Here is a 113,858-nt window from a genome sequence, read left to right on the forward strand (position 1 = left end):
AGGGCGCGGACGTGGCGATGACCGTCAGTATCGGTATCAGCACCTGGACGGCAACGGTCGAGATGTCGCTGGAGCAACTGCTGTTTGCGGCGGACAAGGCGCTGTATCAGGCCAAAGAAGGTGGGCGCAATCGGGTGGTGGTGGCTGGCTGATTTTTGCGGCGATTGAACTGGCGTCTTCGCGAGCAAGCTCGCTCCCACCAGGGAACGCATTCCAAATGTGGGAGCGAGCTTGCTCGCGAAGAGGCCAGCCCAGGCAACACAAAAATTGCAGGCATAAAAAAAGGCCATCCGAGGATGGCCTTCAAAAAACTAGAGAGGTTTTTTACTTACACTGCCGCAACCGGGCGCATGTAAGAGATCGGTGCAGTGCTGGCGTCTTCGAACGTCACGACTTCCCACGCATCTGTCTGCTCAATCAACTTGCGCAGCAGCTGGTTGTTCAGTGCATGACCGGACTTGAAGCCTTTGAACTCACCAATCAGGCTGTTACCCAGCAGGTACAGGTCGCCAATCGCATCGAGGATCTTGTGCTTCACGAATTCGTCTTCGTAGCGAAGGCCGTCTTCGTTCAGTACACCATCGGAATCAACCACGATCGCGTTTTCAACGCTGCCGCCGAGTGCGAGGTTGTGCTTGCGCAGGTACTCGATGTCACTCATGAAACCGAAAGTACGGGCGCGGCTGACTTCTTTTACGAACGAAGTGCTGGAAAAATCCACGCTTGCACTTTGGGTGCGGTCCCGGAAAACCGGGTGATCGAAATCGATCTCGAAGCTCACCTTGAACCCTTCGAAAGGGACGAAAGTGGCGCGCTTGTCGCCGTCTTCCACTGTCACTTCACGCAGGATGCGGATGAATTTCTTGGCGGCGTCCTGCTCTTCCAGGCCAGCCGATTGAATCAGGAATACGAACGGTCCAGCGCTACCATCCATGATCGGGACTTCGGACGCGGAGAGCTCGACGTAGGCGTTATCGATGCCCAGGCCAGCCATGGCCGAGAGCAAGTGCTCTACCGTGTCCACTTTGACGTCGCCGTTGATCAGCGTCGTCGACATAGTGGTTTCACCGACGTTTTCCGCGCGAGCAGGAATCTGCACCACAGGGTCGAGGTCAGCGCGACAAAACACAATGCCAGTGTCGACAGGCGCAGGCTTGAGGGTCAGGTAGACCTTCTCCCCGGAATGCAGGCCTACACCTGTGGCACGGATAATATTTTTCAGTGTGCGTTGTTTAATCATGGCTTGGGCCGCTTCAGCGCAAATTGCGAACTGGTATCAACAAAGGCTGGCGATAATAGCAGACCGAGCCTTTGCTGAACACCAATCACCGTCATAGCCCTGATACATTCCATCAATCGGCCTGACGACGCAGGAATGCCGGGATGTCCAGGTAATCCAGATCGTCCTGCGGGTTCATCTTCGCGGCAGTCGCAGCACCGGCCTGAGCCTGGTTGCGCATGACGGTCGGACGGTCCAGGTCACGGTAGTTCACCGCCGGAGCTTCCTGACGCGCAGGAGCAGGTTGTTGAACCTGAGCGGCAGCCATGGAGGTGTGAACGGTGTTGTCGATGACCTTCACAGGCTTCTCGATTTTCGCGCCCAGACCGGTGGCAACCACGGTGACGTGCAGTTCGTCGCGCATGTCCGGATCGATAACGGTACCGACCTTGACCATTGCGTGCTCGGAAGCGAAGGCTTCGATGATGCTACCCACGTCGGAGTACTCACCCAGGGACAGGTCAGGACCGGCGGTGATGTTCACCAGGATGCCGCGTGCACCTTGCAGGTTCACGTCTTCCAGCAGCGGGTTGCGGATGGCCGCTTCGGTCGCTTCACGCGCACGGTTCGGACCGCTGGCGCAGCCAGTGCCCATCATCGCCATGCCCATTTCGCTCATCACGGTACGCACGTCGGCGAAGTCGACGTTGATCATGCCCGGACGCTTGATGATGTCGGAGATACCGCGAACGGCACCGGCCAGTACGTCGTCAGCCTTGGCGAAAGCCGACAAGAGGCTTGCGTCTTTACCGAGGATGGTCAGCAGCTTCTCGTTGGGGATAGTGATCAACGAGTCGACGCTTTCGGAGAGCATGCGGATGCCTTCGTCGGCGATCTGCATACGCTTGCGGCCTTCGAACGGGAACGGACGGGTCACGACCGCAACGGTCAGGATGCCCATTTCCTTGGCCACTTCGGCGATGATCGGTGCAGCACCGGTACCGGTACCGCCGCCCATGCCAGTGGTGATGAACACCATGTTGGTGCCCTGCAGGACTTCGGCAATGCGCTCACGGTCTTCGAGAGCGGCCTGACGACCTACTTCAGGGTTGGCGCCAGCGCCGAGACCTTTGGTCACGCCGGTGCCCAGTTGCAGGATGGTGCGCGCGCCGATGTTTTTCAGCGCTTGAGCATCAGTGTTGGCGCAGATGAATTCGACGCCTTCGATGTTGCTCTTGACCATGTGGTTGACAGCGTTGCCGCCGCCACCGCCAACACCGATAACTTTGATTACCGGGCTTGCGGGGATGTTGTCTACGAGTTCGAACATTTTCCCTCTCCTTACATTCTCTAGTTTTTTCGCCTACTGCATTTTTGTAGCGGTGTTGCGGTAAAGCGTTAGAAGTTGCCTTGAACCCACTTCTTCAATCGGTCCAGCAACGGTGCCTGTGGCTCATCGTTGCTGTAGCTGTCGCGGCTGCCGATGCCCGAGAACGAGATCCCGTCGGACTGCTTCTGCAGGCCGTACATCAACAAGCCCACGCCAGTGGAATAAATCGGGTTGCGCACCACGTCATCCAGGCCCTTCACGCCATGCGGCACGCCCAGGCGCACCGGCATGTGGAAGATTTCTTCAGCCAGTTCGGTGGCACCTTCCATCTTCGACGTACCGCCGGTCAGGACGATGCCCGCCGGGATCAGGTCTTCGTAGCCGCTGCGACGCAGTTCGGCCTGGATCAGGGTGAACAGTTCGTCGTAACGCGGCTCGACCACTTCGGCCAGGGCCTGACGCGACAGTTCGCGCGGTGGACGGTCGCCAACGCTCGGCACCTTGATGGTTTCGCCGGCACCGGCCAGTTTGGCCAGGGCGCAGGCGTAGCGGATCTTGATCTCTTCGGCGTACTGGGTCGGGGTGCGCAAAGCCATGGCGATGTCGTTGGTCACCTGATCACCGGCAATCGGGATCACCGCGGTGTGGCGGATCGCGCCTTCGGTGAAGATCGCGATGTCGGTGGTGCCGCCGCCGATGTCGACCAGGCACACGCCCAGCTCTTTTTCGTCGTCGGTCAGTACCGAGTAGGCCGAGGCCAGTTGCTCGAGAATGATGTCGTCGATTTCCAGACCGCAGCGACGCACGCATTTTTCAATGTTCTGGGCAGCATTGACGGCGCAGGTGACCACGTGAACCTTGGCTTCCAGACGGACGCCGGACATGCCCAGAGGCTCGCGGACGCCTTCCTGGTTATCGATCACGTAATCCTGCGGCAGGGTGTGCAGCACGCGCTGGTCAGCCGGGATCGCCACGGCCTGGGCGGCGTCGAGTACGCGCTCCAGGTCAGCCGAGCTCACTTCGCGGTCACGAATCGCCACGATGCCGTGGGAGTTCAGGCTGCGGATGTGATTGCCGGCCACGCCGACGAACGCCGAGTGAATGCGGCAGCCCGCCATCAGTTGGGCTTCTTCGATCGCGCGCTGGATCGATTGCACGGTGGACTCGATGTTCACCACCACGCCCTTCTTCAGGCCGCGGGACGGGTGAGTACCGATACCGACGATTTCCAGCGTGCCGTCGTCCGCGACCTCGCCTACCAGCGCCACCACCTTGGAGGTGCCGATATCCAGACCGACGATCATTTTGCCGCTTTGCACGTTTGCCATGGGTCCTGCCTCTTCTTAATTCTTTGCGACAGCGGGTTGGGCTGTCGTCGGCGCTACTGGTTCCCGCCAGCCAACAGCGAGGCCGTTGGCGTAGCGCAGATCGATGCGCGCAATGTTCGTAATCTGGTCTTTAAGCGTCTTGTCATAGATGGCAATGAAGCGGCGCATCTTTTCCACCAGGTTGCCGCGTCCCAGCAGCAACTCGATGCCGGGGCCGGAGCTGCCGGCACCGGTGGTCAGGAACCAGCTGCCACGTTCACGCAGCTCCAGGCGCGCGATCGAGAAGCCCAGCGGCCGGAGCATCTGGCTCAGCACCTGATACTGCTGCATCACTTGCTGCTGGGCCCGTTGTGGGCCGAACAGCTGTGGCAGGTGTTCGTAGTTCGCCAACTCCTTTGGCGTGAAGGCCTGACCCTGGTTATTGAGCAGCGACTCGTCGCCCCAACGGGCCACCGGCAGTTGCTCTTCGAGGCGGATCACCACCTGATCCGGCCACACCCGGCGTACTTCGGCGTGGGCGATCCACGGCATCTGCTCAAGCTCGGTACGCATGCTGGCCAGATCAATGGTGAAGAAGCTCGACGCCACGTACGGGGCGATTCGCTGCTGCACCGCTTGCTGACTGATGTAGCTCAGGTCGCCCTGCACGGCGATCTTGGTGATCGGCCTGTCAGCGTAAGGCAGCAAACGCTGCGCGCCTTCGTAGGTACCGAACCCGAGCGCCACCAGCAGCACCGGCCAGAACAGGCTTTTCAGAAAGCCGAAATTGGCTTTCGGCAGGCGCGCGGACATCGGCTCTTTGGCCACCATTCGGCTGGCACCCCGCGGCACCGGCTTGCGGCCGGGTGCGGGTGGCTGATGTCTGAGATGAGCGCCTTGCATGGTCTTAACCTCGCGCCTCTGTGTTACCGGAGCCTTCAACACTGGCGGCCAGAATGGCCAGAACCAGTTGCTGGAAGTCCAGACCGGCAGCACGGGCCGCCATCGGCACCAGACTGTGATCGGTCATGCCCGGTGCGGTGTTCACTTCCAGGAACCAGAACTGTCCGTCGGCGTCCTGCATCACGTCCGCCCTGCCCCAACCGGCAATACCCAGCGCCTCACAGGCCTTGGCCGTGAGATCCATGAGTTCCTGCTCCTTAGCGGCATCCAGCCCGCACGGAATGCGGTACTGGGTATCGTTGGCGATGTACTTGGCGTCGTAGTCGTAGAACGTGTGCGGTGTACCCAGGGCGATAGGAGGCAACACCTGGTCACGCAGAGTGGCGATGGTGAACTCCGGACCTTGAATCCATTGTTCAACCAAGACTTGCGAATCGTAGGTACTGGCCGCTTTCCATGCGTCGATCAACTCGGACGCAGAACTCACTTTGGCCATCCCGATACTTGAACCTTCATGCGCCGGTTTGACGATCAAAGGGAAGCCCAGTTCCGTCGCCGCGGAAATACAATCGGCTTCGCTGCACAGCACAGCGTGACGCGGCGTCGGAATCCCGAGGCTGTGCCAGACCTGCTTGGTGCGCAGTTTGTCCATCGCCAGTGCCGAAGCGAGGATGCCGCTGCCGGTGTACGGAATACCGGCGCATTCGAGCAGGCCCTGCATCGAGCCGTCTTCACCGCCACGACCGTGGAGAATGATGAACGCGCGGTCGATCTTTTCATTCAGCAGACGCTGCAGAAAATCCTCGCCGACGTCGATCCCGAACGCGTCCACGCCCGCGCTTTGCAGCGCGTCGAGCACGGCGTTACCGGATTTCAGCGAAACCTCACGCTCGGCACTCATGCCACCGAACAGCACGGCGACACGGCCGAAATCTTTCGGCGCGATGGTGGAGAACAGGTTGGCGTAGGCAGCAGTCATTTCAACTTCCCCTCGACCGACGCCGCCACGGCGCCGGCGAACAATTCACTTTTCAACAGCTTCGGCGCGAGACCGCCGATATCCCCGGCACCCTGGCACAGCAGGATGTCGCCGGCACGCAGCAGCGGCTTGACCAGCGGCGCGAGATCGACACCGCGCTCGATGTAGATCGGGTCGAGCTGACCACGCTGACGGATGCTGTTGCACAGCTTGCGGCTGTCCGCGCCCGGGATCGGCTCTTCGCCGGCCGGATAGACTTCCATCAGCAGCAGCACGTTGGCATCGGCCAGTACATTGACAAAATCGTCGTACAGGTCACGGGTGCGGCTGTAACGGTGCGGCTGGTAGACCATCACCAGACGGCGCTCCGGCCAGCCACCGCGCACGGCTTTGATCACGGCCGCGACTTCGGTCGGGTGGTGACCGTAGTCGTCGACCAGCATCACGTTGCCGCCGTCCACCGGCAGTTCGCCATAGACCTGGAAGCGTCGGCCAACGCCCTGGAACCCGGAAAGGCCCTGGACGATGGCTTCGTCGCTGACCCCTTCGTCGCTGGCGATGCAGATGGTCGCCAGCGAGTTGAGCACGTTGTGGTTGCCTGGCATGTTCACGGACACGTCCAGCGGCTCGCGATCCGGGCGCAGCACGGTGAAGAAGGTCTGCATGCCCTGCTGACGCACATTGATGGCACGCACGTCGGCGTCTTCGCTGAAGCCGTAGGTCACGGTCGGACGCTTGACCAGCGGCAGGATTTCACGCACCACCGGATCGTCCAGGCACATCACCGCCAAACCGTAGAACGGCAGGTTGTGCAGGAACTCGACGAAGGTTTTCTTCAGTTTGTTGAAGTCACCGTCGTAGGTCGCCATGTGGTCGGCGTCGATGTTGGTGACCACGGCCACCAGCGGTTGCAGGTGCAGGAAACTCGCGTCGCTTTCGTCGGCTTCGGCGATCAGGTAGCGGCTGGTGCCGAGCTGGGCATTGGTGCCCGCCGCATTCAGTCGGCCACCGATGACGAAGGTCGGATCGAGGCCACCGGCCGCGAACACCGAAGCGATCAGGCTGGTGGTGGTGGTTTTGCCGTGGGTACCGGCGACGGCAATGCCGTGGCGATAACGCATCAGCTCGGCGAGCATTTCGGCACGTGGCACCACCGGAATGCGGCGCTCAAGAGCCGTCGCCACTTCCGGGTTGGAAGTGTTGACAGCACTCGACACCACCAACACGTCAGCGGTAGCGGCGTTCTCGGCACGGTGACCGATATAGATGTGCGCACCGAACGATTCCAGACGCTCGGTCACCGGCGAAGCCTTCAGGTCGGAACCGGACACTTCATAGCCCAGGTTCAACAACACTTCAGCGATGCCGCACATGCCCACGCCGCCGATACCGACGAAGTGGATGCGACGGATGCGGCGCATTTCCGGTTGTGGCATGGCTTTCTGATTCTCAACCATGAGCCACCTCCAGGCAGGTATCGACCACGCTACGGGTGGCATCGGGTTTGGCCAGACGGCGGGCCGCTTGGGCCATTTCTTCGAGTCGTTGCGGTTGCATCAAGACCTCTGTCAGGCGCGCGGCAAGGTCCGCGGCACCAGTCGTTCTTTGCGGCATCACGAAGGCTGCGCCTTCACGGGCCAAATAATCGGCGTTGCGGGTCTGGTGATCGTCGATCGCGTGGGGCAAAGGCACCAGCATCGAGGGCAGACCAACGGCAGCCAGCTCACTGATGGTCAGCGCGCCAGCGCGGCACACCACCAGGTCAGCCCAGCCATAGGCCTGGACCATGTCTTTGATGAACGGCTGCACCTGCGCATCGACGCCGGCGGCGCGGTAGCGCTCTGCAGTCACTTCATCGTGGTTTTTGCCGGCCTGATGAAACACTTCCGGACGCAAATCGGCAGGGACTTGCGCCAGGACTTCAGGCAGCAACTTGTTCAACGGTTCTGCGCCCAGGCTTCCGCCGAGGATCAGCAAACGCGCTTTGCGCCCAGCCAGAGCCGGTCGCGATGTTTCGAGGAACAGCTCGCTGCGCACCGGATTTCCGGTGGTACGGCGGGTGTCCGACAGAGTAAAGGTGTCGGGGAACGCTTCACACACCCGGGCGGCGAACGGCACCAGCAACCGATTGGCGGTGCCGGCCACGGCGTTCTGCTCGTGAACGATCACCGGCACACCGGCCAGTTTCGCGGCAATCCCGCCAGGCCCGGTCACATAACCACCGAAGCCGACCACGCAGACTGGACGCAACTTGCGAATCACCGCCCGCGCCTGCCACACCGACTTGAGCAACATGAACGGTGCCTTGAGCAGCGACAGCTTGCCCTTGCCACGCAACCCGGTGGCATTGATGCGGTGCAGTTCCAGACCTGCAGCCGGCACCAGTTCGTTTTCGATTCCGCGTGGCGTGCCGAGCCAGTGCACGGTGTAGCCGCGCGCCTGGAATTCGCGGGCACAGGACAGCGCCGGGAACACATGGCCGCCGGTGCCGCCGGCCATGATCAATACGTTAGCGCCCATGGTTCGGCTCCTCGGCGAAGTCGCTCTCATGGAATTCCATCTCCTCACTGCCCAGGTGGGTTCGACTCTCCCACTCGATCCTCAGCAACAAGCCGAGGCAGGCACAGCAGATCACCAGGGAACTACCGCCATAGCTGAGGAACGGCAGGGTCAGGCCCTTGGTCGGCAACAGGCCGACATTCACGCCGATGTTGATCAGGAACTGACCGATCCACAGGAACGACAGACCGTAAGCCACATAAGCGGCGAAGAACTGCTTGGCCTTCTCGGCCCACAGACCGATGTACATGCCGCGAATACAGACGAAGACGAACAGCGCCACGGTGCACAGCGAACCCACCGCACCCAGCTCTTCGGCAAGTACGGAGAACACGAAGTCGGTGTGCGCTTCAGGCAGGTAGAACTGTTTCTGCACGCTGTTGCCCAGGCCAACGCCCAGCCACTCACCGCGACCGAAGGCAATCAACGCCTGCGACAACTGATAACCCGCGCCGAACTGGTCGGCCCACGGGTCGGCGAAGTTAGTCAGACGCGCCATCCGGTAGGGCTGCATCTGAATCAGCAAGACCACGGCCCCGACTGCGAGAACCACCATCAGCGAGAAGCGGAACAGCCCGACTCCGCCGAGGAACAGCATCGCCGCCGCAGCCCCCATCATTACCACGGTGGCACCGAAGTCCGGCTCCATCAGCAACAGACCCGCCATCGGCAGCAGCACGATGAACGGCTTGAAGAAGCCCATCCAGCTCTCGCGCACTTCTTTCTGCCGACGCACCAGATAACCGGCGAGGTAGATCACCACAAACACCTTGGCGATCTCGGACGGCTGAACGTTGAAGAAGCTGAAACCGATCCAGCGCATCGACCCGTTCACTTCACGGCCGATCCCCGGGACGATCACCATCACCAGCAGACCGAATGCGCCGATCAGCATCATCCAGCCCAGACGCTGCCAGGTGGCAATCGGAATCATCATGGTGATGATGCACGCGCCGAGGCCCAGTGCCACGTAGATCAGGTGGCGAATCATGTAATACAGCGCGCTGCCCGACTGCGCCGCCGCCACTTCAGTGGAGGCCGAGGCGATCATGATCAGGCCCAGGCCCAGGAGCGCCAGGCAACCGGCGAGCATCGGGAAGTCGAGGTCGATGCCACGGCCGGTGATGATCGGCGACGGGTACGGCTTGATGATATTGCGCAGGCTCATGCCAGATCCTCCACGGCGCGGACGAACTGGTGACCACGGTCTTCGTAATTCTTGAACATGTCGAAACTGGCGCAAGCCGGCGACAGCAGCACCACGTCACCCGACTGGGCGACCGCGCGGCATTGCGCAACGGCGTCGACCAGCGAGGTCGCGCGAATCAGTGGCACGGCGTCACCGATGGCCTCGCCGATCTTGTCGGAGTCGCGGCCCATCAGGATCACGGCGCGGCAGTTGGCCGCCACTGGATCACGCAGATCCTTGAACTCGGCACCCTTGCCATCGCCGCCGGCAATCAGCACAACCTTGCCGTCGATGTCCGCACCCAGGCCTTCGATGGCAGCCAGAGCGGCGCCGACGTTGGTGGCTTTGGAATCGTTGTAGTAACCGACGCCGTCGAGGTCACGCAGCCACTGGCAGCGGTGTTCGAGGCCGGTGAAGTTACGCAGGGCATCAAGCATGGCGTCGAACGGCAGGCCGACCGCATGCCCCAGCGCCAGCGCCGCGAGGGCGTTGGCCTGGTTGTGCGCGCCACGTACTTTCAGTTCGCGCACCGGCATCAGGTTCTGGAATTCGAAGGCCAGGTATTTCTCGCCGTCTTCTTCGCGCAGGCCGAAGGCCTTGAAATCCGGTTTGTTCAGGCCGAAGGTCCAGCATGGCTGGCCTTCGCCGATCAGCGGACGGCTGAGTGCATCCTGACGGTTGACCACGAACTGCTTCGCACCACGGAAGATCCGGTGCTTGGCCAGGTGATACGCTGGCAGGCCGCTGTAGCGGTCCATGTGGTCTTCGCTGATGTTGAGCACGGTGGCCACTTCAGCGTTGAGCTGGTCGGTGGTTTCCAGCTGGAAGCTCGACAGCTCCATCACGTACAGCTCGACGTCATCGCTGAGCAATTCCAGTGCTGGCGTACCGAGGTTGCCGCCCACCGCGACGCGCTTGCCGGCCGCAGCCGCCATCTCGCCGACCAGAGTGGTGACGGTGCTCTTCGCGTTGGAACCGGTGATGGCCACGATCGGCGCCCGCGCGTTACGCGCGAACAACTCGATGTCGCCGGCCATTTTCACGCCACGGGCGGCAGCGGCTTGCAGGGCCGGGGTCGCCAGCGCCAGGCCAGGGCTCACGTAGAGCTCGTCGGCACGGCACAGGAATTCGACGTCCAGCTCGCCACAACGCACTTCCACGTGCGGATAGTCACGCTTGAGCGTGGCCAGTTCCGGTGGATTGTCCCGCGTATCGGCGACGGCAAACGACACGCCCCGGTTCGCCAGGAAGCGAACCAGGGACATGCCGCTCTTGCCGAGGCCGACAACGATGCGGAAGTGGTCAGAAGCGATCAGAGACACTCGTTCTACCTCAGCTTCAGGGTGGCAAGGCCGATCAACACGAGAATCACGGTGATGATCCAGAAACGGACGATCACGCGTGGCTCGGGCCAGCCCTTGAGTTCAAAGTGGTGGTGAATCGGTGCCATGCGGAACACACGGCGCCCGGTCAGCTTGAAAGAGGCAACCTGGATAACCACCGACAGGGTTTCCATCACGAACACGCCGCCCATGATGAACAGGACGATTTCCTGACGGACGATCACTGCGATGGTGCCCAGTGCCGCGCCCAGTGCCAGAGCACCGACGTCGCCCATGAACACTTGCGCCGGGTAGGTGTTGAACCAGAGGAAGCCCAGACCGGCACCGATCAGCGCGCCGCAGAACACGATCAGTTCGCCCGCACCCGGCACGTAAGGGATCAGCAGGTATTCAGCGAATTTCACGTTACCCGACAGGTAGCAGAAGATCCCCAGACCGCCGCCGACCATCACGGTTGGCATGATCGCCAGACCGTCGAGGCCGTCGGTCAGGTTGACCGCGTTGCTCGAACCGACGATCACGAAGTAGGTCAGCACGATGAAACCGGCGCCCAGCGGAATGCTGTAGTCCTTGAGCATCGGCAGGATCAGCGTGGTCTCAACCGGCGTGGTCGCGGTCATATAAAGGAAGATCGCTGCGCCCAGGCCAAAGACCGACTGCCAGAAATATTTCCAGCGGCTTGGCAAGCCACGGGAGTTCTTCTCGATCACTTTGCGGTAGTCGTCGACCCAGCCGATGGCACCGAACAGCAGCGTCACCAGCAGCACGACCCAGACGTAGCGGTTGCTCAGGTCAGCCCACAGCAGGGTGCTGACACCGATGGAAGACAAAATCAGTGCGCCACCCATGGTTGGCGTACCCGACTTGGACAGGTGCGATTGCGGGCCGTCATTACGAACGGACTGGCCGATCTGACGGTTCTGCAGGGTGCGGATCATCCACGGGCCATAGCACAGCGACAAAACCAGCGCGGTCAGCACACCGAGGATCCCGCGCAGGGTCAGGTACTGGAAGACCGCGAAGCCTTTGTAGAACTGTTGCAGATACTCCGCTAGCAGCAGCAGCATTAATGTTTCTCCAGACTGGACCCGCACAGAGCCGCAACGATGTTTTCCATCGCTGCACTGCGCGAACCCTTGATCAAAATGGTGGTGTTTGTGTCCTGCTCGGCGTCGAGGGCCTGGATCAGTTCGGCTTGCGTGCCGAAGTGATGCGCCTCTTTGCCGAATGCGTTCACGGCGTGGACCATGTTCGGCCCGACCGCGTAAAGCGCGGAAACCTTGCCCCGGGCATATTCGCCCACGTCGCGGTGCCCCTGCTCCGCCCAGTCGCCCAACTCGCCGATATCTCCGAGCACCAGGACGGTGCGGCCGGAAAAGCCGGCGAGTATATCAACGGCCGCGCACATGGAGGTGGGGTTTGCGTTGTAAGTGTCATCGATCACGCGCATGCCGTTCTTCGCTAGTTGCGCGACGGTGCGACCCTTGACCGGTTGTACCGCGCCAAGCCCGGTGGCAATGCCGAACCGCGACACGCCCAGGGCGTGAGCGGCAGCGGCGGCAGCCATGGCGTTGGCCACGTTATGGGTGCCGAGCAGGTTCAGCTGAACGTGCTCCACACCTTCAGGTGTATGCAGGTTGAAGGCCGGGCAGCCCCGGGCATCGGTGCTCAGGTCGCTGGCGTAGAAGTCTGCCTGAGGATTGTTCAGGGAGAAGGTCAGCACTTTGCGTGCGCCGGCGCGGAGCTTCCAGATACCAAAGGCCTTGTCATCGAGATTGAGCACAGCGATGCCATCCGCTGCCAGCCCGTCGATGATCTCGCCTTTGGCTTCGACGATTTTTTCCGGCCCGCCGAACTCGCCAACGTGGGCGGTACCGGCGTTGTTGAGAATCGCCACGTGTGGCTTGGTCAGCCCGACGGTGTAGGCGATTTCGCCCAGACGCGAAGCGCCCAGTTCGATCACGGCGGCGGTGTGTTCCGGGGCCAGTTCGAGCAGGGTCAGCGGTGCGCCCAGATCATTGTTCAGATTGCCGCGCGTCGCCAGCACCGGACCGCGGGTACGCAGAATGCTCGCGAGCATTTCCTTGACCGTGGTCTTGCCGCTGGAGCCAGTGATGGCCGCGACTGGCTGGGTGAATGCGGCACGGTTCAGCGCACCCAACTGGCCGAGGGCCTGGCGGGTATCCTTGACCAGCAGTTGCGGCAAGGTACTGTCGGGTACTTCGCGCTCGACCAGTGCCGCGACCGCGCCCTTGCCGGCGACGTCGTTCAGATAGTCGTGACCATCGAAGCGCGGACCGGTCAGGGCAATAAACAGTTGGCCAGCGGTGATCGCACGGCTGTCGATGCTGACGCCATCGAAACTGGCATCGCTGCTGATCAGACGGGCGTCGAGCACGTTGGTCAGTTCGCTCAATGTCAGGGCCTTAAGCATGGGCCACCTCCCACGCGGTGAGGGCATGATCGGCCTCGACCAGATCGGAGAAAGCGTGCCGCTCGCCGTTGATTTCCTGATAGTCCTCGTGACCTTTACCGGCCAGCACGATCACGTCATCCGCTGAAGCACCTGCGATCAGTTGGGCAATCGCCTGACCACGGCCGGCGACGAAAGTAACTTTATCCACAGCGCTGAAACCGGCGCGGATGTCGTCGAAAATCTGTGCCGGATCTTCCGTACGCGGGTTGTCATCGGTGACCAGCACGCGATCAGCCAGACGCTCGACCACTTCGGCCATCAGCGGACGCTTGCCGCGATCACGATCACCGCCACAGCCGAACAGGCACAGCAACTGGCCTTTGACGTGTGGGCGCAATGCAGTCAGAACTTTTTCCAGGGCATCCGGGGTGTGGGCGTAATCGACCACCACCAGCGGCTGAGTGCCGCCACCCAGACGCTGCATGCGTCCGGCCGGGCCTTCGAGTTTCGGCAGCACCTTGAGAATTTCGTCGAGGGCGTAATCCAGACCGAGCAAGGCGCCGACTGCCGCCAGTACGTTGCTCAGGTTGAAACGACCGAGCAGCGTGCTGCGCAGGTGATGCTCGCCCTGCGGCGTGACCAGCGTGGCGCGCACGCCGTGGTCATCGAACTGCGCTTCACGGCAGAACAGGTAGGCGCTGCTGTCGAGCAGGCTGTAAGTGATCAGGCGCGAATCGCGTTTATCGGCGGCCAGTTGCCGGCCGAAATCGTCGTCGAGGTTGACCACGCGGCACTTCAGGTCATTCCAGGCGAACAGCTTGGCCTTGGCCTCGGCGTACGCCTCCATGGTGCCGTGATAATCCAGGTGATCGCGGGACAAGTTGGTCATCACCGCCACATCAAATGCCAATGCGGTAACGCGGCCCTGGTCCAGACCGTGTGACGACACTTCCATGGCCACGGCTTTGGCCCCGGCCTTTTTCAGGTCGCCCAAGGTTGCTTGCACGGCAATCGGATTCGGCGTGGTGTGCAGACCGCTTTCCAGCGCGCCATAAAAGCCGGAACCCAGCGTACCGACGATGCCGCAGTGCTGGCCGAGCAGATCCAGAGCCTGCGCAACCAGTTGGGTCACGCTGGTTTTGCCGTTGGTGCCAGTGACCCCGACCAGGTTCAGATGATGGCTTGGCTCACCATAAAAGCGCCCGGCGATATCGGACAGCTGCGCCGCCAGGCCTTTGACCGGGATCAGCGGCACTTCGGTGATCGGCAGCACGGTGGCGCCTTCCACTTCATAGGCAACTGCCGCCGCGCCACGCTGCAAGGCATCGGCGATGTGCGCACGGCCATCGAACTTGCCGCCCGGCACGGCGAGGAACAGGTCACCCGCGCGTACGTTGCGGCTGTCCAGCGCCAACTCACGGATCAGCAGATCGTGGCCGGCGTGGGGGAATATCTTGTTCAGACTCAGAGACATCAGCCGCGCCCTCCATTGGCTTTCAGCGGAACGACCGGGGTAGCGTTGGCCTGTTGGGTGGTCGGCAGGTTGTCCGGGGTCACGTTCATCAGACGCAGGGTGCCGGACATCACGCGGCTGAACACCGGTGCCGACACCAGACCACCGAAGTAACCTGCCTTGGACGGTTCATCGATCACCACCACGATGGCGTAACGCGGATCGCTCATCGGGCCGAAACCGGCGAACAACGAACGGTACGAGTTTTCGGCGTAGCCCTTGGTGCCCACCGACGTTTTACGTGCAGTACCCGACTTGCCGGCCACGTGATACGCCGGCACCTGCGCACGGAACACGCCGCGCGGTGCTTCAATCACTTGCTGCAGCATGCCTTGCATGGTTTTCGCGACCGCTTCCGGCAGTACCTGGGTGGTCTGCGGCGGCTTGTCGGTTTTGATCAGGGTCAGCGGTGCGAGACGACCGTTGTTGGCCAGCGCCGAGAACGCGTGCACCAACTGGATCGCGGTCACGGAAATACCGTAGCCGTAGGACAGCGTCGCGGTTTCAGCCTTGCGCCATTCGCGGTAGTTCGGCAGGTTGCCGACGCGCTCGCCCGGGAAGCCGAGGCCGGTGTCCTGGCCGAGGCCGACTTTCTGCGCGAGGCGGAAAATGGTTTCGCCACCAATATCGAACGCGACCTTACTCATGCCGACGTTACTGGAGTTGATCAGAATGCCGGTCAGGTCGAGTACCGGACCTTCGGTCTTCGACACGTCCTTGATGGTGTACTTGCCGATCTGCAGGGAGCCTGGGTACACCTCGACGGTGTCGCTCGGTTTCCAGCGGCCGGTTTCGATCGCGGCACTCATCGAGATCGCTTTCATGGTCGAACCCGGTTCGAACACGTCGATCATCGCGCGGTTACGCATCATCGCCGGCTGCAGGTTGCGACGGTTGTTCGGGTTGTAGGTGGGCTGGTTGACCATGGCGAGAATCTCGCCGGTCTTCACGTCCATGATCACCAGGCTACCGGCCTTGGCGCCGTTCTCGATGATCGCGTTGCGCAGCTCGCGGTTGGCCAGGTATTGCAGACGCAGGTCAATCGACAACGCCAAGGGCTTGCCGGCCTTGGCGTTCTTGGTGACCTGGACATCCTTGATCAGCCGACCGCGCCGATCCTTGATGACCTGCCGCTTGCCCGGGACACCGGCCAGCCACTCGTCGTAGGCCAGCTCGACGCCTTCACGCCCGTGATCGTCAATGTCGGTAAAGCCGACCATGTGCGCGGTAACTTCACCGGCCGGATAGAAGCGGCGGAATTCTTCGATGCCGTAAACGCCCGGCACTTTCAAGTCGAGCACAGCCTGGCCCTGCTCGGGGGTCAACCCGCGCACCAGATAAATGAATTCTTTGTTGGCCTGGGCTTCGAGACGTTCGGCCAGGGCTTTCGGATCCTGCCCCAGCGCAGCGGCCAGCGCCGGCCACTTCTCTTTGGCGGTCTGCATTTCCTTGGCGTTGGCCCACAGGGTCGTCACCGGGGTGCTCACGGCCAACGGCTCGCCGTTACGGTCGGTGATCAGACCACGGTGAGCAGGAATCGGAATATGACGCAGGCTGCGCGCATCGCCCTGACCTTTGAGGAAGTCACGGTCAACCACTTGCAGGTCGATGATGCGCCAGCAGATCGCCGCGACCATCACGCCCAGCAGTGCCACCATCAGGCGGAAGCGCCACGGGAAGAGTGCCCCTTCGAGTTTCATCATGGCGCCACCATCTTCACGTCAGCCGCGCCAGGGATGTGCATCTTCAGTTGTTCGGTGGCCAGCACTTCGATGCGGCTGTGCGCAGTCCAGGTGCTTTGCTCGAGAATCAGGCGCCCCCACTCGGCCTGCGCCTTGTCGCGCACGCTGAGTTCGTTATAAAGATTGTTGAGCAACTGGCGGTTCCAGTGCGCGCTGTAAGACACGCCGATGGCCGACACGAGCACGCCGATAAACAGCAGCAGCATGATAAAGCTGCCGCCCGGCAGGGGCTTGGCGAAAAGCTTGCTCACCGCAACTTCTCCGCGACACGCATGACAGCGCTACGGGAACGTGGGTTGGCTTTGAGTTCGGCGTCGGAGGCCGTCTGCGCTTTGCCGTGGATTTTGATTTTCGGTTCGAACGCCACGTGGCGCACGGGCAGGTTGCGCGGCAGGTTGTCGGCTTCGCCTTTCACCAGCTTGCGCATGAACAGTTTGACGATGCGGTCTTCCAGCGAGTGGAAGCTGATGACCACCAGACGGCCACCGATCTCCAGAGCATCCAGTGCGGCTTCGAGGCCGGCTTCCAGATCGCCCAGTTCGTTGTTGACGTGAATGCGCAAACCCTGGAATGCACGGGTCGCCGGGTTCTTGCCCTTCTCCCACGCCGGGTTGGCGACTTTCAAGACTTCGGCCAGATCAGCGGTGCGCTCGAACGGCTTGATGTCGCGGCGCTCGGCCACGGCACGGGCCATGCGCCCGGAGAAACGTTCTTCGCCGTATTCCTTGAACACCCGGGCGATTTCTTCCACCGGCGCGGTGTTGACGAACTCGGCGGCGCTGATGCCACGGGACGGATCCATGCGCATGTCCAGCGGGCCGTCGTTAAGGAAACTGAAGCCGCGTTCGGCGTTGTCGAGCTGCGGCGAAGACACGCCGAGATCGAGCAGGATACCGCTGACCTTGCCGCTCAGACCTCGCTCGGCAACCACCGAACCCAGCTCGGCAAAGCTGCGCTGCACAACGACAAAGCGGCCGTCTTCGGCCGCTAGCGTTTGCCCGGTGGCAATCGCTTGTGGATCTTTGTCGAACCCGATGAGCCGACCGTCCGTCCCGAGCTGGCTGAGGATCAGCCGACTGTGCCCGCCGCGCCCGAACGTACCGTCCAGATAGCAGCCATCAGGACGTACGGCGAGAGCCTCGACGGCTTCGTCAAGCAGTACGGTGATGTGGTTAAAGCCGCTATCAATAGTCACAGGATCAAATCACGCAGTTCGTCAGGCATGGCGCCCGGTTGTTGAATAGCAGCAAGGTCAGCGGCAGACACCGCGTTCCATGCATCCTCGTCCCACAATTGGAACTTGTTCAGTTGGCCCACCAGCATCGCTTTCTTATCAAGCTTGGCGTATTCGCGCAGACGCGGTGGAACCAGAAAACGACCACTGCCGTCGAGTTCGAGGTCGACGGCATTACCAATCAATAAACGCTGCAGGCGACGGTTCTCTTCGCGAAGCGAAGGGAGTGCGCGCAACTTGGTTTCAATGATTTCCCACTCGTCGAGCGGGTAGACACACAGGCACGGATCAACGGCATCAATGGTCACGATCAATTGGCCGGAACTACGCGAAACGAGCTCGTCACGGTACCGGCTCGGCATGGCGAGACGGCCCTTTGCATCGAGACTGATAGCGTTAGCTCCGCGAAACACGTCAGCGTTTCTCCAATTTTTATCGTTTTGAGCTCAAAAAACCCACTTCATGCCACTTTCCGCCACTTGCGCACACTATAGGAATGCGCCCACCACACCGTCAAGGCGCGGATCAAAGGAAAACCCTTACAGAACGGAGATTTAGGAGCTTAAAAGGAGGGGTAACGACAATTTGGCGGACACTTTTGACCAATAACTTGATGCAGCACTGAAAGCTGCGCACGGAAGTTAAAGTAATTTGTTAAGAGTAAGATTTTTTCGGTATTACAAAAGCGCTTCTGCTGTTGATTGAAGCAAGGTGGGAAATGGCTATTACTGCATTTGCCGCTGCCGGACTTTAGCGCAGGCCTGCCGATAATAACCAGCCCTGATGCCATTGATTCAAGCAGGGAAAGAAAAAGGTGGAGAGTCGATCTGTAAGCCGGGTTCTGTCTTGAACAGTCATTCGTCTACGATGGCCATCACTGGACATCTTTAGCAACCTACCCGGTCCCAGCGCGGGCCACGCCTTGGGACCCTATTTGGTCTTGCTCCAAGTGGGGTTTACCTAGCCACGAACTGTTGCCAGACGTGCGGTGCGCTCTTACCGCACCTTTTCACCCTTACCGGCGCCGAAGCGCTTAGGCGGTTATTTTCTGTGGCACTTTCCGTAGGCTCACGCCTCCCAGGCATTACCTGGCACTTCGCCCTATGGAGCCCGGACTTTCCTCCCCCCCTAATTTTCATAGAGGGCAGCGACTGTCCGATCGACTCTCCGCCGCGCAGGTTAACGGCAGAGCGCCCGAAGAACAAGCGCTAATAGCCGTGAAACCCGTCTGCGCGACGGGTTACTCGCCCTTCTGCTGTTCCAGTGCGACCTGATACAGCACGTTTTTGCGCTCGCCGGTGATTTGCGCGGCCAGGGCGGCAGCGCGCTTGAGCGGCATCTCTTCGAGCAACAGATTGAGCACGCGCATCGCTTCGCTGCTGACGGCGTCTTCGGACTCCGGTGCAGACCAGCCGGCGACCAGCACCACACACTCGCCGCGCTGCTGGTTGCTGTCGGACTCGACAAACGCACGCAGCTCACCCAGCGGCAACCCCTTAAGCGTCTCGAAAGTCTTGGTGATTTCCCGGGCCAGCAATGCCTGACGCTCTCCACCGAACACGGCTTCCATGTCCTGCAGGCATTCGAGAATACGGTGCGGGGCCTCGTAGAAAATCAGCGTGCGCGGCTCTTCCTTGACTGCTTCCAGGCGCGCCTTGCGCCCTACCGACTTGGCCGGCAGGAAGCCTTCGAAGATGAATCGGTCGGAGGGCAGGCCCGCCGCCGACAGCGCCGCGATCAAAGCACAGGCGCCCGGCACCGGCACCACATTGATCCCCGCCGCCCGTGCCTGGCGCACCAGGTGATAACCCGGATCTGAGATCAGCGGCGTCCCCGCATCGGAAATCAGCGCGACGTTATCGCCCGCCAGCAAACGGGTAATAAAGCGGCTACCTTCATCACGTTCGTTGTGTTCGTGGCAGGCGGCCAACGGCGTGGCAATGCCGAAGTGCTGCATCAACCGCGCCGAGTGCCGTGTGTCTTCGGCGGCGATCAACGCCACTTCGCGAAGGATTTTCAGAGCCCGGGCGCTGATGTCGTCCAGGTTGCCGATGGGCGTCGCCACCACATAAAGCGAGCCAGCAGCGGAATTCAAAGGACCTGGAGCAGTCAAAGCGCACACCTCGTGTTCGGTAAAAGCCGGCATTGTAGCGCGTCACGAGGCTTGCGAACCGTATGAGCCAAGCGCGGTTTTGCACGCAGTTGTGCGCCGCTGCAACATTTACTCCAGCTAAATTGATTGATTCACGCCAGTAACATCGCGCCCCGGCCAGTGCTTGGGTACAATTCCACGCTAATTTGATCGAGTATCAGGAACACTTACATGATCGCTTGCCTGCGGCTGTTCACTGCCCTCTGCCTCGCTGCCTTGCTGGCGGCCTGCGCCAGCTCCCCTTCCTCCAGCCTTGGCGAACTTCCACGGACTCCGGATGCCAGCATCGAGCAACTGCTCGAACAGGCTACCCAGGCCAAGACGCCGGAAAAAGCCGCCCTGTTGCGCTTGAGTGCGGCAGACCTGGCATATCGCCAGGGCAACGCCGGCCAGTCCGCGCAGATCCTGCAACAAGTGCCGATGGAGCAGTTGAAGCCAGGCCAGCAGATCTTCGCCAGCACCCTGTCCGCTGAGCTGGCGATGACTCGCAATCAGCCGAAAGCCGCGCTGACGGCCCTGAGCCATCCGAGCCTGCAGCATCTGAGCGAAATGCCGGAAGATCAGCAAGTGCGCACCGGCACCGTGCATGCCCGCGCACTGGAAGCCGATGGCCAGACCCTGGCTGCGGCTCGCGAGCGCATCTTCATCGCGCCAATGCTCAAAGGCGAAGCCGCGAGCAAGAACCACGAAGCGATCTGGACCCTGATCGCCTCGCTGCCAACCGATCAACTGCAACCCAATACCTCCGACGATCTCGGTGGCTGGATGGGCCTGGCCCTGGCAGTGAAAACTGCCGGCACCCTGGAACAGCAGCAAGCCGCAATCGATACCTGGCGCGCACAGAATCCAAAACACCCCGCTGCGATCAACCTGCCGCTGCCCCTGACCAAACTCAAGGAACTGGCCAGCCAGCCCCTGAGCAAGATCGCCCTGCTGCTGCCGCAAGACGGCCCACTGGCCTCGGTCGGCAAGGCCCTGCGTGAAGGTTTCATGGCGGCGCACTATCAAGCGCAACAGGCCGGCCAGAAGCCGCCCGCCATCGAGTTCTACGACAGCTCCAAGCTGACCTCGATGGACGAGTTCTACCGCAAGGCTCAGGCTGACGGCGTGCAACTGGTGGTCGGCCCGCTGGAAAAACCGCTGGTCAAACAACTGAGCACCCGTCCGCAACTGCCGATCACCACCCTCGCATTGAACTACAGCGAAGGTGATCAAGGTCCGGCGCAACTGTTCCAGTTCGGCCTGGCGGCTGAAGACGAAGCCCGCGAAGTTTCGCGTCGTGCCCGCGCCGACGGCCTGCACCGCGCGGCGATCATGGTGCCGAAAGGCGAATGGGGCGACCGCGTACTGCGTGCGTTCAGCCAGGACTGGCAGGCCAATGGCGGCAGCATCGTCGCCACCGAACGTGTCGATCAGCCGGTGCAACTGGCCCAGCAGATCGCCGACATGTTCCAGCTGCGTCAGAGCGAAGCCCGCGCCAAGAGCCTGCAGAACGCCGCTGGCACCAACGTAGCCGCGCAGCCGTCGCGTCGTCAGGACATCGAGTTCATCTTCCTCGCAGCCACCCCGCAACAGGCGCAGCAGATCAAGCCGACCCTGAACTTCCAGTACGCCGGTGACGTTCCGGTGTACGCAACGTCCCACGTCTACAGCGCCAGCGGCGATGTGAACCAGTACAACGACATGAACGGTGTGCGCTTCTGCGAAACCCCGTGGTTGCTGGAAGCCAATGACCCGCTACGCCAGCAAGTCACCGCGCAATGGCCACAAGCGGCCGGCAGCCTCGGCCGCCTGTACGCCATGGGCGTCGATGCCTACCGTCTGGCACCGCGCCTGGGTCAGTTGAAGGCGCTGCCGGACAGCCGCATCGAAGGTCAGTCGGGCAGCCTGGGCATGACCCAGACCCAACGCGTGGTGCGTCAGTTGCCATGGGCGCAGTTCGTCAACGGTCAGGTTCAACGCCTGCCGGACACCCCGCGCTGATGCCCGACGGCTCGCACCTGCAGAGCGGCAAGGATGCCGAGCGCCAGGCGCTCGAGCATCTGCAACACCACGGTCTGCGCCTGCTGGCGCAGAACTGGTCATGCAAACGGGGCGAGCTTGATCTGGTCATGCTTGATGGCGATACAGTAGTATTCGTCGAAGTCCGCTACAGAAAAAACACTCAATGGGGTGGCGCGCTCGCTAGCATCGATGAGCGCAAACGGCAGAAACTGATTTTCGCCGCACAGTATTTTCTTCAGCGTGAGTCACGCTGGGCCGACTCCCCTTGCCGCTTCGACGTGGTGGCCATCGACAGGCACCCGGATCAATTGAACTGGTTGCAGAATGCGTTCGATGGTTGATTCTCTGCACACCACCCCGGACACTTTCACCGACAATTTTTGCTCTTTGCTTTGCGGGCTGCACATTCACGTGCCGAACAGCCGCGCTACTTAAGGTCACACAGATGGACATGCAATCCCGAATTCGCCAGCTTTTCCAGGCCAGTATCGACACCAAGCAACAGGCGATGGACGTACTTGCACCGCACATCGAGCAAGCCAGCCAGATCATGGTCAACGCCCTGCTCAACGAAGGCAAAATGCTTTCGTGCGGCAACGGCGGCTCTGCCGGCGACGCCCAGCACTTCTCCTCGGAGCTGCTCAACCGCTTCGAGCGCGAACGCCCGAGCCTGCCGGCCATCGCCCTGACCACCGACAGCTCGACGATCACCTCGATCGCCAACGACTACAGCTATAACGAAGTGTTCTCCAAGCAGATCCGCGCACTGGGTCAACCAGGCGACGTATTGCTGGCGATTTCGACCAGCGGTAACTCGGCCAACATTATTCAGGCGATCCAGGCCGCACATGATCGCGAAATGATTGTCGTAGCATTGACTGGCCGCGATGGCGGCGGCATGGCTTCGCTGCTGCTGCCTGAAGATGTCGAGATTCGCGTACCGGCCCATGTCACTGCACGTATTCAGGAAGTCCATCTGCTGGCGATCCATTGCCTCTGCGATCTGATCGACAGCCAACTGTTCGGGAGTGAAGAATGACCCCTAATCGCCTTGGCCTTTTGGCCTTGACCCTGTGCCTCGGCATCAGCGGCTGCACCTCGGTGGTGAATGCCAGCCGTGAAGCGCCGATTGAAGACGACCGCGGCACCCGAACCTTCGGCAGCAAAATCGACGACTCGCTGATCGAGACCAAAGTCGGCGTCAACGTGGCCAAGGCCGACCCCGGCCTGGACAAGGACTCGCATATCGTCGTCACCAGCTTCAACGGCGTGGTGCTGCTCGCCGGCCAGACGCCGCGCGAAGACCTCAAGGCCAAGGCTGAACAGGCCGCCGCCAACGTCCAGCGCGTGAAGAAGGTGCACAACGAGCTGCAAGTGATTGCGCCGTCGAGCTTCCTCGCCCGCCAGAACGACGCCTGGCTGACCACCAAGATCAAGACCCAGATGCTGACCGATGCCAGCATTCCCGGCTCGCGCATCAAGGTCGTGACCGAGAACGGCATCGTCTACCTGCTGGGCCTGCTGACCAAGCAGGAAGCCCAACAAGCGACCAACCTGGTGCAGAGCGTTTCCGGTGTGCAGAAAATCGTGAAGCTGTTCGAATACATCGACTGATACGCGACGAGCAGACACAAAAAAGGCGATCCATCCGGATCGCCTTTTTTATTACTTCACCACTTTCAGGCTTGGCCGGCCGCTTGGTCGCGGCGGCTCGCTGCCCGGTGGCGGCAAGTCGTCATCGGGTTCGACATCGTCTTCGTCATCCATCGGCGACTCTAGATCGAACACCATGCCCTGCCCGTTCTCCCGGGCGTAGATGCCCAGAATCGCGCTGATCGGCACATACAGACTGTGCGGAACGCCACCAAAGCGACCCTCAAAGGTCACCACGTCGTTGTCCATGTGCAAGTGACGCACGGCGCTGGGCGAAATGTTCAGGACAATTTGCCCGTCACTGGCGAAGCCCTGCGGCACCTGCACTGCCGGGTATTCGGAATTGACCAGCATGTGCGGGGTGCAATCGTTATCCACAATCCACTCGTAGAGCGCGCGGACCAGATAAGGTCGACTGGAGTTCATAGCGGCTCCTTAAGCCTTAGCGCATATCGCGTTCGACGCCAGACAGACTCGCCTGGAAAGCCTCACGCGCAAACTGGCGCTCCATATAATCAAGCAGCGGCTTGGCCGGCCGCGGCAGTTCAATACCCAGAATCGGCAAACGCCAGAGTATTGGCAATAGGCAGCAATCCACCAGACTTTGTTCCTCACTGAGGAAAAACGGCTTGTCGGCAAACAGCGGCGACACGCCCGTCAGGCTTTCACGCAATTCCTTACGCGCCACGACACGCGCGGCCTCCTTGGACTTGGGATCAAGAATCAGATCCACCAGACCACACCAGTCGCGCTGAATACGGTGAATCAGCAGACGACTGTTGGCACGCGCCACCGGATAAACCGGCATCAGTGGCGGATGCGGGTAACGCTCATCCAGATATTCCATCACCACGGTCGACTCCCACAACGCCAGGTCGCGATCGACCAGTGTCGGGAGACTGCCGTAAGGGTTCACCTCAATCAGTTTAGGCGGCTGGCGACCAGCTTCCACGTAAATGATTTCGGCGCTGACACCCTTCTCTGCAAGCACGATGCGCACTCGGTGGGAATAGTGGTCGGCGGGGTCGGAGTAACAGGCCAACCGATTGGTCACGCCCATGGCGATCCTCCTCGCTTGTTGAAATTATCGGAACCGGAAAAACGCGCGCGCCCAGAGGGCGCCTCCCGCAATGTCTGGCGAACCAGACCTTGCGTTATCGGAGGAACCCTTGGGCGCGCGCGATTAACAGCAATGCTTGAAGCGTATCAGTGCACGTCTTTCCAGTATTCACGCTTGAGCAGGTAGGCGAACACAAAGAAGAACGCCAGGTACAGCAAGACGTAAGTACCGATGCGCTGATGTTGCAGCTTAACCGGGTTAGCCGAGTAAGCCAGGAAGGTTACCAGATTCTTGACCTTCTCATCGAACTGCTCTTCGTTCAGAGCACCGGATTTCGGCACGATGGTCAACTGATCGCACGCTTCATGGGTCAGCGGCGTACCGGTCAGCGGATCGTATTGCTTCTTGCCGTCCTCGACGATCTGCACTTGCTTACAGCCAACCACCTGGCGACCTTGCAGGCCGACCAGCACGTTAGGCATGCCGACGTTCGGGAAGACCTTGTTGTTCACGCCCCAAGGACGTGCCGGATCTTCGTAGAACGAGCGCAGGTAACCGTAGAGCCAGTCAGTACCACGCACGCGAGCCACCAAAGTCAGGTCCGGCGGAGCAGCACCGAACCAGGTCTTGGCGTCCGCCGGCTGCATGCCGATGTTCATGTGATCGCCGATCTTGGCGCCAGTGAACACCAGCTTCTCGAGCATCATTTCGTGGGGAATGCCGAGGTCATCGGCCACCCGCTCGTAACGCTGAAACTTGGCACTGTGGCAGCCCATGCAATAGTTGGCGAAGGTCCGCGCACCATCTTGCAGGGCAGCCTTGTCGGACACGTCGATATCGACTTTTTCCAGCTCCGGACCACCGTGTTCAGCGGCGAAAGACAGCACAGGCAGAGCAGCAAAAATCAGAGCAAAAAATAACTTTTTCATCAGCCAGTCACCCTTTCCGGAACCGGTTTGGTCTTCTCGAGCCTGGTGTAGAACGGCATCAGAATGAAGTAGGCGAAGTACAGGAAGGTGCAGATCTGCGACACCAGCGTGCGCTCCGGCGTCGGGGCCAGTACGCCCAGAATGCCGAGGATCACGAAGGAAATGCAGAACACCACCAGCCAGATTTTGCTCATCCAGCCCTTGTAACGCATCGATTTGACCGGGCTGCGATCCAGCCACGGCAGCACGAACAGCATGGCAATCGAGGCGCCCATGGCGATAACACCCATGAGTTTGTCCGGGATCGCACGCAAGATCGCGTAGAACGGTGTGAAGTACCAGACCGGTGCAATGTGCTCAGGCGTCTTGAACGGGTTGGCTTGCTCGAAGTTTGGTTTTTCGAGGAAGTAGCCGCCCATTTCCGGGAAGAAGAACACGATAAAGCAGAAGATGAACAGGAACACCACTACGCCGACGATGTCTTTCACGGTGTAGTACGGGTGGAAAGCAATGCCATCCAGCGGGACACCGTTTTCGTCTTTGTGCTTCTTGATGTCGACGCCATCAGGGTTGTTCGAGCCGACTTCGTGCAGCGCCAGAATGTGCAGCACCACCAGACCAAGAATCACGATCGGCAGCGCCACCACGTGCAGGGCGAAGAAGCGGTTCAGGGTGATTCCGGAGATCAGGTAGTCACCCCGAATCCACTGGGTCAGGTCGTTACCGATCACCGGAATCGCACCGAATAGCGAGATGATCACCTGGGCACCCCAGTAGGACATCTGACCCCAAGGCAGCAGATAACCCATGAAGGCCTCGGCCATCAGCGCCAGGTAGATCAGCATGCCGAATACCCAGACCAGTTCACGTGGTTTCTGGTACGAACCGTAGAGCAGGCCACGGAACATGTGCAGATAGACCACGATGAAGAACGCCGACGCGCCGGTGGAGTGCAGCAGACGCAGGATCGAGCCGTACTCGACATCGCGCATGATGTATTCGACGGAAGCGAACGCCTCTTCTGCCGACGGCGTGTAGCTCATCGTCAGCCAGACACCGGTGACGATCTGATTGACCAGCACCAGCAGCGCCAGCGAGCCGAAGAAATAGAAGAAGTTGAAGTTTTTTGGCGCGTAATACTTGCTGAGATGGTCTTCCCACATTTTGGTCGCAGGGAAGCGCGCATCCACCCAATCCATGAACTTGCTCATCACGCTTTCTCCGTATCGACGCCAATGACAATCAGGTCATCGGTCTCATAGGAATGCGGGGGAACTGGCAGGTTCAAAGGCGCAGGTTGCGACTTGTAGACGCGGCCAGCCAGATCGTAGTGGGAGCCGTGGCAAGGGCAGAAATAGCCACCGACCCAGTCTTTACCCAGATCTGCAGGCGCCACTTCGGGACGGAAGGTTGGTGAGCAACCCAAGTGAGTGCAGATCCCGATCAGCAGGAGAATTTCCGGCTTGATCGAACGCACTTCAGGGTCGACATAGGTGGGTTGCGTGGAGTTCTTGGAAGTCGGATCGGAGAGCTGGCCCTCGATCTTCTTGAGATTCCCCAGGATTTCCGCAGTACGGCGGACAATGAACACCGGCTGGCCGCGCCACTCGGCAATCATCTGCTGTCCTGGCTCGATCTTGCTGACATTCACTTTCACCGGTGCACCGGCGGCTTTCGCCTTGGCACTGGGAAACCATGACCCCACGAACGGGACCGCAGCCCCCACCGCTCCTGCAGCACCCACCACGGATGTGGCTGCTACCAAGAAGCGACGCCGGCCTGCATTCACGCCGTCATTGCTCATTCAGTCCTCTCCCATCAGCTTTGTGGCCTGTTAAATCAGGCATCTACTAAATAAATCAATGTTACTTATAAAAATTTTGCCGAGATGGTAATGAAAAGCCCCAATTCTGACAAGGGAATTACCCGGAGCTCATACCCTCAAGCCTTGCAGTATAGGGGGTCTACGAATGTGGCAAGTTGTCACAGCGCAATTCTTTTGATAAATCGCAGGCATAAAAAAACGCCCGGTTCCGTGAGGAATCGGGCGTTCTTTTTTGAACGTGGAAACGAATTAACGCTTCGAGTACTGCGGACGCTTACGCGCTTTACGCAGACCAACTTTCTTACGTTCAACTTCACGGGCGTCGCGAGTAACGAAGCCAGCTTTGCGCAGAGCGCTACGCAGGGTTTCGTCGTAGTCCATCAGAGCGCGAGTGATGCCGTGGCGGATTGCGCCAGCCTGACCACTTACACCACCACCGATGACAGTGACGTAGATGTCGAACTTCTCGACAGTCTCGGTCAGTTCCAGCGGCTGACGAACTACCATGCGGGCAGTTTCGCGGCCGAAGAACGAGTCCAGGGAGCGGTTGTTGATGGAGATGTTACCAGTACCCGGACGCAGGAAAACGCGTGCGGTTGCGGTCTTGCGACGGCCAGTGCCGTAATTTTGAGTCGCCGACATAATGAACTATTCCGTTAAATCTTCAGTTCTTGGGGCTGCTGAGCAGTATGAGGGTGTGCAGCGCCCGCATAGACTTTCAGCTTACGGTACATGTCACGACCCAGCGGGTTCTTAGGCAGCATGCCTTTAACCGCGGTCTCGATCACGCGCTCAGGGGCTTTGGCGATCAGCTTTTCAAAGTTGATCGACTTGATGCCGCCCGGGAAACCGGAGTGGGAGTAGTACATTTTGTCAGTGGTTTTAGCGCCGGTTACACGGATCTGCTCGGCGTTGATTACGACGATGTAGTCGCCGGTGTCAACGTGAGGAGTGTACTCAGGCTTGTGCTTGCCACGCAGACGGCTCGCGATTTCGGTGGCCAGACGACCCAGGGTCTGACCAGCAGCGTCGACGACAAACCAGTCGCGCTTTACTGTTTCCGGTTTAGCAGTAAAAGTTTTCATTCTTTATAGCCTCAGGGGCCGCCTGTAAATAAGACGGCGGATCTTACTGAATAGTGCGTACTTTGACAAGTCAAAGGCAGCCGGATACAGACGCTTTCGGGGGCTCGGGTCGGCGCGTCCGTTCAACGGCAAGATTCTTCGGCGGCGGCGCATCACTTCCACTGCAGAAAGAGGTCGGCAATTATGCAGATTGCGAAAAAATTTTCAACCTGCTTTTATGATTGTTTTGCCCAAGGAGCACCCGATGGACTATCGCCAGCTAGGCCGTACCGACCTGAACGTGAGTGCAATCTGCCTCGGCACCATGACCTGGGGCGAGCAAAACACTGAAGCTGAAGCCTTCGCCCAGATCGAACGGGCCAAGGAAGCCGGGATCAATTTCATCGACACCGCCGAGATGTACCCGGTGCCGCCGAAAGCCGAAACCTACGCCACCACCGAGCGCTACATCGGCAATTATTTCAAAAGCCGTGGTGATCGGGCCGACTGGATCCTCGCCAGCAAGATCGCCGGCCCCGGCAACACCATCGACTACATCCGCGACAAGAACCTGCGCCATAACCGCCAGCACATCACCGCCGCGGTGGATGCCAGCCTCGAGCGCCTGCAGACCGATTACATCGACCTTTATCAATTGCACTGGCCGGAGCGCAGCACCAACTTTTTCGGACAGCTGGGCTACAAGCACAAGATCGAAGCCAACCTGACACCGCTCGAAGACACCCTCGAAGCGCTCGACGAACAAGTGAAGGCCGGCAAGATCCGCCACATCGGGCTGTCCAACGAGACCCCGTGGGGCACCATGCGTTTCCTTGCCCTGGCCGAAGCCTGTGGCTGGCCGCGCGCGGTGTCGATCCAGAACCCGTACAACCTGCTCAACCGCAGCTTCGAAATCGGCCTGGCGGAAATCGCCATTCGCGAACAGTGCGGCCTGCTCGCGTACTCGCCGCTGGCGTTCGGCTTCCTGTCCGGCAAGTACGAAGGTGGCGCTCGCCCGCCGAAAGGCCGCCTGAGCCTCTACAGCCGCTTCAGCCGCTACTTCAACCCGCAGTCGGAAGCTGCTTGCAGCCGTTACGTGGCACTGGCCCGGGAACATGGTCTGGACCCGGCGCAAATGGCCTTGGCGTTCGTCACCCAGCAACCGTTCGTCACCAGCAACATCATTGGCGCGACGACGCTGGAGCAACTGGACAGCAACATTGCCAGTTTTGATCTGAAACTTTCCGATAAAGTGCTGGCGGGGATCGAGGCGATTCACAAGGATCACCCGAATCCGGCACCTTGATCGACCGCTAAAAGCTTCGCGAGCAAGCCCGCTCCCACAAAGATCACTCCGTACCTGTGGGAGCGGGCTTGCTCGCGAAAGGGCCTGTCAATTCACTGCAAAGCTCACAACGAGCGCGCAATGATCTCCTTCATGATTTCATTGGTGCCGGCATAGATGCGCTGCACGCGCGCATCCGCCCACGCCCGGGCCACCGGGTATTCCCACATGAAGCCGTAGCCGCCATGCAACTGCACGCACTCGTCGAGCACCTTGCATTGCAGGTCGGTGCCCCAGTATTTGGCCATCGCCGCTGTTGGAACATCGAGCTTGCCTTGCAGGTGCAGTTCCAGGCACTTGTCGACAAAGACCCGGCCGATCTGAATCTCGGTAGCCATTTCCGCCAGTTTGAAGCGGGTGTTCTGGAAGTCGGCAATCGCCTTGCCGAACGCCTTGCGATCACGGGTGTAATCCAGCGTCCATTTCAGCGCAGCTTCGGCTGAGGCCAGACCACCGATCGCTACCGTCAGTCGCTCCTGTGGCAATTCCTGCATCAAATAAGCGAACCCTGCCCCGGCCTGACCCAACAGGTTTTCCTTGGGAACACGCACGTCCTGGAAGAACAATTCCGACGTGTCCTGAGCCTTCATTCCGACCTTCTCCAGGCGTTTGCCCTTCTCGAAGCCCGGCGTATTCGCCTCTACCACAAACAGGCTAGTGCCCTTGGCACCGGCCTTCGGATCAGTCTTGGCGACGACGATCACCAAATCAGCGAGGAAGCCGTTGGTGATGAAAGTCTTGGAGCCGTTGATCACGTACTCGTCGCCATCCAGCACCGCCGTGGTCTTGACCCCTTGCAGGTCGGAGCCGGCGCCCGGTTCGGTCATGGCAATCGCACTGACCATCTCGCCAGAGACCAGTTTCGGCAGGTATTTGTGCTTAAGCGCTTCGCTGCCGTAATGCAGGATGTACGGTGCGACGATGTCCGAATGCAGCGAAAAGCCGATACCGGTCAGACCCAAGCGACCGACCTCTTCGATCACCACCGCGCTGTACAGAAAGTCCGCGCCCAGGCCGCCGTATTCTTCCGGCAGGTGTGAGCAGAGCATCCCCGCCTCCCCGGCCTTGTTCCACAGCTTGCGGTCGATGTGGCCTTGTTTCTCCCATTGCGCATGGAACGGGACAGCCTCTTTTTCGAGGAAGGTTCGTACGCTGTCGCGGAACAATTCGTGCTCGGAGCTGAACAAGGTTCTGGGGATCATGCGGCACCTTTCATTCTTGTTGGAGGGATATGACCTTCAGAGACTAAGCCTCACCTCCGACACAGGACACTGGACACATCCGACAAAAAATAAGACGATCCAGCCGTCTGGTGACCACTTTCCCTTATAAAAACAAAACAAAAGTTGAATTATGTCCAAGCAAGTCTCCACGCCCTTGCGGCGCGTCAGCATCCTGGCAATCGACCGGGTTTTCGCATCCACTCTCATGCAGGCCAAGGATTTCTTCCATCTGGCCAGCCTGCGTTACGGCAAACAACTGGGCCACGGCCTGACACCGGCGTTCGAAACCCGCCTGGTCAGCCCCGACGGCAAACCGGTGAACAGTTTCAGTGACGTGATGATGCCGGTGGACGGCGGCCTGGAAAACGCCGACGTCATCATCCTCCCGGCGTTCTGGGACGACTTTGAAACCCTGTGCGGCCGTTATCCACAAATCCTGCCGTGGCTGCGCGAGCAGCATGCCCGCGGCGCCGTGCTCTGCGGCGAAGCCACCGGGGTATTCTGGCTGGCCGAGGCCGGACTGCTCAATGGCAAGGAAGCGACCACCTACTGGCGTTTCTTCAATGCCTTCGCCGAGCGCTTCCCCAAGGTGTACCTCAATCAGGACAAGCACCTGACCGACGCTGACAACCTGTATTGCGCCGGCGGCACCACTTCGGCCTGCGATCTCTATATCTACCTGATCGAACGCTTCTGCGGCGCCAACGTGGCGCAAGCCGTGGCCCGCGACATTCTGTATGAAGTGCAGCGCAGTTATTCGCCGGGTCGCATCGGTTTCGGCGGGCAGAAGCTGCACCAGGACGTGATCATCCTGCAGATCCAGCACTGGCTTGAAGAGCATTTCGCCGACAAGTTCCGCTTCGAAGACGTGGCCCGCGAGCACGGCATGAGCATCCGCAACTTCATGCGCCGCTTCCAGACCGCGACTGGTGACAAGCCGCTGCACTACCTGCAACGGTTGCGTATAGAGACCGCCAAGGGCTTGCTGTCCGGCAGCCGCAAGAGCATCAAGACCATCAGTTATGAGGTCGGCTACGACGATGCGAGCTTCTTTGCGCGGCTGTTCCGCCAGCACACCGAGCTGTCGCCGAACCAGTATCGGCAGCAGTTTCAGCAGGCTGCGTAGCTTTTGAACGACACAAGGCCTCCTGTGGGAGCGAGCTTGCTCGCGAAAGCATACTTTCAGTCGGCATCTATTTAGCTGACACACCGCATTCGCGAGCAAGCCCGCTCCCACAGGGGTACTGCGTCGCATAAAAAAAGGCCTGCAATTGCAGGCCCTTTTTTGTATGCCGAATCTGTTTAAGGCTTGTGCGCCCGGGACAGGAATTCGTGCGATTGCATCTCCAGCAGACGGCTGAGCGTACGCTGGAATTCGAACGTCAGGCGTCCGCCGGTGTACAGGTCTTTCAACTCGACTTCGGCAGAAATGATCAGCTTGACGTTACGGTCGTAGAACTCGTCGACCATGTTGATGAAACGCCGGGCGATGTCATCAGTGGTGACGCTCATCTGCTCGACGCCACTGAGCAGCACGGCGTGGAAGATCTTGCCCAGCTCGATGTAGTCGTTCTGGCTGCGTGGGCCGTCGCACAGTTCGCGGAAGTCGAACCAGGCCACGTCGTCGCAGGTGCGCAGGGCACGGATTTCACGGTTCTCGATGATCAGCACATCGTTTTCCACCGCGGCGGTGCATTCCGGCGTCAGGGCCTTGAAGCTCTTGCGCAGGCTTTCATGGGCGGCTTCATCCAGCGGATAGTGGAACAGCTCCGCTTGTTCGAGGTGGCGCAGACGGTAGTCGACACCGCTGTCGACGTTGACGATCTCGGTGTTCTGCTTGATCAGCGCAATAGCCGGCAGGAAGCGTGCGCGTTGCAGGCCGTCCTTGTACAGGCCGTCCGGAACGATGTTCGAGGTCGCGACCAGGGTCACGCCGTTCTTGAACAGCTCTTCCATCAGCGTGCCGAGGATCATCGCGTCGGTGATGTCCGAAACGAAGAATTCATCGAAGCAGATCACTCGCGACTCGGTGGCGAAGCGCTTGGCGATGATGGTCAGCGGGTTTTTCTCGCCGCCGAGGGTTTTCATCTCTTCGTGCACACGCTTCATGAAGCGGTGGAAGTGGGTGCGGGTCTTTTCCTTGAACGGCAGCGCTTCAAAGAAGGTGTCGACCAGGTAAGTCTTGCCGCGACCCACGCCGCCCCAGAAGTACAGACCCTTGACCGGCGTCTGATCCTTTTTGCCAAACAGCTTGCCCAGCAAACCCGGCTTGTTCTGCTCGGCCGCGATCAGATCGTCGTACAGGCGCTGCAGATGACGCACGGCAGTTTCCTGCGCGGCGTCATGGAAGAAGTCCGGGCGTTTCAGATCAGCTTGATATCGTTCTAGGGGCGTCATAATTCGTTAGCAAGGCAACAAAAACGGGCCGTCACTGTAGCGACGGCCCGTAGGAATGGCAATCAGCCCTTGGTCGGGCCGCGCCGCGGATTAGTCCTGAACCGGGGTCAGTGCAACGCGCAGAGCCTCGATGGCCGCGTCTCGCGCAGCAGCATCGGCGAACGCCGGGCTGTCACCAACGCACTCGCCTTCCAGCCACACGCTGAAGCTCAGGTCTTGATTGCGGATGTCCAGCGCCTGACCGGATTGCAGTTGCTTGGTCACTTGGCCGGCGGTTTTGCCGTCGGCAAAGTTGCGCGACAGCAATAGTTGCTCGCCATCAGCCGCCAGCAGACGGAAGCGGAAGCTGCCGTCGTCTTCACGGAAGCTCACGAAACGTGCAGCTTTCACGGCTTTCTTTTTGGTGGTCGCCGCGACTTGCACCTGATTGACGAACGAACGCAGGCCGACCGCTTCACGCAGTTCGTTGAGGAACGGCGTCGCCACCGCACGAGCCTTTTTCGCGCCGTGTTGCAGGATGTCTTCCAGATCCGCCGGGCGCTCGATCAACTGGTGGTAACGCTCGCGGGACTCGCCCAGTTCATTGTCGAGCAACTGGAACAGACGATTCTTCGCCTCGCCCCAACCCAGACCGCCGAGCAGTTCGCTGCGGAATTCGTCCGCCTGCGCCGGTGTGGCGAACGCCTGAAACAGAGTGAACAGGTGCGAGTTGTCCGGATCTTTGGCTTCGCCCGGCGCTTTGGAGTCGGTGACGATCCGCGAGATCGCGTCCTTCATCTCTTTGGCGCTGGAGAACAGCGGGATGGTGTTGTCGTAGCTCTTCGACATCTTGCGCCCGTCGAGGCCGGGCAAGGTCGCCACGCTCTCCTCGATCAGCGCCTCAGGCATGGTGAAGAACTCTTTGCCTTGGCCGAACAGGTGGTTGAAGCGCTGGCCGATGTCGCGGGCCATTTCCACGTGCTGGATCTGATCACGACCGACCGGGACCTTGTGCGCGTTGAACATCAGGATGTCCGCCGCCATCAGCACCGGGTAGCTGTAGAGACCCATGGTGATCCCGGCATCCGGGTCTTCACCGCTCTCGACGTTCTTGTCCACCGAGGCCTTGTAGGCGTGCGCCCGGTTGAGCAAGCCTTTGGCGGCGACGCAGGTCAGCAGCCAGGTCAGCTCGGGGATTTCCGGGATGTCGGACTGGCGATAGAAGGTCACACGGTCGACATCCAGGCCACCGGCCAGCCAGGTCGCGGCGATTTCCAGACGCGAGCGCTGGATGCGCAGCGGGTCATCGCATTTGATCAAGGCGTGGTAGTCGGCCAGGAAGTAGAACGAATCGGCATTGCTGTCGCGGCTGGCGAGAATCGCCGGGCGGATGGCGCCGGCGTAGTTGCCCAGGTGCGGCGTGCCGGTGGTGGTGATGCCGGTGAGGATACGGGTACGGTTCGTCATGGGTAATCGCTTGTCAGACTGCAATCAATTCGAGAGACGCGGCAGGATCAGATCCTTGAGATCGGTCAGCTTGCCATGAAAAAAGTGTCCGCATTCTGCCACTTTCAGCAGCTCATGGGGGCGCTGGAGTTTTTCCGACCAGTCGTAGACCAACTGCGGATCGATCACTTCGTCGGTTTCCGGCTGGATCACGGTCAGCTCGCCGTGCTGTGGCAGTTGATCCTGATCGCCCAGGCGCATCACCGCCGGCGCGACCATAAACAACTGCTTGAGCTGCACGCCTTGGGCTTCGAGACGACCGCCGAGACTTGCTGCAACAAATCCGCCGAAGGAGAAACCGAACAGGGTCAGCGGCAGCTCCGGATGCTTTTCCAGTAGCCATGCTGCGGCAGCCTGAGCGTCGTCGACTTCACCGCTGCCCATGTCGTGGGAGCCTTCGCTGGCACCGACGCCGCGATAGTTGAAGCGCAAGGTGATCAAACCTGCGTCGCGCGCAGTGCGCTGCAGGGTCGAGACGACCTTGTTGAGCATGGTGCCGCCCTGCACCGGGTTTGGATGGCAGATCAGCGCAATGCCGACTGGCTGCTCGTTATCGAGGTACAGCGCTTCGATTTGGCCGACTGGGCCGGCAATCACTACAGGGGTTTCACGCATCAGCAAGGAAGGAACTCCGTGACCTCGAATCGGGTCGACTCGTCTAGCAAATTGTCTGTGCCAATCTATTGCGAGTGAATCGCGGTATACAGCGCAGGTTCGAGCCGTTAACGTAAAGCAAAGCCGTTTATAGAGGAAGGACTCGTGGAACACTCGCTCTTAGTTTGGTTGTTACCGACTCTTGCCCTGGTTGTGGGTGTCGCCATTGGATTCCTGATCGCTCGCGTCGCACCGAATGCCGCGCCGAGCCGCACGCAGCGTCAACTGGATGATATCCAGGAGCGTTTCGACAGCTATCAAAACGAGGTGGTCACTCACTTCAACAGCACCGCGACGCTGGTCAAGAAGCTGACCCAGAGCTATCAGGAAGTGCAGGATCATCTCGCCGAGGGTGCCAACCGCCTGGCCCTGGACGAGCAGACCCGTCAACGCCTGATCGCCGCTTTGCACGCCGATGCCGCGCAGGCACCGCGCGAACGTCTGACGCCACCGCGCGATCAGGAGCCGCCACGCGACTACGCACCGAAAGCCCCGAACTCGCCGGGCATGCTCGATGAGCATTACGGCCTGAAGAAGTAATCGGGTTTCGCGCCCAACAAAAAGCCCCCGGACAATTCGGTTGTCCGGGGGCTTTTTTTGTATCTGATGATTTGAGGGTGATGGGTCCGGCCCCTTCGCGAGCAAGCCCGCTCCCACAGGGTCATGTGGTGAACGCAGATTCTGTGAACAACACCCATCCCTGTGGGAGCGGGCTTGCTCGCGAAAGGGCCAGCACGGGCAACCCAAAAAAATGCCCGGTCACAAGACCGGGCATTTCTTCACTCAAGCATTCACTTACGGATACTGCTGAACCGTCCCCGGCTGTTGCTGCTGACCACCATACTGCTGACCCGGAATCGCTTTCAGGTTGACCTCGACGCGGCGGTTCTGCGCGCGGCCATTGACGTCACCGTTGCTGGCAATCGGGTTATCCGGGCCGGCGCCACGGGCCGAGAGGTTGGCACCGCTGACACCTTGAGAAGTCAGGTAGGTGGCCACGCTCTGCGCACGACGCTGAGACAGGTCCATGTTGTGCTGACGGCTGCCGGTGCTGTCGGTGTAGCCGACGATTTCGATCTGGTTCTGGTTGAACTCTTTCAACGAGTTCGCCAGGTTGTTCAGTGGCTGATAGAAGCTTGGCGCGATGTTCGCCGAATCGGTGGCGAAGGTGATGTTGCCTGGCATGATCAGCTTGATCTGATCGCCCTGGCGCTGCACTTCAACCCCGGTGTTGGCCATGCTGGCGCGCAGCTTTTTCTCTTGCTGGTCGGCGTAGTAACCGTAACCGGCCGCCGAGGCACCAACGACCGCCGCGCCGATCAAGGCACCCTTGCCACGGTTGTTGTGGTCGATGGCGGCACCTGCCAAGGCGCCGGCCAGCGCACCGAGACCGCCGTACTTGGCGGTTTTGCTCATGCCTTGCGAGCCACCGTCGGCCTGCCCCTGATTGTCATACGGGTTGGGCGAGGCGCAGCCGGCCAACATGGCCACAGCGGTAGCAACAATAATCAAACGAGGCGTGGTGAACATGAAAAGCTCCTGGTTTTTTTCGCATTCTGTGTGGCAGCGGCCCTAGGCAATAGACCTGTGCGGGCGTTGGATCATGACAATGCCGAAAAATTCCGCCGCACACTCATGACAAAATGTTTAGGCGCGCACGAACGGGTTTTCGCGCATTTCATCCCCGAGACGCGTGTCCGGGCCATGTCCGGCAACCACGATTGCGTCTTCGTCGAGGGTGTACAGCCGCTGCTTGATCGATCGCACGATGGTCGCCTGATCGCCGCCCCACAAATCCGTGCGCCCTACCCCGCGACGAAACAGCGTGTCGCCGGCAATCAACAGCTTAGCCTCGGAAAACCAAAAGCTCATGGAACCGGGCGTATGTCCCGGCGTATGCAGCGCCACGCCGCAGCCGCAGGCCAGTTCTTCATCGTCGCTCAACCAGCGATCCGGCGACGGCACCGGCGTGTAGGGCACACCGAACATCTGGCATTGCATTTCAAGGTTGTCCCACAGGAACTGGTCTTCCTTGTGCAGATGCAGGGTTGCGCCGGTCTTTTCCTTCATCTGCCCGGAGGCGAGGAAATGATCGAGATGCGCGTGGGTGTGGATGATGCTGACCACTTTCAGACCGTGGGCATCGAGGCGCGCCATGATCAGATCGGGGTTGCCGCCCGGATCGACGACGATGGCTTTTTTCGTGATGGGGTCGCCGATGATCGTGCAGTTGCACTGCAGCGGGCCGACGGGAAAGGTTTCGCGGATGAGCGCAGGCGCTGGAACAGTCATGGGGCAATCCTGATCAATATTCGACGGCGGCGAAAACCGCTGATGTCGAAGATTTTAGCGGGACTAGATCATTAACCCCAGCGCCTTGGCGCGGGCCACCGCCTGAGTACGCCGCTCAACCCCCAACTTGCTGTTGATATGGCTGGCATGGGTTTTCACCGTATGCAGCGAAATGAACAGTTGCTCGCTGATTTCCTGATTGGAACATCCCTGGGCAATCAAACGCAGCACCGCCAGCTCGCGACTGCTGAGTTGTTCGGCAGATCCACATTCAATGACAGGACGGGCAACCACCAGCGGAAAATGCGTCAGCAACTGCTGTCCTGCCAGTGCTGGCGAGTTTTGCAGCTGGCTGCGCAGCCAGTCCGGATGCGCGTTGATCAAGGCGTCAAATGGCTGTATCACGCCGCCCGCAGCCGCTTCCAGCGCCTGGTTCAATGCTTTGCGTGCCTCGGATTCGCGGCCACTGCTCAGCAGCAAATTCACTTTCTGCGCCAGCGCCATCACACACAGCAACTGGCGCCCGGTTTGCTGACCGTTTTCCAGCAACACATTCAACCGCCCTTCGGCGAGCATCGGCTGGCCCTTGATCACGTCGAGCAACGCTTGTTGCAATTCCACATGCAGCGGCAGCTGTGGATGAAATTCCGGTGGTGCGGCTGCACGTTCGCCGGTGTAGGTCTGGCCCAGTCGTGCCAGCCAGGCTTCGGCCAGATCAGTGCGGCCTTGCGCCAGCCACAGTTCGCATTTGACCAGGGTGATCATCGCCAGATAGTAGATCGGCGGCACATCCCATATATGCATCAGACGCTCGGCTTCAGCGAGTTCGGCGAAGGCCTTGGCGAATTCGCCGAGGCTGCCGTCGAGACGGGCGATCACGCAGTGACCGATCAATACGCTGATATCGCGACAGGCCCGCGCTTCGGCCAGACCGCTCAGCAATCGGGCCCGGGCCTGCTGCGGTTGCAAGCGCATCGACAGCAGAAAACCTTCATACAGCGTCAATCGCGCACGCACCGCGTACAGACGTTGCGCCGACAACCCGCGCAGACGATCAAGACCCTGATGCACCTCATCCAGTGCCCGCAGAATTTCCCCGCGCGATTGCAGGACCCGCGCCCGGTCGTAATGCGCCAAGGCTTCGAACAACGGATTGCCGACCCGCTGCGCCAGCTCGAGGGATTCTCGATTCAAGCCCCGCGCACGCCACAGGTCACCGTCGGCGATCGCCAGATTGGACAAGGTCGACAGGCACATCAGGCGTTGCCCGTAACGTTTCACCGGCAGGCTTTCCAGCGCTTCGCTGCAATAGCGCTGGGTCAGCTCACGATGCCCGCGCCCGCGGGCGATGATGCCGCTGAGCGCCAGCCATTGCGCGAGCATCGACTTCTGCGCAGAGGCCGAAGGCGCCGGCAGGAAACGACTTAAATGACTGGCCAGCTCTTCAGCGGCATCCAGCTGACAGGCCAGCCCGAGCGCCCAGCTGTAGAGCACGATCAAGCGTGGCGTGCTGATCAGCAGACTGTCGGGCAAGTCCATTTTCCAGCGCAGCAGCATGCCCACGTTCTGCTCGGCGAGCAGTTGTTCCTCGGACAGGTTCTGCACCAGATTCGCTGCGACATCCAGATGGCCGGCGCGCAAGGCCTGCTCCACCGCTTCGTCGAGCAGCCCTTGAGCATTGAACCAGCGACAGGCGCGCAGGTGCAGGGTCGCCGCCGGCACCAGCGTCTGGGTCACGGGACGGCTGCGCAGCAGATCGGAAAACAAATGGTGATAGCGATACCAGTGACCGTGTTCGTCCAGCGGTACCAGAAATACCTGATGCGCCAACAGAAACCGCAGGATTTCGGCGCTGTCGTGGGCTTCGCGCACCGCGTCGCACAGCTCGCTGCAAAAGCGCTCTTGAGGGGCGGTGTCGTAGAGAAACGCCTGCACCTCGGCCGGCAGGCAATCGATCACTTCTTCCAGCAGGTAATCGCGGATCAGCCCTTCCCCGCCGTTCAGCGCGGGTGGCAGCGGAGCCCCGCTGCCAGCCTCGGAGACCGCAAGCAACCAGAAACGCAGTCCGGCCACCCAGCCTTCGCTGCGCTGGATCAGGTTTTCCAGCGCTTCGCCGCGCAATGAACTGCTGTGTCGATCGAGCAGCGTCAGGGCTTCATCGTGGGTCAGGCGCAAGTCCTGCTCATGCAGTTCGAGCAACTGGCGCGACAGGCGCAGACGCGCCAGATGCCAGTCCGGGCGCTGCCGACTGGTGACCATGACCAGCAAGCCATCGGGAAGATGATTGAGGAAAAACTGCAGGCAACGGTCGAGTACCGGGCCTTGGGCGAGATGGTAGTCGTCGAGCACCAGCAACAGCGGCGCCGTCGGTTGCAGTTGCAGGGCCAACTCATCGAGCAAGCCGTCGAGCCATTCTTCGAAGGCGAACGGCTGATGGCGCTGGCGCATCTTCAACAGGCCGAGTGCACGACTGCCCAGATCCGGAAAGTAGTCCTGCAGTCCCTCCAGCAATCGCTCGAGAAACCGCCCCGGATCGTTATCCCGTGGGCTCAATCCCAGCCAGAGACTTTGCCAGTGCCCCGGCAGGCTCTGACAGAACTCCACCGCCAGCGAACTCTTGCCGAACCCGGCCGGAGCGCAGACCAGTAACAGACGTCCACCGAGCCCGGTTTGCAGGCGCTCGCAGAGACGTGGCCGCAAGACGTATCCGTCCGGCAGCGGAGGACGGAAAAAACGTCCGTCCAGTGCCGCGACGGCAACGCTTGCGGGACCCGGAAGTGGGGACAGATCAGTCATGGCCGGCTCTTGTTCGAATGGCGGTTGGCGGCGTAGCAGATGTCCGCAGCCTAGCCTTAAACGTAGCGGTTATGAAGGTTGCTGCTACAAATGGCTACAAAAAGACTGTCGAGAGCCGGCAGCTCCTACAAAAATCAACGCCAAAAAAAACGCCCCGAACCAGTCGGGGCGTTTTTTCGAGGATGCGGCCTCGGGTCAAAGCTTAGCGGATACCGTCCTGGCCCAAATTGCCCGGCTGGAATTCGCTCTTGGTGGCAGAGAAACCGAAGTCATACGCTGATTTCTCTTCGTTCTTCATGCCCAGCGCCAGGTAGCGACCCGATTGCAGGTCGTACAGGGCTTCCAGTGCGTACCACGGCACTTGCTTGTCGTAGTAGTCCTCGGCATGCGCTTCGGCGACACGCCACAGCTGACCGCGACCGTCGTAGTGGTCGATGACTGCTGCCTGCCAGGTGTCTTCGTCGATGTAGAAGTCACGTTTGGCATAGATATGGCGCTGACCCGGTTTCAGGGTGGCGACCACGTGCCAGACACGACGCAACTCGTAACGGGTCAGGTCCTGGTTGATATGGCCGGCCTTGATGATGTCGGCGTACTTGAGGGTCGGCGAGTCGATCTTGTAACTGTTGGAGGCAATGTACATCTCTTTCTTGCCTTCGAGCTTCCAGTCGTAGCGATCCGGCGCACCGTTGTACATGTCGAGGTTGTCGGAGGTACGCAGACCGTCCGCGGCAGTGCCCGGACCGTCATAGGACACTTGCGGTGCCTGACGCACACGACGCTGACCAGTGGCGTAGACCCACGCCTTGCGCGGCTCCTTCACCTGGTCGAGGGTTTCGTGCACCAGTAGCACGGTACCGGCCAGACGTGCCGGCGCGGTCACTTTCTGCTTGAAGTAGAACAGGATGTTGCCCGGGTTGGCCGGATCGTAGTCCTTCATCTTGTCGCGGAACACGAACTGGTCCTGGAAGTACACCAGGCTGAACGAGCCGTTGGTTTGCGGAGTCGCCTGGGTCACCAGACGGGTCACACTGCCACCGCGATAGCGGGTGATGTGGTTCCAGATCACTTCCAGACCGCTTTTCGGAATCGGGAACGGCACGGCGGTATCGAAGTTTTCCAGACCGTTACCGCCTGCGACCAGATTGGTGGTGGTGGCGTTTTTCTTGATCGCGGCGAACACGTCATCCGGCACGGTCGAGCCGCGATGGGACGGATAAACCGGAATCTTGAAGGTGTCCGGGTAGCGCTTGAACATCGCGTACTGGCCCGGAGCAAGCTTGTCCTTGTACTGCTCGACGTTCTGCGCGGTGATGGTGAACAGCGGTTTTTCACTGCCGAACGGATCGGACAGGAAGCCCTTGCTGTCGACCGTGCCGGCATTTTTCGCCAACGGTTTCCAGGCAGGGATCGAACCGTCGGCGTTGCCGGCCATTTCGGCGCCCATCGGGGTCAGGCTCTTGCCCAGCTTGTCGGCTTCGGCGGCGGGAACGGCCGCCATGACGCTGGTCGCCAGCAGCGACAAACCCAGAACACTCGCGTGGAACAGACTCTTTGTTATTTTCATATGTGTGTTCGTCCTGAAAAAACTGTGCTTAGAAGTTCACGCCGACGCTCAAGGCCACGAAGTCACGATCGTCCACGGTCGTGTAGTCGCCGCCAAAGAAGTTGGTGTAGGCCAGGCTCGCCGTGTAGGTGTTCTGGTATTCGGCATCGAGACCGAGGCTGATGGCCTTGCGACCTTCCTCGAAGTTGCCGCCAGGGCCTGGCGAGTAACCTTTCACGTCGTGCGACCAGGCCACGTTCGGCTTGAGGTTCACACCGGCAAACACGTCGCTGTAATCCCAGATGGCACGAGCGCGATAGCCCCACGAAGTGGCCGTGGTGAAACCATCGTTGTTGCAGTTGCTGGAAACGTTGTCGCGCGAAGCCCCCGGCCCGGCACCGTTGATGGTGGAGGTGTTGAGGATCTGCGAGCAGGTGTTGAGACCTCCCGTGGCAGGCAGTTCGCCCGGGCCGAACACCGGATCGCGGCCGTAACGGGCTTCGGATTTGCTTTCCAGACCACCGACGTGGGTCACGCCGACTTCACCCACCAGGGTCAGCCGGTTGGCGCCCATCACCTGATCGAAGAAGTGCGTCAGGGTGGTTTGCAGTTGGGTGATTTCTTTACGGTTGTAACCGTGCAGATCCTGGCCCGGCACGCCGTTGAGGACCGACGCGTTGGTCAACGCGCCTCCCAGCGGACGTACGCCGGCGAACAGGATGTCGGTGGAGTTCAACTGCACCGGAGCATTCGGCCGGTAGCTGACTTCACCGCTCCACGCCGTACCGGTAGGCAGGGTAGTGGAGAAGCTCAGACCGTACAGGCGAATGTCTTCAGGGTATTCGATGAAGTATTCCGAGTTGCCTGCCACGACCAGCGGGCCCAGTGCCTGGAACGGCCCTGGCAATGCCTTGACGCCGTTATAGATCGACTGGGGCGCGCCGGTGGCGCTGAAGATCGGCGCACGGCTGTGGTAGTTCATGAAGTAGGCGCCGAACTCGGTGGCCAGCGGGTCGAACATGTACTTGGCGGAAACGCCCCACTGCCCGCTGTCACGCGCGTTGCGGTTGGGCGAACGGCGCACCAGCACGCCCTCTTCGTTGACGTCGACACCAGCGTTGGCCAACGGCCCGAGCGCAATACCCGGAATGGTCGAACGCTTGTTCAGTACCCGCAGGTTATCGTCGCAACCGGTGGTGACGATATCCGGCTGCGAGAAAAAGGTGCCGCAGTTGTCGGTCACGGTCTTCTGCCAGTCGATCTGGTAGAAACCTTCAGCCGAGAGGTTTTCGGTGAGGCTCTGGGATACGTAGAACATGTTGACCGGGATCAGACCTTCCTTGATCTCGGCACCCGGACGGCGGAACGCGGACACGTCGATCGGGTTGATCGAGTTGATGCCGCCACCGATGAAGGTACTTTCGCCCCAGTTCACCACCTGCTTGCCCAGACGCACCGAACCCGGCTCATCGGCAATCGAGTAGTTGTGGTAAACGAAGGCGTCTAGGATCTGCCCGCCGGAAGAGCGCGCCGCGACGTCGCGGTTGTGGTTGCTGACGTCCTTGTATTCCAGGTCCTGATTCTGCAGCGCGAAGTCGTACCAGTATTTGCCCCGGACGAAGACCCCGGTGTCGCCGTATTTCAGTTCCAGATCATGGATGCCCTTGAAGATCTTCGAGAAGGCTTGCCCGCTCTTGAAGTTCAGGTGGCCGTTGTCGGAGGTCTGGGACAGGCCCTTGCCGCCGTTGTTGACACCAATAAGGTCCTTGTTCGGCTGCTGGGTCGAGATACTCATGCCCAGGGAGAGCGAGGAGTCGAACTGACCTTCGATTTCACCGACGTTGAAACTGACGCCGAATGCGGGCCCGGCGAGCGTAGAGGCAAGACTGACGGCCAGAGGCAGTTTAGCCCGGCGCCAGAACTGGTTTACTGATGTCATCGACGCTACTCCATGTGCATTATTGTTATGGCAGTGAGTACTTTTAAAAACGCCTGGAAGACCGGGAGCCAGTAGCCACCCGACGTCACTCCAAAGTTGCATCGCCCCTGTTCGTGCGTGTGCCCCGTTCTTAAAAATCCTTGAGCGGACTATAGCCAGCAGGGGGTACTGCTTGATCCCTCTAAAGTGTGATTTGCAGCTGCCGGCCACTCTGGAACAGTCCTTTCGCCAGTCCGACACATGTCGGCACGGCAAGGATGGCTGAATTTTTCGATTTAACAAGCCAAGCGCTTGCTTGGTGGGTCTGGCGCGCCGGTTTCGGCGCGCCAGCAGACACTCAAAGTGTCGAAAGGAAGGTGCTGTTGTTGGCCTGCCATTCGGTGATGTCGAGGCGGATGCGCTTCTTGTCGAGCTTGCCGACACTGGTCTTGGGAATTTCCGTAACAAGGGCGATCTGGCTTGGAATCGCCCACTTGCTCAAGTGACCCAGTTCCACGAACGGCTTGAGGTGTTCCTTGAGCTCGCGCGCCCCGATCTCGTGCCCTTCGCGGATCACCAGCAGTGCAAACGGCCGCTCGCCCCATTGCGGATCGGCGATGCCCACCACTGCTACTTCGCGTACCGCCACATGACGGCTGATCAGGTCTTCGAGGTCCAGCGAGGAAATCCATTCGCCGCCAGTCTTGATCACATCCTTGATGCGGTCGCGGATGTCGATCACGCCCATGCTGTCGAGCGTTGCCACATCGCCGGTGTGCAGCCACCCACCGGCCCAGAGCTCGGCGCCCTTCTGCGGTTCGTTGAAATAGCCTTCGGTGAGCCACGGCGCGCGCAGCACCAGTTCGCCCTGGGTTTCGCCGTCGGCGGGGAGGAAGTTGCCCTCGGCGTCGACGATCGCCGCTTCCACCAACGGCCCCGGCACACCGGCCTTGATCCGGTAAGTGGTGCGTTCGTCTTCGGTGCCGGCCATCAACTCGTCGTTCAAATGCGCACAGGAAACCAGTGGCCCGGTCTCCGACATGCCGTACGCCGCCGTCAACTGAATGCCCCGGGCCTTGGCGGTTTCATACAGCGTACGGTTCAGCGCACTGCCACCGATGACGATCTTCCAGCCCCCGAAATCGGTGCCCTGTGCGCCTTTGGCGTTGAGCAGCATCTGCAGGATGGTCGGCACGCAGTGGGAGAACGTGACCTTCTCCTTGCGCCACAGCTCGACGAGGAACTCCGGGTCGTAACGCCCCGGATAAACCTGCTTGAGCCCGAGCATGGTTGCCACGTACGGCAAGCCCCAGGCATGCACATGGAACATCGGGGTAATCGGCATGTACACGTCGCTGGTGCCGAGCAGGCGCACGCTGTCGATCGCGCCCATGATAGTCGACACGCCCATGGTGTGCAGCACCAGTTGCCGATGGGTGAAGTACACACCTTTCGGGTTACCGGTGGTGCCCGTGGTGTAGAAGGTAGTGGCGACCGAGTTCTCGTCGAAGTCCTGGAAGTCGTACTGCGGGCTCGCAGCGGCCAGCAGTTGCTCATACTCGCCGACCAGGTTCGGCAGCTCGGCGGTCTTTTCCGGCAGATCGGTCAGCAGCAGGGTTTTCTCGACGGTGGTCAGGTGCGGCGCGATGGCCTGGTACAGCCCGACGAACTCGCTGTTGACCAGCACGAAGCGGTCCTCGGCGTGGTTCATGGTGTAGAGGATCTGCTCCGGCGACAGACGCACGTTGATGGTGTGGATCACCGCGCCGATCATCGGAATGGCAAACATGCATTCGAGGTAGCGATGGCTGTCCCAGTCCATCACCGCCACGGTGTCACCCGCCTTCACCCCGGCCGCCGTCAATACGTTGGCCAGCCGCGCCACCCGCTCGATCAGGGTCGGATAGCTGTAGCGCAACTGGTCTCGGTAAATGATCTCGCGGGTTTTCTCGTAACGGGCGCCGGACATCAGCAGCCGTTTGATCAGCAATGGATACTGGTAGGCCCCATCGGCCGGGGGAATGACGCGAGTCTGCAACATATGAATCCCTTTTCTGGCTGCACGGTGTTGGCGTAGAGAGCGTTACTCTAGAGCCGTTATACCCCAGTCAAATCAGCCGAAGGAATGATTTGCACAGCCGTACAAATGCTAGCTTTGCGCCAGCATTTGTCGGTATTTCAGCGCCGTTCAGGCCGTTTGCCCTACAGCCGCTTCTGAAGGCGTCCGTGGGAAAACCAGCGCAGCAAGGAAGGTCAATGCGCCGAAACCCGCCAGAATCAAGTAAAGCCCGACAAACCCATGGCGCGGCTCGATGTAGGCAATGAGCGGAATCGCCGTCGCACTGGCGCCGAACGACAGGCAGTAACGCAGGGCGAAGACCCGCGATTGCCACTGCGGCGCGACGAAATTGGCGACCATCGAGTCGTTCACCGTCACCTGACCGAACACCACGAACATGAACGCCGCACCGAGCACGATCACTGCCCAGCCATCGACATACGCCATGGCGTACAACAGCGGCGCCTGAAACAGCGTCAACACAATAAACGGCCATTTCAGGCTGACTCGGTGCAGCACCTGGCCAATGCTCAACTGCGCGACTGCACCAAAGGCATACGCGAGGCTGACCACCACGCCGAGGGTTTGCGGCGAGGCGAACAGGTCATGCAGACGTTCCTGAAACAGCTTCGGATAGGTCATGGTGGTGGCGTTGAACACCACGCCACCGGTGGCCGTCGCCAGCGCCAGCACGCCGAATACCATGAGCATCGAAATCCGCTGCCCGGCAGCGCCCTTCAGTGCGGTGTGTGGACGCTGCGGGATCGGCTCTTCACGCACCTGCAAGGCAAAGCCGATTCCCAGCATGATCGCCACCACCCCCGGTAACACAAAGGCCGACCGCCAGCCGAACTGCGCCACCAGCAACCCGGTGATCAGCGCCGAGAACGCTACGCCGAGGTTGCCCCACATGCCATTGATGCCGATCTCCCGCCCGCGATTCTGCGCGTAGGCCACCAGCATCGCGGTACCCACCGGGTGGTAGATCGCGGCGAAAATGCCGATCAGGGTCAACCCGATCACCAGCATCGTCGGGCTGGTGCTCAGCCCGGTGAAGATCGCCGAGGCGCCGATGCCGAAGAAAAACACCAGCATCATCTGCCGCCGACTCCAGTGATCGCCCAGCCAGCCGGCCGGTAACGAACAGGCGCCAAAGGCAATGAACCCGCCCAGCGAAAGGCCGATCAGCGCGGCGTAGTCGAGGCCGAAGGCCTGGGTCATGCCGAGCACGGCGGCGGGAAAAATCAGCATGAACATGTGATCGATCACATGGGCGGCGTTGACGTAGCGAATCACGTTTCGGGATTGGTTCATGGCGGCACGCTTGTGTTTGTTATGGGCGGATTGGTGTCAGCGGCTTTATGCTAAGTTGGCGAAAAAGCGCATACCTGCCAACCAGGTCATCGAATCCGACATGTTGATCAGCCACTTCGAACACGGCCCGGTGAGTGCCTATCCCCGGGATTATCTGGACGGCGCGCACCAGTCGCTGCACCTGCACCGCGAGGCGCAGTTGCTGTATGCCGTCCGAGGGATCATGCGAGTGGTCACCGACCTCGGTGCCTGGGTGATTCCGCCAAGCCGCGCAGTGTGGATTCCGCCGCAAGTCGCGCACGAGATTTTCATGTCCGGCGATGTGCAGATGCGCTCGCTGTTCATTGCCCCCGAGCTGTCACCGGCCAGCCTGCAACAGTGCTGCGTGCTGGCGGTGACGCCGCTACTGCGCGAGTTGATCCTGCGCGCCGTGCAGGGCCCGCCGCACGCGGACAATCCGCTGATCCAGCAGTTGATGCTGGAAGAGCTCGCCAGCCTGGACAACCTGCCGCTGCACATTCCAATGCCTACTGACCGACGCCTGCAGAACATCTGTCTGGCGTTGCTGCACACACCGGATCACCCCAACACCCTGGAAGACTGGGCGCAGCAGGTCGGCGCCAGCTCACGCACTCTGGCGCGGCTGTTCCAGCGACAACTGAAGATGAGTTTCAACGCCTGGCGCCAGCAACTGCGCCTGATGGAAGCGCTGCCGCGCCTGCTCGCCGGGGACAGCGTGCAGAGCGTGGCGCGGGATCTGGGGTACGGCAGCGCGCGGGCGTTCAGCGCGATGTTTCGCCGGTTGCTCGGGGACAATCCCCGGGAGTACCTGAATAATCTGAGCAAACTCAGCCAACTCGTGTAGGAATTCCCCATCACCCTGTGGGAGCGAGCTTGCTCGCGAAAGCAATCTTCCAGTCACCTGTGATATCGACTGATCCGACGCCTTCGCGAGCAAGCTCGCTCCCACAGTTTTGATCGGGTTTCAGCTCTTAGTGCATCTCGGTAAACGCGATTTTCACGCCGAGAGCGATCAGCACCGCGCCCATGGTGCGGTCGAACCAATGGCCCATGCGGGCAAAACCGGCACGTACACGTTGCTGACTGAACAGCATCGCCACCAGGCAGAACCAGAAAGCGGTCGCAACGGCCAGGTAAACCCCGTAACCCGCCTGCACCGCCAGTGGCGTGTGCGGGTTGATCACCACGGTAAACAGCGACAGGAAGAACAGCGTGGCTTTCGGATTCAGACCATTGGTCACGAAGCCCGAGGTGAACGCGCCGCGCGCGGTGCGCACGCCGGCTTCCTTGTGCAGATCATCGGTAACGGTTTTCGCCGGCTGCGCGCGCAAGGCCTTGAAGCCGATGTACAGCAGGTACGCGGCGGCGGCCCATTTCAAGGCGTTGAACAGCACGATCGACTGCGACACGATCAGGCCGATGCCCAGCAGCGAATAACCCACATGCAGGAAAATCGCCGTGCCCACGCCCAGTGCGGTCCAGGTGCCGGCGCGACGCCCATGGGTCACGCTCTCGCGCACCACCACGGCAAAGTCCGGGCCGGGGCTGGCCACGGCCAGCAGATGGATCAGTGCAACGGTCAAGAACTCGGTCCAGTACATGGGGGCTCCTCTGGGGGTGATCATCAACTTGAACACATCGCCTGAATGCTTTTCCCCTGTGGGAGCGGGCTTGCTCGCGAATGGCGTTGTGTCAGGCAACCTTTATGGGTCTGACACGCCCTCTTCGCGAGCAAGCCCGCTCCCACAGGTTTTGTGAGCACCTCGGGCACTGCGTAACGTTTTGTTTCATCTGGTAGGCTCGGCAGATTACGCCTTCCGTTCCAAGCACAAAAGGTACAGTTGATGACGAACCCGCGCCGCGCCGTATTCCTCGATCACCCGTCACTGGATCTCGGCGATCTCGACCTCAGCCCGTTGCGCGCCTGCTTCAGCGACCTGCAACTGTTCGCCCAGACTGCGCCTGATCAAGTCGCCGAACGCCTGCACGGGGCCAGCGTGGCGATCACCAACAAGATCCGCATCGATGCCGCCACGATGGCCGCCAACCCGGATCTGCAACTGATCCTGATCACCGCCACCGGCACCAACAACGTCGATCTGGACGCGGCTCGCGCCCACGGCATCACCGTGTGCAACTGTCAGGGTTACGGCACGCCGTCGGTGGCGCAACACACGATCATGCTGCTGCTCAACCTCGCCACCCGCCTCGCGGATTATCAAAAAGCCGTCGGCGAAGGTCGCTGGCAGCAGGCCAGACAGTTCTGCCTGCTCGACTATCCGATCGTCGAACTGGAGGGCAAAACCCTCGGCCTGCTTGGTCATGGCGAACTCGGCGGTGCGGTCGCGCGACTGGCCGAAGCATTTGGCATGCGTGTATTGCTCGGACAGATTCCGGGCCGCCCGGCGCGGCCGGACCGTCTGCCGCTGAACGAATTGCTGCCGCAGATCGACGCCCTGACCCTGCACTGTCCGCTCAACGAACACACCCGGCACTTCATCGGCGCCCGCGAGCTGGCGGCGATGAAACCCGGCGCCTTTGTGGTCAACACCGCTCGCGGTGGTTTGATCGACGAGCAAGCCTTGGCCGCCGCGTTGCGCAACGGTCACCTTGGCGGCGCCGCCACCGACGTGCTCAGCGTCGAACCGCCGGTCAACGGCAATCCGCTGCTGGCCGCCGACATTCCACGGCTGATCGTCACTCCGCACAACGCCTGGGGCAGTCGCGAAGCGCGGCAACGCATCGTCGGCCAATTGACCGAAAACGCCCAGGCATTCTTCAGCGGTAAAGCGCTGCGGGTCGTCAGTTGATAAACTGCGGCACTTTTTTTCCAAGGAGCAGTTATGGATCCGCGCAGTGAAGTACTGCTTCGTCAGGCCGAGTTATTCCAGGGTTCGCTGTTGTTGGCCGGTTTGCCTGCCGACGATCTGCTCGGGCGCCTGCCCAATGCGTTCGGCTGGTGCTGGCATGCCGGCGATCAGGCCGCTCTCGATGCGCGCTTCGAAGGTCGCAGCCATTTCGGCGTAAACGTGCCGGAGCGCGAGTTCGACAGCGCCGTGGTGTTTTTGCCCAAGTCCAAGGATCTGACCGATTACATCCTCAATGCCGTGGCCGCACGTCTGCCCGGGCGCGAGGTGTTTCTGGTCGGGGAAAAACGCAGCGGTATCGAGGGTGCGTCCAAGCAACTCAACCCGTTCGGCAAGCCGCGCAAACTCGACAGCGCCCGTCACTGCCAACTGTGGCAGGTCACCGTGGCCAACGCGCCTGAAGCAAAATCGCTGGAAAGCCTGGCGCAGACTTATGAGCTGCCGCTGGCCGAAGGCCCGCTTAAAGTCATCAGCCTGCCGGGCGTGTTCAGCCATGGTCGACTGGACCGCGGCAGCGCCCTGCTGCTTGAGCATCTGGACAAACTGCCGAGCGGTCATCTGCTGGATTTCGGTTGTGGCGCCGGGGTTTTGGGCGCGGCGGTCAAACGGCGTTATCCGCACAATCAGGTGACTTTGCTCGACGTCGATGCCTTCGCCGCCGCCAGCAGTCGCCTGACGTTGGCGGCCAACGGTCTGGACGCCGAAGTGCTGACCGGCGACGGTATCGACGCTGCACCGATGGGTTTGAACGCGATTCTGAGCAACCCGCCGTTCCATGTCGGCGTGCACACCGATTATTTCGCTACCGAAAACTTGCTGCGAAAAGCGGCCAAACATCTGAAAAACGGCGGCGAACTGCGCTTGGTTGCGAACAGCTTCCTGAAGTATCAGCCGCTGATCGAAGAGCATCTGGGCGTGTGTGCAATCAAGGCCGAAGGCAATGGTTTCCGGATTTACCGGGCCAAGCGCGGCTGAAAATTTGTTCTTGCTCTATCGGTTTTGCGAAGGCAGAATCCGCTCCGTCCTAGGGGAGTAGTCTCCCACGAGCGCCAAGCTCGTCCGGCATACGTCAACATACTTGATCCTCAGATCATGGCGTATGCGACCCAAGCGTCCGCACCAGACGGATCGCAGGGTTTGACAAGACCTATGACACGCACACCTTACCCGGGGCGGGAAGGCTGTACGTGTCATAGCCGTGTCGACCCGCCCCTTAGGAAAATCCTGATGCTGGACTCGTTACTCGTTCCCACCGCAATCGTTGCCTTGGCCGAAATCGGCGACAAGACGCAACTGCTCGCGCTGATTCTCGCCGTTCGCTTTCGCAAACCCTGGCCGATCATTGCCGGTATCGTCGCTGCGACCCTGGCCAACCACGCGGCAGCCGGTGCGGTAGGCGCCTGGTTCGGCAGCTTCTTCTCCGATTCGGTGCTGCACTGGATTCTCGCCGCGAGCTTCACCGCCACTGCGCTGTGGACGCTGGTCCCGGACAAGATGGACGACGATGAAGCCAGCACCGCACGCAAGTTCGGCCCCTTCCTGACCACGCTGATCGCGTTTTTCCTCGCGGAAATCGGCGACAAGACGCAGATCGCCACCGTGATGCTGGCGGCGCAATACCCTGAGCTGTGGCTGGTGATTATCGGCACCACCTTGGGCATGTTGATTGCCAACGTGCCGGTGGTATTGGCGGGTAACTTTGCCGCGGAGAAATTGCCACTGACCTTGATCCGTCGCCTGGCGGCTTCGGCGTTCCTGATTCTGGCGATCGTGGCGGTGTACAAGGCGATGCAGAGCAGTGGCTGGATTTAACCCCTGAGCCGTGATCTGACAATTAACTGTGGCGAGGGGATTTATCCCCGATGGGGCGCGAAGCGCCCCCAAACCTGCCTCCTCAGAGTGTCAGACATAACGCATTTGCAGGTTTTGGGGCTGCTTCGCAGCCCATCGGGGATAAATCCCCTCGCCACAACAGCCCTCCCAACCTGAAGAATCGTTGTGTCCTTCGACTCTTAGGACTTCGGCGCTTTCTCGTACAGCGGCATGACTTTTGGAATCGCCGCCTGCAGCGAGGCGATCCGGCTGGACGAGGCCGGGTGGGTGCTCATGAACTCCGGCGGTGCGCCTTCCGAAGCCTTGCTCATCTTGTTCCACAAGGTGATCGCCGCATTCGGGTTGTACCCGGCGCGGGCGGCCAGTTCCAGGCCGATCAGGTCGGCTTCGTTTTCGTTGGCACGGCTGTTGGGCAAGGTCATGCCGTAATTGGCCACGGTGTCGGCCAGCGCCAGGCTGTCCTGACCCAGACCGAGCAACGCACCGGCACCCTGTTTGGCCATTTCAATGCCATAGGCTTTGGACATCGCCTCACGACCGTGCTCGCGCAGGGCGTGGGCGATTTCATGGCCCATGACCGCCGCGATTTCATCGTCGGTCAGCTTCAGGCTGTCGATCAGCCCGGTGTAGAAAATGATCTTGCCGCCAGGCCCGCAGTTGGCGTTGAGCTCGTCGCTCTTGATCAGATTGACTTCCCACTGCCATTGCGCCGCATCCGGGCGGAAGTTCGGTGCCTGGGCAATCAGCCGGTTGGCAATCGCCTGAACCCGCTTGGCCTCCGGGCTGGTCTTGTCCAGCACGCCTTTGCTCGACGCCTCGCCGACGGTCTTCTGATAGGACTGGGCATACATCTGGTCGACCTCTTGCGAGGACAGCATGCTGAACATGTACTGCTTGCGCTCCACACCGACGGCTCCGCCGCTGGTGGTGTTGACCGACTGACAACCGGCCAGCAACAGCGCTGCGCTCAGTGCACTTACAACCAATGTCTTGTTCATTCAAAAGCTCCCTGAAAACCTGCCGCGTATCGTAGGGGGTGAATTGTATCGGCGCCAGATACAACAGACGTGTTGCAGCGTCTTTCGGAAGTTTCCCACCGCTGTTGTCGTAAAAAATTCACAGCAACCGGCAAGTCTGCTGCCGCTGCGTCGCGCACCGATCCATTTGCGACATCCTCCGCCCTTTGTTCCGCTCAACGCTCATGGCGCCATGCCAGCTGCCGATACAAAAGCGCAGACGTCCTCTTGCGTGCGGAGCTCCCATGAAGTTCAAGTCGATCCAGTTTTCCGTGGCCGCCCTGGCCGGCGCCATCGTCCTCAGCGTGGTCGCCGCGCTGGTGCTGTACGCGCTGTTTTCCGGTGCCCGCACTCAAGACATGGTGCAACAGCGCACTCAGGCGCAGTTCGAACAAGTCATCGAACAGCGCCTGACCTCGCTGGCGCAGACTCAGGTCAGCCAGATCCAGCGCGAACTCGAAGCGCCGTTGCTGATTGCCGGCGGACTGGTGCGGGTCAACGCGCTGCTCGGCACACCGGGTGCCGATGGCCAGCCGCGACTGAGCATGAGCCGCGAGCAACTGATCAGCCTGATCAAGGAAAACGTCGAAAAGAATCCGAAGATTCTCGGCACCTACATCGGCTGGGAAAAAAACGCACTGGACCACAATGACGCGGCCTACATCGGCAGCGCCGTGATCGGTATCGATCCCGCCAACGGACGCTTCCTGCCGTGGTGGTTCCGCAATACCGACGGCAGTCTGGGCGTGGACAAACTGGCCGATGTCGACGATCAGAAAACCCTGTCCACCGGGGTGCGCGCCAGTGAGTACTACCTGTGCTCCAAGGAAACGAAAAAGCCCTGCGTGATCGATCCGGCGCCGTACAAGGTCGGCGACAAGATCGTGATGCTCGCCTCGTTCATTGAGCCGATCATGCTCAACGGCGCATTCCAGGGCATCGTCGGCGCCGACCTGTCGGTGAACTTCATTCAGGAAATGCTCCTCGGCGCCAACCAGAAGCTGTACAGCGGCGCCGGGCAAATGGCCCTGATCGGCGGCAACGGCCGGATCGTTGCCTATACCAAAGATCCGAGCAAATTCGGTGAAAAGGTCAGCGACATTCTCGACGCCGAGCAGATCGCCAACATGGCCAATCTCAAACGCGGCGAAGTCACCTACTCGGTCAACAAGGACAAGGGCCGCATCGAGCTGTACCTGCCGTTCGGCATCGGCCAGACCGACGCGCGCTGGACCCTGATGCTGCAACTGCCGTTGAACGCGGTGATGGCGGATCTGCAAAAACTCCAAGCCGACCTTGATGCGCAACGCAAGTCCGACACCTTCGGCATGGCCATGGTCGGCCTGATCATTGCCGCCATGGGTTTGCTGGTGATCTGGCTGGTGGGTCACGGCATCGCCCGCCCCTTGAAGCAGATGGTCGCCATGCTGGATGACATTGCCAAGGGTGAAGGCGATCTGACCCGTCGTTTGAGCAGTGATCGCAGTGATGAACTGGGCTCGATCGCCAAGGGTTTCAACACCTTCCTCGCCAAGTTGCAGGCGATGATCACGCAGGTGGTGACGTCGGTGCAGAGCGTCAGCGATTCCTCTGAGCACACTGCCGACATCGCGATTCGCACCAACATCGGCATTCAGAAACAGATGGCCGAGATCGATCAGGTCGCCACCGCGGTGCAGGAGATGACCGCCACCGCGCAAGACGTGGCGCGCAACGCCACTCAGGCTGCGCAAGCCGCCAGCCACGCGGATCAGGCTGCCGGCCAAGGCATGCAGATCGTCCGTGATACGTCGAACTCGATTGGCGTACTGGCGGTGGAAATCGGCAAAGCGGTGGAGGTCGTGCAGACGCTGGCCAAGGACAGCGAAAACATCAACGCGATCCTCATCGCGATTCGCGGGATTGCCGAGCAGACCAACCTGTTGGCGCTGAACGCAGCAATCGAAGCGGCGCGGGCCGGCGAACAAGGGCGCGGCTTTGCGGTGGTGGCGGACGAGGTGCGCAATCTGGCGCAGAAGACCCAGAAGGCCACCGAAGAAATCCAGAGCATGATCCAGCAGCTGCAACAGGGCACCCGCGATGTGGTGCGGGTCATGGAGGACAGCCAGAACCGCACCGACGAAAGCGTGCAGCACGCGGCGAAAGCGGCTGAAGCGCTGGAGACAATTACTCAGGCGGTGTCGGTGATCAATGACATGAACACGCAGATTGCCAGTGCGGCGGAAGAGCAGAGCGCAGTGGCCGATGACATCAACCGTAACGTGATCAATATCGGTCAGGTGGCGAATGAAGTGGCGGGAGGTGCAGATGAGTCGAGTTCGGCCAGTGCGGGTCTGACTAAATTGGCGGAGCAGCAGCGGCGGCTGATCAATCAGTTCAAGGTCTGATCCAAAGGCCCCTTCGCGAGCAAGCCCGCTCCCACAGTAATTTTGCGGCGTTCACAAAACCTGTGGGAGCGAGCTTGCTCGCGAAGAAGGCGGCACAGCATCAAATCAACCCGGGGTCAGGCATTCCGGCCCATTGAGCTTCGGATCATTCACCAGATTCGCCAGCACCCGCTCGCGCAATGCTGCGGGCTCACTGGCGAGCAAGCCCTGCAGCACATGCAACGGCGTCGCGGGATCGAGCCAGGCCGCCTGCCCCGCCTCATCGAGAATCAACGGTCGGCGCTGACTGGCCGCCGGCTGCGTGATGACGGCGGTGCTCAGCCACACCTGCTCCTGCACCGGATACGCCTCCCAGATCGCCGCGAAAAACAGCGACGAGCCCTCCCCCGGCGTCAGCCAGTACGGGCGCTTGCGCAGGTTGCCGCGCCATTCGTAGAAACCGTTGGCCGGCAGCAGACAGCGGCGCAGGCGCAGCGCCTCGCGGAACATCGGTTGCTCGGCGACGGTTTCGGCCCGGGCATGCGCCGGGGTACGCGACAGATCGGTCAGCCACGGTGGCGTCAGCCCCCAACGGGCGCGGGCCAGGGTGCGTTGGCCGTCGGCCTCGGCACGCAGCATCAACACCGAATCATTGGGGGAAATGTTCCACTGCGCCTGCTGATCGGCGGGAAATCCGGGCAGGGCCGCGAAGTCGCGGTTCCAGCGAAACAGGGCATAACGTCCACACATGGGGCAACACGACTCAGAAATAAAACGAACGCCAGCCTAACAGACCAGCGTCCCGGGGAAGCTCTCCGGTTCATCGCCGGGCAGCGGCAGCGCGGCATTGTACGCGGTGATCAGTTCGCGGGCGTATTCGGCCTGATCGTTTTCGACCGACAGTCCCAGCAGGCCGAAGATCGGCAATTCACCGGTGCCACCGAGCAGATCGCGGCCCACCAGATGCGCCTCGATGCCCTCGCTGGCGAGCATGCCCTTGAGCATCTCGCCCTCCATCAGGTTTTCCGGCTCGTAGATTCGCTGCATGGGCGCCCCTCACTCGTTTTCGCTGAAGACTTCCAGAAACCAATCCTCGCCATGCACCTGCAAGACAAACGTAATCGGTCGGCAACACACCTGACAGTCCTCGATGTAGGTCTGATCGCCTGCGGACAGGTCCACCGTCGTCTCGACCTCTTCACCACAATACGGACATTCATACAGTGCGCTTTCCAGCATCGCGGTCTCCCAGGTGACTTGTGCGTATAATCGCCGGTCTATTTGCAGGGCTATTTTTGTCTGGCTACCTTTTCAGACCGTGCCCCGTTGGTTTTCGATCAAAACCTTTACTTACCCTAGCCGTTTCCAACAAGAGAGCATGATGGGCGAATTCGATGCCATCCGACCTTACGACGACAGCGAAGTACCTGCGGTACTGGCAAGACTGCTCGGCGACAAGGCGTTTCTAGATATCCTCACCCACTTCCGCTTCCCGCGTTTTGCCGGTGCCTTCGGCTGGATGCTCAAACCACTTATAGCCCATCGGCTGCGTCGTGAGTTTGCCGACGTGACCTCCGTGGCCACTTTGCAGGACAAAGTCGAGTTCTACGTCGACCACACCATCGAGCGCGCCACTGATGGCGTGACCTACACCGGTGTCGAGCAATTCAAGTCCGGCAGCGCCTACCTGTTCATCGCCAACCACCGCGACATCGTGATGGACCCGGCCTTCGTCAACTACGCGGTGTACCACGCCGGCCTGCCGACCCCGCGCATCGCGATCGGCGACAACCTGCTGCAGAAGCCGTTCGTCAGCGACCTGATGCGCCTGAACAAGAGCTTTATCGTGCACCGCTCGATCACCGGACGTCGCGAGAAGATGGCGGCGTATCAATTGCTGTCGGCGTACATCAACCACTCGATCCGCAACGATTGCGCCTCGATCTGGATCGCGCAGGCTGAAGGCCGGGCAAAGGACGGCGACGACCGTACCGAGTCGGCGATCCTCAAGATGTTCCACATGAGCCGCAAGGACGAGCCGTTCGGTGAAGTGATTCAGTCGCTGAACCTGACCCCGGTGTCGATCAGCTACGAATACGACCCGTGCGATCAGGCCAAGGCCCGCGAGTTGTACATCCGCGCCACCACCGGCACCTACGCCAAGGCGCCGGGCGAGGATGACGTGAGCATTGCCAAGGGCATCACCGGCTACAAGGGCCGGGTGCACGTGAACTTCGCTGCGCCGATCACCGAGCTGTTCGAAGACACCAAGCAATTGGCGGTCGAGATGGACAAGCAGATTCTCGGCGGATACCGCCTGTTCCCGGTGCATTACCTGGCGTACGCGCAGTGGGCCGATGCCGATCCGCAATTGAACGTGCCGAAGGCTGCCGAAGTGTTCCCGGCGGATGAACTGGCCAAGGCGCAGGAAGAATGGCAGCGCCGACTGGACGCCTGCCCTGAAGAGCACCGTCCGTATCTGGTGCTGCAATATGCGACGCCGGTGCGCAATCAGTACCGAGTGAAGGCTGGGTTACCGTTGTAAACAGGCATAGCGGAGCCCCTGTGGCGAGGGGATTTATCCCCGATGGGTCGCGAAGCGGCCCCAGGATTCTGCCTGAATAATCATGGGCCTGCTGCGCAGGCCATCGGGGATAAATCCCCTCGCCACAAGGTTTTGCATTCGCTTCAGAAGCGCGTGCTGATCCAGGAGACGATCAGGGCCAGCCCGAGGCAGGCAAAACCGAAGCGGTAGAAAAAGCGGTTCATGCGCAACGTCGCCCAATCCAGAATCGGTTCGGCGTTGGGTTGGGCCTGGCGTTGCGCGGCGATGCTGGCCATGGCGCGTTGTTCACGACGGCGGGTCGCGTGCAGCAGCCAACTGCCGGGGAAGGCCAGTGCCAACGCCAGCAGGTTGATCAATTTGGCGGGATGGGCGGTAAACAGCGTCATCAAGTGCAGCGACATCACAGACCTCGGAACTGAATCGGTGTGGCAGGCGCCCGATCGACGACCGCGGCGCGGATTCTACCGAAACACGCCTCCACTACCCTACCCTTTGCGACAAATAACCTGACAATCGACCGATGGCTGTCCTGTGTCACGGCATCGTCATTTACATCGGCCACCATGCGCGCCTCGAAACACACATGGAACGCGACATGCTGCACGCCGAAAACCAGGATCGTCTGTACCTCATCACCCCGACCGACGAACAACAAAGCCTCGTCGGCAGCCTCGCCTTCAATGTTCAGGATCGCCACTGGCTGGTGTATTGCGCCCTCGGCGGGCATCAGCATGCGGATTTGCCGGAGACGGATTTGCTGACGGGTGTCAGCGTGCTTGATTTTTATTCCCAAGCAGCCTGAAAAGTAAAAGCTCCCTCACCCTAACCCTCTCCCGGAGGGAGAGGGGACTGACCGAGTTGTTTATTCGAGGTGCATCGACCTGAAAACTCGAGGTGAACGCCGGTTCTGAAAAGCCCCCGATCGGCTCCCTTCCCCCCCCTCGCCCCCCCCCTGGGGGAGAGGGCTGGGGTGAGGGGGTACGATTCCATGCCCCACAAAAAAGCCCGGAGCCATCACTGGCGCCGGGCTTTTTCACATCAACCGCACAGCTTACTCGGCGAGGATCTGACCCACGGTCGGGTCCTTGAACAGACGGGTCAAGGCATCGCTCAACACGTCGCTGACCAGCTTGGTGTTGGTTTCCTGGTTCGGCGCCATGCCGAAACGCTGGTCCAGCGAAGCGCCGTAGCGGCCGCTGTAGCGACGGTTGCCGCTCTGCACGTCGGAGCGGAAGGTCGCGCCGATGGTGGCTTCGGTCACGTACATGCCTTCTTTCGGCGACTGGTACTTCAGCTCGGTCAGGGTCACGGTCAGTTGCGGTGCGTTCATCCCGTTGCTGGTCGGGGTGAAGCCGAGCAGACGCACGGCGGCTTCAGCCTGAGCCTGCAACTTGGGCAGGATCTGCTCACGCTGCACGGTGATCGCGCTGGTTTCCGGGTACAGGCCGCCGCGGGTGCCGAGGGTTGGCGACGGACGACCGTCAACCACACGCACCACCACTTGCTGGCCATGGCCGACCGGGGCCAACTGCGTGGTCAGCTTCGGTTCCGGGCTCAGTTGTTGCGGGCTGTGGGCGCAGCCAACCAGGGTCAAACTGGTCACAGTGATCAAACCGAACAACAGGCGTTGCAACATGCTCTTTTCTCCAGAATCAGGCACAAACAGGCCGGCAGTATAGCGGTGGGCCACTGCGGGTCACCAGCACCCGACAGTGAATACTCAAATGTCTGACCCAGCCGTGGGAATGCGGTTCCTGTCACAGATTATTCACCGCCCATACACGTTGGCGTCACGGCCGCCCGGCAAGCTTCAAACCAGTCCTCCAACAAGGTACTAGGCCATGCGTTATCTGATCTCGTTGTTCGCCCCACGCCCACTGCACCGCAGCTTTGCCCTGCTCGACCGCAACGGTCATTGTCAGGCATTCAAGCAGTGCAGCCTGCAACCGATGGGCGACGGCTGGGTGGAAATCGAAGAAATCCGTCTCAACTGGTTGCACCAGCCACTGCCCGCCAGCGCCCGCGTCATACCGTCGCAGCCCCGCGCACGCGTGCAAGCGATGTTGAGCATCTGACCGGATGCCTAATAAAAGTCATTAAACACGAGCAACTGCCCGCATTTCTTCGATACAATCTCCCCCCGATTATAAGGACGTCTCCTGATCGGGCCCCGCAACACCGTCTATGCGCATGCATCGACACCCAAATCGCCCACAGAGAGCCGCCCACACAGATCGAGTGAAGTTGGCGCGCTTGCCTGTTCTTCCGGCAAAAACCCCGCTTTTCGCGAATCTGCAGAGCTGTCATGACGCTCGGCCACCGCGTTGTTTTGCCCTTGCGGGCAGGGTGCCAGGCCTGGACAGCCCTTTTTTGAGGTTCACGTCTTCAAAAGAGCGTGAAAAAAACGGGTTTTCACAACTTCACAAGAGTGTGGCGAGCAAATGAAAAGTTTTGCGTCTGAACATGCACCATTAGCGTCTGAAACAGCCCAACGACACAGGACCGGGTATACCTCGAACATCGGAGCCTGAAGCCTGTCCGCTACGGATTTGGTTGCACAAAAACGGATGTCTCGACCATAAGTCGAATTGCCAGCCGCGTGCTGAAATGAGTTCATGGAGCTCTTGAAGCCAGGCCGCATGCATCCGTCGAAGTTGCGAAAAATTGCGAAGATTCGGACATGACGAACCTGACCATGGGTACCCGGGGCCCAACTGACCTGCCCCGTCACTCCCTGGCAGTCATGCCGACAATTTGGTGCTGCAGATTTTGGAGACGCGTTAAATGGCGCATAACGAAGCAGTCGACGTAGTTCTGGTTGGGGCGGGCATCATGAGTGCCACCCTGGCAGTACTGCTCAAAGAGCTCGACCCGGCGATCAAGCTGGAAGTCGTCGAGTTGATGGATTCCGGTGCTGCGGAGAGTTCCAACCCGTGGAACAACGCCGGTACCGGCCACGCCGGCCTGTGCGAGCTGAACTACACGCCGCAGGCAGCCGACGGCAGCGTCGATATCAAGAAAGCCGTGCACATCAACACCCAGTTCGAAGTGTCCAAACAGTTCTGGTCGTACCTGACCAAGAAAGGCACCTTCGGCTCGTGCAAATCCTTCATCAGCCCGGTGCCGCACCTGAGCTTCGTTCAGGGTGACAAAGGCGTGTCGTTCCTCAAGGAACGCTTCAACGTGCTGCACAAGCACCACGCCTTCTCCGACATGGAATACACCGAAGACAAGGCCAAGATGGCCGAGTGGATGCCGCTGATGATGCCGGGCCGCTCGCCGGATGAAGTCCTGGCCGCGACCCGCGTGATGAATGGCACCGACGTCAACTTCGGCGCCCTGACCAATCAGTTGCTCAAGCACCTGACCAGCGCACCGGACACCCAGGTCAAATACTGCAAGCGCGTCACCGGCCTCAAGCGTAACGGCGCCGGCTGGACCGTCAGCATCAAGGACGTCAACAGCGGCGCCAGCCGTGAAGTCGACGCCAAGTTCGTCTTCCTCGGCGCTGGCGGCGCGGCTCTGCCATTGCTGCAGGCTTCGGGCATCGAAGAAAGCAAAGGCTTCGGCGGCTTCCCGATCAGCGGGCAATGGCTGCGTTGCGACAACCCGGAGGTGGTCAAGCACCACCAGGCCAAGGTCTACAGCCAGGCGGCAGTCGGTTCGCCACCGATGTCGGTGCCGCACCTGGACACCCGTGTGGTCGATGGCAAGAAATCCCTGCTGTTCGGGCCATACGCCGGTTTCACCACCAAGTTCCTCAAGCACGGTTCCTTCATGGACCTGCCGCTGTCGGTTCGCGCCGGCAACATCGGCCCGATGCTGGCAGTGGCGAAGAACAACATGGACCTGACCAAATATCTGGTCAGCGAAGTGATGCAATCGATGGAGCAGCGTCTGGAATCCCTGCGCCGCTTCTACCCTGAGGCGAAAGCCGAGGACTGGCGCCTGGAAGTGGCCGGCCAACGGGTACAGATCATCAAGAAAGACCCGAAAAAGGGCGGCATCCTGCAATTCGGTACCGAACTGGTTGCGGCGAAAGACGGCTCCCTCGCCGCCCTGCTCGGCGCTTCGCCAGGTGCTTCGGTAACCGTTTCGATCATGCTCGAGCTGATCGAGAAATGCTTCCCGGCCAAGGCCAAGGGTGAGTGGGCGGCCAAACTGGCGGAAATCTTCCCGGCCCGCGAGAAGGTTCTGGAAACCGATGCTGCGCTGTATCGCAAGATCAACACGCAGAACAACATCGCCCTGGAACTGGTTGAAGAAAGCAGCGAGACCCCAAGCTTCGCTTGATCTTGCGGCATAAAAAACGCCCCGTACTCAGTGAGTGCGGGGCGTTTTTTTTGCTGGGATAAAAACCAATACTGCTGGCTCACCAACACTTGTGGTGAGGGGATTTATCCCCGATCGGCTGCGCAGCAGTCGCAAAACCATTGATGCGATTTACCTGACACCCTTGCACTCAGGCTTCGGGGCCGCTACGCAGCCCATCGGGGATAAATCCCCTCGCCACAGATATCGGGTGATCTCAACCGCGAGCCTTGTCGATCAGCTCGATGTACTCGGCCGCGTTACGCTGATCCTTGATCAGCTCAACGAAGGTCTGACCGTGCTCGTCCTTGCCATCCACGTCATAACCGGCAGCCACGAAGAACGTCAGAAAGCGCTCGAAATCGTCGATGCGCAGGCCACGGTAGGCCTTGATCAGTTTGTGCAGCGACGGCGAAGTGGCGTCGACCGGTTCAAAATCGAGGAACAGCTTGATCTGCTCATCGCCGATCTCGTCACCAATCACCTGTTTCTTATCTTTACGCATTGCCGACTCCAGCTCGCAGACATTACACGGGGCGGGCAGTTTACCCCTGCCCAGCCACCAGGCTCAACGCGCACGAACGGCCCCGGTGTGCAGATCGGCCCAGATGTGGCCGTTGGCGTAACTGAGGAACTGTACATACACCGTGTCGTTGCGCAGCAGATCGATCACCACCCGGTACTGGGCCAGCGGGTAAAACAGGGTCAGGGTTTTGCTCTTGTCGTCATAAGCCGGTTTTTTCAGGCTTTTGCTTTCGCCATCGAAATTGACCAGCACCTGGGCGATGGTTGCGCCCTTGTTCAGCGACTTGCCCTTGAGGCGGATCATCAGCGGCGACGTGACCGGAATCGGCTGCTGATTGGACTGGCGTTGTGCGCCGACCACCACCGAATAATCGGTGACCTGCAGCAATTGTTGCTGCTCGGGTTCGGCATCGCGCAGGGTCAGGTCGTCCGGCGGCAGGAATTGACTGTGCATCGGTGCCGGGGCGGCGGCCAGAGGCAGGCTGAGGGTCAGCAACAGGGCGGCAAGACTGCGGATCAGAAGGCTCATGACAGGCTCCGGGGGCGGGGCGGAGCACTCTAGCATGGGTGTAGCAGATGGATCAGCACACACAAAACAACTGTAGGAGTGAGCCTGCTCGCGATAGCGTCGTATCAGTCAACATCAACATTGCTGACAGATCGCTATCGCGAGCAGGCTCACTCCTACAGGGGATAGTGCAGGGTTCTTACATGCCTTTAACGGCAAAGATCCCGTTGGCGTTGCGCCAGTAACCTTTGTAGTCCATGCCGTAACCGAAGATGTAGCGGTCAATGCACGGCAGGCCGACGAAGTCTGCCTTCAGATCAGGACGCGCCTTGCGGTCGTGATCCTTGTCGATCAGCACGGCGGTGTGCACTTTGCGCGCGCCGGCGTGTTTGCAGAAGTCGATGATCGCGCCCAGGGTGTGACCTTCGTCGAGGATGTCGTCGATGATCAGCACGTCGCGGTCGATGAACGAGACTTCCGGCTTGGCTTTCCAGAACAGGTCGCCGCCGCTGGTTTCGTTGCGATAACGGGTCGCGTGCAGGTAGGACGCTTCCAGCGGGAATTGCAGGTGAGTCAGCAGTTTTCCGGAGAAGATCAGGCCGCCGTTCATCACGCAGAACACCACCGGGTTGCTGTCGGCCAGTTGTTCGTTGATTTGTGCACCGACGCGGGCGATGGCGGCCTCGACTTCAGATTCGGTGTACAGGCAGTCAGCCTCTCGCATGATTTGACGGATATGCTCGAGATCAGCGGACATGGCGCTCTCCAGGGGGATGTTTTCGGAAAAGCGGGCAAAGGTACGCATCCCGTGAGGTCGAATCAAGCCTTAATGGACTAACGTACTCAATGTCCTATAGGACATCACCCTCGGATAGATTAATCTAGGCCGGTTTTTTTGCCCGCCGCCGGAGTTTTTCCATGCCCATCCTCGAGATCCGCCACCCGCTGATCCGCCATAAACTCGGCCTGATGCGCCGCGCCGATATCAGCACCAAGAATTTCCGTGAGCTTGCTCAGGAAGTCGGCGCCCTGTTGACCTATGAAGCTACAAAAGATCTGCCGCTCGAATCCTACGATATCGCAGGTTGGTGCGGCACTGTGTCGGTGGAGAAAATCGCCGGCAAGAAGATCACCGTCGTGCCGATCCTGCGCGCCGGCATCGGCATGCTCGAAGGCGTGCTGAGCCTGATCCCGGGTGCCAAGGTTTCCGCTGTGGGCGTTGCCCGCAATGAAGAAACCCTGCAAGCGCACACTTATCTGGAAAAACTGGTTCCGGAAATCGACGAACGGCTGGCGATGATCATCGACCCGATGCTCGCCACCGGCAGCTCCATGGTCGCGACCATCGATCTGCTGAAGAAAGCCGGTTGCAAGGACATCCGCGCAATGGTGCTGGTGGCCGCGCCGGAAGGCATTGCCGCTGTGGAACAGGCTCACCCGGACGTGACCATCTACACCGCTTCCATCGATGAGCGTCTGAACGAACACGGTTACATCATCCCAGGGCTTGGCGATGCCGGTGACAAGATCTTCGGTACCAAGCAGAAGGACGCGTGAGCATGCAGCAAGAGTTCAACGATCCGCTCTGGCGCACGGTGCTGTCCGGCGCCCAGATGCTGTTCGTGGCTTTCGGCGCCCTGGTGCTGATGCCGCTGATCACCGGGCTTGACCCGAACGTGGCACTGTTTACCGCGGGTCTGGGGACGATCCTGTTCCAGATCGTCACCGGGCGTCAGGTGCCGGTGTTTCTGGCGTCGAGCTTTGCCTTCATCACCCCGATCATTCTCGCCAAGGGCCAGTTCGGCCTCGCCGCGACCATGGGCGGCGTGATGGCAGCCGGTTTCGTCTACACCTTCCTCGGCCTCGCCGTGAAGATCAAGGGCACCGGTTTCATCGACCGCCTGCTGCCGCCGGTGGTGATTGGTCCGGTAATCATTTCCATCGGCCTGGCCATGGCGCCGATTGCCGCGAACATGGCGATGGGCAAGGCGGGCGACGGCTCCGAGCTGATCCACTACCAGACCGCGATGATGATCTCGATGCCAGCGCTGCTGACCACGTTGATTGTGGCAGTGTTCGGTAAAGGCATCTTCCGTCTGGTGCCGATCATTTCCGGGGTGCTGGTGGGTTTCGCCATGTCGTTCTATTTCGGCGTGGTCGATACCGCGAAGATTGCGGCGGCGCCATGGTTCGCCCTGCCGCACTTCACCGCTCCGGAGTTCAACTGGCAGGCGATCCTGTTCATCGTTCCGGTGGCGCTGGCTCCGGCCATCGAGCACATCGGCGGAGTGATCGCGGTGGGTAGCGTGACTGGTCGTGACTATCTGAAGAAACCGGGCCTGCATCGCACCCTGCTCGGCGACGGCATCGCCACCACGGCGGCCGGTCTGTTTGGCGGCCCGCCGAACACCACCTACGCCGAAGTGACCGGCGCGGTGATGTTGACCAAGAACTACAACCCGAAAATCATGACCTGGGCGGCGATCTTCGCCATCACCCTGGCGTTCATCGGCAAGTTCGGCGCGCTGCTGCAAAGCATTCCGGTGCCGGTGATGGGCGGGATTCTGTGCCTGCTGTTCGGCTCGATCGCGGCGGTGGGGATGAACACCCTGATCCGTCACAAGATCGACCTCGGTGAGGCGCGCAATCTGGTGATCGTGTCGGTGACCCTGGTGTTCGGTATCGGCGGTGTGCTGGTCGGCACCGGCACTGGCCCGGACGACTTCGGCCTCAAAGGCATCGCGCTGTGCGCGGTGGTGGCGATTGCGCTGAACCTGATTCTGCCGGGCAATGATGGCTGGAAGAACAAGAAGGCCGATGAGCCGCTGATTTAAGGGTCTAGATCCTTGTTGTCTGACAGATAGCTTTCGCGAGCAAGCCCGCTCCCACATTTGATCTTCAGCGCACCGTAGATCAAATGTGGGAGCGGGCTTGCTCGCGAAGCTTTTGGCTTTAAAGCGCCAGCGGCGCTCGTTCACACAGGGTTGCCAACGCCTTCGCCCATTGCGGGTCGTCATTCAGGCACGGCACCAGCACCAACTCCTCGCCCCCCGCTTCGCGGAACTGTTCCTTGCCGCGATCACCGATCTCTTCCAGCGTCTCGATGCAATCGGCGACAAACGCCGGGCACATCACCAGAATCTTCTTCACCCCGCTTTGCGCCAGCTCGTCCAGCCGCGCTTCAGTGTAGGGTTCGATCCACTTCGCCCGCCCCAGACGCGACTGAAACGACACCGACCATTTGCCATCGGCAATGCCCGCGCGCTTGGCGAACTCTGCGGCGGTGCGCATGCACTGGGCGCGGTAACAGGTGGCCAGCACGGCCGGCGAAGCGTTCTTGCAGCAATCCGCGTTTTTCAAGCAGTGATTGCCAGTCGGATCGAGCTTGGTCAGGTGCCGCTCCGGCAAGCCATGGAAGCTCAACAGCAAGTGATCGTAGTCCTGCTGCAAATGCGGGGTAGCGCTGGCGACCAGCGCGTCGATGTACTCAGGCTGATCGTAAAACGGTTGCAGCACCGAGAGTTTTACATCGAGCTTCTTCTCGCGAATCACCCGCTTGGCTTCTTCGATCACCGTGGTCGTGGTGCTGTCAGCGAACTGTGGATAAAGCGGTGCCAGCGTGATGCGCTTGTGCCCCGCAGCCACCAGTTGCAGCAATTTGGTTTCAATCGACGGCTCGCCATAACGCATGGCCAGTTCCACCGGGCCGTGGGTCCACTGGGTGGTCATCTGCTGCTGCAGACGACGGCTGAGCACCACCAGCGGCGAGCCCTCCTCCCACCAGATCGAAGCGTAGGCATGGGCCGATTGCTCGGGGCGCTTGATCAGGATCAGCGACACCAACAGCCGCCGCACCGGCCACGGCAGGTCGATCACATACGGGTCCATCAGAAATTGATTGAGGTAGCTGCGTACATCGGCCACCGAGGTGGAGGCCGGGGAACCCAGGTTGACCAGAAGCAAGGCGTGATCGGTCATGCATCGTCCTATTTCAAAGGCGGCCGGAGAGATCATCCAAAGCCGCGCGCAAATCCGTGAACTGGAAAGTGAAACCCGCTTCCAGCAAGCGTGCCGGCACGGCCCGTTGGCCACCCAGCAACAGCAATGACATTTCGCCAAGCCCGACCTTCAGCGCCAGGGCCGGCATCGGCATGAACGCCGGGCGGTGCAGTACGCTGCCCAGCGTCTTGGCAAACTCGCGATTGCGCACCGGTTTCGGTGCGCACGCATTATAAGGACCGCTCGCCTGATCGCGGTGCAGAAGAAAATCAATCAGGGCGATTTGATCATCGATGTGAATCCACGGCATCCACTGCCGACCATTGCCCAGCGGCCCACCCAACCCGAGTTTGAACGGCAGCAACAGCCGCGACAAAAAGCCGCCCTCGGCCGACAGCACCAGCCCGGTTCGCACCAGCACCACGCGGATGCCCTGACCTTCGGCACGCTGGGCGGTTTCCTCCCAGGCAATGCACAACTGACTGGCAAAATCGTCGATCACTGGCGGCGAATCTTCGGTCAGCTCGCGTTCGCCGCCGTCGCCGTACCAGCCAACAGCCGAACCGGAGATCAACAACGCCGGTTTCTGCTGCCGTGTTTCCAGCCAGGCCAGCAGGGTTTCGGTGAGGGTGATGCGGCTGCTCCACAGCAACGCCTTGCGCCGGTGGGTCCATGGCCGATCCGCGATCGGTGCACCGGCCAGGTTGACCACCGCGTCCAGCGGCTCGTTGCCGAAGTCTTCGAGACGCGCAATTGCACGCACCTGCGCGCCACAGATTTTCGCGACCTTTTCCGGGCGTCGACTCCACACCGTCAATTGATGGCCCTGCCCCGACCAGTGTCGGCAGAGCTGACGGCCTATCAAACCAGTACCGCCGGTCAGCAATATGCGCATGACTTCTTCCTCGCGTGGCGTTTTACCCGGATCACTAGTCTATTTTTATAAGCAGGGATCTTTTCTATCGGGCAGGCTCTATTGTTTAACCATAGGCCAAGCTGTCAGAACGAGAACGCTAGAAGTTATACCAAAAAACAAAATTGTACAGGTTTCATTGACGGCGTAGTCTGTACAGAAAGGTAAACGAGGCCCCTATGACTGTACCTATCGCAATCATCGGCACCGGCATCGCCGGACTCTCCGCCGCGCAGGCGCTGACAGAGGCCGGACACACCGTCCAGCTCTTCGACAAAAGCCGCGGCAGTGGCGGACGCATGTCGAGCAAACGCAGCGACGCCGGTTCGCTGGACATGGGCGCGCAATACTTCACCGCCCGCGACCGGCGTTTCGTCACCGAGGTGCAACGCTGGCAGAGCCTGGGCTGGGTCGCCGAGTGGACGCCGCAGCTCTACACCTTTCAGGGCGGGCAACTGAATCTGTCGCCAGACGAACAGACGCGCTGGGTCGGCACGCCACGCATGAGCGCGATCACCCGGGGTTTGCTCGACGGTCTGGAAGTGCACTTCGCCTGCCGCATCACCGAGGTGTTTCGCGGTGAAGAACACTGGCACCTGCAGGACGCCGAAGGCTTCACCCACGGCCCCTTCAGTCACGTGGTGATTGCGACGCCAGCGCCGCAAGCCACGGCGTTGCTGGCTGCCGCACCAAAACTCGCTGGCGCCGCCGCCGGGGTGAAAATGGACCCGACCTGGGCCGTCGCCCTCGCCTTCGATACGCCACTGGATACGCCGATCGAAGGTTGCTTCGTGCAGGACAGCCCCATCGACTGGCTGGCACGCAACCGCAGTAAACCGGGGCGCGATACCATGTGCGACACCTGGGTGCTGCACGCCAGCAGCGCCTGGAGTCGGCAACACATCGACCTGTCCAAGGAAGCGGTCATCGAGCAACTGCACGGTGCATTCGCCGAACTGCTGCACAGCGCGATGCCCGCTCCGACTTTCAGCCTCGCCCACCGCTGGCTCTACGCACGCCCTGCGACCGGCCACGAATGGGGCACGCTGGCCGACGCCGATCTGGGCTTGTACGCCTGCGGCGACTGGTGCCTGTCGGGGCGTGTCGAAGGGGCCTGGCTCAGTGGCCAGGAAGCTGCACGCCGCTTGCACGAACACCTGCAATGAATCGCATCAATCCGCAAAAATTGCTGCTGTCGAAGTGGACAGCAGCCCACCCGCAAAACCGCGAAAAACATTTTCTGGTCACCGAACTGTTCCGGGATGAGGAAGGCACGGTGCTGGAGATTGAGTTGCAGGCGGTGCTGACCAAGCGCGCCGAACGCCTCGATTGGCAGACGTTGAAGAACAACGATCACTGGTTACTGGGCTGGCAATAAAGATCCTGTAGGAGTGAGCCTGCTCGCGATGGCGTCGCATCATTCAACATCAATGCTGCCTCCCACAGTCGATCGTGGTAAACCTGGAAAAACTTATACAAATGAGTTGACTTGTACACGCATGAATCTATGCTGAGGAAAAGTTGTACAGAGATAAATATCTGTACAGGAATAGATTCGAGGTGTGCATGTCCGATCTTTCTGCTTCCCGGCCCAAAATCGCCATCAGCGCCTGCCTGATGGGCGCCGAAGTGCGCTACAACGGCGGGCACAAGGAATCGCGGTTGTGCAGCCGCACCCTTGCCGAGTATTTCGAATTCGTGCCGGTATGTCCGGAAGTCGCGATTGGCCTGGGCATCCCGCGCGAACCGATCCGCCTGGTTGGCGATCCCGATGCTCCTGAAGCTATCGGTACGGTCAATCCGCAAATCAATGTCACCGAACCACTGGCAGCCTACGGGCAGAAAATGGCCGGCGAGCTCAATGACATCTGCGGCTATATCTTCATGCAGCAGTCGCCTTCGTGCGGTCTGGAGCGGGTCAAGGTCTATCACGCCAACGGCGCGCCGGTGAACGGCGGCGGCCGTGGCATCTACGCTCAGGCGTTCTGTGCGCAGCACCCTGACCTGCCGGTGGAAGAAGCCGGACGCCTGAACGATCCGGTGTTGCGGGAAAACTTCATCACCCGCGTGCTCGCCTACAGCGCCTGGCAGCAGGTGCTCGAACAAGGCTTGAGCCGCCGCGCACTGACCGAATTCCACTCACGCTACAAATACCTGCTGATGGCACACAACCCTGAGCAATACAAAGCCTTGGGCAAACTGCTGGGCAACATGGCCAAGACCGATCCGGTCGAACTCGGCCCGCGCTATTTCAGCGAGTTGATGAGCGCGTTGAAGAAATGCGCTACCCGCCGCACCCACAGCAACGTGCTGCAACACATCAGCGGCTACCTGAAACAGGCGATCAGCCCGGAAGACAAACAGGAAATGCAGCATGTCATCGGCCAGTACCGCCACGGCATCGTGCCGCTGGTGGTGCCATTGACTCTGCTCAAACACCACTTTCGCCAACACCCGGATCCGTACATTGCGCGGCAGGTTTACTTGCAGCCGCATCCGGAAAACCTCAGCCTGCGAAACGCCATTTGATGAACGATAAACTCGACACCAGCGCCCAGGAAGACCTCGGCGCCGACTTCAAGAAAGCCCTCGACGAGGGCTGGCTGCCGATCCGCGAAGTGGCGCGGCAGACCGGGGTCAACGCCATCACCCTGCGCGCCTGGGAGCGCCGTTACGGGTTGATCGTGCCGCAGCGCACGCCCAAGGGCCATCGCCTGTATTCCAGCGAACATGTGCAACGAATCCTGACCATCCTGACCTGGCTTAATCGAGGCGTGGCTGTCAGTCAGGTCAAACCGTTGCTCGATGCTCCGCAAGCCTTTACCGAGACGGTGGAAAACGACTGGCAACGGCAGCGCCAGTCCTTGCTCGGCGCCGTCATCCAGCTCAATGAGCGCAACCTCGACGACAGCATCAACCAGGCCATGGCCCTGTACCCGCCACGCACCCTGTGCGAGCAATTGCTCCTGCCGCTGCTGGCCGAACTCGAGCAGCGCTGGCAAGGCCAGTTCGGCGCACAGATGGAACGGGTGTTCTTTTATTCCTGGTTACGCAGCAAATTCGGCGCGCGCATCTACCATAACAATCGGCAATTACACGCTGCGCCGTTGCTGCTGATCAATCACTCGGACCTGGCACTGGAACCTCACCTGTGGCTATGCGCGTGGCTGATCAGCAGTGCCGACTGCCCGGTGCAAGTGTTCGACTGGCCGCTACCGGCCGGAGAACTGGCGCTCGCGGTCGATCATCTGCAAGCGCGGGGAGTGCTGCTGTATTCCAGCAAGGCGATGAATCTGGCGCAGCTGCCAAAACTGCTGAATGGCATCGGCACTGCAAAAATGCTCGTCGGACCAACGGTATGCATCCACCAGACCGAGTTGTCCGTAAGAACCCCTGAGATCGCTGATCTGATCCTGGCCGAAGACCCGCTCTCGGCACATCAGGAACTGGTTCAGCGTGGGCTGATTTAATGGAAACCGCCATGCAATTGATCTGGCTGCGCAGCGACTTGCGCCAACATGACAACACCGCCCTCGCGGCCGCCGCAGCGCGCGGTCCGACGGTTGCCGTGTATCTGTTGAGCCCGCAGCAATGGCTGGAACATGACGACGCCGCGTGCAAGGTCGACTTCTGGCTGCGCAACCTGCGTGAGCTGAGCAGTCGCCTCGGCGAGCTGAACATCCCGTTGCTGCTGCGCACCGCCAATCATTGGGATCAGGCCCCGGCGGTGCTGCTCGAACTTTGTGTGCAATTGAATATTCAAGCTGTGCACGTCAACGAAGAATATGGCATCCACGAAAGCCAGCGCGACGCCGCGGTGGCGGTGGCCCTGAAGACCAAAGGCATCGCTTTCCACAGCTACCTTGACCAACTGCTGTTCAAGCCCGGCACGGTACTGACCAAAACCGAAACCTACTTTCAGGTGTTCAGCCAGTTCCGCAAGGTCTGCTATGAACGCCTGCACCGCTCGATGCCGGCGCTGGTCAAGACGCCCGGCAAACAGGCAAAGCTGAACATCGACAGCGATCCGGTGCCGGCATCCGTCGCCGGTTTTGCAACGCCGAGCGAGTCTTTGCGCACACTGTGGCCGGCCGGCGAACAGGAAGCCCGGCGCCGTCTCGACACCTTCGCCGACGCGCAGATCGACTACTACCAGAGCGAACGCGACTTCCCGGCCAAACCCGGCACCAGTCAACTTTCCGCGTACCTCGCCGCCGGGGTGATTTCGCCGCGCCAATGCCTGCATGCGGCCTTGCAAAGCAATCAGGGCGAATTCGACAGCGGCAAGGTCGGCGCGGTGACCTGGATCAACGAGCTGCTGTGGCGCGAGTTCTACAAACACATTCTGGTGGGCTACCCACGGGTTTCGCGCCACCGCGCATTTCGCCCGGAAACCGAAGCCCTGGCCTGGCGTGATGCGCCGGACGATCTGGCGGCCTGGCAAGAGGCGCGCACCGGTTTGCCGATCATCGATGCGGCCATGCGCCAACTGCTGGAAACCGGCTGGATGCATAACCGCTTGCGGATGATTGTGGCGATGTTCCTGACCAAGAATCTGCTGATCGACTGGCGTGAAGGCGAGCGCTTTTTCATGCGCCACCTGATCGACGGCGATCTGGCGGCGAACAACGGTGGCTGGCAATGGAGTTCTTCGACCGGCACCGATTCGGCGCCGTACTTCCGCATCTTCAATCCGCTGAGTCAATCGGAAAAATTCGACAGCGAAGGCCTGTTCATCAAGCACTGGCTGCCTGAACTGGCCGGCCTGAACAAGAAGGAAGTACACAACCCGGCCAGCGCCGGCGGACTGTTCGGCGTGGCGGATTATCCGGCGCCGATCGTCAATCTCGGGGCTTCGCGCGAACGCGCGCTGGCGGCGTTCAAGAACCTGCCGTCGCGCTCGTCTATGGAAGAAGTTCATGAGTGAATTCCTGCGCCGCTTCGCCCGCCAGTTTGCCGAGTTGAACAAAGACAACTTGCAACGTCTGGGCGAGCTGTACAGCGATGACATTCACTTCACCGACCCGCTGCATGAAGTGCAGGGGCTGGTGCAACTGCGACATTACTTCAGCGAGTTGTACGCCAACGTCAGCGAGCTGCGCTTCGATTTCCACGGCTTCGACCAGATCGCTGACGGTGAAGGCTACTTGCGCTGGGTCATGAGTTACCGCCACCCGCGTCTGGCCGGTGGTCAATTGATTCGCGTCGCCGGGTGTTCGCACCTGCTGTGGCGGGACAAGGTTTATCGCCACCGGGATTATTTCGATGCCGGGGCCATGCTGTATGAACATTTACCCGTATTGGGCCGGGTGATCGCCTGGTTGAAAAGGAGAATGGGATGAGTCGTACACCTCCACGGCGTTATTGGCTGACCGGTGCCAGCAGTGGCATCGGCGCAGCACTGGCTGAAGACATTCTGAAAAGCGGCGCGCATCTGGCTGTAAGCTCGCGTCAGGTGGCACCGCTCAAAGTGCTGTCGCAACGCTACCCGGGGCAAGTGCTGGTGGTGGCCGGCGACCTGACCAACAGTCAGACCGTGCGCGAAATCGGCCAGCAGATCGAACAGGCCTGGGGCTCGCTGGACAGCGTGATTCTCAATGCCGGCACCTGCGAGTACGTCGATGCGCGACAGTTCGATGCCTCGATCATCGAACACGTGGTGCGCACCAACCTGCTCGCCAGCAGCTACTGCATCGAAGCAGCCCTGCCGTTGCTGCGCAAAGGCACCGCGCCGCATCTGATCGGCATGGCCAGTTCCGTGACCTACCTGCCGCTGCCCCGAGCCGAAGCCTACGGCGCGTCGAAAGCAGGGCTGCGCTATCTGTTCGAATCGCTGCGGATCGACCTGGCCGTCGAGGGCATCGATGTCACCATCATCAGCCCGGGTTTTGTCGAAACCCCGCTGACCGCCAAGAACGACTTCCCGATGCCGTTGAGCTGGCCTGTGGATAAAGCGGCGCGGCACATCTTCGCCAAGCTCAAGGATCGTCCGCTGGAGATCGCCTTTCCGGCACTGTTCATGGCGGCGCTGTGGCCACTGTCGAAGCTGCCGGCGCGCCTGCAACTGGCGATCGGCAAGCGCATGGTGCGCAGCAACCCACCGCTGCGGGACCCGATATGAAGATTGCCATTGTCGGCAGCGGAATCGCCGGCCTGACCTGCGCCCACCTGCTCAATCGCCGACACGACATCATGGTGTTCGAGGCCAGCGACTGGGTCGGCGGTCACACGCATACCGTGCAGGTGACCGTCGATGGCCGCGAATACGCCGTGGACACTGGGTTCATCGTGTTCAACGACTGGACCTATCCGAACTTCATTCGATTGCTTGGCCAGATCGGCGTGTCGTTCAAACCGACGGAAATGAGCTTCTCGGTCACCGACCCGGACACCGGTCTGGAATACAACGGCAACAACCTCAACAGCCTCTTCGCCCAGCGCAGCAACCTGCTGTCCCCGGGGTTCTGGGGCATGTTGCGCGACATTCTGCGCTTCAATAAAGAAGCCCAGCGCGACCTCGCCGAACAGCGCATTGCCGCCGATACCACGCTCGACGATTACCTCAAGGCTGGCGGTTATGGCGAACGTTTCATCCTGCATTACATCGTGCCGATGGGCTCGGCGATCTGGTCGATGCCGATGGCCGAGATGCTCAATTTCCCGCTGCAATTCTTTGTGCGCTTCTTCAAGAATCATGGCCTGCTGTCAGTCAGTGATCGCCCGCAATGGCAGGTGATCGAGGGCGGCTCCAGTGCCTATGTCGCGCCACTGACCGCAGCGTTCCAGGACAAGATCCGCCTCAGTTGCCCGGTGACGCGCATCGATCGCGATGAACACGGCGTGGTTATCCACAGCCCGGCCGGCATCGAGCGTTTCGACAAAGTCGTGCTTGCCTGCCACAGCGACCAGGCTCTGCAATTGCTTGGCACGCCAAGCCAGGCGGAACGCTCGATCCTCGGCGCCCTGCCCTATGCCGATAACGAAGTTGTGCTGCATACCGATACCCGTCTGCTGCCGACCCGCAAACTGGCGTGGGCCAGCTGGAATTATCGCTTGAGCGGCGCCGGCCATACCCACGCGGCCGTCACTTACGACATGAACATCCTGCAGGGTATTCAGAGCGACACCACGTTCTGCGTCAGCCTCAATCAGAGCGCCGGGATCAGCCCGTTCAAGGTGCTCGCCAAATACACCTACGCCCACCCGCAATTCAGCCTCGCGGCGGTAGCGGCGCAAAACCGCTGGGCCGAACTCGACGGTCAGCAGCACACCCATTATTGCGGCGCCTACTGGGCCAACGGCTTTCATGAGGACGGCGTGGTCAGCGCGTTGCGCGTGGCCGCCGCGTTCGGGGAAAGCTTATGAACAGCGCCCTGTACAGCGGCTGGATCGGCCATCGGCGCTTTTCGCCCAGACGCCACGAATTCCGTTACCGGATCGGTCTGTTGTACCTCGATCTGGCGGAACAGGACGCCGTGTTCGAAATGTCACCGTTTGCCAGTCGCAGCCGCTTTGCACCGTTTTCGTTTCGCGAAACCGACTACCTGAAAACCTTTACCGGCAGCGGCATGCGCCTGATCGATGCGGTACGCCAGCAAGTCGGCGTCGCCATCGGCCATCAACCGCAGGGTTCGATCTGCCTGCTGACCCAACCGCGCAGTTGGGGTCTGGCGTTCAATCCGGTGAGTTTCTTTTATTGCCACGAGGCGGACGGACAACTGGCGGCGATTCTCTGCGAAGTCACGAACACGCCGTGGCGCGAACGTTATCACTACGTGCTGCCGGCCCGGCCGCCGACCAACCTGCAAGACTTTCACCAGCACTTCGCCGTGGCCAAGGCCTTTCATGTCTCGCCGTTTTTGCCGCGTGACCTCGAGTACCGCATGAGCTTCAGCCCGGCTGCGCAAAAGCTCGGCGTGCACATGGCCGACTGGCAGGGTGAGCACAAGCTGTTCGACGCCACGCTCAATCTGCAGCGCGAACCCCTCGACCGCCACAGCCTGCACCGCTACTTGCGACGTTTTCCGTGGATGACCGCGAAAACTTGTCTGGCGATTTATTGGCAAGCCGTGCGCCTGTTGCTCAAGCGTGCCCCGATTTTTGCTCATCAGGCTGCCGACGGCAGCTTTCAGATCGCCACTGTGCCTCCCAAGGAGCACCGCCATGAAATCCTCTAGCCTGTCGGTCAGTCGCTTCAGCACCAACGGTTTGACCGGTTCGCTGCTGCGTCGCGGCGTTTTGCGGCAACTGAGCCAACTCAAACACGGGCAATTGCTGGTGGTCGAGGATGGCGAACGCCTGATGTTCGGTACGCCGGGCAGCCACCTGCTCGGCGAAATCCATGTGCAGGATGCAGCGGTGTGGGGCATGGTCGCCGGCAACGGATCGATTGGTGCCGGCGAAGCGTTTATCCACGGTTACTGGAGTTCACCGGACCTGACGGCGGTCGTGCGCGTGTTCGTCAGCAACCTCGACGTGCTCGACGCCATGGAGCGCGGTCTGGCCCGCCTCAGCCGGCCGCTGGTGCAAGGCCTGCACTGGCTCAACCGCAACACGCGCAAGGGGTCGCAGAAAAACATCGCGGCGCACTATGACCTCGGCAACGACCTGTTCGAACAGTTTCTCGACCCGACCATGATGTATTCGGCGGCGCAGTTCCTCAGCCCCGACGACAGCCTGGAACAGGCTCAGTTGAACAAGCTGGAACGGATCTGCCAGAAGCTCGCGCTCAAACCCGAAGATCACCTGCTGGAGATCGGCACCGGTTGGGGCAGCATGGCGCTGTACGCCGCGCAGCAATACGGCTGCCGTGTCACCACCACGACGCTGTCGAAAGAGCAGTACGCGTTTACCGCCAGGCGCATTGAAGCACTGGGGTTGCAGGATCGGGTAACGCTGCTGCTCACCGACTACCGCGACCTCACCGGCGAATACGACAAACTGGTGTCGATCGAGATGATCGAAGCGGTCGGTCACCGCTTCCTGCCCACCTATTTCAAGCAATGCGCGCACCTGCTCAAGAGCAACGGCCTGATGCTGTTGCAGGCGATCACCATCCGCGAGCAGCGCTACGAGCAGGCCAAGCGCGGCGTCGACTTCATCCAGCGCTACATCTTCCCCGGCGGCGCCCTGCCCTGCGTGCAGAAGATGCTCGAAGTGGTCAGCCGCGAGACCGATATGAACCTGCTGCACATGGAAGATTTCGGCCTGCACTACGCCCGCACCCTGCGCCTGTGGCACGAAAACTTTCGCCGCGCCCATGGCCGTTTGAGCGAGTTGGGTTACGACGATTACTTCCTGCGACTGTGGGAGTTTTACCTGTGCTACTGCGAGGGCGGGTTTCTGGAGCGCACCATCGGCACCGCGCAACTGCTGCTGGCCAAACCGGCCGCGATGCCGGCGCCGTTGCTCGGACGCTTCGATGCTTGAGCGGCTGACCAATGCCGTGCTGTTCCAGGTCGGCTGGCTGGCCTGTGTCATCGGCGGCGACAGTCTGTGGCTGCTGCTGGCGCTGGCGGTGCTGGTGGTCCATTTTGGTTGGATCAGCAGTTGGGCGGAGGAAGGTCGCCTGATCCTCAGCGTGGTGCTTGTCGGTACAGCCGTAGACAGTCTGTTGCGCGCTGCCGGCGTGTTCGAATTTCAGGATCTGTCGCCACTGATTCCGCTGTGGCTGATGCTGCTCTGGGCCTTGCTCGCGACCACGTTGCGTCACTGTCTGCAATGGAGCGCCCGCCCGTGGTGGCTGGCCAGTGTGCTCGGTGCGGTGGGTGGTGCGGTGTCCTATTACGGCGGTGGACGTTTGGCCGGGGTGCAGTTTCCCTACGGTGAACTGCCGACCCTGATCGGCATCGGCCTGCTGTGGGCGCTGCTGTTTCCGTTATTGCATGCGATGGCTCGGCGGTTGGCCCACTGAGCGTCTGTCAGGCCTTTCACACAGCAACCGGCGGCTGCCTTACACTGCGCAGCATGAAAACCATTCCCCACCAGCAAATCACCGAGCCAGCGGTCACCTGTTCGACCTGCGCAGCGTGCTGTTGCCAGCTCGAAGTGATGCTGATCACCGACACCGGCGTGCCTGAGCGCTTTATCGATACTGATGAGTGGGGTGGTGAAGTGATGCTGCGTCTGGACGACGGCTGGTGCGCGGCGCTGGATCGCGACAGCATGATGTGCACGATCTATGAGAAACGCCCGCTGATCTGTCGCGAATTCGAGATGGGTGCACCGGAGTGCATTGAAGAACGCAAAGGCATTGCCACTGCTTACCGTTGATTTCAACAGCAGCTCAAAACCAATGTGGGAGCGGGCTTGCTCGCGAATGCGGTGTGTCAGTCAATTGTGTTGTCGACTGACACACCGCATTCGCGAGCAAGCCCGCTCCCACAAAGATTTGTGCAAGCTGCAGTTACAGCGGCATCGTGTAATGCAGCGCGTAGCTTTCTACACCGTCGTTGCTGCTGGCCAGGCCGGCGTTGGAATAGTGCGTCGCCCGAATCCCCACTTCATGCCCGCCATTGAAGCGCAGACCAAAACCGATACGGTCTTCGAACTGGAAAGAGCCGCCGATGTTGTTGCTTTCATACTTGGTGTTGGAGAACGCTGCCACACCAATGCCCGCCTCAACGTACGGCTTGACCGACTGACCGGCAAACTCGTAAACGAATACCGGGGAGAACGACAGGCTGTTGTTGCTGGAAGTCTTGTCACCTTCCCAGTAAGTGTAAGCGCCGCTCCAGTAACCGGTCAGGCGACCGACATCACTTTGCAGCCAGCTCTTGTCCCAATCGAAATTCATGCCCAGGCGATAAGTCATGGTCGAATCGCTGGTCGCACCCACTGCAAATTCAACTCCTGCAGCTTGCGCGGTAATACTTTGCCCCATCAGTGCGGCCGCAATCGCGGCCAAGCAGAATAGTCGCTTCACTTTGAAACTTCCTTTTCCGGAACGATCGTTTGGTTTTCTAGATAACTCATCGCTATAGAAGCTAGCGCCTGATTAGAAGTTCAGCTGTTTTTCTAGTTATTTCACATTTTTTTTACAAGCTGAATTTTTCGACGTCGCCGGCAACCTGACCCAACAGGGGCAGGGTCTTGCGGAAGAACGCGGGGTCGGCACTGGTCCAGAATCTGACCGGGCGGTTCGGCCCCTTGGCGAGCAGATCACGTTCGGCCAGCAACCGTTGCAGTTGCCGCGCTACGGCTGCGCCAGTGTCAATCAGGCTGATGCTGTCGGGAATCATCGTCTTGAGCATTGGCTTGAGAAACGGATAGTGAGTGCAACCGAGAATGATCGTGTCGCAACCGTTGGCGAGCAGCGGATCGACGTAGTGCTGCAGCAACGTGCGCAACTCGGCGCTGTGCAGATCACCGCTTTCAATCAGTTCCACCAGACCGGGGCATGGCTGGGTGATGACGCGAACGTCAGCGGCGAAGCGGTCGAGCAACGCGGCGAACTTGGCACTCTGCAACGTGCCGGTGGTGGCGAGTACGCCCACCACACCGCTGCGGGTGGCGGCAGCTGCGGGTTTGACCGCTGGTTCCATGCCGACAATCGGCCAATCGGGGAAATCCCGGCGCAGATCGGCGACAGCGGCCACCGTCGCCGTATTGCAGGCGATCACCAGGGCCTTGGCGCCCTGCTCGCGGAAAAAACCGGCCATCACGTTGCAACGCTGGCGGATGAACTCGGGGGATTTCTCGCCGTAGGGAATATGCCCGCAATCGGCGAAATACAGCAATGACTCATGGGGCAGCAAACGCTGGATTTCCGCCAGTACCGACAAGCCGCCGACACCGGAATCGAACACCGCGATCGGCGCCTCACGCATGCTGCGAACCACAGATGCTGCACCCCGGATCACGCTTGACCCGCAATTCACGGAAGCGCGAACCCAGTGCATCGATCAACAGCAAACGCCCCACCAACGGTTCGCCAAAGCCCACCAGCACTTTCAACGCTTCAAGCGCCTGCAGGCTGCCAACCAGCCCCACCAGGGGCCCGACCACACCGGCCTCGCTGCACGTCAGTTCGGCTTCGCTGCCATGCCCGTACAGGCAGTGGTAGCACGGACTTTCCGGGCGACGCGGGTCGAACACCGACAACTGCCCTTCCAGACGAATCGCCGCGCCGCTGACCAGCGGCTTGCACGCGGCCACGCACGCGGCATTGACCGCTTCGCGGGTGGAAAAGTTATCGGAGCAGTCGAGCACCAGATCCACCGCCGAAACGGCGGCGGCCAGGGAATCCTCGTCCAGCGCCTGACGATGAGGCACCAGCTTAATCTCGGGATTGATCGCGCTCAGGCGCTTGAGCGCCGAGTCGACCTTGCTCATGCCGACGCTGTCGGTGTCATGAATGATCTGGCGTTGCAGGTTGGTCAGGTCGACCGTGTCGAAATCCGCCAGATGCAACTCACCGACACCGGCCGCCGCCAGATACAGCGCAACCGGCGCACCGAGACCGCCAAGGCCGACAATCAGCACGCGGCTGTCTTTCAGCTTCAGTTGCCCATCGATATCGATGTGTTGCAGCAGAATCTGCCGGCTGTAGCGCAGCAACTCCTGATCATTCAGCACGGCAGGCGCCCCAGGCTGATCCGTTGATGGCCGCCCAGATCGGTGCGGCTGTGGACTTGTTCAAAACCGCGAGTGAGCAACAGATCACGCACGGCTTCGGCTTGATCATAGCCGTGTTCGAGCATCAGCCAGCCGCCGGCTTCCAGATGATCCGGAGCCTGCGCGACAATCAGGCGCAGATCGTCGAGCCCGTCGACACCGGCCACCAGCGCACTGGCCGGTTCGAAGCGCACGTCGCCCTCGACCAGATGCGGATCGGCAGCCGCAATGTACGGCGGATTGCTGATGATCAGGTTGAAACGCTGGCCTTCGAGGGCGCTGAACCAGTGACTGCTCAGCACCGTGGCGTTGTTCAGGTTCAAGCGCTGACGGTTGCGTTCGGCAAGGGCCACGGCTTCCAGCACGCGATCCACCGCCGTGACGTTCCACGCCGGGCGTTCGCTGGCCAGGGCCAGGGCAATCGCGCCGCTACCGGTGCCCAGATCGAGGACTTTCGCCGGCGTTGCCGCCAGCAGTTCCAGTGCGGCCTCGACCAGCAACTCGGTGTCCGGGCGCGGGATCAACGTGTGCGGCGCGACTTCCAGATCGAGCTTCCAGAACCCCTGCTGACCAAGGATGTAGGCCACCGGCTCGCCACTTCGACGCCGTTGCAGGTACTCGGTAAAAATCAACACCGCTTCGCTGGGTACGATGCGCTCGGGCCAGGTGTGCAGGAAGCTTCGCGATTTGCCCAGTGCCGCTGCCAGGAGCAATTCGGCATCCAGGCGCGCGGTGGGCGAGTCCGGCAATTCGGCAGCGCGCAACAGACTGGCGATGATGGTCATTTATTCACCTATCGCTGCAAGCTGGTCGGCCTGGTATTCGGCCAGCAAAGGCTCGATCACCGCTTCAACGCCACCGGCGAGGATTTCATCAAGGGAGTACAGGGTCAGGTTGACGCGATGGTCAGTGACCCGGCCCTGGGCAAAGTTGTACGTGCGAATGCGCTCGGAACGATCACCGGAACCCACCAGCAACTTACGCTCGCTGGCAATCGCATTCGCCGCCGCTGCGGTTTGCTGATCGTTGAGTTTGGCCGACAGCCAGGCCATCGCCCGGGCACGGTTCTTGTGCTGGGAACGTTCTTCCTGACACTCGACGACGGTGCCGGTCGGTATGTGCGTGATGCGGATCGCCGAGTCGGTGGTGTTGACGTGCTGACCACCGGCCCCGGAGGAGCGGTAAGTGTCGACACGCAGATCCGCCGGGTTGATCTCGATGGCTTCGCGCTCGTCCGGTTCGGGCAACACCGCCACGGTGCAGGCCGAGGTGTGGATACGGCCCTGGGATTCGGTAGCGGGTACACGCTGTACGCGGTGCGCGCCGGATTCGAACTTCAGCTTGCCGTAAACGTTGTCGCCTTCAATGCGGGCGATGACTTCTTTATAGCCACCGTGCTCGCCTTCGTTTTCCGAAAGGATCTCCACGCGCCAGCCACGTCGTTCGGCGTAACGCGAGTACATGCGGAACAGATCGCCGGAGAAGATCGCCGCCTCGTCGCCACCGGTACCGGCGCGAATTTCGAGAAAGACGTTACGACCGTCATTGGGATCCTTGGGCAGCAACATGCGCTGCAGATCATCTTCCAGCCTGATCAGCAATTCCTTGGCTTCGCGGACTTCTTCCACGGCCATTTCACGCATGTCCGGGTCGCTGTCCTTGAGCAGCGCCTGGGCGCCTTCAAGATCACTTTGTACGCCGAGCAGCTTTTTGTAGCCTTGTACCACCGGCTCGAGTTCGGCGTATTCCTTGGAATAGGCGCGGAATTTGGCCTGATCGGCAATGACTTCGCCGTCGCCGAGCAGCGCGGTCAGTTCCTCGAAACGGTCCTGGAGGGTGTCCAGCTTGTTGAGCAGTGACGCTTTCATTGCGGTTTTTTATCCGAAAAACTATCCGGTGAGCCCTCGAGGGCAAAGAGTTCCTGGGCCATGGCCAGCGCATCGAGGCGGCCTTCGGCAGAAAGCTTTTTCAATTGCACGCTGGGCGCATGCAACAGTTTATTGGTCAGGCCACGGGCCAGTTGCCCGAGCACCTCTTCGGCGTTGCCGCCGTTGGCCAGCAGACGCAGGGCTTTTTGCAGCTCCTCGTCGCGCAGGCGTTCGCTTTGTTGCCGATAAGCCTTGAGCACATCGACCGCCGCCAGCTCACGCAGACGCACCATGAAATCGTCGGCGCCGACCGAGACCATCTCTTCCGCCGCCTGGGCTGCGCCCTGACGACTCTTGAGGTTCTCGGCGACCACTTCGTGCAGATCGTCGACGCTGTACAGGTACACGTCGTCGAGTTCGCCGACTTCCGGCTCGATGTCGCGGGGTACGGCGATGTCGACCATGAAGATCGGCTTGTGCTTGCGCTGCTTCAGCGCGCTTTCCACCGCGCCCTTGCCGAGGATCGGCAACTGGCTGGCGGTCGAACTGATCACGATATCGCTGCGCACCAGTTCCGCCGGAATGTCCGAGAGCAGCACCGCGTGCGCGCCGAACTGCTCGGCCAGCAGGCTGGCGCGCTCCAGCGTACGGTTGGCGACCACGATGCGCTTGACCCCCAGCTCATGCAAATGGCGGGCGACCAGAGTGATGGTCTCGCCGGCACCGATCAGCAGGGCCTGGCTGCGTTGCAGGTCGCTGAAAATCTGTTTGGCCAGACTGACCGCGGCAAACGCCACGGACACCGGGTTTTCGCCGATGGCGGTGTCGGTACGCACTTGCTTGGCGGCATTGAACGTCGCTTGAAACAGCCGCCCCAGCAGCGGGCCGATGGTCCCGGCCTCGCGAGCCACGGCGTAAGCCGATTTCATCTGGCCGAGAATCTGCGGTTCGCCCAGCACCAGCGAGTCGAGCCCGGAGGCGACGCGCATCATGTGACGAACTGCCGCATCATCTTCATGCACATAAGCACTCGCGCGCAGCTCATCGAGGCTTAAATGGTGATAATCGGCCAGCCAGCGCAGAACCAGATCAGCCGAAACCTGATCCTGTTCTATATACAGCTCACTGCGATTGCAGGTGGAGAGGATCGCAGCTTCGCGGCTGTCGGTGAGTCGGCAGAGCTGCTGCAAGGCCTCCACCAGCTGCTCAGGGGTAAAGGCCACGCGCTCGCGGACGTCTACTGAAGCAGTCTTGTGGTTAATACCGAGTGCAAGGAAGGCCATTCAAGGTCGCTGATGGTGACGTGAAGCCGGCAATTGTCCTACTTCGTCAGATTCAGAACAACTACCGCTGACTATTGTCCCAATTGTCGGCCACTATAAAGGCCACATTCGAGACTCGGTTATGTTTGGCCGAAGGCTTGTGTCATGATGATCCGACCGCAGGTTAGTCGTCCTCTTCCTATATGAATAGATCTTCCGCGTTGCTCCTTGCTTTTGTCTTCCTCAGCGGCTGCCAGGCCATGGCACCCGTTTCGCCGGACGGTACCCCGCCGGTCGAAGACACCGCGTCCACGCCTGAAAAACCCAAGGTTTACAGCTCGTTCAGCGAGGAAACCGTTTTCAGCCTGCTGAGCGCCGAACTCGCCGGCCAGCGCAATCGGTTCGACATTGCCCTGGACAACTACGTGACCCAGGCGATCAATACTCAGGACCCGGGGGTTTCCGAGCGCGCGTTCCGCATCGCCGAATACCTCGGTGCCGACCAGCCTGCGCTGGACACCGCACTGATCTGGGCAAAAAACGCCCCGGACGACCTTGAAGCGCAACGCGCCGCCGCCGTGCAACTGGCCCGCGCCGGGCGTTACGACGACTCCATGGTCTATATGGAGAAAGTCCTGCAGGGCAAGGGCGACACCCATTTCGACTTCCTCGCCCTGTCGGCCGCCGATACCGATCAGGAAACCCGCAACGGCCTGATGAAAAGTTTCGACCGTCTGCTACAGCGCCACCCGAAGAACAGCCAGCTGATTTTCGGCAAGGCCCTGCTGCTGCAACAGGACGGCGACAATAAAGCCGCCCTGACACTGCTCGAAGACAACCCGCCGGAAGAAGGCGAGATTGCGCCGATCCTGCTGCGCGCGCGTCTGCTGCAAACCATGAATCGTGGCGACGAAGCCCTGCCGCTGTTGCGCAAAAGCATCAAGAAATACCCGGACGACAAACGCCTGCGCCTGACTTATGCGCGCACGCTGGTTGAACAGGACCGGATGGATGACGCCAAGGTCGAGTTCTCCACCCTCGTTCAGCAATACCCGGAAGACGACGAACTGCGTTATTCGCTGGCACTGGTGTGCCTGGAAGCCAAGGCCTGGGACGAGGCCAAGGGTTACCTGGAAGACCTGATCGCCCGGGAAAGCCACGTTGACTCGGCGCACCTGAACCTCGGTCGCATCGCCGAAGAACGCAACGACCCGCAGGGCGCGCTGATCGAATACGCGCAGGTCGGCCCTGGCAATGACTATCTGCCGGCGCAACTGCGCCAGGCCGATATTCTGATGAACAACGGCAAGACCGCCGAAGCCCAGAGCAAACTCGCCGCCGAACGCGATGCCCAGCCGGATTACGCGATCCAGCTGTATCTGATCGAATCCGAAACCCTGTCGGCCAACAAACAGGACGACAAGGCCTGGAAAACCCTGGATAAAGCCTTGCAGCAATACCCGGACGATCTGAATCTGCTCTACACCCGGGCCATGCTCGCGGAAAAACGCAATGATCTGGCACAGATGGAAAAAGACCTGCGCCTGATCATCAAGCGCGACCCGGACAACGCCATGGCGCTCAATGCGCTGGGCTATACCCTGTCCGATCGCACCACCCGCTACGCTGAAGCCAAGGCCCTGATCGAACAGGCGCACCAGATCAATCCGGAAGACCCGGCGGTACTCGACAGCCTCGGCTGGGTGAATTTCCGCATGGGCAATCTGGACGACGCCGAGAAATATCTGCGTCAGGCGCTCGAGCGTTTCCCGGACCACGAAGTCGCCGCGCACCTGGGCGAGGTTCTGTGGGTCAAGGGCAATCAGCGTGAGGCCAAACAAGTCTGGGGCAAGTACCTCAAAGATCAGCCCGACAGCACCATCCTGCGCAGCACCATCAAGCGCCTGACCGGATCCGAGACTCTTTAACTCATGTTTTTGCGCCACGTTATTGTTTTCAGCTTCATCGCCCTGCTCGCCGGTTGCGCGGGTTTCGGCGCTCGCGAATCGGTCGAGGGCCACGGCAGTCCGGCTCAGTGGGCCGCGAACAAACAACAGCTGACCGGCCTCGACGGCTGGCAGATCGACGGCAAGATCGGCATTCGCGCACCGAAAGATTCCGGTAGCGGCACGCTGTTCTGGCTGCAACGCCAGGACTACTACGACATTCGCCTGTCCGGCCCGCTGGGTCGTGGCGCGGCACGTCTGACCGGGCGCCCGGGCAAGGTTTCGCTGGAAGTCGCCAATCAGGGCCGCTATGACTCCGAGTCACCGGAAGCGCTGCTCGAAGAGCAACTCGGCTGGAAGCTGCCGGTATCCAATCTGGCCTGGTGGGTCCGTGGCCTGCCGGCCCCCAGCAGCAAAAGCCGTCTGACCCTCGATAACGACAGTCGCCTGGCCAATCTGGAACAGGACGGCTGGAAGGTCGAGTACCTCAGCTACGCCGAGCAAAACGGTTACTGGCTGCCCGAGCGGATCAAACTGCACGGCACCGATCTGGACGTGACGCTGGTGATCAAGACCTGGCAACCGCGTAAATTGGGGCAATAAAGCATGACCGCTCCACGTCTGACGCTGCCGTCGCCGGCCAAGCTCAACCTGATGCTGCACATTCTCGGGCGCCGCGCAGATGGCTACCACGAACTGCAGACGCTGTTTCAGTTTGTCGATTACGGCGACGAAATCACCTTCGCCGTGCGCGATGACGGCGTGATTCATCTGCACACCGAATTCGCTGGCGTGCCCCACGACAGCAACCTGATCGTGCGCGCGGCGAAAATGCTTCAGCAACAGTCCGGCTGCACACTCGGCATCGACATCTGGATCGACAAGGTGCTGCCCATGGGCGGCGGCATCGGTGGCGGCAGCTCGAATGCCGCGACCACCCTGCTAGGCCTCAATCACTTGTGGCAACTGGGCTGGGATGAAGATCGCCTCGCGGCACTGGGCCTTTCGCTCGGTGCAGACGTGCCGGTTTTCGTCCGTGGCCATGCAGCTTTTGCCGAAGGCGTGGGCGAGAAACTGACCCCGGTCGACCCCGAAGAACCGTGGTATCTGGTACTCGTGCCGCAAGTCTCTGTAAGTACGGCAGAAATTTTTTCCGATCCTTTGTTGACACGTAACACGCCGCCCATTAAAGTGCGCCCCGTTCCCGAGGGAAACAGTCGAAATGACTGCTTGCCGGTGGTTGCAAGGCGTTATCCAGAAGTACGTAACGCATTGGATTTGTTAGGTAAATTTACCGAAGCAAAACTCACCGGAACTGGAAGTTGTGTGTTTGGGGGCTTCCCAAGCAAAGCTGAAGCTGATAAAGTCTCGGCCCTTCTGACAGAGACCCTTACAGGGTTTGTAGCGAAAGGAAGCAACGTTTCGATGTTGCATCGCAAGCTGCAAAGTCTGCTCTAAAAGGAATCAAGTGCCAGGCACTTGAAGCAACAGATACAGGGGCGTCGCCAAGCGGTAAGGCAGCAGGTTTTGATCCTGCCATGCGTTGGTTCGAATCCAGCCGCCCCTGCCATTTTCTATACTCATCCAGGTTACCCTCAGCCTCTAGGTACTGCGCGTGTCCAAGATGATGGTCTTTACGGGGAACGCTAACCCCGATCTGGCTCGGCGTGTTGTACGTCAGCTGCATATCCCTCTCGGTGACATCTCTGTCGGTAAATTCTCCGACGGCGAAATTACTGCCGAGATCAATGAAAACGTTCGCGGTAAAGACGTTTTCATTATTCAGCCGACTTGCGCTCCGACCAACGATAACCTGATGGAACTGGTAGTGATGGCTGATGCCTTCCGCCGCTCCTCGGCTACTCGTATTACTGCTGTTATTCCTTATTTTGGTTATGCCCGTCAGGATCGCCGTCCGCGTTCCGCACGTGTGGCTATCAGCGCGAAAGTCGTTGCTGACATGCTCACCGTAGTCGGCATCGACCGTGTTCTCACGGTTGATCTGCATGCTGACCAGATTCAGGGCTTCTTCGATATTCCGGTAGATAACATCTACGGCTCCCCGGTTCTGGTGGATGACATTGAAGATCAGCGCTTCGAAAACCTGATGATCGTGTCCCCGGACATTGGTGGCGTCGTGCGTGCACGGGCCGTTGCCAAATCCCTGGGCGTGGATCTCGGGATCATCGACAAACGCCGTGAGAAAGCCAATCACTCTGAAGTGATGCATATCATCGGTGATGTCGAAGGGCGTACCTGCATTCTGGTCGATGACATGGTCGATACCGCCGGCACTCTGTGCCACGCGGCCAAGGCCCTGAAAGAGCATGGCGCAGCCAAGGTCTTTGCCTACTGCACACACCCTGTGCTGTCGGGTCGGGCCATCGAGAATATTGAAAATTCCGTGCTGGACGAGCTGGTGGTGACTAACACCATCCCGCTGTCCGCTGCAGCACAAGCCTGTGCACGTATCCGTCAACTGGATATCGCACCGGTTGTTGCCGAAGCGGTTCGCCGCATCAGCAATGAAGAATCGATCAGCGCGATGTTCCGTTAAGGGCCCTGCCCTTCTCGAAATGTCTCGTTGACGAAAAGCGCCCCGCCCCGGCATTCCTGTCGGGGCGGGGCTTTTTTGCCCATACCGTGTTTGGCGCTGGTCGCAAACGCCACTCGGTCATGGCTATTTTGGAGATACAAAATGAACGATTTTACTCTGAATGCTGAAGTGCGTTCCGACCTGGGGAAAGGTGCGAGCCGCCGCCTGCGTCGTCTCGCCGCTCTGGTTCCAGCTGTTGTTTACGGTGGCGACAAAGCCCCTGAATCCATCAGCATGCTGGCCAAAGAAGTTGCCAAACTGCTCGAAAACGAAGCGGCTTACAGCCACATCATCGAGCTGAACGTTGGTGGCAAGAAACAAAACGTCGTCATCAAAGCTCTGCAACGTCACCCGGCCAAAGGCCACGTGATGCACGCTGACTTCGTACGCGTTGTAGCTGGCCAGAAACTGACCGCTATCGTTCCTGTGCACTTCATCAACGAAGCTGCTCCAGTGAAGAAAGGCGGCGAAATCTCGCACGTTGTTGCCGAGATCGAAGTTTCCTGCCTGCCAAAAGACCTGCCTGAGTTCATCGAAGTCGACCTGGCTGACGCTGAAATCGGCACCATCGTTCACCTGTCGGACCTCAAAGCTCCTAAAGGTGTCGAGTTCGTTGCTCTGGCACACGGCGATGACAAGGCAGTAGCCAACGTCCACGCTCCACGTGTTGCTCCAGAAGCTACCGAAGAAGGCGCAGCAGAGTAATTTCACTCTGTTCGTCGGAGTGAGTGAAACATCGCGGACTGGAACGTAGCGAGAAAGCGGGCGAGAACGCGGAGTTTACATTCATGGTAAATGAGCAACTTTCGTCCACTTTCGCCGCCTTCACTGATCGCGGCGATGTTAACCACCACTCCAAGGAAGGGCCCCTATCGTGACTGCCATCAAACTGATCGTTGGCCTGGGTAATCCAGGCGCTGAATACGAACAGACCCGGCATAACGCAGGGGCCCTTTTTGTTGAGCGCATCGCTGCCGCGCAAGGTGTGAGCCTTGTGGCCGATCGCAAATATTTCGGCCTGACCGGGCGCTACTCGCATCAGGGTCAGGATGTTCGTCTGCTGATTCCCACCACCTACATGAACCGCAGCGGCCAGGCCGTGGCGGCACTCGCCGGTTTCTTCCGCATCAAGCCTGAAGAAATCCTGGTGGCGCACGACGAACTCGACCTGCCTCCGGGCGTCGCCAAGCTCAAGCAGGGCGGCGGCCATGGCGGTCACAACGGGTTGCGCGACATCATTGCGCAACTGGGCAATCAGAATACTTTCTACCGCCTGCGGCTTGGCATCGGCCACCCGGGCGTCGCCAGTATGGTTTCAAATTTCGTCCTGGGTCGTGCGCCACGCGCCGAACAGGAAAAACTCGATGCCAGCATCGACTTTGCCCTCGGCGTGCTGCCGGATATCCTCGCCGGTGAATGGAACCGCGCGATGAAAAACCTGCACAGCCAGAAGGCCTGACTCTAATCCGAGGGGAAACACCATGGGATTCAATTGCGGCATCGTCGGCCTGCCTAACGTCGGCAAGTCCACCCTGTTCAACGCCCTGACCAAATCCGGTATCGCGGCCGAGAACTTCCCCTTCTGCACCATCGAGCCGAACAGCGGCATCGTGCCGATGCCGGATCCGCGCCTGGAAGCCCTGGCGGCCATCGTCAATCCGAAGCGCATCCTGCCGACCACCATGGAATTCGTCGACATCGCAGGCCTGGTGGCCGGCGCGTCGAAAGGTGAAGGTCTGGGCAACAAGTTCCTGGCCAACATCCGCGAAACCGACGCCATCGCTCACGTGGTGCGCTGCTTCGAAGACGACAACGTGATCCACGTGTCCAACAGCGTCGACCCGAAGCGCGACATCGAAATCATCGACCTGGAACTGATCTTCGCCGACCTCGACAGCTGCGAGAAGCAACTGCAGAAAGTCGCGCGCAACGCCAAGGGCGGTGACAAGGACGCCGTGGTTCAGAAAGCTCTGCTTGAGCAACTGATCGCGCACTTCACCGAGGCCAAGCCTGCGCGCAGCCTGATGAAGAACATGAGCGCGGACGAAAAGTCGGTGATCAAGGGCTTCCACCTGCTGACCACCAAACCGGTCATGTACATCGCCAACGTCGCTGAAGACGGTTTCGAGAACAACCCGCACCTGGACGTGGTCAAGGCCATCGCCGAAGAAGAAGGCGCTATGGTGGTTCCGGTGTGCAACAAGATCGAAGCGGAAATCGCCGAGCTCGACGACGGCGAAGAGAAAGACATGTTCCTCGAGGCCTTGGGCCTGGAAGAGCCTGGCCTGAACCGCGTGATCCGCGCCGGCTACGAAATGCTCCACCTGCAGACCTACTTCACCGCCGGTGTCGAAGAAGTCCGCGCCTGGACCGTCCGCGTCGGTGCCACCGCACCACAAGCCGCCGGCGTGATCCACACCGACTTCGAAAAAGGCTTCATCCGCGCCGAAGTCATCGCCTACAACGACTTCATCCAGTACAAGGGCGAAGCCGGTACCAAGGAAGCCGGTAAATGGCGCCTGGAAGGCAAGGACTACATCGTCAAAGACGGCGACGTGATGCACTTCCGCTTCAACGTGTAAGCGACACGCCCAAGAAAAAGCCGCGTTTGATACGCGGCTTTTTTGTGCCTGACAGATTTGTTTGCAATACCACCAATCCCCCTGTGGGAGCGGGCTTGCTCGCGAAGGCGGTGGGTCAGCCACATTAATATCGACTGATATACCGCCTTCGCGAGCAAGCCCGCTCCCACAGTTGGAATTGTGTAGGTCAGGTTTTTTTGGTGCGCGGCAAGAAAATCGCCAACACCCCGAACAACGGCAAAAAAGAGCACAGGAAATACACGTACTCGATACCGTGCACATCCGCCAGATGCCCAAGCAGCGCCGCGCCAATCCCGCCAAACCCGAACATCAAGCCGAAGAACACCCCGGCGATCATCCCGACATTGCCCGGCACCAACTCCTGCGCGTAAACCACAATCGCCGAGAACGCCGAAGCGAGAATGAAGCCGATCACCACGCTGAGGACAGTGGTCCAGAACAGATCGACGTGCGGCATTAGCAACGTGAACGGCGCCACGCCGAGGATCGAAAACCAGATCACCGCCTTACGCCCGATCTTGTCGCCGATCGGCCCGCCAAAGAACGTCCCCGCCGCCACCGCGCCGAGAAACAGGAACAGGTGCAGCTGTGAACTGGCCACCGACAGGTCGAACTTCTCGATCAGGTAAAAGGTGAAATAGCTGGTGAGGCTGGCCATGTAAAAATACTTGGAGAACACCAGCAGGCCGAGCACTACCAGCGCACTGATCACCCTGCCCTTCGACAACCCGTGAGTCGCCGCCTGCCCGGCCTTGAGCTTGAACAGGTTCAGGTGATGGGCGTACCAGCGGCTGATGCGATACAGCACGAACAGCGCAAACACCGCGAACAGACCGAACCACGCCACGTTGCCCTGACCGAACGGAATAATGATCGCCGCTGCCAGTAATGGGCCGAACGCGGAACCGGCGTTACCGCCGACCTGAAAGGTCGATTGCGCCAGACCAAAGCGTCCGCCCGAGGCCAGCCGGGCAATCCGTGACGCCTCGGGGTGAAAGGTCGAGGAACCGATACCGATCAGCGCCGCTGCCAGCAGAATCAATGGAAAACTGCCGACCACCGACATCATCACGATGCCAATCAGCGTGCAGATCGAACCCGCCGGCAACAGCCACGGTTTCGGATGGCGATCAGTGTGATAACCGACCCACGGCTGCAACAGCGACGCGGTCAACTGGAAGGTCAGCGTGATCAGGCCGACCTGGGTGAAGCTCAAGCCATAGTTGGCTTTGAGCATCGGATAAATCGACGGCAGCACCGACTGAATCAGGTCGTTGATCAAATGCGCTAGCGCCACCGCGCCGATGATACGCATCACCAACGGGCTGCTTTGCGGAGGAGCGGACGCCGAGGCAGCGGCGGTCTGAACGTTGCTGATAGCCATGAAAGTTTCCGTACAGCAGATGGGTGCACGCAGGCAGGTGCGTCAATGTGCCATTTTTCGGTGCGCCAGCGCCATCCCCTTAGCCAGCTAACTAATCAACCGAATAACAGACCAATCTCTGTAGGAGCTGCCGAAGGCTGCGATCTTTTGATCTTGATCTTAAAAACAAAGATCAAAAGATCGCAGCCTTCGGCAGCTCCTACATGGGATAGGTGATAGCGCAACGCCATGGTCTGAATCTTGCCTTGCTTCTCCCCTCGAACGCGGCGGCCTTACAAAGGCCTCCGAGAATGGGAAGTTTCGCTACAGAGCCGGCCTACAGAGCGGGCGAGAGTGAACTTTCGGGGCCTTTTAGCAGGGCACGACATCGAGGTCGCACGACCGTGATGCACGCCAATGGTGCGTGGTGTCCAGAGGAGTCATGAGGCATGCAGGCTTTCTTGTCACCGGGGATCAAATTGCTGGGGCGGTTTGGATTCGCGCGTAAATTCCAGCTGTTGTTTCTGCTATTTATTCTGCCGTTGGCCGGCAGCCTGTTGATGATCGGCCAGGACTATCGCGACAAGCTCAACCTGATTTCCGGCGAACGCGCCGGCGTACGCCAGTTGCTCAGCCTTGATGCGCTGGACAACCTGCTCGCCGCCCAGCGTGACCGCGCCGCCCGTTGGCGCGCCACCGAAACCAATCGCCAGCCAACCCCGGCCACCCTCGCTGCCATGGCGGCGTTTGACGCGGTGCAACCAGCCGTCCAGCAAGCCACCAGCGATTTGGGCAACGCGCTGAAAAATGAAGGTGCCGAAGGCGAAACCCTCGCCCGCTATCAAGCCCTGCAAACCGCGCTCGGTGGTCTGGATTCGAAAAGCCTGAGCAGCGTCGGTTGGTGGCCGGACGGTTACGATCGTTTCACCAACGCCCTCAGCGCCCTGCAAGCCTTGCGCGAGCAGATCGTCATGGACAACCGCCTGACGCTGGCGCCATGGCTGGAGACCTATCTGCTGACGCAGATCTCCACGCAGCACGCACCGGATCTGATCGAGCGTGTGGGCCGCCTCGCCGCCGTCGGCCAGGCTTCGGTGGTCTCGGGACAATTCACCCTGCAAAGTCGCTTGCAGCTACGCGACCTGCGCGGCCGCATCGGCGACGCCCGCGAGCAGCTTGTCAAAACGGCAGGCCTGCTCGAAGCGCGCCTGCCGAGCGATCTGCAAACCTGGGCCGGTCAATACCACGACAGCCTCAAGCGTCTGGACGCTGGGCTGAAGGTGCTGGATGACGGCGTGTTCGGCGGCAGCATTACCCTCAAGCCTGAAGACTTCGAACGCAGCCTCGATGCTCTGCTGGGTGATCTCGCGTCGTTGCGCCAGCAATCGCTGCTGTCGCTGGATCAGCGTCTGGACGCCTACCACGCCTCAGCGATTCGCCAGTTCATTGTGGTCGCCGCCGTGTTCGGTTGCCTGCTGCTGGCGGCGCTGTACCTGTTCGTCTGTCTGCAGGCTTCGATCCGCCGCAGCGCCAGCGGCATTACTCTGCTGGCCGAGGCCCTGCGTGACGGCAATCTCAGCCTGCAAGTGCCGGTGGTGGGCCGCGATGAGCTGGCGGCGATCAGCACCGCGCTCAACGTCGCGGTGGTGCAACTGCGCGCGAGCATGCTCGGGGTCGATCACGAAACCTCGCAACTGAGCCACGCGGTGCGCAGCCTCAACGATCATTCCAGCGGCGCGCTGAGCGAAGTCGAAGCACAACAGTTGCAGATCAGCCAGATCGCCGCCGCTGCCACGCAACTGGCCGCCACTTCGCAAGGTGTGGCGGCCAGTTGCGAACAGGCTTCCGGCAGCGCCCAGCACACCCGGCGCATCGCCGCCGACAGCAGCCGCGACAGCCAGCGCACCACGGCGAGCATTCAGCAGCTCAATCAACGCCTCAACGAAACCGCAGCGGCACTCGGTCGAGTCAGCGAACAGGGCCAGCAGATTCAACTGGTGGTCGACACCATTCGTGGCGTCGCCGAGCAGACCAATCTGTTGGCGCTCAATGCTGCGATCGAGGCGGCACGCGCCGGCGAACAGGGACGCGGCTTTGCCGTGGTCGCCGATGAAGTGCGCAGCCTGTCGCAGCGCACCCAATCGTCGACCGCGCAGATCGCCGGCACCGTCGACAGCTTGCGCGCCACGGTCAACGAAGCGGTGAGTCTGATGGAAGCCGCATGCGGCCAGGCACAATCAGATGCCGCAGCCGTGACCGGCCTCGGTGAACGTCTTGGTGAAATCGCCAGCGCGGTGCAAAGTGTCACTGACACTTTGGCGCAGATCGCCACCGCCGTTGAGGAACAGGCGAGCACCGCCGATGAAGTCAGCGGCAATATTCAACAAGTCGATCAGGCCGCGATGCGTTTGCTTGAAGGTGCGCGGGCGGTGAACCTCGCAGCGGACACGCTGAGCCAAGGCAGCCATGCGTTGAGCGCCAATACCGCGAGATTCCAGCTGCGTTGACGCCCTGCCCAGCCCCGATTTCCGGGGGCGGAGGATAAGCGGTTGAAAATAAGAAGAAATATTTTAAATTTACGCTTGACGCTTTTCCATTTCAGGGGAATAATGCGCGCCACTTGGCTACATAGCTCAGTTGGTTAGAGCATAGCATTCATAATGCTGGGGTCCGGGGTTCAAGTCCCTGTGTAGCCACCAAGTACTAAAAACGGCTTACCGAAAGGTAGGCCGTTTTTTTATGCCTCGAGAAAACCGCCCTCTGTGGTGAGGAGATAAATCCCTCACCACAATGCCAATCCTGACCTATTCAGGTCTGCTCTGCCGACAGGGCCATCAGCCCCTTCGCCCAGATCTGCCGAGTACGCAACCCGACCATCGCCCGCCAGTCCGGATCGGCCGGATAGAACTGCTCCAGCAGTTTCAACTTGATCGCCCGCCCCGTCGCATCCAGCGGATCGCCATGCAGATGCAACCAGTGATCATCGCGCAAATAACGATGCACCTCCGGCCCCGGATACGTCCCGCATTCGATCACGAACGGCATCAGTTGCACGCCCGGCAACGCATTGAGCAATGCCTGTGAGGTGTAGCCGGTAGCCGTCGCGGCGACACCGGTTTCGCTCAACGTTTCGGCGCCGGTGTGCAAGGTGTACAACCATGGGCCGTAGATCGACTGTGCTTGCGCCAACGCCGGGTAAGGCGCCTGGGTGATGGTGAGCAACATCGGATGACCGTATTCGCCGGCGCCGGTGTGCAGGTCGAAACACATCACGGTTTGCGCGCCTGCCAGATGCGCGTCGATGATCTGATGCAACGTGCGATTCGACCAGCTCGGCGCGCGGCCGCCATAGAACAGTCCATCGGGATGGCTATGCTGACCGCCCTCGACAATCGACATCACCGCCGGCCAGCCGTGTTCGGTAATTTGCCCGTCGAGCAAGGCGTCGGCGCGCTTACGCTCGGGGCCGTGCAAATCGGTGCAGGCGTAGATCTTGTGCAGCGTGGCGTAGGCGCGGTTGTCCGGTAGCGATCCTGCGAAATCCAGGTGATTGCGGTTGAGGTCGATGTTGTCTTCGTTGACCCGCCGCAGCCACGCCGTACCCCACGGGTTGATCAGGTGGATCATCACTACCGCGACATCCTTGGGCAGCGAGCCCGGCACGAAGGTCTTCAGCCAGTCGATCTGGCAATCCGAGCCGTAATAGCCCTCAACTCCGTGAGTGCCGCTGAGCGCCACCAGCCGGCGCTTTGCCTGCGGATCACCGAGCACCGCGACATCAGTGCGCAGCGGTTCGCCGAAAGGGCCACAGCGCGGATGGGCGTAGGAGGTGAGCGTGGCGCCAGCGGCGTTGGTGGCGGCAAGAAACCGTTCGCGTTGATCGCGGTAACTGGATTCGGTGGGGAACTCGCTGTGCATGCGTCGCCTCTTGTTGGTTTTGTATTTGTGGGAGCGAGCTTGCTCGCGAAAGCGATTGTGCATTCAACATTTTGGTTGCCTGACACGCCGCATTCGCGAGCAAGCTCGCTCCCACAGGGGCTTTGTTTCAGTTCGATGAGTTTGACGTTGACCCTAGCGAATATCCGCCCGGAAAAGAAAGACAAAAATGCCCACCGGTTTGCGTCGCGACCGAGCGGTCGATAAAGTCCGTCAGACCTTTCACCCCACGGACGGAGAGCCCCACGTGTTTCCAGCCCTGCCCCTGAGCCGCTTTCGCCTGCCTGCCCTGACGCTGATCATCAGCGCCCTGACCCTCACCGCGTGCAACGCCCCGCCCTCCTCGACCTTGCCGCTGGCGCCGGAGGCCGCTTCCGGTTACCGCACCGATCTGCAGACTCGCCACGCCAGTCAACACATGGCCGCTGCCGCCAATCCGCTGGCCGCCGAGGCCGGTCGCGAGATGTTGCGCAAGGGTGGTTCGGCCATCGACGCGGCGATTGCCATGCAAGCGGTGCTGACCCTGGTAGAACCGCAATCCTCCGGGATCGGTGGGGGTGCGATGATCGTGTTGTGGGACGGCAAACAGGTGCGCACCTACGACGGACGTGAAACCGCCCCGGCGGGTGCCACCGAGAAGCTGTTCCTGCAGGCCGACGGCAAACCGATGCCATTCCCGCAGGCGCAGATCGGCGGGCGCTCGGTGGGTACTCCGGGCGTGCTGCGTGCGCTGGAAATGGCACACAAACAACACGGTCGCCTGCCGTGGGCCACGCTGTTCGAACCGGCGATCAAACTCGCCGAGCAGGGCTTTGCGATTTCACCGCGCCTGCATTCGCTGCTGGAATCCGACCCGGTGATCCGTAAATCGCCGGACATGGCCGCCTACTTCCTCAACCGCGACGGCAGCGTCAAAGCCGTCGGCACCCGTCTGCAAAACCCGGCATTGGCCGCCGTGCTCAAGCGCATCGCCACCGAAGGTCCGGACGCGCTGTACAAAGGTCCGATCGCCGAAGAGATCGTCGCCAAGGTGCAGGGCCACGCCAATCCCGGCAGCCTGTCGCTGAATGATCTTCAGCGCTATCAGGCCAAGGAACGCGCACCGCTGTGCACCGACTATAAGCGCTGGCAGGTCTGCGGCATGCCGCCGCCGTCGTCGGGCGGGATCGCCGTGGCGCAGATTCTCGGCACGTTGCAGGCGCTGGAAAGCCGCGACCCGCGTCTGTCGCTGACACCGCTCAAACCGCTGAAAACCGACAAACCCGCCGGCATCGAACCGGCACCGCAAGCCGTGCACCTGATCGCCGAAGCCGAACGCCTGGCCTACGCCGACCGCGCGCAATACGTGGCCGATACCGACTTCGTCCCGGTGCCGGTCAAAGGCCTGGTCGACCCGGGTTACCTCGCCAGCCGCGCCAGCCTGATCGGCGAGCGCAGCATGGGCAGCGCCAAGCCGGGCACACCGCCGGGCGTGCAGGTGGCCTACGCGCCGGATCGCTCGCCGCTGCGCATCTCCACCTCGCAAGTCGTTGCCGTGGATGATCTGGGCGGCGCGGTGTCGATGACCACCACCATCGAAGCGGCATTCGGCTCACATCTGATGGTGCAGGGCTTTTTGCTGAACAATCAGATGACCGACTTCTCGTTCATCCCCGAAGAGAACGGGCAGAAAGTCGCCAACCGCGTCGAACCCGGCAAACGCCCACGCTCGTCGATGGCGCCGACGCTGATCTTCGACCGCAACAGCGGCGAATTCCTCGCCAGCGTCGGCTCGCCGGGCGGTTCGCAGATCATCGAATACGTGGCCAAGACCACCCTCGGCCTGCTCGACTGGAACCTCGACCCGCAAAGCGCCATCAGCCTGCCCAACTTCGGCAGCCGCAACGGCCCGACCGAACTGGAACAGGGCCAGTTCAGCCCGGCGCTGATTCAGGCGCTGAAGGACAAGGGACATGTTGTGAATGAAATCGACATGACCAGCGGCACGCAGGCGATCGTGCGGGTCAAGGATGCGCAAGGGAAAGCCTCGCTGGAAGGTGGCGCGGATCCACGGCGTGAGGGGGAAGCGTTGGGGGATTGAGGCGACGCAGGAAAAAGAAAAGGCTTACCGCGAGGTAAGCCTTTTTTATGCAACGGGTTTAACGCGCAATATCACCCGGCTCAGCGATTAGCCACCAGATGCGCTCCAAACAGCAGATAACAACCACCGGCCAAGCGATCCAGCCATTGCCGCGACCGTTCGTAAACGCTCGCGATCCGGCGGCTGGCGAAGAACAGCGCGACGCTGCAATACCAGCTGAACGACAGCGTGGTCATGGTCAGCACGGCCAGCGTCAGCAGTAGCGGCGGGACGTGGGCCGGCATCGCGGTGGCGAAGATGGTGGCGACGAACAGTGCCGACTTGGGGTTGGTCATGTTGCCCAGAAAGCCTCGCCCGTAGGCGCCGAGCAGGGTCTGCTGCGACTCATCCAGCGTACCGGCGGCAATCGGCGCTTTGCGTTTGAACTGCTTGAGGCCGAGGTAGATCAGGTAGCAGCCACCGGCGATCTTGAAGCTCAGGTACAGGGTTGGCGCCGCGCTGAACAAGGTCTGAATCCCCAAACCGCCGGCCAGGCCCCACAACACGGTGCCGGTGGCGACGCCCAGCGCCGCGACCACGCCATGGCGTCGGGAACGGCTGACCGCCAGTTGGGCGATGTTGAAGAAGTTCGGGCCGGGGGTGACCACCGCGACCGTCCACAACAGCGCCAGCGACAGCAACGGGGCGAGATAAAGCGAAAGGTCCATGGGGCGAGCGCCTGATTGGTTCGACAATGCCCCACACCTTGCTACATCCGGCGCGCCTTTTCCATCAGATGCAGGTCACAGCGGCAGGGTTTTACCGTCCACCGCATCGCCAATCGTCAGGAAATGCCCGCCGGCCACGTGGTGCAGCGTGCGCAAGCCATCATGCCCGTCGAAATGCCAGCGCCCGTCGCTGAACACCCGTTCATCCGCCTGAGCGGCGATGACTTCGGCGAGGAACAGGTCGTACTGCTCATGGTTGCGCGGTTCGGGCAGCAAGCGGCATTCGAGCCAGGCCACGCAGCCTTCGAACAGAGGCGCCTCGACGGTTTCACCGGCGAAGGTTTGCAGGCCATAAGCCTGAAACTTGTCCTGCCCCTGATTCTGCTGGATTTCCAGACCCGAGGTATTGCCGACGGTTTGCACGATGTCAGCCTGATTGACGCACGGCACGTTGAGCACAAAAGTGCCGGACGCTTCGAGCAACTGGCGGGTCCAGGTGGACTTGTCGAGGACGACCGCAACTTTCGGCGGTTCGAAATCCAGCGGCATCGCCCACGCGGCGGCCATGATGTTGCGCTGGCCGTCATGGGCAGCGCTGACCAGCACGGTCGGCCCGTGATTGAGCAGACGATAGGCTTTGTTCAAGGGCACCGGGCGGCGGTGGGAAGCACTCATGGGGATCTGCTCCGGGGAAAAAGGAACAGATTGTAGCGCCAGACCACAGAAAGAAGGCGGATGAAAAACCTGTGGGAGCGAGCTTGCTCGCGAAGGCGATAGGTCAGTTACATCTATGTTGAATGACATACCGCATTCGCGAGCAAGTTCGCTCCCACATGGGATCAATGGAGATTAGTTAGAGAGTTGATTGGCAAACTGGCCGACCGCATCCACCACTTTCTGCGCGCCGTCCTGGATCTCGACGATCACCGTGCCCGCCTCCGCCGCTAGCGCCAACCCTTGTTCAGCCTGCAGCTTGCCGTCGGTCATCAGGGCCACGGCATTGCGCGCCATCTCCTGGTTCTGTCGCACCACGGTGACGATCTCTTCGGTCGCCTGACTGGTGCGCGAGGCCAGTTGCCGCACTTCGTCGGCAACCACCGCAAAGCCCCGGCCCTGTTCCCCAGCGCGAGCCGCCTCGATGGCGGCGTTGAGCGCCAGCAGGTTGGTCTGTTCGGCAATGCCGCTGATGGTTTTGACGATGGTACCGATCACCTGCGACTGCTCGTTCAGTGCCTCGATGCCCTCACCAGCCGCCTGCATGTGGCGCGACAGATCACGCATCACATTCACTGCCTCGGTGACCACCGTAGTGCCACGTTGAGCGGTGCTGTCAGTTTGCTGCGAAGTGCTGTAGGCAATGCTGGCCGCGTCGGCTACCGCTTGTTCGCGATTGACCTGATCGGTGATCACCGTGGCGAATTTCACCACTTTGTACAGTTTGTTGTTGGCATCGACCACCGGGTTGTAGGACGCCTCCAGCCACACCGTACGACCATGGCTGTCGACCCGCTTGAAGCGGTTGGCGACAAACTCGCCGTTGTTCAGGCGACGCCAGAAATTCTGGTACTCGGCGCTGTTGTACTCCTCGGGCGTACAGAACATCCGGTGATGTTTGCCTTTGATCTGCGCCAGGCTGTAACCCATGCCATGCAGAAAGCGCTCGTTGGCATTGAGCACGTTGCCATTGAGGTCGAACTCGATCACCGCCGTCGAACGCACAAGCGCGCCGATCAGGTTTTCGTGTTCGCGGGAGGCTTCAATGGTGCGGGTCAGGTCGCTGGAGAAGATCGAGAAATGCTTGATCCGCCCGTCCGAAGAGCGCACCGGCTGCACGATGGAGCGCAGCCACGCCTCTTCGCCATTACCACGCAACAGGCGCACGGCTCCGGCGAAATGCTCGCCACGGGTGAGTGCGGCCTTGAAACGGTGATGAAAGTCGTCGGCCTTCACGTGCGCCGGAACGATATCTTCAATGGCGCGCCCCACCAGATCCTGGCTCTTGTAGAGCATCTCGCCAAGGAAGTTCTGATTGACCGACTGAATCCGGCCATCAGGTTCCAGAGTCAGCACCAGCATCTCGCTTTCCAGGCTTTCCTTCACCTGCAGCAGGCTGGAGAGTTCTTCACGAAGCGTAGCCAGCTCTTGCTTGAGGCGTTTGTTGAACATGGGGAAATACCGATAGGCAGGGTAGAAAGCGGGATGCAGCTTAACCATCGGCCTTGGAAAACTTTTCTGAAGAGCGTTCGAGACCGGTCAGTCAAAAATAATCCCGCCGGGCTTTTACTCCTATCGATCACTCCACTGAGCCGTTACAAAAGCCGCCGCTCTGGCCCGGCCACTTCAGGTATTCTCAGGTCAAATTGCAACAACATGTTGCAGGTAACCGCCCGATAAGGAGTGCCGTTTTGGATTTATCGACCGCTGCCTGGATGATGCATGACACCCGCCTGATTCTTTGCTGCCTGCTGGCGATTGCGACGATTATCGTGTTGATCAGCGCCACCAAACTTCCACCTTTTCTCTCGATCCTGATCGGCACTTTTATTGCCGGTGTCGGCGCCGGTCTGCCGCCAGAGGATGTAGCGAAGGCGTTCAGCAAAGGCGCCGGGGCGATTCTCGGAGAAGCGGGGATCATCATTGCCCTGGGTTCGATGCTTGGCGCACTGATGGCCGAGTCCGGCGCTGCCGACCGTATCGCCTCGACGCTGCTCGGGCTGGGCAAAGGCAAGTACCTGCCGTGGGTCATGGCGTTGGTGGCGATGGTGATCGGCCTGCCGCTGTTCTTCGAAGTGGGGCTGGTGATGATGGTGCCGATCATCTTCGTCATGGCCCGCCGCTCGGGTCAGCCATTGTTGAAAATCGCCATTCCGGCGCTGGCCGGGATGACCACCCTGCATGCCCTGATGCCGCCGCATCCCGGGCCGCTGATCGCGGTCAGTGCGTTGCATGCCGACCTTGGGCTGACCATGTTGCTGGGTTTCAGCATCGCGATTCCGGCCGTGATCCTGGCGGGGCCGATCTACGGCAACTGGCTGTCGAAACGCATGCACGTCGATGAGCCGGCAGAGCTCGGCGCACTGTTCAGCGCCCCGCCGAAAGCGCCGCGCCAGCCGAGTTTCGGCCTGTCGCTGCTGATCATTCTGTTGCCAGTGCTGCTGATGCTCGGCAGCACCCTGGCGAAAGTCGCGATGAGTCCGGAAAGCAGCGTCGCCCTGACCCTGAAGTTCCTCGGCGAACCGTTGGTGGCGCTGGGCATTGCGGTGATGGCGGCAGTGATCTGCCTCGGTTGGGCCAACGGCATGCCACGCGATCAAGTCGGCGGCACGCTGCGCAAAAGCCTGGCGCCGATTGCCGTGTTGCTGCTGACCATCGGTGCCGGCGGCGGCTTGAAGCAGACCTTGCTGGACGCCGGCGTCAGCCAGACCATCAGCAAAGTCGCCGAGGGTGCGCACATGCCCTACCTGCTGCTGGCCTGGCTGATTGCCGTGGCGTTGCGTCAGGCTACGGGTTCGGCGACGGTCGCCACGACCACGACGGCGGGGATTCTGGCGCCGATGATGGCGGGGCTCGCCGCGACGCAAAGCTCACTGGTGGCGCTGGCGATTGGCGCCGGCTCCGTGTTCTTCTGCCACGTGAATGACGCCGGCTTCTGGATGGTTCGCGAGTACTTTGGCTTGCAACTCAAACAGACGATCTGGGTCTGGTCGATTCTGCAAACCATTGTCTCGGTGGTGGGACTGGTGGGGACGTTATTGTGGTGGCACTGGTTGACCTGACACTCGTCAGGAACAGGGCGCCACGGCTTGGCGCCCGACACTGCTCATGCGCGAACCGAAATACGCCGCGCTGACAATGCCGACTGCGCCCATCACCGCACAGAACATTACGCAGATCCACGGACTCCAAGGCATCAGACCGATCAGCAACAGCGGTGTGATGCTCGCCCACGCGGCGTAGGCAATGTTGTAGGTGAAGGAGATGCCCGACACGCGAATCCGCGCCGGAAACAGTCCGACCATCACCGATGGCACCGCGCCGACCACACCGCAGCCCAAGCCGGCGACGGCATACGCCAGCCCGACCCAATTGCCGCCCATGATCAGACAGCTATAAAGCACACCAATGCCCAACGGCAGCAGCAGGCTATAAAGCATGACCGTGCGCCAGGCACCGATGCGATCGACCAGCAATCCGGCAATCACACAACCGATGTTGAGAAAGACGATGCCCAACGCGCTCAGGGCGAAGGTGTGGCTGGCGGTCATGCCGAAGGTTTTCTGCATCATGGTCGGGGTGATGACCACGAACACCACCACCGCCGACGTCAGCACACAGGTCAGCAGCATCGCCGGCAACATCGCCAGACGATGTTCGCGCAGCACCGTGCGCAACGGCAGTTCGACCCGCGCTTCACGCTGGGCTTCCATGGCCATGAACACCGGGGTTTCGCTCAACCAGCGGCGCAGGTAGACACCGATCACGCCGAACACACCACCGAGCAGGAACGGATAACGCCAGGCGTAATCAAGGATTTCCGCCGGGGTGAACACTTGTGCAAGGAAAGTCGCGGTCAGCGCGCCAATCAAGTAACCAAAGGTCAACCCGGCCTGCAAAAAGCCCAGCGCGTAACCGCGATGCCCGGCAGGCGCGTGCTCGGCGACGAACACCCAGGCGCTCGGCACTTCGCCGCCGACCGCCGCGCCTTGCAGGATGCGCAGCGCCAGCAATAGCAGCGGTGCGAAATAACCGATCTGGGCATAAGTCGGCATGATCCCGATCAGCAGGCACGGCAGCGCCATCATCAGGATGCTCAGACTGAAAACCTTTTTCCGGCCCAGACGATCGGCGAAATGCGCCATCAGAATTCCGCCCAGCGGGCGCGCCAGATAACCGGTGACAAAGATCCCGAAGCTTTGCAGCAGACGCAGCCACTCGGGCATTTCCGGCGGGAAGAACAACTGGCTGAGGGTCAGGGCGAAGAACACGAAAATGATGAAATCGTAGATCTCCAGCGCCCCGCCGAGGGCCGCAAGACCGAGGGTCTTGTAGTCGGAGCGGCTGAACGGCGCCGGTCGGGCTGTGGATTGGGCAGTCATGGCAAAGAACTCTGGCAGGCAAAAAACCAAGGCGCCCATGGTCTACGCAAATCTGCCTGGGGACAACCCGTTAGACCATAGTCCCGGTTTCGCAAAACCAGCTCACAAAACAGCCAGGCTTGATTTACTGTTTAGACCAGTCTCCAGCCGCACCTGGTGAAAACCTGTGGGAGCGGGCTTGCTCGCGAATGCGCTGTGTCAGCCAAATCAGCGTCGACTGACACACCGCATTCGCGAGCAAGCCCGCTCCCACCCAAAGCACTCAGCGTGCTGCAGACCCACAATAACCATAAAAATCCGAGGTACTCCCTGTGGCCGTTGATATCGAAGATAGCCGCTCTGCGCGCTTTGCCTTGCGCTGTTCAAGCTTTGCCGAACGCTGGTTCCCCGACTCCTGGGTGTTCGCCGCACTGGCGGTGATCATTGTCGCGCTGGCCACTTTGGCCATGGGCGCCAAACCCACCGATGCCGCGATGGCCTTTGGCGACGGGTTCTGGAGCCTGATCCCGTTCACCATGCAAATGGCTTTCGTGGTGATTGGCGGCTACGTCGTCGCCAGTTCACCGCCAGCGGTCAAACTGATCGACAAACTGGCGCGCATCCCGAAAAACGGCCGCTCTGCCGTGGCCTGGGTCGCGCTGATCTCGATGGTCGCCTCGCTGTTGAACTGGGGCCTGTCGCTGGTGTTCGGCGGTTTGCTGGTGCGCGCCCTCGCCCGCCGCACCGATCTGAAAATGGATTACCGCGCGGCCGGTGCGGCGGCGTATCTGGGCCTGGGCGCGGTCTGGGCGCTGGGCCTGTCCTCATCGGCGGCGCAGTTGCAGGCCAACCCGGCGAGCCTGCCGCCGGCGATCCTGTCGATCACCGGGGTGATTCCGTTCACCCAAACCATCTTCCTCTGGCAGTCCGGCGCCATGCTGCTGGCGCTGATCGTGATTTCGATCATCGTCGCCTACGCCACCGCACCCGGCCCGAACTCTGCGCGCGACGCCAAGGATTGTGGCATCGACCCGGCGTTCAACCTGCCACCGCTGCAACCACGCACCCGACCCGGCGAATGGCTGGAGCACAGTCCGCTGCTGATCATTCTGCTGGTGTTGCTGGCGGCCGGTTGGCTGTTCCACGAGTTCTCGAGCAAACCGGCGATCACCGCGATTTCCGGGCTGAACACCTATAACTTCCTGTTCATCATGCTCGGCGCCCTGCTGCACTGGCGCCCGCGCAGCTTCCTCGATGCGGTGGCCCGCGCGGTGCCGACCACCACTGGCGTGCTGATCCAGTTCCCGTTGTACGGCTCGATCGCCGCGCTGCTGACCACGGTCAAAGGTGCCGACGCACAGACGCTGGCGCATCACATCTCGACCTTCTTCGTCAGCATCGCCTCCCACGACACCTATGCGCTGTTGATGGGCGTGTACTCGGCGATTCTCGGTTTCTTCATCCCGTCCGGCGGCGGCAAGTGGATCATCGAAGCGCCGTACGTGATGCAAGTCGCCAACGATCTGCAATACCACCTCGGCTGGGCGGTACAGATCTACAACGCCGCCGAAGCGCTGCCGAACCTGATCAACCCGTTCTACATGCTGCCGCTGCTGGGCGTGCTCGGTCTGAAGGCGCGAGACCTGATCGGCTTCTCGTTCGTGCAATTGCTGGTGCACACGCCGCTGGTGCTGTTCTTGCTGTGGGTGCTGGGCACGACATTGGCGTATACGCCGCCGGTCATTCCTTGAGTCAGTGCGGGGCGCGGTCAATCGGCCGACGCCCAGCCTTTCCCTTCCTGACAGCGCCGTGTTGAGGCCGACATGGCTTTCTGTCGCAAATAATGGCTCAGCGCCATCATCGTCCTTTACCGCATTACCGCCTCGGTAATATCCTTGCGCGCCGAAAATATGTTTCATTTTTTTGCCAAGCGCCAAGGGAGTTGTTGCAATGATCGTAGGGATTGACCTGGGAACCACCAACAGCCTCGTCGCCGTCTGGCGTGGCGAATCCTCCGAATTGGTGCCCAATGCCCTCGGTCAGTTCCTGACACCGAGCGTGGTGGGGCTGGATGATCAGGGCCGGATTCTGGTCGGCCAGGCTGCGCGCGAGCGTCTGCACACTCATCCGCGCCTGACGGCGTCGCTGTTCAAGCGTCACATGGGCAGCGCCACGGAAGTCTATCTGGCGGACAAGGCGTTTCGTCCGGAAGAGCTGTCCGCGCTGGTGCTCAAAAGTCTGAAAGAAGACGTCGAACGGGCTTACGGCGAAACCGTCACTGAAGCGGTGATCAGCGTCCCGGCCTACTTCAGCGACGCCCAGCGCAAAGCCACGCGGATCGCCGGCGAGCTGGCCGGGCTGAAAGTCGAGAAGCTGATCAACGAACCGACTGCCGCCGCCCTCGCTTATGGGCTGCACCAACGCGACAAGGAAACCTCGTTCCTGGTGTTCGACCTCGGGGGCGGCACGTTCGACGTGTCGATTCTGGAGTTGTTCGAAGGGGTCATGGAGGTCCGCGCCAGCGCCGGCGACAACTTCCTCGGTGGTGAAGACTTCGACAGCGTGCTGCTGGAACACTTTATCGACCAGCACCGCTCGGTCGCCGACTTTCCTGACCGCAACAGCGTCATCCAGCCCCTGCGCCGCGAGGCTGAGCGTGTGCGCAAGGCCCTCGGCCAGGACAGCAGCGCCGAGTTCCGGCTGCAACTGGGTGACCGCCACTGGACCCACACCATCACCCAGCAAGAATTGGCGACGCTTTACATGCCACTGCTCGAGCGCCTGCGCGCGCCGATCGAACGGGCTCTGCGCGACGCACGCATCCGGGTCAGCGACCTTGATGAGATTCTGCTGGTCGGCGGTACTACCCGGATGCCGTTGGTGCGCAAACTTGCCGCCGGGTTGTTCGGCCGCTTTCCGTCGATCACCCTCGATCCGGATCAGGTGGTGGCGCAAGGCGCAGCCATTCAGGCAGCACTCAAGGCCCGCTCGGCCGCACTTGAAGAAGTGGTGCTGACCGACGTCTGCTCCTACACGCTGGGCATCGAAACTTCGACTCAGATTGGCCGCAATTATGAGGCCGGTCACTACCTGCCCATCATCGAGCGCAACAGCATCGTCCCGGTCAGCCGGGTCAAGACCGTGTACACCTTGCAGGACAATCAGGAGCAGGTGGTCGTGCGGATCTTCCAGGGCGAAAGCCGTCTGGTCAAAGACAACGTCGCGCTTGGCGAACTGGCGATCAAGGTGCCGAAACGCAAGGCCGGCGAAGTGTCCCTCGATGTCCGTTTCACCTATGACAACAACGGCCTGCTGGAGGCCCAGGTGAATATTCCGCTGACTGGGCAACAACATTCGCTGGTCATCGAAAACAACCCCGGCGTGCTCACGCCTGAAGAGATTCAGCAACGCTTGCAGAACCTCGCTCAGCTCAAGATTCACCCGCGCGAGCAACAGGTCAACACGCTGCTCAGTGCCCGTCTCGAACGGCTCTACCAGGAAAGCCTGGGCGACCTGCGCGATCAGATTGGCCATTGGGCCAAGCAATTCCAGATCGCGCTCGACTCGCAGGACGAGCGCCAGATTCGTGAAGTGCGCACCGAGCTGAGCAGGCACCTGAGCGAACTTGATCGCACGCCGTGGCAATAAGGGAGCGCTGACATGGATTGCTGGTCCTTCCTGCATTTGCCCGATGACGCTGACGTCCGCGATATCAAGCGCAGCTATGCACGCCTGCTGAAAACCTCCAGGCCCGATGAAGATCCCGAAGGCTTCCAGCGCTTGCGCGAAGCCTACGAACGCGCGCTGGCGATTGCCCAATGGCGCCTGGAAAACGCCGAACAGGAAGACGAGCAGGACGCCGACGTCGCTGTCGCCACGGCGTCCAGCGCCTTTGCTGCACTGGCGCTCGATAATGCCCTGGCCAACAGCTCCAGCCAGGCGCAAAACCAGGCGTGGGATTTCGCCTCTCTGGAGGTTTCGCCCGTCAGTCCGGCAGCCCCGGAGCCGTTTGTGCCGCCATCGAAGGACGACGCCCTGCGTGTCGAGCCGCTGGCGGCGGACGCGGGCGCCGACGCGCAGAGTCTTGAAGCGCAGGCCGCATGGCGATTGCTTGAAGATCTGTCGCCAGACAACCTCGGCGAGCGCTGGGAGCAGGCGCAACAACAAGGCTGCGCCAAGGCATTCGAAAGGCTGTTGCTGCAATTATGTTTTGAGCATCCACAACTGCGCGGCCCGGTACTGCACTGGGCCGTCGAGCAGTTGGGATGGTTGGGCCCCTGGCAAGAAGTGCTGATGAATGATCGCCAGCGCGACATGCTCGCCGAGAGCCTGATGTCCGACTATCGAAACGCCTTGCAGGCGCTGCTCGAAAGCCAAAGCGAGCGCGAATTCCTCAACTTGCTCAAACACTACAGCGGCCAGCCGTGGCTCCAGGTATTCGATCGCCGCGAGCAATGGCAACAAAATCTGCTGCATCTGCTTAACGACCATGAGTGGAGCGTGCCGCTGTTCGACCGTATCGGCCAATTGTTCGGCTGGGATCACACCAAAGGTCTGCACCCGCAACCGGACTGGCTCTGGGAGAGGTTGATCGAACGCTGCGATCAGGAAAGTTTCTACGACAACCTGCGGGCCAAGGCTGAAAGCGATCGTACGTGGGCAGCGGATGTGCAGGCAGCGCATCTGTTGATCAACCCGCTCAAACCGATGCAGCAGAAGAAGATCATCGACGGCTTTGGTCAGAATGAATGGCAGGCCTGCCACGATCTGTCGGAAAAGCTCAAATGGCGCTTCCCGGAGCTGCTCGCGCGATTGCCCTACGCCGACGTTTTTTACTGGCGGCGGTTTTTGCCACGGCCCATCGCCGACGAGACCTGGGTGCGGGTCTGGACGGCCATTGCCTTGGCGCTGTTCCTGTTCTATCTGGCTTCGCCACAAAAAGATGCGGCAACCCTGGCCTTCATTCCGCTGGGGTTAGCGTGTGTGCCGGTGTGGTTTTTTCGTTTTGCGCTGAGTTGGTGGGTGGTGCTGACGTCTCACGTGATCGTTGCGGATCTTTGGCTCACAGAAGGGCTGATTCCGCGCCGATGGAACCCTGACACCCGCTGGCTGGTAATACGCCACGGGCTACCGCAGGTGGTCATGGTGCTGCTGTTTTCGCTGCTGCTCGGGCCACTGGGCGCATTCACTTACATTGGCGTGATCCTGATCGGACTGGTGCACAAACGACGAATCGGCTCGCTCGACCCGAAGCTGAGCAATAACCACCCCTGGCTGACCGCGCTGCACTGGGCGCACTTCAGTCCGCTGCAACTGCTGTTTCTGGTGGTGATGACCGCGATAACGGCGGCCAGCAGGCTCGGCTATTCCTTGCACTCGCTGATGCCCGGCTAGAACAGCAGCGGGCTTGCGTTGCGCCTGTTGTAATCGAGTGAATCGTTGTGGGAGCCGACCTGGTCGCTCCCACATTTGTTTTGCTGCACCTGAAAGTGTCACCCAACTGTCACATTGCCTTGCTAGCGTCCGCCCGAAACAAACTGAAACAATTAAGCAGAACGGGCTGACAGATGAAAGACGAGACAGACGGCACTGACGCACCTGAATCCGACAACCCCACCGACACCAGTCGCCGCCGCTTTCTCGGCGGTGTCGCCGTCCTCGGCGTGGGCGCGACCCTGGCCGGCTGCGGCAACGCCAGCGATCAACCGGGTAAACCAGTCGAGCGCCCGCTGACCCCGACCGAGCTGGACAAGGCCCTGCGCGATCAGGTGAAAACCGTGGTGGTGATCTATGCCGAGAACCGTAGCTTCAACAACCTGTTCGGTGATTTCCCCGGTGTCGAAAAGCCGCTGTCGGCGCTCAAGCCTGCCGATTACCAGCAACGTGACCGCGACGGCAGTCTGCTGCAGACGTTACCGCCAGTCTGGGGCGGCGTGTTGCAGATCGGCCCGCAAACGCTTGATGGCGTGACCTACCCCAGCGCCACACAGTTTCAGGAAAACCTGCCCAACGCGCCTTTCGCCCTCAAGGGCCCGAATGCCGAAGACTTGCCGTTCGGTCTGGTGACCCGCGATTTGTGGCACGTGTTCTATCAGAACCAGATGCAGATCAATGGCGGCAAGAACGATGGCTTCGTCGCCTGGGCCGACTCCGGTGGTTTGACCATGGGTCACTACGCCCAGAGCCGCTACTCGTTGCGTTTGTGGGACGTGGCCCGGGAATTCGTGCTGTGCGACAACTTCTTCCAGGGTGCATTCGGCGGCTCGTTCCTCAATCACCAGTACCTGATCAGCGCCACCGCGCCGTTCTATCCGGACGCGGCCAATTCGGTGGCCAAATCCCAGATCGCCGCCCTGCAAAGCGATGATCCGACTGACCCGCGCCTCAAGCCACTGGAACAGTCACCCGCCAGCGCCATGACCGGCCCGCCGCAGTTCGGCCCGAGTGCGCTGACCCCGGACGGCTTCGGCGTCAACACCCTCGCCCCGCCGTACTGGCCGACGTGGATTCGCGATCCGGAGCGTCCGGCGTACTCCAAGCCGGATCTGCCCAATGTGATGGTGCCGCAGACCCACGAGCATATCGGCGACAAGCTGTCGAAGAAGAATGTCGACTGGGCCTGGTACGCCGGCGCCTGGCAGGCGACGCTGGATCAATACAAGGATTCGGGCGGGATTCCGAAGATCCCCAACTTCCAGTACCACCACCAGCCGTTCAACTACTTCAAGCGGCAAGGCCCGGAGAACCCGCAAGAGCGCAACAAACGTCTGCGCGACGCGGGTCTGGGCGATGAGTCGAGCACCAACAAGTTCTTCGCCGATGCCGAGGCCGGCAAGCTGCCGGCGGTAACTTTCTACAAACCGCAGGGCAACCTGAACATGCACGCCGGTTATGCCGACGTCGCCTCCGGTGACCGGCACATCGTGCGCGCCCTGAAGGTGCTGCGCGAAAGTCCGCAGTGGAAAAACATGGTGGTGGTCGTGACGGTCGATGAAAACGGCGGCTGGTGGGATCATGTGGCGCCACCCAAGGGCGATCGCTGGGGCCCGGGGTCGCGGGTGCCGGCGCTGGTGGTGTCGCCATTCGCCCGCAAAGGCACGGTGGATCACACGGTTTACGACACGGCGTCGATCCTGCGCCTGATCACCCGAGTGTTCCAACTGGAAACCCTCGACGGCCTCAAGCAGCGCGATGAGGCAATGATCGCCCGTGGCCAGAAACCGATGGGCGATCTGACCAACGCCCTGCATTTTCAGGCGTGAAACCGAGTTCTGCGAGCTGACGCAAAAATCCGTGAATGACCGCTTCTCTGTGCAACACGGCTGATCCAATATGAAGCGCCCCGAACCCGGGGAACCCACGCTGAAAAGGATCTGAGCATGTTCAAACTCGCAGGATTTACCCCCGCAGTTCTTACCCTCGCCGCGCTCACCCTGAGCGCGGCTGCCCACGCCGATGTCGACCTGAAGCTGGGCAGCACCGAGCGCGTCACCCGCCTCTTCGCCTACCCCAACAATTGCAGCGTGATCTGTTATCGCAACTGGTCGCTGGAGCAGACCGTCGCCCATTACCTGAGCCAGAGCGTGCAGCGCGATGGTTACAGCGATGCCAAGGTGTTGGTGAAGAACGATAACGGGCAGATTTACGCCGAGATCAGCGGCGTGCCCAAAGGTTACGACAAGCCGCTGTCGGCACTGCTCGACGCCGGGGATCTGGCGTATACCGGCGCCAGCAAGCTCAATGCCGATGGCAAATGGGCGTACAGCTGGTACCTGTTCCTGCCGCTGGGCATGGCTCTGGAAAACCGCAAGAGCGTCGAACTGCTGCACTTCCCGCCGGATTACTCGCTGACTCAGGCCCAGGATTATCTGCGTTCGAACACCACCGACCGCTGGGCCACGCTGCTGACCGCCAACGGCATCCCGGCCGAGCAGACGCCGGCCTATCAGACCATCATCGACATCGCGCCAATCGCGGCGCCGTCCAACGCAGGTAGTGATCTGGAGGGCGTCTACGACTACTTCAAGGATTACCAGACCACGCTGGTCAAGCAGTTCAGCCAGACCAGCACCGGCACCACCCTGCCGATGGTCGCGTTCGGTGCGCCGGTGCGTAACTGGATCAAGCAGCAATACGGCCCGACCGTGGCCGTATTGGGTCTGGCGACCATCAGCCCGAGCGCGGGGGTGAACGTGCCGGTGCTGGGATCGAACCATCCGAGCTACATCTGGTACGCCGCCGACCCGGCCAGCTATGACGGCGATGAGGCCAAGGCCGATGCCGCCGGTTTGAAGGTCATGGGTCAGGACTTGAGCGCCGCTTGCTGGCAAGCCGGGATGGGCAGTAAACCGGGCACCGATGCGAAAGCCCTGCTCAACAGCTGCACGCAGACCTGGCAAGTGACGCAAAAGGGCAAGACCTGCGAACTGTTCTACACCTCGATCCGCAACCTGACCCCGGCACAGGCCGCCGCCAAGTGCTCGACCACGCCAATCAAGGCCCAGTTGCAACAGCTTCAGGGCGAATTGCCGGCCACCGCCGTTCCTGCACCACACCTCTGATCCGCTGAAAAAGCTTCCCGTGTCAGTCAATGCTGACGCGGGGAGCAGCCAATCACGCCTGTCAGATCTGACAGTAGACAGTTTGAGGGATACACCGGAATATTGGATCCAAACATGTTGCAGCGCTGACAGGACGTCAGACCAGGGAAGTCGCAGCATTTGCCGACAGGGACCGTTATGAATAATCAGGCCCATCAACACAACATCCCACGCGACGCACCCGGCATCTACCCGTTTGCCGGATTGCCGGTGCGTCTGGGTTTCCCATCCACCGAGGATTTCGAAATCGTGCAGGACCACCACGGTCACGCGGCAGTGGTGGCGCGCCGGGCGTTCTTGCGCATCACCCGGATGTGTCGGGTATCCGGACAACTGTTGCCCTATCGCTGCCGACAGACGCGTCAGTTACTGGCCGGCATCCATCTCTACGATCCGCGCTTTTGCGGGTTGCTCGAACACGCCTGCGATCCGAATGTGTTTCTGGACATGAGTGAGCTGTGGCTGTGGGCACTTCGCGACATTCAGCCGGGTGAACGCCTGACCATCGACGTCGCCGCCACCGAAGATCGCTTGTTGCAGCAGTTCGCCTGCACCTGTGGCTCGCCGCGCTGTCGTGGGTGGATCACCGGCTACGATGAGCCACCCAGTATCGAGGGCCAGCACTTTCTGCAGCACTGGCGGCATCCACACTGATCGGGATTACAACGCCCCGACCGGACGCAGACGGTATTGCGGCGGCAGTTGCTCGAAACCGCTGATGGTGGTGTTCAGGCTTTTCCAGCGACCGTCCTTGATGCCGTAGATGCAGCCGTGAATCGACAGGCTCTGGCCGCGATGCCAGGCGTTCTGGATGATGCTGGTGTGGGCGACG

At 60.7% G+C, this 113,858-nt stretch carries 107 protein-coding genes, 2 tRNA genes, 1 other RNA gene, 2 pseudogenes and 1 riboswitch (2 of these 113 running past the window's edge); of the genes and pseudogenes, 50 read left to right on the forward strand and 62 right to left on the reverse strand.

All coding sequences use genetic code 11. The annotated features are described in order from the left end of the window. A protein-coding gene (locus tag ACOYXI_RS14150) for a sensor domain-containing diguanylate cyclase (RefSeq protein ID WP_461674979.1) crosses the window boundary here: on the forward strand, positions 1–152 show its end. Its footprint begins 1,357 nt before the window's first position; the window shows 152 of its 1,509 coding nt (coding positions 1,358–1,509); its start codon lies off the left edge, out of view; it ends in the stop codon at positions 150–152. Positions 153–328: 176 nt separating this feature from the next. Here ACOYXI_RS14150 and lpxC read toward each other — a convergent pair whose 3' ends face one another. The 18 genes from lpxC to rsmI form a co-directional block, all read right to left on the reverse strand. Beyond that, entirely contained in the window at positions 329–1,240 is a 912-nt protein-coding gene (lpxC, locus tag ACOYXI_RS14155) for a UDP-3-O-acyl-N-acetylglucosamine deacetylase (RefSeq protein ID WP_007961638.1), read from the reverse strand. A gap of 112 nt (positions 1,241–1,352) precedes the next feature. After that, positions 1,353–2,549 (reverse strand): cell division protein FtsZ, encoded by a 1,197-nt coding sequence (ftsZ, locus tag ACOYXI_RS14160; RefSeq protein ID WP_007961637.1) that lies wholly within the window; start codon positions 2,547–2,549, stop codon positions 1,353–1,355. Positions 2,550–2,617: 68 nt separating this feature from the next. Continuing rightward, entirely contained in the window at positions 2,618–3,877 is a 1,260-nt protein-coding gene (gene ftsA / locus ACOYXI_RS14165) for a cell division protein FtsA (protein ID WP_003228014.1), read from the reverse strand. Between the two features lie 15 nt (positions 3,878–3,892). Then, the gene (locus ACOYXI_RS14170) at positions 3,893–4,759 is read right to left on the reverse strand and encodes a cell division protein FtsQ/DivIB (RefSeq protein ID WP_007961636.1); all 867 of its coding nucleotides are present in this window, start codon (positions 4,757–4,759) and stop codon (positions 3,893–3,895) included. A gap of 4 nt (positions 4,760–4,763) precedes the next feature. After that, positions 4,764–5,738 (reverse strand): D-alanine--D-alanine ligase, encoded by a 975-nt coding sequence (locus ACOYXI_RS14175; protein ID WP_027612179.1) that lies wholly within the window; start codon positions 5,736–5,738, stop codon positions 4,764–4,766. Next, positions 5,735–7,195 carry a UDP-N-acetylmuramate--L-alanine ligase gene (gene murC, locus ACOYXI_RS14180; protein ID WP_025109285.1) on the reverse strand — a complete coding sequence of 487 codons (1,461 nt, stop codon included), beginning with the start codon at positions 7,193–7,195 and terminating at the stop codon, positions 5,735–5,737. The genes ACOYXI_RS14175 and murC overlap by 4 nt, the downstream gene beginning before the upstream one ends. Continuing rightward, positions 7,188–8,258: an undecaprenyldiphospho-muramoylpentapeptide beta-N-acetylglucosaminyltransferase gene (gene murG, locus ACOYXI_RS14185; protein ID WP_134787302.1), complete on the reverse strand. Its 1,071-nt coding sequence runs from the start codon at positions 8,256–8,258 to the stop codon at positions 7,188–7,190. The genes murC and murG overlap by 8 nt, the downstream gene beginning before the upstream one ends. Then, positions 8,248–9,465 carry a putative lipid II flippase FtsW gene (gene ftsW, locus ACOYXI_RS14190; protein WP_003228018.1) on the reverse strand — a complete coding sequence of 406 codons (1,218 nt, stop codon included), beginning with the start codon at positions 9,463–9,465 and terminating at the stop codon, positions 8,248–8,250. The genes murG and ftsW overlap by 11 nt, the downstream gene beginning before the upstream one ends. After that, positions 9,462–10,808: a UDP-N-acetylmuramoyl-L-alanine--D-glutamate ligase gene (murD, locus tag ACOYXI_RS14195; RefSeq protein ID WP_098965541.1), complete on the reverse strand. Its 1,347-nt coding sequence runs from the start codon at positions 10,806–10,808 to the stop codon at positions 9,462–9,464. Before murD ends, ftsW begins: the two co-directional genes overlap by 4 nt. 5 nt (positions 10,809–10,813) lie before the next feature. Continuing rightward, on the reverse strand, positions 10,814–11,896 hold the full coding sequence (gene mraY / locus ACOYXI_RS14200) for a phospho-N-acetylmuramoyl-pentapeptide-transferase (protein WP_025109289.1): 1,083 nt from the start codon (positions 11,894–11,896) through the stop codon (positions 10,814–10,816). After that, positions 11,896–13,263, reverse strand: coding sequence for a UDP-N-acetylmuramoyl-tripeptide--D-alanyl-D-alanine ligase (locus ACOYXI_RS14205; protein WP_134787303.1), 1,368 nt, complete (start codon positions 13,261–13,263; stop codon positions 11,896–11,898). The genes mraY and ACOYXI_RS14205 overlap by 1 nt, the downstream gene beginning before the upstream one ends. Further along, on the reverse strand, positions 13,256–14,719 hold the full coding sequence (locus tag ACOYXI_RS14210; protein ID WP_134787304.1) for a UDP-N-acetylmuramoyl-L-alanyl-D-glutamate--2,6-diaminopimelate ligase: 1,464 nt from the start codon (positions 14,717–14,719) through the stop codon (positions 13,256–13,258). Before ACOYXI_RS14210 ends, ACOYXI_RS14205 begins: the two co-directional genes overlap by 8 nt. Further along, positions 14,719–16,458, reverse strand: coding sequence for a peptidoglycan D,D-transpeptidase FtsI family protein (locus ACOYXI_RS14215; RefSeq protein ID WP_171061849.1), 1,740 nt, complete (start codon positions 16,456–16,458; stop codon positions 14,719–14,721). The genes ACOYXI_RS14210 and ACOYXI_RS14215 overlap by 1 nt, the downstream gene beginning before the upstream one ends. Beyond that, complete coding sequence (ftsL, locus tag ACOYXI_RS14220) at positions 16,458–16,751, reverse strand: cell division protein FtsL (protein WP_007961627.1); 294 nt, start codon at positions 16,749–16,751, stop codon at positions 16,458–16,460. The genes ACOYXI_RS14215 and ftsL overlap by 1 nt, the downstream gene beginning before the upstream one ends. Continuing rightward, positions 16,748–17,695: a 16S rRNA (cytosine(1402)-N(4))-methyltransferase RsmH gene (gene rsmH, locus ACOYXI_RS14225; RefSeq protein ID WP_167734174.1), complete on the reverse strand. Its 948-nt coding sequence runs from the start codon at positions 17,693–17,695 to the stop codon at positions 16,748–16,750. The genes ftsL and rsmH overlap by 4 nt, the downstream gene beginning before the upstream one ends. Continuing rightward, positions 17,692–18,147: a division/cell wall cluster transcriptional repressor MraZ gene (gene mraZ, locus ACOYXI_RS14230; protein ID WP_003228026.1), complete on the reverse strand. Its 456-nt coding sequence runs from the start codon at positions 18,145–18,147 to the stop codon at positions 17,692–17,694. Before mraZ ends, rsmH begins: the two co-directional genes overlap by 4 nt. A gap of 401 nt (positions 18,148–18,548) precedes the next feature. Continuing rightward, positions 18,549–18,901, reverse strand: an RNA gene (gene rnpB, locus ACOYXI_RS14235) — RNase P RNA component class A. Between the two features lie 73 nt (positions 18,902–18,974). Then, entirely contained in the window at positions 18,975–19,880 is a 906-nt protein-coding gene (gene rsmI / locus ACOYXI_RS14240) for a 16S rRNA (cytidine(1402)-2'-O)-methyltransferase (RefSeq protein WP_135296533.1), read from the reverse strand. Positions 19,881–20,057: 177 nt separating this feature from the next. On the opposite strand from rsmI, the gene ACOYXI_RS14245 reads away from it, so the two are divergent. From ACOYXI_RS14245 to ACOYXI_RS14260, 4 genes are all read left to right on the forward strand, one after another. After that, positions 20,058–21,869, forward strand: coding sequence for a penicillin-binding protein activator (locus ACOYXI_RS14245; RefSeq protein WP_003228032.1), 1,812 nt, complete (start codon positions 20,058–20,060; stop codon positions 21,867–21,869). Further along, positions 21,869–22,231 (forward strand): YraN family protein, encoded by a 363-nt coding sequence (locus tag ACOYXI_RS14250; protein WP_027612188.1) that lies wholly within the window; start codon positions 21,869–21,871, stop codon positions 22,229–22,231. The genes ACOYXI_RS14245 and ACOYXI_RS14250 overlap by 1 nt, the downstream gene beginning before the upstream one ends. Positions 22,232–22,335: 104 nt before the next feature. Beyond that, positions 22,336–22,929 (forward strand): phosphoheptose isomerase, encoded by a 594-nt coding sequence (locus tag ACOYXI_RS14255; protein ID WP_007961622.1) that lies wholly within the window; start codon positions 22,336–22,338, stop codon positions 22,927–22,929. Then, positions 22,926–23,504 carry a BON domain-containing protein gene (locus ACOYXI_RS14260; protein ID WP_007961621.1) on the forward strand — a complete coding sequence of 193 codons (579 nt, stop codon included), beginning with the start codon at positions 22,926–22,928 and terminating at the stop codon, positions 23,502–23,504. The genes ACOYXI_RS14255 and ACOYXI_RS14260 overlap by 4 nt, the downstream gene beginning before the upstream one ends. 51 nt (positions 23,505–23,555) lie before the next feature. On the opposite strand, the gene ACOYXI_RS14265 is transcribed toward ACOYXI_RS14260, so the two are convergent. The 7 genes from ACOYXI_RS14265 to rplM all read right to left on the reverse strand — a co-directional run bounded on the left by ACOYXI_RS14265 (position 23,556) and on the right by rplM (position 28,442). Further along, positions 23,556–23,969 (reverse strand): ClpXP protease specificity-enhancing factor, encoded by a 414-nt coding sequence (locus ACOYXI_RS14265; RefSeq protein ID WP_135296535.1) that lies wholly within the window; start codon positions 23,967–23,969, stop codon positions 23,556–23,558. 16 nt (positions 23,970–23,985) lie between these two features. Further along, on the reverse strand, positions 23,986–24,603 hold the full coding sequence (locus ACOYXI_RS14270; protein WP_007961620.1) for a glutathione S-transferase N-terminal domain-containing protein: 618 nt from the start codon (positions 24,601–24,603) through the stop codon (positions 23,986–23,988). A gap of 146 nt (positions 24,604–24,749) precedes the next feature. Beyond that, positions 24,750–25,532, reverse strand: a complete 783-nt coding sequence (locus ACOYXI_RS14275; protein WP_007917027.1) for a cytochrome c1 — start codon at positions 25,530–25,532, stop codon at positions 24,750–24,752. Then, positions 25,532–26,743 carry a cytochrome b gene (locus tag ACOYXI_RS14280; RefSeq protein ID WP_096797145.1) on the reverse strand — a complete coding sequence of 404 codons (1,212 nt, stop codon included), beginning with the start codon at positions 26,741–26,743 and terminating at the stop codon, positions 25,532–25,534. The genes ACOYXI_RS14275 and ACOYXI_RS14280 overlap by 1 nt, the downstream gene beginning before the upstream one ends. Further along, on the reverse strand, positions 26,743–27,336 hold the full coding sequence (petA, locus tag ACOYXI_RS14285; protein WP_003228055.1) for a ubiquinol-cytochrome c reductase iron-sulfur subunit: 594 nt from the start codon (positions 27,334–27,336) through the stop codon (positions 26,743–26,745). The genes ACOYXI_RS14280 and petA overlap by 1 nt, the downstream gene beginning before the upstream one ends. Before the next feature lie 270 nt (positions 27,337–27,606). Continuing rightward, positions 27,607–27,999, reverse strand: a complete 393-nt coding sequence (gene rpsI / locus ACOYXI_RS14290; protein WP_007961615.1) for a 30S ribosomal protein S9 — start codon at positions 27,997–27,999, stop codon at positions 27,607–27,609. A gap of 14 nt (positions 28,000–28,013) precedes the next feature. Further along, on the reverse strand, positions 28,014–28,442 hold the full coding sequence (gene rplM, locus ACOYXI_RS14295) for a 50S ribosomal protein L13 (RefSeq protein WP_003228062.1): 429 nt from the start codon (positions 28,440–28,442) through the stop codon (positions 28,014–28,016). 244 nt (positions 28,443–28,686) lie between these two features. On the opposite strand from rplM, the gene ACOYXI_RS14300 reads away from it, so the two are divergent. Continuing rightward, positions 28,687–29,727, forward strand: a complete 1,041-nt coding sequence (locus tag ACOYXI_RS14300; protein WP_461674980.1) for an NADP(H)-dependent aldo-keto reductase — start codon at positions 28,687–28,689, stop codon at positions 29,725–29,727. Positions 29,728–29,831: 104 nt separating this feature from the next. On the opposite strand, the gene ACOYXI_RS14305 is transcribed toward ACOYXI_RS14300, so the two are convergent. Then, positions 29,832–30,968: an acyl-CoA dehydrogenase family protein gene (locus ACOYXI_RS14305; RefSeq protein WP_003228064.1), complete on the reverse strand. Its 1,137-nt coding sequence runs from the start codon at positions 30,966–30,968 to the stop codon at positions 29,832–29,834. Between the two features lie 250 nt (positions 30,969–31,218). On the opposite strand from ACOYXI_RS14305, the gene ACOYXI_RS14310 reads away from it, so the two are divergent. Further along, on the forward strand, positions 31,219–32,115 hold the full coding sequence (locus tag ACOYXI_RS14310; RefSeq protein ID WP_171061848.1) for a GlxA family transcriptional regulator: 897 nt from the start codon (positions 31,219–31,221) through the stop codon (positions 32,113–32,115). Between the two features lie 176 nt (positions 32,116–32,291). On the opposite strand, the gene zapE is transcribed toward ACOYXI_RS14310, so the two are convergent. The 3 genes from zapE to ACOYXI_RS14325 form a co-directional block, all read right to left on the reverse strand. After that, the gene (gene zapE, locus ACOYXI_RS14315; RefSeq protein ID WP_041074841.1) at positions 32,292–33,386 is read right to left on the reverse strand and encodes a cell division protein ZapE; all 1,095 of its coding nucleotides are present in this window, start codon (positions 33,384–33,386) and stop codon (positions 32,292–32,294) included. 90 nt (positions 33,387–33,476) lie between these two features. Next, complete coding sequence (locus tag ACOYXI_RS14320) at positions 33,477–34,832, reverse strand: tryptophan--tRNA ligase (RefSeq protein WP_135296538.1); 1,356 nt, start codon at positions 34,830–34,832, stop codon at positions 33,477–33,479. A 24-nt stretch (positions 34,833–34,856) separates the two neighbouring features. Beyond that, positions 34,857–35,486, reverse strand: coding sequence for an alpha/beta hydrolase (locus ACOYXI_RS14325; protein ID WP_097086289.1), 630 nt, complete (start codon positions 35,484–35,486; stop codon positions 34,857–34,859). Positions 35,487–35,630: 144 nt separating this feature from the next. Here ACOYXI_RS14325 and ACOYXI_RS14330 point away from each other — a divergent pair, with 144 nt between their 5' ends. After that, on the forward strand, positions 35,631–36,065 hold the full coding sequence (locus ACOYXI_RS14330) for a Z-ring associated ZapG family protein (protein ID WP_027612195.1): 435 nt from the start codon (positions 35,631–35,633) through the stop codon (positions 36,063–36,065). Between the two features lie 255 nt (positions 36,066–36,320). On the opposite strand, the gene ACOYXI_RS14335 is transcribed toward ACOYXI_RS14330, so the two are convergent. The 7 genes from ACOYXI_RS14335 to ACOYXI_RS14365 form a co-directional block, all read right to left on the reverse strand. Next, positions 36,321–37,055: an OmpA family protein gene (locus tag ACOYXI_RS14335; RefSeq protein ID WP_007961595.1), complete on the reverse strand. Its 735-nt coding sequence runs from the start codon at positions 37,053–37,055 to the stop codon at positions 36,321–36,323. Positions 37,056–37,172: 117 nt separating this feature from the next. After that, positions 37,173–37,817, reverse strand: a complete 645-nt coding sequence (locus tag ACOYXI_RS14340) for an MBL fold metallo-hydrolase (protein WP_027612196.1) — start codon at positions 37,815–37,817, stop codon at positions 37,173–37,175. A 63-nt stretch (positions 37,818–37,880) separates the two neighbouring features. Next, entirely contained in the window at positions 37,881–40,613 is a 2,733-nt protein-coding gene (locus tag ACOYXI_RS14345; protein ID WP_461674981.1) for a LuxR C-terminal-related transcriptional regulator, read from the reverse strand. A 202-nt stretch (positions 40,614–40,815) separates the two neighbouring features. Then, the gene (locus tag ACOYXI_RS14350) at positions 40,816–42,180 is read right to left on the reverse strand and encodes a DUF1329 domain-containing protein (RefSeq protein WP_027612198.1); all 1,365 of its coding nucleotides are present in this window, start codon (positions 42,178–42,180) and stop codon (positions 40,816–40,818) included. Between the two features lie 28 nt (positions 42,181–42,208). Next, the gene (locus tag ACOYXI_RS14355) at positions 42,209–44,098 is read right to left on the reverse strand and encodes a DUF1302 domain-containing protein (RefSeq protein WP_098965554.1); all 1,890 of its coding nucleotides are present in this window, start codon (positions 44,096–44,098) and stop codon (positions 42,209–42,211) included. A gap of 337 nt (positions 44,099–44,435) precedes the next feature. Next, entirely contained in the window at positions 44,436–46,118 is a 1,683-nt protein-coding gene (locus tag ACOYXI_RS14360; RefSeq protein WP_461674982.1) for a fatty acid--CoA ligase, read from the reverse strand. Positions 46,119–46,265: 147 nt separating this feature from the next. Next, entirely contained in the window at positions 46,266–47,450 is a 1,185-nt protein-coding gene (locus ACOYXI_RS14365; protein ID WP_098965555.1) for an MFS transporter, read from the reverse strand. A gap of 100 nt (positions 47,451–47,550) precedes the next feature. Between ACOYXI_RS14365 and ACOYXI_RS14370 the strand changes: the two genes are divergently transcribed. Further along, positions 47,551–48,315, forward strand: coding sequence for an AraC family transcriptional regulator (locus ACOYXI_RS14370; RefSeq protein ID WP_461674983.1), 765 nt, complete (start codon positions 47,551–47,553; stop codon positions 48,313–48,315). 127 nt (positions 48,316–48,442) lie between these two features. On the opposite strand, the gene ACOYXI_RS14375 is transcribed toward ACOYXI_RS14370, so the two are convergent. Next, complete coding sequence (locus tag ACOYXI_RS14375) at positions 48,443–49,072, reverse strand: LysE family translocator (protein ID WP_027612203.1); 630 nt, start codon at positions 49,070–49,072, stop codon at positions 48,443–48,445. Between the two features lie 243 nt (positions 49,073–49,315). Here ACOYXI_RS14375 and ACOYXI_RS14380 point away from each other — a divergent pair, with 243 nt between their 5' ends. From ACOYXI_RS14380 to ACOYXI_RS14390, 3 genes are all read left to right on the forward strand, one after another. Then, positions 49,316–50,281: a 2-hydroxyacid dehydrogenase gene (locus ACOYXI_RS14380; RefSeq protein WP_134787311.1), complete on the forward strand. Its 966-nt coding sequence runs from the start codon at positions 49,316–49,318 to the stop codon at positions 50,279–50,281. Between the two features lie 33 nt (positions 50,282–50,314). After that, positions 50,315–51,313, forward strand: coding sequence for a class I SAM-dependent methyltransferase (locus ACOYXI_RS14385; protein ID WP_027612205.1), 999 nt, complete (start codon positions 50,315–50,317; stop codon positions 51,311–51,313). A 39-nt stretch (positions 51,314–51,352) separates the two neighbouring features. Then, positions 51,353–51,477, forward strand: a riboswitch (yybP-ykoY riboswitch). A gap of 88 nt (positions 51,478–51,565) precedes the next feature. Continuing rightward, positions 51,566–52,150: a TMEM165/GDT1 family protein gene (locus ACOYXI_RS14390; RefSeq protein WP_461674984.1), complete on the forward strand. Its 585-nt coding sequence runs from the start codon at positions 51,566–51,568 to the stop codon at positions 52,148–52,150. A gap of 200 nt (positions 52,151–52,350) precedes the next feature. Here the strand turns inward: ACOYXI_RS14390 and ACOYXI_RS14395 are convergent, their stop codons facing one another. Then, positions 52,351–53,169 carry a M48 family metallopeptidase gene (locus ACOYXI_RS14395; protein WP_027612207.1) on the reverse strand — a complete coding sequence of 273 codons (819 nt, stop codon included), beginning with the start codon at positions 53,167–53,169 and terminating at the stop codon, positions 52,351–52,353. A gap of 1,376 nt (positions 53,170–54,545) precedes the next feature. Here ACOYXI_RS14395 and ACOYXI_RS14400 point away from each other — a divergent pair. Continuing rightward, positions 54,546–54,719: pseudogene (locus ACOYXI_RS14400) on the forward strand (HAMP domain-containing protein); the annotation flags it as partial. 111 nt (positions 54,720–54,830) lie between these two features. Further along, on the forward strand, positions 54,831–55,574 hold the full coding sequence (locus tag ACOYXI_RS14405; protein ID WP_371917797.1) for a methyl-accepting chemotaxis protein: 744 nt from the start codon (positions 54,831–54,833) through the stop codon (positions 55,572–55,574). A gap of 105 nt (positions 55,575–55,679) precedes the next feature. Here ACOYXI_RS14405 and ACOYXI_RS14410 read toward each other — a convergent pair whose 3' ends face one another. From ACOYXI_RS14410 to ACOYXI_RS14420, 3 genes are read right to left on the reverse strand one after another with little or no spacing between them, the layout of a single operon-like run. After that, entirely contained in the window at positions 55,680–56,303 is a 624-nt protein-coding gene (locus tag ACOYXI_RS14410; RefSeq protein WP_007967716.1) for an SOS response-associated peptidase, read from the reverse strand. A gap of 36 nt (positions 56,304–56,339) precedes the next feature. Beyond that, positions 56,340–56,600 (reverse strand): putative signal transducing protein, encoded by a 261-nt coding sequence (locus ACOYXI_RS14415; RefSeq protein ID WP_003228093.1) that lies wholly within the window; start codon positions 56,598–56,600, stop codon positions 56,340–56,342. Positions 56,601–56,609: 9 nt separating this feature from the next. Continuing rightward, the gene (locus ACOYXI_RS14420) at positions 56,610–56,792 is read right to left on the reverse strand and encodes a CPXCG motif-containing cysteine-rich protein (protein WP_096797159.1); all 183 of its coding nucleotides are present in this window, start codon (positions 56,790–56,792) and stop codon (positions 56,610–56,612) included. A gap of 142 nt (positions 56,793–56,934) precedes the next feature. Here ACOYXI_RS14420 and ACOYXI_RS14425 point away from each other — a divergent pair, with 142 nt between their 5' ends. Beyond that, positions 56,935–58,098 (forward strand): 1-acyl-sn-glycerol-3-phosphate acyltransferase, encoded by a 1,164-nt coding sequence (locus ACOYXI_RS14425; protein WP_171061843.1) that lies wholly within the window; start codon positions 56,935–56,937, stop codon positions 58,096–58,098. A gap of 143 nt (positions 58,099–58,241) precedes the next feature. On the opposite strand, the gene ACOYXI_RS14430 is transcribed toward ACOYXI_RS14425, so the two are convergent. Then, positions 58,242–58,520: a hypothetical protein gene (locus ACOYXI_RS14430; RefSeq protein ID WP_007967709.1), complete on the reverse strand. Its 279-nt coding sequence runs from the start codon at positions 58,518–58,520 to the stop codon at positions 58,242–58,244. A gap of 194 nt (positions 58,521–58,714) precedes the next feature. Here ACOYXI_RS14430 and ACOYXI_RS14435 point away from each other — a divergent pair, with 194 nt between their 5' ends. Then, positions 58,715–58,921 (forward strand): hypothetical protein, encoded by a 207-nt coding sequence (locus ACOYXI_RS14435; protein ID WP_027612213.1) that lies wholly within the window; start codon positions 58,715–58,717, stop codon positions 58,919–58,921. A 249-nt stretch (positions 58,922–59,170) separates the two neighbouring features. Here ACOYXI_RS14435 and ACOYXI_RS14440 read toward each other — a convergent pair whose 3' ends face one another. Then, the gene (locus ACOYXI_RS14440; protein WP_003228101.1) at positions 59,171–59,755 is read right to left on the reverse strand and encodes a YajG family lipoprotein; all 585 of its coding nucleotides are present in this window, start codon (positions 59,753–59,755) and stop codon (positions 59,171–59,173) included. A gap of 205 nt (positions 59,756–59,960) precedes the next feature. On the opposite strand from ACOYXI_RS14440, the gene ACOYXI_RS14445 reads away from it, so the two are divergent. Beyond that, positions 59,961–60,194 carry a hypothetical protein gene (locus ACOYXI_RS14445; protein WP_003228102.1) on the forward strand — a complete coding sequence of 78 codons (234 nt, stop codon included), beginning with the start codon at positions 59,961–59,963 and terminating at the stop codon, positions 60,192–60,194. A gap of 709 nt (positions 60,195–60,903) precedes the next feature. After that, positions 60,904–62,412, forward strand: a complete 1,509-nt coding sequence (gene mqo, locus ACOYXI_RS14450) for a malate dehydrogenase (quinone) (protein WP_027612214.1) — start codon at positions 60,904–60,906, stop codon at positions 62,410–62,412. 235 nt (positions 62,413–62,647) lie between these two features. On the opposite strand, the gene ACOYXI_RS14455 is transcribed toward mqo, so the two are convergent. The 3 genes from ACOYXI_RS14455 to ACOYXI_RS14465 all read right to left on the reverse strand — a co-directional run bounded on the left by ACOYXI_RS14455 (position 62,648) and on the right by ACOYXI_RS14465 (position 64,220). After that, positions 62,648–62,935: a PA4642 family protein gene (locus ACOYXI_RS14455; RefSeq protein ID WP_134787316.1), complete on the reverse strand. Its 288-nt coding sequence runs from the start codon at positions 62,933–62,935 to the stop codon at positions 62,648–62,650. Between the two features lie 63 nt (positions 62,936–62,998). Further along, positions 62,999–63,484, reverse strand: coding sequence for a hypothetical protein (locus tag ACOYXI_RS14460; RefSeq protein ID WP_027612216.1), 486 nt, complete (start codon positions 63,482–63,484; stop codon positions 62,999–63,001). 178 nt (positions 63,485–63,662) lie between these two features. Further along, positions 63,663–64,220 carry a hypoxanthine-guanine phosphoribosyltransferase gene (locus ACOYXI_RS14465; RefSeq protein ID WP_016987197.1) on the reverse strand — a complete coding sequence of 186 codons (558 nt, stop codon included), beginning with the start codon at positions 64,218–64,220 and terminating at the stop codon, positions 63,663–63,665. Between the two features lie 161 nt (positions 64,221–64,381). On the opposite strand from ACOYXI_RS14465, the gene upp reads away from it, so the two are divergent. Then, positions 64,382–65,020, forward strand: coding sequence for a uracil phosphoribosyltransferase (gene upp, locus ACOYXI_RS14470; RefSeq protein ID WP_003228118.1), 639 nt, complete (start codon positions 64,382–64,384; stop codon positions 65,018–65,020). A 2-nt stretch (positions 65,021–65,022) separates the two neighbouring features. Further along, positions 65,023–66,297, forward strand: coding sequence for a uracil-xanthine permease family protein (locus ACOYXI_RS14475; protein WP_003228120.1), 1,275 nt, complete (start codon positions 65,023–65,025; stop codon positions 66,295–66,297). 118 nt (positions 66,298–66,415) lie between these two features. On the opposite strand, the gene hemH is transcribed toward ACOYXI_RS14475, so the two are convergent. Together hemH and ACOYXI_RS14485 are read right to left on the reverse strand one after the other, a co-directional pair. After that, positions 66,416–67,441, reverse strand: coding sequence for a ferrochelatase (hemH, locus tag ACOYXI_RS14480; protein WP_225136287.1), 1,026 nt, complete (start codon positions 67,439–67,441; stop codon positions 66,416–66,418). Positions 67,442–67,454: 13 nt separating this feature from the next. Beyond that, positions 67,455–68,357, reverse strand: coding sequence for a TIGR01777 family oxidoreductase (locus ACOYXI_RS14485; protein WP_115988916.1), 903 nt, complete (start codon positions 68,355–68,357; stop codon positions 67,455–67,457). A gap of 197 nt (positions 68,358–68,554) precedes the next feature. Here ACOYXI_RS14485 and ACOYXI_RS14490 point away from each other — a divergent pair, with 197 nt between their 5' ends. From ACOYXI_RS14490 to ACOYXI_RS14545, 12 genes are all read left to right on the forward strand, one after another. Next, positions 68,555–69,541, forward strand: a complete 987-nt coding sequence (locus ACOYXI_RS14490; RefSeq protein ID WP_134787317.1) for an NAD(P)/FAD-dependent oxidoreductase — start codon at positions 68,555–68,557, stop codon at positions 69,539–69,541. Continuing rightward, positions 69,538–69,753: a TIGR02450 family Trp-rich protein gene (locus ACOYXI_RS14495; RefSeq protein ID WP_027612220.1), complete on the forward strand. Its 216-nt coding sequence runs from the start codon at positions 69,538–69,540 to the stop codon at positions 69,751–69,753. The genes ACOYXI_RS14490 and ACOYXI_RS14495 overlap by 4 nt, the downstream gene beginning before the upstream one ends. Before the next feature lie 188 nt (positions 69,754–69,941). Continuing rightward, positions 69,942–70,904, forward strand: a complete 963-nt coding sequence (locus ACOYXI_RS14500; RefSeq protein ID WP_027612221.1) for a YbgA family protein — start codon at positions 69,942–69,944, stop codon at positions 70,902–70,904. Continuing rightward, positions 70,904–71,845: a MerR family transcriptional regulator gene (locus ACOYXI_RS14505; protein ID WP_096797277.1), complete on the forward strand. Its 942-nt coding sequence runs from the start codon at positions 70,904–70,906 to the stop codon at positions 71,843–71,845. Before ACOYXI_RS14500 ends, ACOYXI_RS14505 begins: the two co-directional genes overlap by 1 nt. A gap of 11 nt (positions 71,846–71,856) precedes the next feature. Continuing rightward, positions 71,857–73,302 carry a deoxyribodipyrimidine photo-lyase gene (gene phrB / locus ACOYXI_RS14510; RefSeq protein ID WP_098968454.1) on the forward strand — a complete coding sequence of 482 codons (1,446 nt, stop codon included), beginning with the start codon at positions 71,857–71,859 and terminating at the stop codon, positions 73,300–73,302. Beyond that, the gene (locus tag ACOYXI_RS14515; RefSeq protein ID WP_027612224.1) at positions 73,295–73,717 is read left to right on the forward strand and encodes a nuclear transport factor 2 family protein; all 423 of its coding nucleotides are present in this window, start codon (positions 73,295–73,297) and stop codon (positions 73,715–73,717) included. Before phrB ends, ACOYXI_RS14515 begins: the two co-directional genes overlap by 8 nt. Continuing rightward, positions 73,714–74,496, forward strand: a complete 783-nt coding sequence (locus ACOYXI_RS14520; RefSeq protein WP_095136816.1) for an SDR family NAD(P)-dependent oxidoreductase — start codon at positions 73,714–73,716, stop codon at positions 74,494–74,496. Before ACOYXI_RS14515 ends, ACOYXI_RS14520 begins: the two co-directional genes overlap by 4 nt. Beyond that, a complete protein-coding gene (locus tag ACOYXI_RS14525) occupies positions 74,493–75,740 on the forward strand; it encodes an NAD(P)/FAD-dependent oxidoreductase (RefSeq protein WP_134787318.1) in 1,248 nt (415 codons plus the stop codon). The genes ACOYXI_RS14520 and ACOYXI_RS14525 overlap by 4 nt, the downstream gene beginning before the upstream one ends. After that, positions 75,737–76,552: a DUF1365 domain-containing protein gene (locus ACOYXI_RS14530; RefSeq protein ID WP_134787319.1), complete on the forward strand. Its 816-nt coding sequence runs from the start codon at positions 75,737–75,739 to the stop codon at positions 76,550–76,552. The genes ACOYXI_RS14525 and ACOYXI_RS14530 overlap by 4 nt, the downstream gene beginning before the upstream one ends. Next, a complete protein-coding gene (locus ACOYXI_RS14535) occupies positions 76,539–77,804 on the forward strand; it encodes an SAM-dependent methyltransferase (protein WP_134787320.1) in 1,266 nt (421 codons plus the stop codon). Before ACOYXI_RS14530 ends, ACOYXI_RS14535 begins: the two co-directional genes overlap by 14 nt. Then, positions 77,797–78,288: a DUF2878 domain-containing protein gene (locus tag ACOYXI_RS14540; protein WP_098965576.1), complete on the forward strand. Its 492-nt coding sequence runs from the start codon at positions 77,797–77,799 to the stop codon at positions 78,286–78,288. The genes ACOYXI_RS14535 and ACOYXI_RS14540 overlap by 8 nt, the downstream gene beginning before the upstream one ends. Before the next feature lie 53 nt (positions 78,289–78,341). Next, a complete protein-coding gene (locus ACOYXI_RS14545) occupies positions 78,342–78,647 on the forward strand; it encodes a YkgJ family cysteine cluster protein (protein WP_007967664.1) in 306 nt (101 codons plus the stop codon). A gap of 133 nt (positions 78,648–78,780) precedes the next feature. On the opposite strand, the gene ACOYXI_RS14550 is transcribed toward ACOYXI_RS14545, so the two are convergent. The 6 genes from ACOYXI_RS14550 to hemA form a co-directional block, all read right to left on the reverse strand. Next, positions 78,781–79,299 carry an acyloxyacyl hydrolase gene (locus tag ACOYXI_RS14550; RefSeq protein ID WP_027612230.1) on the reverse strand — a complete coding sequence of 173 codons (519 nt, stop codon included), beginning with the start codon at positions 79,297–79,299 and terminating at the stop codon, positions 78,781–78,783. A 112-nt stretch (positions 79,300–79,411) separates the two neighbouring features. Continuing rightward, positions 79,412–80,203 (reverse strand): glutamate racemase, encoded by a 792-nt coding sequence (gene murI / locus ACOYXI_RS14555; protein ID WP_134787321.1) that lies wholly within the window; start codon positions 80,201–80,203, stop codon positions 79,412–79,414. After that, positions 80,196–80,951: a molybdopterin-synthase adenylyltransferase MoeB gene (locus ACOYXI_RS14560; RefSeq protein ID WP_134787322.1), complete on the reverse strand. Its 756-nt coding sequence runs from the start codon at positions 80,949–80,951 to the stop codon at positions 80,196–80,198. Before ACOYXI_RS14560 ends, murI begins: the two co-directional genes overlap by 8 nt. Further along, positions 80,945–81,775, reverse strand: coding sequence for a peptide chain release factor N(5)-glutamine methyltransferase (prmC, locus tag ACOYXI_RS14565; RefSeq protein WP_098965581.1), 831 nt, complete (start codon positions 81,773–81,775; stop codon positions 80,945–80,947). The genes ACOYXI_RS14560 and prmC overlap by 7 nt, the downstream gene beginning before the upstream one ends. Next, entirely contained in the window at positions 81,776–82,858 is a 1,083-nt protein-coding gene (gene prfA, locus ACOYXI_RS14570) for a peptide chain release factor 1 (RefSeq protein WP_027612234.1), read from the reverse strand. Next, a complete protein-coding gene (hemA, locus tag ACOYXI_RS14575; protein ID WP_064589169.1) occupies positions 82,855–84,141 on the reverse strand; it encodes a glutamyl-tRNA reductase in 1,287 nt (428 codons plus the stop codon). Before hemA ends, prfA begins: the two co-directional genes overlap by 4 nt. A gap of 182 nt (positions 84,142–84,323) precedes the next feature. Here hemA and ACOYXI_RS14580 point away from each other — a divergent pair, with 182 nt between their 5' ends. From ACOYXI_RS14580 to ychF, 8 genes are all read left to right on the forward strand, one after another. Next, complete coding sequence (locus ACOYXI_RS14580) at positions 84,324–86,048, forward strand: tetratricopeptide repeat protein (protein WP_096797286.1); 1,725 nt, start codon at positions 84,324–84,326, stop codon at positions 86,046–86,048. A gap of 3 nt (positions 86,049–86,051) precedes the next feature. Beyond that, positions 86,052–86,669, forward strand: a complete 618-nt coding sequence (lolB, locus tag ACOYXI_RS14585) for a lipoprotein insertase outer membrane protein LolB (protein WP_095136807.1) — start codon at positions 86,052–86,054, stop codon at positions 86,667–86,669. Between the two features lie 3 nt (positions 86,670–86,672). Further along, a complete protein-coding gene (gene ispE, locus ACOYXI_RS14590) occupies positions 86,673–87,524 on the forward strand; it encodes a 4-(cytidine 5'-diphospho)-2-C-methyl-D-erythritol kinase (RefSeq protein ID WP_027612238.1) in 852 nt (283 codons plus the stop codon). A 37-nt stretch (positions 87,525–87,561) separates the two neighbouring features. Then, a tRNA-Gln gene (locus ACOYXI_RS14595) sits at positions 87,562–87,636 on the forward strand. Positions 87,637–87,681: 45 nt separating this feature from the next. Continuing rightward, positions 87,682–88,623 carry a ribose-phosphate pyrophosphokinase gene (locus ACOYXI_RS14600; RefSeq protein ID WP_003171603.1) on the forward strand — a complete coding sequence of 314 codons (942 nt, stop codon included), beginning with the start codon at positions 87,682–87,684 and terminating at the stop codon, positions 88,621–88,623. 141 nt (positions 88,624–88,764) lie between these two features. Continuing rightward, positions 88,765–89,367 (forward strand): 50S ribosomal protein L25/general stress protein Ctc, encoded by a 603-nt coding sequence (locus ACOYXI_RS14605; RefSeq protein ID WP_095136806.1) that lies wholly within the window; start codon positions 88,765–88,767, stop codon positions 89,365–89,367. Between the two features lie 169 nt (positions 89,368–89,536). Beyond that, entirely contained in the window at positions 89,537–90,121 is a 585-nt protein-coding gene (gene pth, locus ACOYXI_RS14610; protein ID WP_095136805.1) for an aminoacyl-tRNA hydrolase, read from the forward strand. A 22-nt stretch (positions 90,122–90,143) separates the two neighbouring features. Continuing rightward, positions 90,144–91,244: a redox-regulated ATPase YchF gene (gene ychF / locus ACOYXI_RS14615; protein WP_047599160.1), complete on the forward strand. Its 1,101-nt coding sequence runs from the start codon at positions 90,144–90,146 to the stop codon at positions 91,242–91,244. 187 nt (positions 91,245–91,431) lie between these two features. Here ychF and ACOYXI_RS14620 read toward each other — a convergent pair whose 3' ends face one another. Further along, positions 91,432–92,649 (reverse strand): MFS transporter, encoded by a 1,218-nt coding sequence (locus ACOYXI_RS14620; protein WP_096797288.1) that lies wholly within the window; start codon positions 92,647–92,649, stop codon positions 91,432–91,434. Between the two features lie 428 nt (positions 92,650–93,077). On the opposite strand from ACOYXI_RS14620, the gene ACOYXI_RS14625 reads away from it, so the two are divergent. Both ACOYXI_RS14625 and ACOYXI_RS14630 read left to right on the forward strand, forming a co-directional pair. Next, the gene (locus ACOYXI_RS14625; RefSeq protein WP_134787323.1) at positions 93,078–95,135 is read left to right on the forward strand and encodes a methyl-accepting chemotaxis protein; all 2,058 of its coding nucleotides are present in this window, start codon (positions 93,078–93,080) and stop codon (positions 95,133–95,135) included. Positions 95,136–95,250: 115 nt separating this feature from the next. Continuing rightward, positions 95,251–95,327, forward strand: a tRNA-Met gene (locus ACOYXI_RS14630). A gap of 109 nt (positions 95,328–95,436) precedes the next feature. Here ACOYXI_RS14630 and ACOYXI_RS14635 read toward each other — a convergent pair. After that, positions 95,437–96,546 (reverse strand): DUF2817 domain-containing protein, encoded by a 1,110-nt coding sequence (locus ACOYXI_RS14635; RefSeq protein WP_134787324.1) that lies wholly within the window; start codon positions 96,544–96,546, stop codon positions 95,437–95,439. A gap of 265 nt (positions 96,547–96,811) precedes the next feature. On the opposite strand from ACOYXI_RS14635, the gene ggt reads away from it, so the two are divergent. Next, positions 96,812–98,644: a gamma-glutamyltransferase gene (gene ggt / locus ACOYXI_RS14640; RefSeq protein ID WP_266277742.1), complete on the forward strand. Its 1,833-nt coding sequence runs from the start codon at positions 96,812–96,814 to the stop codon at positions 98,642–98,644. Between the two features lie 80 nt (positions 98,645–98,724). Here the strand turns inward: ggt and ACOYXI_RS14645 are convergent, their stop codons facing one another. The 4 genes and pseudogenes from ACOYXI_RS14645 to ACOYXI_RS14660 all read right to left on the reverse strand — a co-directional run. Further along, positions 98,725–99,351 (reverse strand): LysE family translocator, encoded by a 627-nt coding sequence (locus ACOYXI_RS14645; RefSeq protein WP_134787326.1) that lies wholly within the window; start codon positions 99,349–99,351, stop codon positions 98,725–98,727. A gap of 75 nt (positions 99,352–99,426) precedes the next feature. Continuing rightward, entirely contained in the window at positions 99,427–100,026 is a 600-nt protein-coding gene (locus tag ACOYXI_RS14650) for a flavin reductase family protein (RefSeq protein WP_134787327.1), read from the reverse strand. Positions 100,027–100,200: 174 nt separating this feature from the next. Continuing rightward, entirely contained in the window at positions 100,201–100,761 is a 561-nt protein-coding gene (locus ACOYXI_RS14655) for a methyl-accepting chemotaxis protein (protein WP_371917798.1), read from the reverse strand. Then, positions 100,741–101,565, reverse strand: a pseudogene (locus ACOYXI_RS14660) (PAS domain-containing protein); the annotation flags it as partial. The pseudogene ACOYXI_RS14660 and the gene ACOYXI_RS14655, both read right to left, overlap by 21 nt. Before the next feature lie 191 nt (positions 101,566–101,756). On the opposite strand from ACOYXI_RS14660, the gene ACOYXI_RS14665 reads away from it, so the two are divergent. After that, positions 101,757–103,127 (forward strand): GntT/GntP/DsdX family permease, encoded by a 1,371-nt coding sequence (locus ACOYXI_RS14665; protein WP_461674985.1) that lies wholly within the window; start codon positions 101,757–101,759, stop codon positions 103,125–103,127. Positions 103,128–103,133: 6 nt separating this feature from the next. On the opposite strand, the gene ACOYXI_RS14670 is transcribed toward ACOYXI_RS14665, so the two are convergent. Then, positions 103,134–104,447, reverse strand: coding sequence for an MFS transporter (locus ACOYXI_RS14670; RefSeq protein WP_098968455.1), 1,314 nt, complete (start codon positions 104,445–104,447; stop codon positions 103,134–103,136). 311 nt (positions 104,448–104,758) lie between these two features. Here ACOYXI_RS14670 and ACOYXI_RS14675 point away from each other — a divergent pair, with 311 nt between their 5' ends. From ACOYXI_RS14675 to ACOYXI_RS14700, 6 genes are all read left to right on the forward strand, one after another. Further along, positions 104,759–106,177: a short-chain fatty acid transporter gene (locus tag ACOYXI_RS14675; RefSeq protein ID WP_003228189.1), complete on the forward strand. Its 1,419-nt coding sequence runs from the start codon at positions 104,759–104,761 to the stop codon at positions 106,175–106,177. A 199-nt stretch (positions 106,178–106,376) separates the two neighbouring features. Beyond that, positions 106,377–108,074: a molecular chaperone HscC gene (locus tag ACOYXI_RS14680; protein ID WP_003228190.1), complete on the forward strand. Its 1,698-nt coding sequence runs from the start codon at positions 106,377–106,379 to the stop codon at positions 108,072–108,074. Between the two features lie 12 nt (positions 108,075–108,086). Then, the gene (locus tag ACOYXI_RS14685; protein ID WP_461674986.1) at positions 108,087–109,820 is read left to right on the forward strand and encodes a J domain-containing protein; all 1,734 of its coding nucleotides are present in this window, start codon (positions 108,087–108,089) and stop codon (positions 109,818–109,820) included. 173 nt (positions 109,821–109,993) lie between these two features. After that, positions 109,994–111,688, forward strand: coding sequence for an acid phosphatase (gene acpA / locus ACOYXI_RS14690; RefSeq protein WP_461674987.1), 1,695 nt, complete (start codon positions 109,994–109,996; stop codon positions 111,686–111,688). A 117-nt stretch (positions 111,689–111,805) separates the two neighbouring features. Further along, positions 111,806–112,987, forward strand: coding sequence for a hypothetical protein (locus ACOYXI_RS14695; RefSeq protein ID WP_461674988.1), 1,182 nt, complete (start codon positions 111,806–111,808; stop codon positions 112,985–112,987). Between the two features lie 177 nt (positions 112,988–113,164). After that, complete coding sequence (locus ACOYXI_RS14700; RefSeq protein ID WP_098965607.1) at positions 113,165–113,680, forward strand: SET domain-containing protein-lysine N-methyltransferase; 516 nt, start codon at positions 113,165–113,167, stop codon at positions 113,678–113,680. Between the two features lie 6 nt (positions 113,681–113,686). Here ACOYXI_RS14700 and can read toward each other — a convergent pair whose 3' ends face one another. Continuing rightward, a protein-coding gene (gene can, locus ACOYXI_RS14705; RefSeq protein ID WP_003228196.1) for a carbonate dehydratase crosses the window boundary here: on the reverse strand, positions 113,687–113,858 show its 3' end. The gene runs 473 nt beyond the window's last position; 172 of the gene's 645 nt are visible here — the last part of the coding sequence; the start codon falls outside the window, past its right edge; the stop codon is at positions 113,687–113,689.

Source organism: Pseudomonas sp. G3-19, assembly GCF_054855875.1.

Coding starts and splice junctions, on each gene's coding strand:
- ACOYXI_RS14175 (WP_027612179.1), bottom strand. CDS start 5,738: ATGACTGCTGCCTACGCCAACCTGTTCTCCACCATCGCGCCGAAAGAT.
- rplM (WP_003228062.1), bottom strand. CDS start 28,442: ATGAAAACTTTTACTGCTAAACCGGAAACAGTAAAGCGCGACTGGTTT.
- ACOYXI_RS14360 (WP_461674982.1), bottom strand. CDS start 46,118: ATGTTGCAGACTCGCGTCATTCCCCCGGCCGATGGGGCCTACCAGTAT.
- ACOYXI_RS14500 (WP_027612221.1), top strand. CDS start 69,942: ATGTCCGATCTTTCTGCTTCCCGGCCCAAAATCGCCATCAGCGCCTGC.
- ACOYXI_RS14540 (WP_098965576.1), top strand. CDS start 77,797: ATGCTTGAGCGGCTGACCAATGCCGTGCTGTTCCAGGTCGGCTGGCTG.
- ACOYXI_RS14530 (WP_134787319.1), top strand. CDS start 75,737: ATGAACAGCGCCCTGTACAGCGGCTGGATCGGCCATCGGCGCTTTTCG.
- ftsZ (WP_007961637.1), bottom strand. CDS start 2,549: ATGTTCGAACTCGTAGACAACATCCCCGCAAGCCCGGTAATCAAAGTT.
- ACOYXI_RS14580 (WP_096797286.1), top strand. CDS start 84,324: ATGAATAGATCTTCCGCGTTGCTCCTTGCTTTTGTCTTCCTCAGCGGC.
- murC (WP_025109285.1), bottom strand. CDS start 7,195: ATGGTTGAGAATCAGAAAGCCATGCCACAACCGGAAATGCGCCGCATC.
- prmC (WP_098965581.1), bottom strand. CDS start 81,775: ATGACCATCATCGCCAGTCTGTTGCGCGCTGCCGAATTGCCGGACTCG.
- ACOYXI_RS14680 (WP_003228190.1), top strand. CDS start 106,377: ATGATCGTAGGGATTGACCTGGGAACCACCAACAGCCTCGTCGCCGTC.
- ACOYXI_RS14435 (WP_027612213.1), top strand. CDS start 58,715: ATGCTGCACGCCGAAAACCAGGATCGTCTGTACCTCATCACCCCGACC.
- petA (WP_003228055.1), bottom strand. CDS start 27,336: ATGAGCAATGACGGCGTGAATGCAGGCCGGCGTCGCTTCTTGGTAGCA.
- ACOYXI_RS14410 (WP_007967716.1), bottom strand. CDS start 56,303: ATGTGTGGACGTTATGCCCTGTTTCGCTGGAACCGCGACTTCGCGGCC.
- ACOYXI_RS14385 (WP_027612205.1), top strand. CDS start 50,315: ATGGATCCGCGCAGTGAAGTACTGCTTCGTCAGGCCGAGTTATTCCAG.
- ACOYXI_RS14170 (WP_007961636.1), bottom strand. CDS start 4,759: ATGCAAGGCGCTCATCTCAGACATCAGCCACCCGCACCCGGCCGCAAG.
- ACOYXI_RS14505 (WP_096797277.1), top strand. CDS start 70,904: ATGAACGATAAACTCGACACCAGCGCCCAGGAAGACCTCGGCGCCGAC.
- ACOYXI_RS14345 (WP_461674981.1), bottom strand. CDS start 40,613: ATGACTGATCTGTCCCCACTTCCGGGTCCCGCAAGCGTTGCCGTCGCG.
- ACOYXI_RS14245 (WP_003228032.1), top strand. CDS start 20,058: ATGATCGCTTGCCTGCGGCTGTTCACTGCCCTCTGCCTCGCTGCCTTG.
- ACOYXI_RS14265 (WP_135296535.1), bottom strand. CDS start 23,969: ATGAACTCCAGTCGACCTTATCTGGTCCGCGCGCTCTACGAGTGGATT.
- ACOYXI_RS14520 (WP_095136816.1), top strand. CDS start 73,714: ATGAGTCGTACACCTCCACGGCGTTATTGGCTGACCGGTGCCAGCAGT.
- ychF (WP_047599160.1), top strand. CDS start 90,144: ATGGGATTCAATTGCGGCATCGTCGGCCTGCCTAACGTCGGCAAGTCC.
- rsmI (WP_135296533.1), bottom strand. CDS start 19,880: ATGCCGGCTTTTACCGAACACGAGGTGTGCGCTTTGACTGCTCCAGGT.
- ACOYXI_RS14365 (WP_098965555.1), bottom strand. CDS start 47,450: ATGAACCAATCCCGAAACGTGATTCGCTACGTCAACGCCGCCCATGTG.
- ACOYXI_RS14670 (WP_098968455.1), bottom strand. CDS start 104,447: ATGACTGCCCAATCCACAGCCCGACCGGCGCCGTTCAGCCGCTCCGAC.
- ispE (WP_027612238.1), top strand. CDS start 86,673: ATGACCGCTCCACGTCTGACGCTGCCGTCGCCGGCCAAGCTCAACCTG.
- ACOYXI_RS14380 (WP_134787311.1), top strand. CDS start 49,316: ATGACGAACCCGCGCCGCGCCGTATTCCTCGATCACCCGTCACTGGAT.
- ACOYXI_RS14370 (WP_461674983.1), top strand. CDS start 47,551: ATGTTGATCAGCCACTTCGAACACGGCCCGGTGAGTGCCTATCCCCGG.
- ACOYXI_RS14395 (WP_027612207.1), bottom strand. CDS start 53,169: ATGAACAAGACATTGGTTGTAAGTGCACTGAGCGCAGCGCTGTTGCTG.
- ACOYXI_RS14430 (WP_007967709.1), bottom strand. CDS start 58,520: ATGTCGCTGCACTTGATGACGCTGTTTACCGCCCATCCCGCCAAATTG.
- murG (WP_134787302.1), bottom strand. CDS start 8,258: ATGGGCGCTAACGTATTGATCATGGCCGGCGGCACCGGCGGCCATGTG.
- ACOYXI_RS14420 (WP_096797159.1), bottom strand. CDS start 56,792: ATGCTGGAAAGCGCACTGTATGAATGTCCGTATTGTGGTGAAGAGGTC.
- ACOYXI_RS14525 (WP_134787318.1), top strand. CDS start 74,493: ATGAAGATTGCCATTGTCGGCAGCGGAATCGCCGGCCTGACCTGCGCC.
- ACOYXI_RS14650 (WP_134787327.1), bottom strand. CDS start 100,026: ATGAGTGCTTCCCACCGCCGCCCGGTGCCCTTGAACAAAGCCTATCGT.
- ACOYXI_RS14685 (WP_461674986.1), top strand. CDS start 108,087: ATGGATTGCTGGTCCTTCCTGCATTTGCCCGATGACGCTGACGTCCGC.
- ACOYXI_RS14325 (WP_097086289.1), bottom strand. CDS start 35,486: ATGCGTGAAACCCCTGTAGTGATTGCCGGCCCAGTCGGCCAAATCGAA.
- ACOYXI_RS14425 (WP_171061843.1), top strand. CDS start 56,935: ATGGGCGAATTCGATGCCATCCGACCTTACGACGACAGCGAAGTACCT.
- ACOYXI_RS14275 (WP_007917027.1), bottom strand. CDS start 25,532: ATGAAAAAGTTATTTTTTGCTCTGATTTTTGCTGCTCTGCCTGTGCTG.
- ACOYXI_RS14465 (WP_016987197.1), bottom strand. CDS start 64,220: ATGTCCGCTGATCTCGAGCATATCCGTCAAATCATGCGAGAGGCTGAC.
- murI (WP_134787321.1), bottom strand. CDS start 80,203: ATGCGTGAGGCGCCGATCGCGGTGTTCGATTCCGGTGTCGGCGGCTTG.
- ACOYXI_RS14535 (WP_134787320.1), top strand. CDS start 76,539: ATGAAATCCTCTAGCCTGTCGGTCAGTCGCTTCAGCACCAACGGTTTG.
- ACOYXI_RS14260 (WP_007961621.1), top strand. CDS start 22,926: ATGACCCCTAATCGCCTTGGCCTTTTGGCCTTGACCCTGTGCCTCGGC.
- upp (WP_003228118.1), top strand. CDS start 64,382: ATGCCCATCCTCGAGATCCGCCACCCGCTGATCCGCCATAAACTCGGC.
- ACOYXI_RS14305 (WP_003228064.1), bottom strand. CDS start 30,968: ATGATCCCCAGAACCTTGTTCAGCTCCGAGCACGAATTGTTCCGCGAC.
- ACOYXI_RS14300 (WP_461674980.1), top strand. CDS start 28,687: ATGGACTATCGCCAGCTAGGCCGTACCGACCTGAACGTGAGTGCAATC.
- ACOYXI_RS14250 (WP_027612188.1), top strand. CDS start 21,869: ATGCCCGACGGCTCGCACCTGCAGAGCGGCAAGGATGCCGAGCGCCAG.
- ACOYXI_RS14215 (WP_171061849.1), bottom strand. CDS start 16,458: ATGAAACTCGAAGGGGCACTCTTCCCGTGGCGCTTCCGCCTGATGGTG.
- mqo (WP_027612214.1), top strand. CDS start 60,904: ATGGCGCATAACGAAGCAGTCGACGTAGTTCTGGTTGGGGCGGGCATC.
- ACOYXI_RS14475 (WP_003228120.1), top strand. CDS start 65,023: ATGCAGCAAGAGTTCAACGATCCGCTCTGGCGCACGGTGCTGTCCGGC.
- ACOYXI_RS14625 (WP_134787323.1), top strand. CDS start 93,078: ATGCAGGCTTTCTTGTCACCGGGGATCAAATTGCTGGGGCGGTTTGGA.
- ACOYXI_RS14210 (WP_134787304.1), bottom strand. CDS start 14,719: ATGTCTCTGAGTCTGAACAAGATATTCCCCCACGCCGGCCACGATCTG.
- ACOYXI_RS14320 (WP_135296538.1), bottom strand. CDS start 34,832: ATGACGAACCGTACCCGTATCCTCACCGGCATCACCACCACCGGCACG.
- ACOYXI_RS14695 (WP_461674988.1), top strand. CDS start 111,806: ATGTTCAAACTCGCAGGATTTACCCCCGCAGTTCTTACCCTCGCCGCG.
- ACOYXI_RS14545 (WP_007967664.1), top strand. CDS start 78,342: ATGAAAACCATTCCCCACCAGCAAATCACCGAGCCAGCGGTCACCTGT.
- ACOYXI_RS14460 (WP_027612216.1), bottom strand. CDS start 63,484: ATGAGCCTTCTGATCCGCAGTCTTGCCGCCCTGTTGCTGACCCTCAGC.
- ACOYXI_RS14390 (WP_461674984.1), top strand. CDS start 51,566: ATGCTGGACTCGTTACTCGTTCCCACCGCAATCGTTGCCTTGGCCGAA.
- hemH (WP_225136287.1), bottom strand. CDS start 67,441: ATGACCGATCACGCCTTGCTTCTGGTCAACCTGGGTTCCCCGGCCTCC.
- ACOYXI_RS14495 (WP_027612220.1), top strand. CDS start 69,538: ATGAATCGCATCAATCCGCAAAAATTGCTGCTGTCGAAGTGGACAGCA.
- ACOYXI_RS14350 (WP_027612198.1), bottom strand. CDS start 42,180: ATGAAAATAACAAAGAGTCTGTTCCACGCGAGTGTTCTGGGTTTGTCG.
- ACOYXI_RS14635 (WP_134787324.1), bottom strand. CDS start 96,546: ATGCACAGCGAGTTCCCCACCGAATCCAGTTACCGCGATCAACGCGAA.
- ACOYXI_RS14415 (WP_003228093.1), bottom strand. CDS start 56,600: ATGCAGCGAATCTACGAGCCGGAAAACCTGATGGAGGGCGAGATGCTC.
- ACOYXI_RS14335 (WP_007961595.1), bottom strand. CDS start 37,055: ATGTTCACCACGCCTCGTTTGATTATTGTTGCTACCGCTGTGGCCATG.
- rpsI (WP_007961615.1), bottom strand. CDS start 27,999: ATGTCGGCGACTCAAAATTACGGCACTGGCCGTCGCAAGACCGCAACC.
- ACOYXI_RS14375 (WP_027612203.1), bottom strand. CDS start 49,072: ATGTACTGGACCGAGTTCTTGACCGTTGCACTGATCCATCTGCTGGCC.
- ACOYXI_RS14340 (WP_027612196.1), bottom strand. CDS start 37,817: ATGACTGTTCCAGCGCCTGCGCTCATCCGCGAAACCTTTCCCGTCGGC.
- ACOYXI_RS14440 (WP_003228101.1), bottom strand. CDS start 59,755: ATGTTGCAACGCCTGTTGTTCGGTTTGATCACTGTGACCAGTTTGACC.
- ftsA (WP_003228014.1), bottom strand. CDS start 3,877: ATGGCAAACGTGCAAAGCGGCAAAATGATCGTCGGTCTGGATATCGGC.
- lpxC (WP_007961638.1), bottom strand. CDS start 1,240: ATGATTAAACAACGCACACTGAAAAATATTATCCGTGCCACAGGTGTA.
- ftsW (WP_003228018.1), bottom strand. CDS start 9,465: ATGAGCCTGCGCAATATCATCAAGCCGTACCCGTCGCCGATCATCACC.
- phrB (WP_098968454.1), top strand. CDS start 71,857: ATGCAATTGATCTGGCTGCGCAGCGACTTGCGCCAACATGACAACACC.
- ACOYXI_RS14455 (WP_134787316.1), bottom strand. CDS start 62,935: ATGCGTAAAGATAAGAAACAGGTGATTGGTGACGAGATCGGCGATGAG.
- ACOYXI_RS14270 (WP_007961620.1), bottom strand. CDS start 24,603: ATGGGCGTGACCAATCGGTTGGCCTGTTACTCCGACCCCGCCGACCAC.
- ACOYXI_RS14355 (WP_098965554.1), bottom strand. CDS start 44,098: ATGACATCAGTAAACCAGTTCTGGCGCCGGGCTAAACTGCCTCTGGCC.
- zapE (WP_041074841.1), bottom strand. CDS start 33,386: ATGACGCCCCTAGAACGATATCAAGCTGATCTGAAACGCCCGGACTTC.
- ACOYXI_RS14445 (WP_003228102.1), top strand. CDS start 59,961: ATGCGTTATCTGATCTCGTTGTTCGCCCCACGCCCACTGCACCGCAGC.
- ACOYXI_RS14255 (WP_007961622.1), top strand. CDS start 22,336: ATGGACATGCAATCCCGAATTCGCCAGCTTTTCCAGGCCAGTATCGAC.
- hemA (WP_064589169.1), bottom strand. CDS start 84,141: ATGGCCTTCCTTGCACTCGGTATTAACCACAAGACTGCTTCAGTAGAC.
- ACOYXI_RS14490 (WP_134787317.1), top strand. CDS start 68,555: ATGACTGTACCTATCGCAATCATCGGCACCGGCATCGCCGGACTCTCC.
- ACOYXI_RS14515 (WP_027612224.1), top strand. CDS start 73,295: ATGAGTGAATTCCTGCGCCGCTTCGCCCGCCAGTTTGCCGAGTTGAAC.
- acpA (WP_461674987.1), top strand. CDS start 109,994: ATGAAAGACGAGACAGACGGCACTGACGCACCTGAATCCGACAACCCC.
- ACOYXI_RS14205 (WP_134787303.1), bottom strand. CDS start 13,263: ATGCTTAAGGCCCTGACATTGAGCGAACTGACCAACGTGCTCGACGCC.
- ACOYXI_RS14280 (WP_096797145.1), bottom strand. CDS start 26,743: ATGAGCAAGTTCATGGATTGGGTGGATGCGCGCTTCCCTGCGACCAAA.
- mraY (WP_025109289.1), bottom strand. CDS start 11,896: ATGCTGCTGCTGCTAGCGGAGTATCTGCAACAGTTCTACAAAGGCTTC.
- ACOYXI_RS14700 (WP_098965607.1), top strand. CDS start 113,165: ATGAATAATCAGGCCCATCAACACAACATCCCACGCGACGCACCCGGC.
- lolB (WP_095136807.1), top strand. CDS start 86,052: ATGTTTTTGCGCCACGTTATTGTTTTCAGCTTCATCGCCCTGCTCGCC.
- ACOYXI_RS14485 (WP_115988916.1), bottom strand. CDS start 68,357: ATGCGCATATTGCTGACCGGCGGTACTGGTTTGATAGGCCGTCAGCTC.
- prfA (WP_027612234.1), bottom strand. CDS start 82,858: ATGAAAGCGTCACTGCTCAACAAGCTGGACACCCTCCAGGACCGTTTC.
- ACOYXI_RS14605 (WP_095136806.1), top strand. CDS start 88,765: ATGAACGATTTTACTCTGAATGCTGAAGTGCGTTCCGACCTGGGGAAA.
- ACOYXI_RS14645 (WP_134787326.1), bottom strand. CDS start 99,351: ATGGACCTTTCGCTTTATCTCGCCCCGTTGCTGTCGCTGGCGCTGTTG.
- ACOYXI_RS14405 (WP_371917797.1), top strand. CDS start 54,831: ATGGCCGAGATCGATCAGGTCGCCACCGCGGTGCAGGAGATGACCGCC.
- ACOYXI_RS14620 (WP_096797288.1), bottom strand. CDS start 92,649: ATGGCTATCAGCAACGTTCAGACCGCCGCTGCCTCGGCGTCCGCTCCT.